A 115,343-nucleotide genomic window follows, 5' to 3' on the forward strand; every position below is an offset into this window, starting at 1 on the left:
GGCAGCGCCGAGACAATGTCCGGTCATTGATTTTGTAGCACTGATATTTAAATCATAAGCATGTTGGCCAAATACATTTACAATGGCTTTTACTTCGGCAATATCACCTAAAGGTGTAGAAGTACCATGGGTGTTGATGTAATCAATATCTTCCGGTTGCATGCCTGCATCTTCTAAAGCCACACGCATTACATTTTGTGCACCCAGTCCATCCGGATGTGGGGCTGTAATATGATAAGCATCGGCAGTAGCGCCACCACCGGCAATTTCGCAGTATATTTTTGCTCCGCGGGCCAGTGCATGTTCCAATGTTTCTAAAATTACCACACCTGAGGCTTCACCCATTACAAAACCATCACGGTATTTATCATATGGTCGGCTTGCGGTAGTGGGATCATCGTTTCTTTCGCTCATGGCCTTCATGGCATTAAATCCGCCAACACCGGCTTCGCTGATAACAGCTTCACTTCCTCCACTAACGATGATATCTGCTTTTCCTAAACGGAGTAAATTATAAGCTTCTATCATAGCATTGGTACTACTGGCACAAGCGCTAACCACAGCGAAATTGGGGCCACGCAAATTATGGCGCATAGATATTTGCCCAGCGGCAATATCTAAAATCATTTTCGGGATGAAAAAGGGATTGAAGCGAGGCGTACCATCGCCTTTGGCAAATTCCATTACTTCCTGTTGAAAAGTGATTAAACCGCCAATACCACTGGCAAATACCACACCAACCCTATCGGGATTAATATTTTCTTTATTTAAACCGGCATCGGCCATTGCCTGATCGCTGGCAACGAGTGCAAATTGTGTAAAACGGTCAATTTTCCGGGCCTCTTTTCTATCCATAAACTGAACGGGATCAAAACCTTTTACCTCGCAGGCAAATTGCGTTCTGAACTTAGAGGCATCAAACTGGGTAATAGGAGCAGCCCCGGAAACACCTTTTACAAGATTTTCCCAATAATCAGCTACAGTATTACCTAAGGGCGTAATAGCGCCCAATCCGGTTACAACAACGCGTTTTAATTGCATAGTTAAAGGACCTGTGTTTAAGTGATAATCCGCCTATCCGTGGCTAGAAGCCTAAGAAAGGCGGATTCATTATTCCATCAATGGAGTAAAAGCTTATTTGGCATGTTCTTCCAGATAAGTAATTGCCTGGCCAACGGTGGTAATGGTTTCAGCCTGCTCATCAGGAATAGAAATGTTGAATTCTTTTTCAAATTCCATGATTAATTCAACGGTATCCAAAGAATCGGCACCGAGATCGTTAGTAAATGAAGCCTCATTGGTTACTTCTGCTTCATCAACACCTAACTTGTCGACAATGATTTTCTTTACTCTTGTTGCGATGTCTGACATTGTAATAAGTTTTGTTACAGGCGCAAAAATATACTTTTTGACAAAACTCCAATGTTTTCTGTCAATTTTGTTTTAACAAGTTTTTTAAACAGTTTAATAACATTATTTTGTTTGGCACTTTTTTCGGGTATTTTAAAAATGATTTTTACCTTGTAAAAAATTATACAGAATGGCAATTAGGATAATAGATTACGGCACTGACGATTACCAGAAAATGGTAGATTTGCGTTACCAGATTTTACGCAAACCACTTGGGCTTCAATTTAACCAGGTAGAGCTGGAAGAAGAAAAAAATGATATTTTAATTGGCTGTTTTGATGAGGATAAATTAGAAGGATGTTGTATATTAACTCCTTTAGATAATAAAAAGGTTCGTTTACGCCAAATGGCCGTCATTGATGGGTTACAGGGCAAAGGTATTGGCCGTTCTTTAATGAATTATGCAGAAAATATAGCCAGAGATATGGGCTATGATGTGTTGTGCATGCATGCCCGTAAAACGGCTGTTGGGTTTTATGAAAAATTAGGCTATCAAATTGCTTCCCCTGAATTTAACGAAGTAAATATTCCGCATTATATGATGAAAAAAAATTTGAGATAAAGAAATTTGCTTTTTTTAGGAAGGAATATGTAATTTAAACAGTTCCCTTATTTGTTTTTTATTTTCATCTTCCATGCCTTCTTTGGGAATTAAAAAAAATGATTTTGCATTAAAATAAAGATGAAAAAAATGGGGACTTTCCATGTATTTTGCAAAATCAGCCCATTTCCAATGGGCTTCTCCCCATTCATTTTCTAAAAAAATCTTATCATCGGTAAACCGGATGATGAATTGATCAGTAAACGTTTTTATACTTCTTTTATAAATGGAATAGGGCAAAATATACCAAACGGCTATCAACATTAATAACCAGATCAATGAGCCTAAAACAAAAGGTTCAGGCCGTATTTTTTTAAAAAAGAAAAGAATGGCGGCTAAAATTGCATACAAATTTACCAGAATAATCATGAATTTAATTTCCTGGCGGGCAAAAAAGTGGTAGCGTAGTGCCTGAATTACTTTTTTCTTATTATAGGAAAAGCTGTATTGCATCATAAGTTAAAATGTAAAAGTATAAAAGTAAAAGTTTAATTGCAGCGATGCATGAACGCATAAAAAAACAACCTGTACTTTTAGGTAACAGGTTGTAATTGTAAAAAAAAGTATAATAACTGTTTTCAGATTTAACTGCACCCCATGCTGTTTCCGCAATTTAAACATTTATAGCATGTGCCGCTGCGTACAGTAATATGTCCACAGGTATTGCAGGCTGGTGCATCACTTTGCATATTTTTGGCTGCGGCATTCACCATGTCCAATCCACTGTTTACTTTTGCAGACGAACCGGCGCTTTTTTGTGTAGTGGTATGGCTTCCGGATCCTGCAGTTACTCTTATATTGCTTAATTCAGGCTTTCCCAAATAAGATAACTCAGTTTCCTGTACACCTGTATTTTCAACTTCAGGTTTATTTAAAACATGTACCAGATCAGTTCTTCCCAAATAGTCAAAAGCCAATGCACGAAATACAAAATCAACTAAAGAGGTGGTGGTTTTAATGTTGGGATGGTCTACCATTCCGGAAGGTTCAAACTTGGTAAATACAAATTTTTCTACAAACTCTTCTAATGGAACCCCGTATTGCAAGCCAACTGAAACGGCAATAGCAAAGCAGTTCATTAAACTTCTTAAAGTAGAGCCTTCTTTGGCCAAATCAATAAATATTTCGCCAAGGGTGCCATCAGTATATTCTCCGGTTCGCAAAAAGATAACCTGGCCGCCAACTTTTGCTTTTTGGGTATATCCACGCCTTTTTGCAGGCAATGATTTGCGCTCTACAATTCTTGATAAAGCTCTCTTTAATTGAGTGTCGGTAGATGCATTCATTCTTCTGGTTACTTCCTCTAACAACTCATCAACCGTTAATTGACTTAAATCGACAATAGAAGCATCAACAGGTATTTTTACTGATTCAGTAACCGCCGCTTTAGTTTGTGTTTGGCCAGCTTCGTCGGTTGTTTTTTTCTTCTTGTCTGATTTGTTGCTTAACGGTTGAGAGAGTTTAGAGCCATCCCTATATAAAGCACACGCTTTTAAACCTAATTTCCAGCTTAAATAATAAGCTTCTTCAATCTCTTCCACTTTTGCCTCATGTGGCAGATTAATGGTTTTTGAAATGGCACCACTTAAAAAGGGCTGACAAGCTGCCATCATTTTAATATGGCCATGTGCATGGATATAACGTTCCCCTTTCTTTCCGCATTTATTGGCACAATCAAATACCGGCAAATGTTCCGGCTTTAAGTGTGGTGCACCTTCAACAGTCATGGTTCCACATACATAATCGTTGGCTGCTTCAATTTCATCATCTGTAAAGCCCAATGCTTCCAGCATATTAAAATCCCAGCTACTGTATTCTTCTTCTTTAAAACCTAACCGTTGCATACAGGCATCGCCTAATGCAAAGCGATTGAAAAGAAATCCAATTTCAAAAGCTGATTTTGCAGCCTGATTAATTTTGGCAATTTCTTCTTGTATAAACCCTTTGGCAGCCAGTGTAGTATTATTAATAAAGGGTGCTCCTTCAAAACTGGCGGTTCCTACTGCATAATTTTCAATATCTTTTATTTGAGCGTCAGTATATCCTAAATTTTTCAGTGCATTGGGAACTGCCTGGTTAATAATTTTGAAATAACCCCCGCCACTTAACTTTTTAAATTTTACCAATGCAAAATCGGGTTCTACGCCGGTTGTATCACAATCCATAATTAAGCCAATGGTGCCGGTAGGGGCAATTACGGTAGTTTGAGCATTCCGGTACCCATATTTTTCGCCAAGTTGTACTGCATCATCCCAGGCTTTGGTTGCTGCTTTCAGCAAATAATCCGGGCAATATTTGGCTTTTATTCCTACCGGTTTAATTTGCAAACCGATATAAGCCTCTTCGGCATCATAAGCCGCTGCACGGTGGTTGCGCATTACCCGAAGCATATCAGCTTTATTCTCTTCAAATTTTCTGAAAGGGCCTAAAAAGGCAGCCATTTCTCCAGAGGTTTTATAGGCAGTACCTGTCATGATGGCTGTAACTGCACCGGCAATACCACGGGCATCTTCACTATCATAAGGAATGCCGCTTAACATTAATATGGTTCCTAAATTGGCAAAACCCAAACCCAGTGTTCTGTAATCGTATGATAATTGTGCCACCTCCTTGGATGGAAATTGAGCCATTAACACAGAAATTTCCAAAACAGCAGTCCATAAACGACTAATATATTCTATGCCTTCTACATCAATCGTATTATTTGCTTCATTAAAAAATTTGCGGAGATTAATGGAAGCCAGATTACAGGCAGTATTATCTAAAAACATGTATTCACTACATGGATTAGAGGCATTTATGCGCCCACCCTGTGGACAAGTATGCCACTCATTAATGGTAGTATCAAACTGGGTACCGGGATCGGCACAACGCCAGGCAGCATAAGCAATATTGTTCCAAACTTCTCTTGCCGGAATGGTTTTCATTACCCGGCCATCGGTACGGGCTTTCAGTTCCCAGTTTTCATTTTTTTCTAGTTTTTCAAAAAAGCTGTTGGGTATACGTACTGAATTATTAGAATTTTGACCTGAAACGGTTAAATAGGCTTCTCCTTCATAATTGGAATCATAACCTGCTGCTATGAGTGCCGCCACTTTATTTTCTTCTTCCACCTTCCAGTTAATAAATTTCATGATTTCCGGATGGTCTAAATCAAGACACACCATTTTTGCAGCCCTGCGGGTAGTACCGCCTGATTTAATGGCACCTGCAGCCCGATCGCCAATTTTCAAAAAACTCATCAACCCACTTGAAGTTCCTCCGCCGCTTAATTTTTCACCTTCACCACGTATTTGTGAAAAATTGGTACCTACACCGCTGCCATATTTAAAAATACGTGCTTCACGTACCCATAAATCCATAATTCCACCCTCATTCACTAAGTCATCTTTAACAGATAAAATGAAACAGGCATGAGGCTGTGGCCTTTCATATGCATTTTGCGATTTTTTTAAAGTTCCGTCTTTGGGATCAACATAATAGTGCCCTTGCGGTTTACCGGTAATACCATAACTTTCAAACAAACCGGTATTAAACCATTGTGGCGAATTGGGTACACATGACTGATTTAGGATACTGAATACTAGCTCATCATAAAACACCTGTGCATCCTGTTCAGAAACAAAATAATTGTAGCGTTGGCCCCATACTTTCCAGCAATTGGCCATACGATGCGCCACCTGCTTAACAGAAGTTTCACGACCGGTGGTTCCATCGGGTTGGGGTACGCCTGCTTTTCTAAAATATTTTTGTGCTAAAATATCGGTTGCAATTTGGCTCCATTGCTTTGGCACTTCTACATTGTTCATTTCAAAAACCACTTCGCCATTAGGATTTTTAATGATGCTGGTTCTGTAATCGTATTCAAACAAATCAAATGGACTGATACCTTCTTTGGTATAGCGGCGTTTAAATTGTAAGCCTTTGTTTTTAGATGCGGGTGCCATGAGCCTTTAGTTTAGTAATGCAGTGAATGATGTTTTTTACAGGATATCCTGTTACGGATAGCGGTTAACGAAAATATCTTTTCATAATTAAAAAACCTTATTGTAAATATTAACAGATTGTGGAAAAACCTTGTTAAAAAGTTGCAGATTCAAGGCCTGTTTGCATTTCAAAAAATATTAACACATGTAGATAATATTTTGAAAATAAATGCTTGCCGTTTCAAACAAAATTCCTATTATTAATGTGTATAAAATGATACTATTGTTTCATATGTGCGCATCCATGCAAAACATTCACACGTATATTTCACGTATATTTAAAGTGCTTACAAACATTTTCACACAATATGTCCAATTAAACAACCATTATTTATGATTGAAAAATTACATCAAAAGCAGCTAAATTCGGATTTAAACCATCTAAATAATTGCTAATTATTTTATTGTTGTAGTTCAAAAAAAGGTAGAGAAAAGGAGCAACATAAACAATTTGCAGATTTTTTTTATCCATAAAAAACCATTATTTCATGGTTTTACACCAGATACTTATTAATTTAAGCGAATAAAACAAAAAGTTTTTGCATTTTTGCAATAAGTCAGTCACTTACAATTTTTTGCATGAAGCAAACCTTGTATCATCAGATTACGGAAAAAAAGCAGACAGGTAAAAAATCTTTTGCTGTATTAATTGATCCTGATAAGGTAAATCATTCCTCTATCGAGCAATTGGTGCAGCTATCAGTGAATGCCCATGTTGATTATTTTTTGGTGGGTGGAAGTTTGGTCATTTCAAACCATTTAGATGAATGTATTCGGCAAATTAAAGCCGCTTGTACTATTCCTGTTTTATTATTTCCGGGTTCACCTTCACAGGTTAGTAAATATGCCGATGCACTGTTGTATCTGTCGTTAATTTCGGGAAGAAATCCTGAATTATTGATTGGGCAGCATGTAGTAAGCGCTCCATTTGTGAAGAAAAGCGGATTAGAAATTATACCTACCGGTTATATGGTGATTGATGGTGGCGCACCCACTACCGTATCGTATATTTCGAATGCCACCCCCATCCCATCCGACAAAAATGATATTGCCATGTGTACGGCTATGGCCGGAGAGATGCTGGGCATGAAACTCATTTACATGGATGCCGGAAGTGGTGCCAAACGCCCAATAACCGAAACCATGATTGCATTGGTAGCACAACATATAGAAGTGCCTTTAATTATTGGAGGTGGCATTACAGATGCTGAAAAGGCCTATTTAAACTGTAAAGCCGGAGCTGACATAATTGTTGTAGGTAATGCTATTGAAAAAGATGCATCGCTTATTAAAGAATTAAGCGATGCTATTCATTCTGTTCCTATTAAAATTTAGCGCAACTGTGTTGTATCTACCCTGGTTGGGGTATCTTTTCCATTTACAATAGATTGTGCACTGAGTGCAATGGCTCTGATAATAGCCGTCATATTATTTAAGTTAAGCGTTTGCACCTCATCGCTGGGTTTATGGTAGTTGGGCTCATTATCCATTTTTGAAGTAGATATAGTGTGCGCAGGTACTCCTTTTTTAGCCAAAGTGGCATTATCGGAGCGATAAAATAAATTTTGTTCGGTATATGGGTCCGGATAAAATGTAAACGGTGTTCCTCTTAAATTGCGTTGCATGATTTGCCCCATATCGGTTTTATCATATCCGGTAATATAAGCACTATTGGTACCCCATTTACTTTCGGTTCCAATCATTTCAATATTAAACATGGCTTTCACCGCATCGGGATTGAATTGCTCTGAAAAATAAGCTGAACCATATTCACCAATTTCTTCTGCAGTAAAAGCTGCAAAAACCAAGGTTCTTGCATTATTATTTAAATGTGCATAATATTTGGCCAACATAATTACGGCTGTTGTTCCAGCAGCATCATCATTGGCACCGTTATACAACGAATCGCCATTTACAGGTTTACCAATACCTAAATGGTCGTAATGGCCCGAGAAAATAACATATTCATTCGGCAATTTTTTTCCGGGTATTATACCTACAATATTGCCTAAAGGCATTTCTGTAAAAGTTTGCTGTGCCTTTAATTGGAAATGTTCCGGATGGGTTTGTGCTGTTAAAACAAAAATGGCAGAAGTTGCATTTTGTAGAAACTGACGCGAAAAATAAGATAACCTTGGAAAATATTTTGTAAATGCCGTATCAATAAAAATGATTTGATTGTGATTGGATTGTAGCAATTCTAATAAATGCGTGAAGAAATCACTACCGGCAGGTATAGTAACTTGGGTATAGCCGGAATTTTCATTGATGTCAAGGTTTTTTTCCTGAGAACGAATGATAAATTGATTGGCAGGAATTCCCTTCCCATCTATCTGCAAACTGGCAGTACTGTGTTCAGGTTTTAGCATCATAAAATTTTGACGATAGGTACCACCCGCTATTAGTGGTTGCAAACCCGCTTTCTTAAATTCATCTATTATAAAACCGGCAGCTTTTTCAATACCAGGTGTAAACACCCTTCGGCCCTGCATATCATCGGCAGCCAGTATATTTTCAATACGTGTTACTTCTTTTTCGGTAATTATTTTTTCAAGAGCAGTTTGTGCGTGAACAACCAGTATTCCTGCAGTTAAAACCAACAATAAAATTGTTTTGAGAAAGCGCATATTTGTATTTGTTATGATGTTTGTATTGAAATAAGCAACTGCATAAAACAGGTTATTGGGTAATAAGCTTGTTTTGTACAAAAAATGGATGGTTGAAGTAATTCCACAAATAAATTTACAGGCTCATCATTTCCTTGAACTTAACGGTTTGCCGCCTGCTCACTTCTACTTTTTCACCTCCTTTTAAATCAATTAGCAAGCCTCCGTTAAAGTAAGGTTCAATTTTTTCAATCCAGCGTAAATTAATAATGTGTTTACGATTGGCACGAAAAAACATTTTGTCATCTAACCTGTCTTCTAATGCATTGAGCGATTTTAAAATAAGTGGTTTATTGCTGCCAAAATACACTTTGGCATAGTTACCCACACTTTCAAACAAACGAATTTCGCCTAGTTTTACAAACCAGCACCGTTCCCCATCTTTTACAAAAACCTGATCATTTTCAGTGAGTGGGCCACGGTTTACCTGACCATTTAAGCCTAATTTTTCTTTAAACAATTCATCCTGCAGTTTTGCAAGGGCATCGCTAAGCCGTTTGGGTTCAATGGGTTTTAAAAGATAATCTAATGCATTTACTTCAAAAGCTTTAATGGCATATTCATCATAAGCTGTGGTAAAAATTACTTTGGGTGCTTTTTCAACCTGTTCTAATAAATCAAAACCCGTTTTTCCGGGCATTTGAATATCCAGAAAAATTAATTCCGGATTGTACAATTCAATTTTTTCAATTCCTTCATCCACGTTTGCGGCCTCTTCAATTACTTCAATATCGCTGTGGTTTTGCAATAATTTTTTTAGCTCGTTACGGGCTAATCGTTCATCATCAATAATAATTGCTTTAATGGGCATATTGTATTCTATTTAAAAATATTTTTATTTAACCTGAACCGGCAAAATTACCTTTGCCTCTACCATTTCATCAAAAATGGTATTTAACTCAAACTTGGCCTCTTTCCCATATAACAAATTTAGCCGTGTTAGTGTGCTGGTAATGCCAAAACCTTCGGTATTGTTTTCCGAATTTAAAGTTCCGGAATTTTGTACTATTAATTCATGGTGATTTTCTTTGAAATTAGAGATAATTTTTATGGTGCCACCATCTCGCTGCTGGCTGATGCCGTGTTTAATGGCATTTTCTACCAATGTTTGCAGCATCATAGGCGGAATGGGCTGATCTAAAGTATCTTCATCAATATCATATTCAACTTGCAGACGTTCTTCAAAACGGATATGTTCTAAAGCCAGATAATCTTTCACAATATTCAATTCCCGCTCAAAAGGAGCCAGTTCTAATTTTTCTGACTGCATGCTGCTTCTTAAAATATTACTCAACTCGGTAATGGCCGTTCTGGCCCGTTGTGGGTTTTCATCTACCAATGCCCTGATACTATTCAAAGCATTGAAAATAAAATGCGGATTGATATGCGATTTGATGGTTTTCAATTCCAGCTCTTTCACCAAACTTTGCAGTCGTATTTTATCTAATTCATCGCGCCTGCTTTTTTGAATATAGTGATAGGTGAAATAAATAAAATTCCAGATTAAATAAAACAAAAAAGTGGTTAATAATGCCCTTGCCACCCTGTTTCCAAAACTGTATTGTTTTAATTGAGGGAGCTCCCAGTTAAATAAACCGATGAGTGAAACAAAAACCAATGAATCCAATAAAGCAAATACCAATGCTGTAATGAGTAGCAAAAAAATTTGTTTCTGCAAATCGAACCGAATGAAATCAAATCCTTTAATCACCATGCGCATCAGGTGGGTAATCACCAATCCTAAAAACGCATCGGTAAATAAACTTTGAAAAAAGAAGGGTTGCGGTTTTGAACGGATGGCAAAGTAAAAGAAGGTCCAAACAAGTGTATAGGCACTCCAACCCAAAATCTGGCACCACCAATATGTTGATATTTTGTTTCTCATGCAGTATGAAAGTAGTCTTAAAATAAAAACCGAATATAGCGAATTTGATTAAAGGCAAAATATCGGTGCTGTTTGGTTGAACACATGATTAAAAAAACTGAACCAAAGCAATTTTATACTGTTGTATACATTTAGCTTATAAATTGCTATTTTTACTTTTAAATTTTTTTGAATGGACATAAAGCCCGGCGTTTTATTGGGAAAAATTAATTTTCCTGACGATTTAAAAAAATTAGATCGTACACAATTGCACCAGGTATGTGATGAGTTACGGCAATACATCATTGATGTGGTGAGCGTGTATGGCGGGCATTTTGCTGCCAGTTTGGGCGTTGTTGAATTATCAGTTGCCTTACATTATGTGTACAATACCCCCTACGATCAATTGGTTTGGGATGTAGGCCACCAGGCTTATGGCCATAAAATTTTAACCGGCCGTAGAGATAATTTTATTACCAACAGAAAATACAAAGGATTAAGCGGATTCCCCAAACGGTCTGAAAGCGAATACGATACATTTGGCGTAGGGCATTCCTCTACTTCTATTTCTGCCGCATTGGGTATGGCTATGGCGGCTAAATACAAAGGTGAAAACAGAAAAAATATTGCAGTAATTGGCGATGGCAGTATGACTGCGGGCATGGCTTTTGAAGCCATGAACCATGCCGGTGTTGCCGATAGTGATGTGCTCATTATTTTAAATGATAATTGCATGAGCATTGACCCCAATGTAGGTGCATTGAAAGAATATTTAACTGATATTACTACCTCGCATACTTATAACAAAATGCGGGATGAAATATGGAATATTTTGGGCAAACTACCGGCCGGTAAAAACTTTAGCCGGGATATTGCCAGTAAAATGGAAGCCGGATTGAAAGGTATGGTGAGCAAAAGCAGTAACCTGTTTGAATCGCTTAAAATACGCTATTTCGGACCCATTGACGGGCACAATATCACCAAATTGGTAGATACCCTCAAAGATATGCGTGATATACCGGGCCCCAAATTACTGCATATCATTACCGTTAAAGGCAAAGGCTATGCATTGGCTGAAAAAGACCAAACCAAATGGCACGCACCCGGTTTATTTGATAAGGTAACCGGCGAAATTTATAAAAAACACTCAGACATACCCCAACCTCCAAAATATCAGGATGTATTTGGACATACCATTATTGAATTGGCGGAACAGAATGCCAGCATAATGGGTGTTACCCCTGCTATGCCCAGTGGCTCATCCTTAAAATTCATGATGGAAAAAATGCCCGACCGCGCATTTGATGTAGGCATTTGTGAACAACATGCTGCTACACTCAGTGCAGGACTTGCAACACAAGGTATGCGGGTGTATTGCAATATTTATTCATCATTCATGCAAAGGGCATACGATCAGGTGGTGCATGATATTGCCATTCAAAAACTACCGGTTGTGCTGTGTTTAGACAGAGCCGGATTAGTAGGTGAAGATGGACCAACACACCATGGGTGTTATGATATTCCCTACTTCCGTTGTATTCCCAACATGATTATCAGTGCCCCTATGAATGAACAGGAACTGCGCAACCTAATGTACACAGCCCAATTACCATCTACCCAAATGCCATTTGTAATACGATACCCCAGAGGTGAGGGTGTAATGCCTAACTGGAAAACACCGTTTGAGGCAATTACCATTGGTAAAGGACGAAAATTAAAAGATGGAAAAACTTTGGCTATACTTTCTATTGGTCATCCGGGTAATTTTGTTCAGGCCGCTATTCGACAATTGAGAACTGAAGGCATTGATCCTGCACATTACGATTTACGTTTTGTAAAACCTATTGATGCAGATTTACTTCATGAAGTTTTTCAACGTTACCAAAAAATAGTTACAGTAGAAGATGGTGCTATAACCGGTGGCTTTGGAAGTGCTGTGTTGGAATTTATGGCCGACAATCATTACAATGCAACCGTTGTTCGCTTGGGAATACCCGACAGATTAGTTGAACATGGAACTTTAAAAGAGTTGCACAAAGAGTGTGGTTACGATGCAGAAGGTATAGCCATTGCTGCAAGAAATTTGTTGCATGAAAAAGTGTCTGTACGTGTAATGCAATAATTGCAAACCGGAATGTGCAGCATCATGCCTTTGCCTGCAATTTCGCTATTAATCGCCAAAATATTCTACATATATTCTGGCGGTTTCATACAATTTAATGCAATGCAATTGTACGGTATCCGGTAAATAAGGAGCCAATTGCTGCCAAATGGCAACAGCCAGATTTTCGGTGCTGCACATTTTTCCCTGCATAAAATCTACATCCAAATTCAAATTCTTATGATCTAATTTATCAATCACCCTAGTTTTAATTAATTGGCTTAGCTTTTTAACATCATACAAAAAACCGGTATCGGGGTCGGGCATGCCTTTAATGGTTACATATAAATCGTAGTTATGCCCATGCCAGTTTTCATTGGCACAAAGGCCAAATACTTGTTCATTCTTTTCTCTGCTCCAGTTGGGATTGTAGAGTTTATGTGCTGCATTAAAATGCTCCTGACGAGTTAAATATACCATTCTACACCATTATTTACCGGCAAAGGTAATATTTGCAAGTTTATATTTCAACCGGGTGGCGCCAACAGACTTTATTCTGTATGCTTAGTTGATTGCGGTAAATAGCAGGTATTTACCGTATTGTGTATCCCTTCAATTACTACCTTATAAAAATTGCCGTGGAGCTGTTGCAGTGCAATAGAAAAAACCTGTTGCTTATTTGGAACGTTACCTGCTAAATGATAGGTATCTACATTACCGGATTTAAAACAGTTGGTAGTTGTCCAATAAATTTTAACCGGTTCATTGGCAGAAAATGATTGCCAATGTACTACCAATGAATCATTTTGCAGCATTACAGAGGGGTGCGCAACCGAAATCGGACCCAGCATTGGCACACCATCCAATTCATATTGCATGGCAATGGGAACAGGCACCTCCATAAAACGAGCAATGGTTGGAAAAATATCTACCACAGCAGGTTCATCTTTTTTGGCATATTCATTCAATTGCTTCGTATTCATTACCATCCAGGTCGTTCTTTCTCTTTCTGACTGCCCACCATGGTTTCGTCCGGTTTGTGCATCACGGCCATGATCGGTCGTTAAAATCAGCAACCATTTTTCATTAAAATGTTTTTCCCGATATTGAATAGCCTGCCAAATTTTACCCATTTGGATATCTAAATATGATACGGCCTGTTTAAATATATCGCCGGTGCCATGCATATGCCCCATATCATCTGTATATTCCAGATATACCCATGAAGCATCCGGACCTGAGCTACGTACAACACTGTCTGCTTTCGCTACCACAGCTTCATCAATCAAATGCATATAATGATGGGCAGCATCATGCGGAAACTGCATTGTATCTAATTCATATCCATCAAAATGTATATCTGGTTTAAAATTGCCTGCCGCAGGCAATCCATCACCCAACAACTTTGTTCTGTTATCTAACCAACTGGAAAATATTGCTACTTTTTTTTCGGGATTGCTCTCTTTAATTAACCGCAAAATATTGAGATAATGATAATTAGGATTTTTAACGCCATTCGTAAACACATTGTGTTTGTATGCCCAGGTGCCCGTTAATAAATTATTGTAACCGGGTGCTGAAATAGTAGGCATTTGAGAATAGCTGTTTGGTATGCCGCCTGTAAACGATCTTCTATAAGTACCCACCTGAATAACTGAATTGATAGCAGGTTTAGGAACTGATTCTATCACATCGGCCGGAATACCATCCGCAATTACAAACAGTACTTTATGTTGTTGATGCTGTGCAAAAAGCACTGAATGAACTGAGCAAACAACCAACAACAAGCAACTGATTTTACATAACTTCATATAAAATATTAATGGCTAAATTTCCAGATTTAAATGGAAATTGTTTTGTTATTTAATTGTAAACAAACCTATTATACCAGATTTACAAACTTTAATTTTACATTCAATTCGATGCTTCCTTGCACGAAACAACAACAGGGAAGCGAAATTGAAGTATAAAAATCGAAAATTTTTTGCATGAAAATTTGGGTAACTGCCGCAACAGCTTTTGAAATACAAATTGCAAAGGAAACTTTACAAAAAAACAAACACCATAAAAATATTACTGCATTGCATTTTGCAACCACCGGTGTAGGCATGCTTTTATCTGCTGTACAATTAACAAAACTGGTTTTAACAGAGCATCCGGATTGCATCATCCAGGCAGGTATTGCCGGTACATTTCATCAACACTTAAAACCTGCCTCAGTAGTAGCAGTAAAAAAAGAGATGTTAGGCGATACAGGTGTAATGGAACAGCAAAATTGGAAAGATATTTTTGATTTGGGATTACAATCAAAAAACACAAAACCTTTTGAAAACGGGAGCATCACCAATCACTATTTAGAACAATGGAATATTACCGCATTGCCGGAAGTTAGTGGTATTTCTGTGAATGAAATTTCAACCAATCCGCAACGCATTGTACAACTGAACAGCAAATATGCACCCGATATAGAAACGATGGAGGGGGTTGCTTTGCATTTTGTTGCCGGTATTTTTAATATTCCTTATATACAAGTAAGAGCTATTTCGAATGTGGTAGGTGAGCGAGATAAGCAAAAATGGGCGATGGAGAAAGCATTGCAAGCTTTGAACAAAGCAATCATTCAATATGTTGAAATTTTTAATGAAATAAATTTTGAAAGTAAGAACTAAATAAAAGCGCATTACATATCATGAAATACACATTAGGATTTTCACCCTGCCCCAACGATACTTTTATTTTTGATGCATTGGTGAATCATAAAATTGATACAAAGGGAATTGAATTTGATGTAATATTAGAAGATGTAGAAACATTGAATAGATGGGCTATTGAAAAAAAATTAGACTTTTCGAAAATTAGTTATGGTGTGCTACCCGCGGTTTCGCCTTACTACTGGTTGCTGCAAAGCGGTGGTGCATTGGGAAAGGGAGTAGGACCATTGTTAATTAGTTTACCCGGTAATAATGCCATCCAAATGTATCCAGAAACAGCCACAGTAGCTATTCCCGGCGAAAACACCACTGCACATCTTTTGTTTTCATTAGCTTACCCTACTATTAGCAATAAAAAAATGATGGTTTTTCATGAAATAGAAACAGCAGTATTAACCGGCAAAGTAGATGCAGGTGTTATTATTCATGAAAACAGATTTACTTATCAGAAAAAAGGTTTAATAAAGCTAAAAGATCTGGGCGAATATTGGGAAAGCGCAACTGGAGCTCCCATCCCTTTAGGAGGTATTATTGCCAAAAGAACTTTGCCAACAGCATTGCTATTGCAGATAGATGCATTGATACAGGAAAGTGTGGCATATGCCTATCAAAAGCACCATCAAACACTGGCTGATTTTGTACAACAACATGCGCAGGAAATGCAACCAACCATTATGCGTCAGCATATTGATTTGTATGTGAACGATTACTCGTTTACATTGGGCGAAAACGGTAAAAAAGCTGTAGCAACTTTATTAAAAATATATGCAGATATGCACCATAACGCTATGCCATTGCTGCAGGATGTATGCATTACATAATTTCATACAATTAGCTACTCCTTTTTATTTTTTAGTACCGCACCATAAACTTGCAATGCCCGTTTACGGGCCATTTCGTGCTGCACAATTGGATCCGGATATTCAAAACTATTCAGCTCCGGTATCCACTTATTGATGTACGCTAAATTTTTATCGAACTTCTCAGTTTGCAATGCAGGATTAAATATTCTGAAATAAGGCGCTGCATCGCAACCACTGCCTGCCGCCCACTGCCATCCGCCGTTATTAGCAGCAAAATCATAATCCAATAACTTTTCTGCAAAATAAGCTTCACCCCAGCGCCAGTCAATCAGCAAATGCTTGGTTAAAAAAGAAGCTACAATCATTCTAACCCGGTTGTGCATATAACCGGTGGCATTTAGTTCACGCATACCCGCATCTACAATAGGATAACCGGTTTTACCGGCACACCATTTTTCAAATGCTGCTTCATTATTGCTCCATTCAATTTGATCATAAATGGGCTTAAAAGCCTTTCCTCCCCTAACATGCGGAAAATGGTATAAAATGGAATGATAAAAATCGCGCCATATCAATTCATTTAAAAAAACTTCGTTCAGTTGCTGTGCTTTTGCAGCCAACATACGAATACTGATGGTGCCAAAGCGCAAATGAATGCCCAGCCTGGAAGTGCCATTTACAGCCGGAAAATTACGTTGCTGATTATATTTTGCTATCAGGCCCTCATTGAGTTGTTGCGATGGGATGGGTATATCTGCTGCATGGAAACCCATTTCTGCTAAAGTTGGAATGGTATGTTCGGCCGACTGAAAAAAATATCTAATATCCCGGCCCGATGGGTAAGATTTTAAATGAAAAGGTTGCAATAATGCTTTCCATTTTCGGCTGTATGGAGTAAAAACAGTATAAGGCTTTCCATTTTCTTTCACCACTTCACTCCCATCAAAAATTACCTGATCTTTAAAAGAATAGAATGCAGCACCTTGCCGGAGCAGAAAATCGGCAATACCGGCATCTCTGACAATGGCATATTGTTCGTAATCTGTATTGGTATACACCGATTGTATGCTAAAATTTTCAGACAACTGTTGAAACACCTGTAACGGTGAGCCGTAGTACACCCACATGCCGCTCCCATTGCGCATCAACTGCCGGTGCATGTTTGTGATTACCGAATGTATAAACTGCACTCTTGCATCATTTCTGTTGGTAAGTTTATCTAAAATATGGGTATCAAATATAAACAGAGGTATAACGGGATGGGGCTGACGAAACGCATGATATAAGGCTGCATTATCTTCAAAACGCAAATCCCTTCTAAACCACATAATAGCTACTTCCTGTTTCATAATAACAATATTGAACGATTTAACAAGCAGCCATTCAAATTGTTTAAACAGCCCATAGCGGTGCTATAAATTTTTCATACAGTAATGGAGTCGTTTGTGTTTTATAGTGCATATTATTCACCTCTTTTACCCACTTTATGCCATAAATGGTATTGGTAAAAAATACTTCGGTTGCTTTTAGCACATCTTCCGGCGAAATGGTAGTTTCTTCCACAGGAATATTTTCAGCACGCAGGCATTTCAATAAATATTTTCGCATAATACCACCTACACAGCCCTCAGTAATTGCAGGTGTTTTAATAATGCCATCCTGAATAATAAATACATTGGCAATGGTTGCATCTGCAACATTGCCTTGCGCATTCAATACCAATGCATCGTTCATTTTTTTTTCCTTAGCCCAATAAGCTGCCATGGCATAGCACAGGTAATTATTACTTTTTATATGTGAGTAGGCATCATTAATTTTTCTTGCATCGGTATAAATGCCGGTAACAAGTCCATTTTCATTCAGTTGATTATTGGCGCTGTTCAAATCCCAGGACTGTATCACATAGTTAGGAAAATCATTTTCAGGATCATATAAACCACCCTCACCACGGGCAATGGTAATACGAATACGTGCGGCTTTTTTATGATGATTTTTTTTAACTAATTCTATAATCTGTTCATGAAAAGCATCGGTTATAAAGTAGTTGGGGCGATTAAAATGCAATTGCTGCAGCGATACAAATAATCTTTCTAAATGCATAGCCTGCAGGCATATTTTGCCATTCAGCATTTTTAGTGTTTCAAAGCAGCCATCGCCATATCTAAAAGACCGATTGCTTACAGAAATTACCGCTTTCTCGTTTTTATACAATTTTCCATTGTAATTAAAGTAGCCGTCCGGTTGCATATCCTAAATTTAGTTTAGTTTTATTTTTCCGCTTAATTAATACTTTTTTTTATGAAAATAGGAGAAATTACACAAACGTTAGAAGATTTTGCAGCACCGGCTTATCAGGAATCTTACGACAATGCCCGATTATTGGTTGGAAATTCTGCAAAGAAGTGCACCGGTGTACTTTGCACGTTAGATGTAACCGAAGCAGTAATTCAGGAAGCACATGACCGGAAATGCAACTTAGTGGTAGCCCATCATCCCATTATTTTTAAGGGTTTACAAAAAATTACCGGCTCTAATTATGTAGAGCGAACCATTATAAAAGCCATTCAGCAAAATATTGCCATTTATGCCATACACACCAATTTAGACAATGTAATTAACGGTGTAAATGGTATACTGGCCACCAAATTGGGTTTAACAAATACTCAAATTTTATTACCCAAACCCAATACATTGAACAAATTGTACACTTTTGTACCCAAAGCCTATACTGAAAAAATAAAAAACGCCCTATTTGAAGCCGGAGCCGGCAATATTGGTGCATACAGCGAATGCAGTTTTAGTACCGGGGGAACGGGAACTTTTAAAGCAGGCACAGGAACCACTCCATTTGTAGGCAATATTGGTGAAAGGCACTTAGAACCGGAAGAAAAAATTGAAGTAATTTTTCCGGCTGTACTACAATCCGCTATTATTGAAGCATTATGGAAAGCGCATCCTTATGAAGAAGTAGCTTATGATGTGGTTCCTTTGCTCAATCATTTTAATCAGGTAGGCAGTGGCATTATAGGCAGTTTACCTCATCCGGTTGAAGAAACTGCATTTTTAGAAAAAATAAAGCATTTATTGAAGGTGCCTGTAATAAAACATACCCGATTATTGGGGAAACCCATTCAAAAAGTGGCTATTTGTGGTGGAGCAGGCAGCTTTTTAACCCAACGGGCAATTGCCGCTGGTGCCGATATATTTATTACTGCCGATGTAAAATACCACGATTTTTTTGAAGCCAACAACACTATTATTATAGCCGATGTGGGCCATTGGGAAAGTGAGCAATTTACAATTGATTTATTAGAGGCGGTTTTACAAACCAAATTCCCTACCTTTGCCGTCCTTAAAAGTAAGGTAAGTACCAATCCCATACAATATTTTTTATAAAACGCATCGCTGCCAAGCCAACCGAACGATGAACGGAATGCGACGCAACGAAAGCAATATGGGGGTTGATACAGCCGGTACCATAAAACTATTAAACACAAAAAACACAATACAAAATATGGCAACAGCTAAAGAATTTTCTGTAGAAGAAAAACTGGTAGGCCTTATTAAGCTGCAAAAAATTGACAGCAAATTAGATGAATTTGAAATTTTGAAAGGCGAATTACCCATTGAAGTGAGTGATTTGGAAGATGAAATTGCCGGCATTTTAAGCAGAAAAAACAGGATTGAAGAAGAAATTAATGGCATTTCTGAATTTATTGAACAAAAGAAACTGGCTATCACCGAAAGTGAGGCCATGATTAAAAAGTACGAGAAACAAAGCGATAATGTAAAAAACAGTCGCGAGTTTGAGGCCATCTCTAAAGAAATTGAAATGCAACAGCTTGAAATTAAGCTGTGCGAAAAAAATATTCGGGATGCCAATGAAGAGTTGGCCAATAAAGTAAAAGCTTTGGATGCTGCAAAAAAACAAATTGCTACCAAAGAAGGTATTTTAACCCACAAAAAAGGCGAACTGGAAAAAATTATTGTGGAAACAGAAAAAGAAGAAAAACATTTTAAAAAGCTGAGCGAAGAAGCCCGTAAAGAAATTGATGAACGCTTGTTATACAGCTATGATCGTATTCGCAAAAACTACCGTAATGGACTTGCTGTAGTTCCGGTTGAAAGAGATGCCTGTGGTGGTTGTTACAATGCCATACCCCCGCAACGCCAAAGCGAAATACGCATGCACAAAAAAGTAATTGTATGCGAAAACTGCGGCAGAATTTTAGTAGATGCCGACTTGAACGATTCGGTTGTAGCAAAATAAAATATCTTAACTTTTTTATATCACAAACCAGGGGCTTTACTAAAGCTCCTGTTTTATTTTGCACCATATTGGTATTTTGAATACATTGTTTTAAAAGCATTTATCACCAATGAAATTAGCAACCGCCATCCTTTTATTGTTGTTTTTCTTCAACACAAATGCACAAAAGGTATTTGATTTTTCAAGCTCCTGCCAGCAGGCATATACCGAAGTAATGCAATTGCAAATAGGAAAAGGCTTTCGCTATATTGAAGAAAGCAAACAAGCCAATCCGCAGAATTTAATTCCCGTTTATATTGAAAGTTACATCGATTTTTTTACCCTTTTTTTAAATGAAGATCCACAGGAATATGCCCAAAAAAAGGAACTATTCGATGAAAGAATTGGCCTAATGCAAACAGGCAATAAAAACTCGCCCTGGTTTTTATATACACAAAGTGTAATTTATTTACAAAAAGCAGCTGTTGCCATAAAATTTGGAGAAATCTGGACCGCAGGCTGGGCATTTAGAAAATCGTTCCTGCTTATTAAAGAAAACAAGAAAAAATTTCCCAATTTTTTACCCAATCAACTTATTTACGGGGCATTAGAAGCCGCAGTAGGTACCATTCCCAAAAACTATAAATGGCTGGCTTCGCTGTTAGGCTTGCGCGGCTCAGTAAAAGATGGAATGTTACAGGTAAAAACTTTTGCTTTCAGCAACAATGCCTGGGCACAACTGATGCGAACGGAAGGCGCATTTATTTATGGATATTTAAATTTTTATTTAGAAAATCAAAAATCAGAAACCGTTCAATTCTTAAGATCGGGACGTTTTGATTTGGTGAACAATCATTTATTGGCCTATATGGCAGCTAATTTGGGTAAAAATGATAAACAGACAGAATTTGCCAAAAGCATTATTTTAAACCGCAGCAAAGCATCGGGCTATTTAGAAACACCGGTTTGGCATTTGGAGTTGGGATACGATTTATTGAATCACTTACAATTAAATGATGCAGTAAGGGAATTTAATTTATTCCTGCAACAGTTTAAAGGAAAATTTTATGTAAAAGATACCTACCGCCGCTTAAGCTGGTGTTATTTTTTAATGGGGAATATGCCTGCGGCAGAAAATGCCCGAAAACAAATTATGAGCAAAGGCAGCACCATGGCCGATGCAGATAAGGAAGCACAAAAAGAAGCACAAACCAAAAAATGGCCCAATGCATTGTTACTGGAAGCAAGACTATTGGATGACGGCGGCTACAGAACAGAAGCATTACAACTGTTAAGGAATACCCATGTTAATAATTATACAGACATAACCGATCAGTTAGAATTTACCTATAGAATGGGTAGAATTTACGATGGATTGGATGACAATGCCAAAGCCATTGAATTTTACCGGAAAGCCTATCAGTTGGGCAAAGACAGAACAGAATATTATGCTGCAAGGGCTGCATTACAGGCAGGGATGATTTATGAAAGAACCGGAAATAAAAATGAAGCAGTTGCTTATTACAATCTTTGCCTGAATTTAGGAGAGCATGATTATAAAAGTTCATTGGACCAGCGTGCTAAAAGCGGCATTGCACGTTGTACCGGACAGTAAGCATGTTTTTACTCATTTTATTCTTTTAATTTGCATTCAATCGCTTTGTTATTATTTTTATTGCCAGTACCATGTTACAAAAACTATACATACAGAATTATGTAATTATTGATGAGGTATCCATTCAGTTTAGCCATAAACTCAACATTATTACCGGCGAAACAGGAGCCGGTAAAAGTATACTGATGGGTGCTTTAAACCTTATTTTGGGCGAGAGAGCCGATACAGCCGTACTGATTAACCCTGAAAAAAAATGTATTATTGAAGGTGTATTTTTAACCGAAAACAGAAAAGCAGTTACTCAATTTTTAAAAGAAAATGAACTGGATTTAGAATCATCGCTGCTCATTAGGAGAGAAATTGCGCCCAACGGAAAATCAAGAGCTTTTATTAATGATACGCCTGTTAGTTTACAGCAACTGAAAACACTGGGTAATTTGCTGGTTGATTTACATCAGCAATTTGATACATTGGATTTGGCCAAAGCCGATTTCCAACGGCAGGTAATTGACGCATTGGCACAACAAAGTGAACCATTAAAAAAATATCAGTTCATTTACAAACAATGGAAAGATACCCTGCAGGAATTAGCATCACTTCAATCCCAAAAAACAACTTTTGAAAAAGAGGCAGATTATAACCGATTTTTATTAGATGAATTAACTACCCTGCAACTGGCCCCCAATGAGCTGGAAAATTTAGATCAGGAATTGAAATTACTCAGCAATAGCGAAGGTATTAAGGCTACTTTAACCGGCATTGTATATCCACTAATAGAAAGTGAACAACCCATTGTGCAGCAATTGAAACAAATAATACAGCAGTTGCAAGGATACCATGCCATGCATCCTGATATACCCGCTTTGATTGAACGCCTGAATGCTGCACATATTGAGCTGAAAGATATTGCAACTGAAATAGATCATATTAATCAGCATATTTTATTTGATGCAGAACGTATTGCAGAAATTGAAGAGCGGCTGGCAGCCGGATATAAGTTGTTGAAAAAACACAATGTACAAAATACCGAAGCATTACTTTCCATTCAACAACAATTAAGCGAACAGTTACAACAGGTTTTATTAATTGATGATACCATTGAACAACTGGTAAAAAAAGCTGCAGCACTGCAGCAGCATGCTACTGAACTGGCAACAGCCATTTCAGGGGAAAGACACAAGCAAATTCAACCCTTTGAGCAAAAAGTAAATCGTTTATTGCTTCAGGTTGGTATGCCCAATGCACGAATAAAGGTAAATATACAAGCCACTACTTTGTGGGAATATGGCTTGGATAATATTGAGTTTTTGTTTGATGCCAACCATACCAACCGCTTTGAACCAGTAAAGAAAGTGGCCAGCGGGGGCGAGTTAAGCAGGCTGATGCTTTGCATAAAATCACTGATAGCACAATACATCGATTTACCAACGCTAATTTTTGATGAAATAGATACCGGCATTAGCGGCGAGGCAGCCAAACAAGTAGGCTTGATTATGAAAAATTTATCGGAAAACAGGCAAATTATTTGTATTACACATCAGCCACAAATGGCTGGCAAGGCCGATGCACATTTTTTTGTATATAAAGAAAACATCAATAACGCAACTCAAACAAATATACGTTTGCTGAATCAGGAAGAAAGAATTATAGCCATTGCACAAATGCTGGGCGGAGAAAAACCCGGTGCAGCCGCATTGGAAACAGCAAAAGAAATGATGCAACCTTAAAAAATTTGTCTAATTGTAAACAAACAGCAGCAGTTGCATCCATTTCTTGCATTAAATCTTTATGTTTGAGGTTTCATAAACAATTTTTTTACAGTTGAAAAAATAAATGTATGGCATACAACTTATTAAAAGGCAAAAGAGGTATTATTTCCGGAGCATTAGATGAAAATTCAATTGCCTGGAAAGTAGCGGAAAAAGCGCATGAAGAAGGTGCAACATTTGTATTAACGAATGCCCCCATTGCCATGCGTATGGGGCAAATTAATGCGCTGGCAGAAAAAACCGGCTCTCTCATTATTCCTGCAGATGCCACGAATGTTGAAGAGTTAACCCATTTATTTACGCATGGTCAGGAAGTTTTGGGCGGTAAAATAGATTTTGTTTTACATTCCATTGGTATGAGCGTGAATATCAGAAAAAATATTCCCTACACAGAATTGAATTATGATTACTTTTTAAAAGGTATAGATGTTTCTGCATTATCATTACACAAAATGCTGGCCGTTGCTAAAAAATTAGATGCCATTAACGAATGGGGAAGTGTGGTGGCTTTAACTTATGCAGCAGCACAACGCACTTATCCTTTTTATACAGATATGGCAGATATTAAAGCTATGTTAGAATCTATTGCAAGAAGTTTTGGCTACCATTATGGCGTAACAAAAAAAGTACGCATCAATACCGTTTCTCAATCTCCAACTAAAACAACTGCTGGTACCGGAATTAAAGGCTTTGGCGACTTTTTTGATTATGCCAATGCCATTGCCCCATTAGGCAATGCTACTGCCGAAGATTGTGCCAATTATTGCATTACGTTGTTTTCAGATTTAACCCGTATGGTTACCATGCAAAATCTTTTTCATGATGGCGGCTACTCCTCTACCGGTGTTAGCAATACCATTATGGAAAAAATGGGATTGGAATAAAAGTCACTTCAAAATATTGCAATTAAAAGCCGGATTTTCACCGGTTTTTTTATTGTACAGGCACAAAAAAACCACCCATAAATGGTGGCTAATATAATGGAAGGTGGTTTCGTTAATACTCATCCTCATTAAACATAAAATCCTCCTGACTTGGGTAATCGGGCCAAATATCTTCAATACTTTCATAAACCTCCCCCTCGTCATCTAATTCCTGCAAATTTTCAACCACCTCAATGGGTGCACCACTACGGATAGAGTAATCTATTAACTCATCTTTAGTAGCGGGCCAGGGTGCTTCTTCCAGATAACTTGCCAGTTCTAATGTCCAGAACATATTTAAAAATTTTGTGCAAAAGTAACCGTATCTGCGAAACTACCAAAAATGGCTTTACAGGTATTTGTAAATTATTTTGAAAAAATAGGTAAAAAGCAGGAATCTATTGTAAGTTTACGGCCTAATACCTTTGTAAAATTTATGTTAAGTGCCCGCAATATTGTAAAAAAATACAATCGTTTAGAAGTTTTAAAAGGCGTAAATGTGCAAATTGAACAGGGCGAAATTGTATCAATTGTAGGTTCTTCCGGAGCCGGCAAAAGTACCTTACTGCATATTTTAGGTACTTTAGATGAGGCAGACGGCGGCGAAATTATGCTGAACAACCAACCCATTCATCAGTTAAAAGGTAAAAAATTAGCAGATTTTAGAAACAATCATATTGGGTTTGTATTTCAGTTTCACCATTTATTACCTGAATTTACAGCATTGGAAAATGTATGCGTACCGGGTTGGATTGCCCAAAGAGGGAAAAAAGAATTACAATTGCACGCCACTGAGCTGCTCACCCTACTGGGATTGGCCGATAGAATACATAATAAACCTCAGGAATTAAGCGGCGGAGAACAACAAAGGGTTGCAGTGGCAAGGGCGCTCATTAACCGGCCCGATATTATTTTTGCCGACGAACCCACTGGCAATTTGGATAGTGCCAATGCCAAAGATTTACACGATTTATTTTTAAGATTGCAGCAGGAATTAGGTCACACTTTTTTAATTGTTACCCATAATGAGGAACTTGCTGCATTAAGCAACCGGGTTTTACACATGAAAGACGGGCTAATTGTTTCCTGAAACAACTACTGAAATTACTACTGAATACGGGGCTTCCAGGCAATTTCTGCTATTTGCAGTTTGTGTCCAATGCAACGGGCTATAACAAATAAATAATCACTCAACCGGTTTAAATATTGAATTACCAAAGGATCTACAAACAAATTGTTGGCTTGCATAGCCACACACAAACGTTCGGCTCTGCGGCAAACACAACGGGTAATATGCGCGGTTGAAATGGCAGTATGCCCACCCGGTAAAATGAAATGCTTCATCACAGGTAAATCGGCCTGCATGGCATCAATATGATGTTCTAACCACTCTATGTCGGCTTTATTTAAATCAGGAATTTTCATTAAAGGTGCTTTTTCAGGATCGCAGGCTAAAGAAGATCCAATGGTAAATAACCTGTCCTGAATTTCTTTTAAATCAGCACATAATGGCTGTAAAACAGGAAATAGAGCAATTGAGTCGCTTAGCAATCCAATAAATGAATTCAATTCATCTACCGTACCATAACTTTCAATACGAATATGATTTTTTGCAACTTTTGTTCCACCAATTAAGCTGGTGTTGCCGGCATCTCCGGTTTTTGTATAAATTTTTAGGGTCATATTGTACAATATCAATCAAAAGATGTTACAAAGTTACCCGTAAAAAGGTTTATGCTATACAGTAAATAAATAAAGCAGGTTTTCTTCTATACCTCATTATTGATAAACGGTGTGCGTAGTAAAATCTTTGATATTATCACTTTCAATTACCCCATCGCGCAACCGAATAATGCGTTTGGCATAACGTGCAATATCTTCTTCGTGGGTTACCAGTACCACTGTATTGCCTGCTTCCTGAATTTTGCCAAAAATTTCCATTACTTCAACTGAAGTTTTAGAATCTAAATTTCCTGTTGGCTCATCTGCCAATAAAATGGATGGATTATTGACCAATGCTCTTGCAATAGCAACTCTTTGAATTTGGCCACCACTTAATTCATTCGATTTATGATGACTACGATCACCCAATCCAACTTTTTGCAAAGCCTCAATGGCTCTTTCCAGCCGCTCTTTTTTAGCAACACCTGCATAAATGAGGGGAAGTGCTACATTTTCTGCAGCTGTTAAACGGGGTAGTAAATTAAATTGTTGAAAAACAAAACCAATTTCTTTATTACGTACTTCAGCCAAATCATCATCGGGCATTTTACTAACATCTTTACCATTTAAAATATAACGACCACCCGTTGGCGAATCAAGGCAACCCAAAATATTCATGAGGGTGCTTTTTCCACTTCCGGAAGGTCCCATTAAGGCTACATACTCATTCCGTAATATAGAAAGACTGATCCCCTTTAATACTTTGATTACCTGGTTTCCTATAAAATAATCTTTCTCTATATGATTGAGTTCAATAAGAGTATCCATACGGTTGATAATTAAACTTTATTTTTTTATAACAGTAGGTACCTGAAAAAAATCACCATTGTGCAGCGGTGCATTCTTCAATGCTTCAGCCTGCGTAATTTGGTTATCAACTTCATCTTCCCTAAAAACATTCATGGGCTGGCCCACGTACATTAATGGTGCAACATTGGTAGTATCAACCGCCTGCAGTTCCTGTACAAAGGCTATCATATTTTCCAAATCGCTAATTAATTGGGGCATATCGGCTTCATCAACATTCAAACGGGATAAATGCGCCAATTTTTCAACCAAAGCTTTATCAACCTGCATATTTAAAATTTTGTTTTAATATTCTAAAAAACAATACCGTTACTAACGAGTATGGTTATTCTTTCAAAAATAACTGAAATGTTCTAATTCATCACAGCCTTTGTATTAACGGCAAATTCGGCTGATTAATTGAAGCAGATGGATGACCATCTGCAAAACATGGTTATTTTTGGGAATTGAGCTTATCCAGCGCAGCTTGTGCAAACTTTAAAATATCTTTTGTACCCATATAACCCAATGCATACATCACCGGTTTACCTGCTGCATCTGTAAATACCAATGTAGGATAAGCATTTACGCCAAAATAACGGGATACCTGCGGGCCAATGCCTTTTTCAGCATCAATAGAAATATTAATAAAATTATTATTAAAGAAATCGCCTACTTTTTTATTTTGAAAGGTTTTGGTTTTCAATAGCATACAAGGCGGGCACCAGGTTGCATATACATCAACAAATATTAATTTGTTTTCTTGTTTAGCCATTTGCTTCGCTAAATTCCAATCCTGTTCTATAAACCGAATGGCATGTGTTACAACATTCGGTTGTTGCATCATATACTGCTTTTCGCCGGCACGATTGGTTGAAGGAATCAACCAAATAAAGAATGTAATGAACAATGTTTTCAACAGCATGCTTCCAATTGAAAGGTAAAATTCTGATTTTCAAATGAGAAAATCTGTTAAATCTAATGATTGTAAATAATCTTAAGGCAATATGTAGCAATAATACTACAATAAATACAATAAATTATACGTTATATGCTTCAGCTTATATAACTTTAATATGGAGATTTGAATAACCCAACTCTTAAATAAACCTATAACCTGAGAAAGAATCTTGTCGCACTTACAATTTGATGTATTGGCGACACCCAAATACTATATCAGTCTATATAAATATTATAATAGATTATGAAAGTTTTAGTAGTAGAAAGCAATCCTATTCTGTTGAAAATATTGACCATAAGATTAAGTGAGGCCAAATATACCGTATACAGCAGTTTAGAAGGAGAACATGTGCATGAATTAATAGTGCACATTAAACCTGATATACTGATTACTAAATTAAAACTGAAGTATGCATCAGGATTTGAGTTAATTAAATTAGCCAAATCAAAGTTTCCAAATATTTTTATAGTAGTAATAACCAAACTTACACAGGAAGAAATCATCAATGATTTAAAAAAATCAGGTGTAAATAAATACATCAAGAGACCATTTAATATTGAACAAATATTAACTGCAATTTCTGAATTCAAATCGAAACAGATTGCACAACCTGCTTTATTAAATTTACCTGAAAGCATACCATTGTATAAATACCCTGTTCAATTATATAAAGATGGAACCAATGAATTATAATATTACGAAGCAAACGCTTATATTTTACTATATACACCTCGAAACACTTCGAACAGTTGCGTTGATATTCTTTATTCTGTCTGTTACTCTGGTGATTGTAATTTATGCCAATATCTACATTGAAAAAAGGTATTTTCTCCTCAAAATTATTATTCAAAAAAGAATGAGCAACTGGCTGGCTGAACAAATTGCTGCAACAAATGAACCATCAAGTGAGTTACCCGACAGAATAAAAAATATTTTAAAATCAAACTATGCTAAAAAAATAATCACGAATGAATTAATAGCATTAAAAAATAATATTCAGGGAAAAGAAGCAGAGAATATTAACCGATTGTATGAAATTTTACAACTAAAAGACAGTTCAATTAAAAAACTGTACAGTAAAAAATGGTATGTAAAAGCAAAGGGTATCCACGAATTATATACCATGGACCAACGAGATTTATTAAAGGTAATTTATAAAAATGCAAATAGTACAAACGAATTGGTACGCACAGAAGCACAAACAGGCATTGTAAATATGTACGGATTTGATGGACTTCGGTTTTTAAGTGTCATATCAAATCCAATCACAGAATGGCAACAAATTAAGCTATTAGCACAATTACAAAACCAACAGCCAAGTAATGTTTTTTTAATAAAATTAAACAAATGGCTTCAATCAAAAAACGATACTGTAATAATATTTTGCTTAAAAATAACAGCCATTTATAAAATTGAGGAAGCATTACCCATAATTCACCAAACTTGTTTAAAGCATAATAATGCCATTGTAAGAAAAACAGCTATTGAAACCTTGGTTTCATTTCTCAAACAAACAGAAACATCAGCACTAAAAGCACTTTATAAATTAGAAACAAAACAAAATAAAATTGCCATACTAACTGTACTACGAAAAATCGGGAACAGAAACGATATTCAATTTTTAAAAGAAATAGTTCTATCTGAAGATATTGATTTAGCTAAAGAAGCAATGATTACACTATTAAAAATAGCACCGGATATGATAACGTGGAAGGAACAATTATTTGTACAAAAAAACAAAGTAACAAAATTCACTTTGCATGCACTAGATGAACTAGCTTATCAATAAATTTTGATGATACTGTTTCAACACAAAAGCTCGTGCAACTGAAATGATTTTTTTAGCCACACATCATATACTATTTGAAATTGCCTCCATCATTTGCAACATAAACATTATTTGGGGGAATGGTATGTTGTGGCTCCTGAATGCACATCAACTGACTGAAGCAATATATCATATTATTTCAGAAATAATATTCATTTACTCGGTTGCACTCATTACCACATACTTATTTATAGGATTATATTCAATTGGAGAAACAAAAAAATACCTACATAAGAACACATATACAGATTATGATTTACTTTTTACCAATAATTATGCTCCAGGCATTAGTGTACTGGCTCCTGCTTATAATGAAGCAAAAACTATTGTGGAAAATGTACATTCACTCTTATCGATTGATTATATAAATGTTGAAATTATTGTAATCAATGATGGCAGTAAAGATGATAGTTTAACCCAATTAATTACTGCATTTGAATTAGAGCAGGTAAACTTTTATACAGAAGAGAAAATTAAAACAAAACCTATAAATGGTGTTTATAGAAGTAGAAATCCACTTTACAAAAAATTATCTATTGTAGATAAAGAAAATGGAGGAAAAGCAGATGCGCTTAATGTGGGTATCAATATTGCATCAAAAGATTATATTGTTTGTATAGATGTTGACTGCATTTTGGAACCAGATGCATTATTAAAAGTAATGAAACCATTTTTAGAAGAGTCGGATAAAAAAGTAATTGCTACCGGTGGTGTTGTTAGAATTGCCAATTCGTGTGAAGTGGTGCGTGGGAAACTTGTAAAAGTACATTTACCTGAAAAGTATTTGCCACGCATGCAAACACTGGAGTACATCAGAGCTTTTATTTTAGGCAGAATGGCATGGAGTCGTTTAAACGGATTAATGCTAATATCCGGAGCATTTGGTGCATTTGATAAAGAAATTGTGATACAGGCTGGTGGTTATAACCACAAAACTGTAGGAGAAGATATGGAACTGGTGGTAAGAATGCGCAGGTATATGGAAGAAAGAAAACTACCATATGTAGTGAAATACATTCCCGATCCTCTGTGCTGGACAGAGGCGCCAGATAATTTTAAAATTTTAGGCCGCCAGCGTAATCGATGGCTCCGGGGAACTTATGAAACATTGTGGCTGCATAAAAAAATGTTTTTTAATCCCAAATACGGTATACTTGGCCTATTAAGTTATCCTTATTGGTTTTTCTTTGAACTATGTTCACCCATCATAGAATTTATAGGTTTTATCAGTTTTTTAATTTTTGCTTTAGCAGGAATATTGGATTGGAGTTATTTTATTTTATATTTAATCGTTATAATATTTTTCGGATATACTTATTCCATTTTTGCCATTTTAATGGAAGTACTTACATATCATCAATATAAGCGGAGAATAGATATTACTCATTTAATATTTAGCACTTTTACAGAACCTTTCTACTTTCACCCATTTGTAGTTTGGAGTGCAATGAAAGGATTTATTGATAAAATCAATAAAAAATCAAATTGGGGTGAAATGGTTCGAATAGGATTCAATAAAAAAAATATTGTTACGGAAAACAATACAACAATTGTACAGCACAAAGAGGAACATCTAAAACAAAAAAAGGATCGTAAAACATTAGAAGCATTTGGAAATTATTTTTTGAAGTTGGTTTATTTCTCAAAACTGTATGCAAAATATATCATAGTATTTGTGAGCACTATTATAACCATCAGTACACTTGAATTATTAGCTGAAATCTATAAAAATGGTGCTCCTGATCAATTACCAAAAATTTTGCAAAGCTCTATCTTTCATGATATACGATTTTTATTTTTAGTTGTCATTAGCTTGTATTTCCCATTGTATCTTGCATATTTAATTAGCCGAAAACTTTCGAAACTCCTTATTCAATCAGTTTTTTTTAGTGTATGCATTATTCAATTAATGTTATCAGCATATTTTTACTTTACTCAGGTGCCTTTAGGAGCGGATATATTTGGTTATAGTTGGAGTGATATTGTAACAACCATTACTGCATCAAATATTTCAGTTTATGTAATCATAGCTTTTTGTGGAATTGTATTCATTATTTTTTACCTGCAAATATTTCTACCCAAAAAATTGAACCCTGGTAATATTAGCATTAGTATCTTTAGTGGTATACTGCTAATACTTTCTTTTACAGGATTTTCTTCTTTTATGAAAATTAGAGAATACAACAATTATTACTACAACAACTTATCACAAAACAAAACTGCATATTTTCTAAGCGCATCGTACCAATACCTCTTTCCAAAACACATTGAAAATATAGCACAATTAGAGCAAGAAAAATTTGTTAGAAAAAATTTTAAATATATAGATGAAAAAAAGTATCCTTTTCTGCATATAGCAGATAGCTCTGCCGAAACCCTTTCACAGTATTTTAAAACTGACAGTACCATACCCAATATTGTCATTATCATTATAGAAGGTTTAGGAAGTGCATTTAGTAATGATGAAGCTTATCTGGGAAGTTTTACACCTTTCTTAGATTCATTGTCAAAGCATGCATTGTATTGGAGTAATTTTTTAAGTGAGGGTGGCAGAACTTTTGCTGCACTACCTTCTATTACAGGATCACTCCCATTTGCACAAAGTGGCTTTGCAGAACTTGGCAATAAAATGCCGTCGGCATTTACGCTCATGAACTTATTAAAGAAACATGGCTATCATTCTGCGTTCCTGTACGGTGGAGATGCATCATTTGATAATATGAACCTGTTTATGAAAAAAAATGGAACAGACAGAATATTTGATATGCATGATTTCAATGCCACAAAATATCAAAAAATAAATTTAGTAAATAATTTTTCATGGGGTTATGAAGATAAATCGCTGTATCAGTTTTATTTTGATCATCTCAACAATACAACACCCTACCTGAATGTTTTATTAACTTTATCTACTCACGAGCCTTTCTCACTCAATCAGGCAGCTTTATACTATAATAAATTTGATAAACATTTAAGCCGACTTGCATTAAGAGAATCAGATAAAGAAAAAGTTGCACATTACAAACAAGAGCTAAGTACAGTTTTATATGCCGATGAAAGTATAAAATATTTTTTTAATATTTATAAACAAAGAACAGATTTTACACATACTATTTTTATCATTACCGGTGATCACAGAATGCCTGAAATTCCTATAGAAGATAAATTAGACCGATATCATGTACCCTTGATTATCTATTCGCCATTATTGAAAAAAAGTGAAGTGTTCAGGAGTATATCTACACATTTTGATATAACGCCAACACTTATTAAGTTATTACAAAAGCAATACAGGCTTGATTTGCCGGATACTGTTGCATGGATGGGATTAGGTTTAGATACCGCAATAACGTTCAGAAATATACATCATTATCCATTGAAGCAAACAAAAACCGATTTAGTAGATTTTATCAGTAATGAGTACTTAGAAAATCAGGAAAGCCTGTTTAGAATTTATCCAAACTTATCGATTGAAGCAACAACAAAAGACTCTGTATTGGCAGAAATCAATAATAGATTTAATCAATTCAAAATAAAAAACAATCAATTCGCAAAAGATTTAAAACTATTACCCGATAGCTTGTTTAAAAAATATACAGAATAATTAAATCCCACAAGCCACAGTATGTTAGTGTATCTAAAACCTAAACATCCAGGCTACTCCTACCTGATATTGATTACCTTTGATTTTGGGTAAATATTCCTGATTTACCCAATTAGCATCAATCGACAATACATTCATTTTCCCAATAGTTTTCCGGTATAACAAGCCCGCTTTATAAGCAACCAGATTAGCCCTATTATCTAATAAAACTGCATTATACCTGTCATCTGGCGAAATACCATAACCGGCAGAAATGCCAATAAAGTCATAAGCTCCGCCAAAATAGTAACGCGCCATTGCGCTATAAGAAACACCGGCTTTGGAAGTATAATTAGACGGAATAATATAAGCTCTTGCCCCAAAAAGCCAGTTTTTATAATACTTGCCGGCATAGGCAGTATATAACCAAGTTGGACTATTACCAAACTGTAAATAGCGTAGCCCCATTTCTGCTTCATAACTTTTTGGCAAATTAGCATATAATGAAAATGCACCACGCCATTGAGGAAATACCCCGTTATTATTTCCCGTATAACCAGCATTGATATAGCTGTAAAATATTTTTGAAATATGCGGATAAGATTCTACTTCAAATTGCAAGGCATTTTCGTTGAACCTATTGGCATAATTTACTCTTCCGGTGATTAATCCCAACGAGGTTGTCCTTCCATAATCAACACTAGCCAAATGCCAGGGGTTGTTAAATTGTTGATCAAAATATACAAAATCATAACTCAGATCTATCTGATTTTTTGAGAGTAATGATTTAATAGATGCGGCCAACGCCCTTGCAGCAGCCATTTCATTTCTAAAATGAATCAGTTTTTGAATAGTGAAATAAGCACTATCATAGTTTTGTTGCGCTACAAAAATCCTTGATTTTAACAACAGCAAGGATGCTGATTCCGGATGAAATTGCAAACCAGTGTTACATATAGCCAATGCTTTTGGATAAGCATTATTCCAAAATAACATTGTAGCATATCCTAATGAAGCATCTTCATAGCCAGGATTTTTCTGCAAGGCATTTTCAAAAAAATAAGCCGCACTGTCATAATTTTTTTCCCAACTGTTTATTCTGCCCATAAATACCCATAAATCAGTATAACCCGGGCTTTGCTGAATACCCTGCTGCAAGTATTGTTTTGCCAATGCATAATTATGCTGCCGGAAAGCAGCATTACGAGCTAAAATAAGTAAACTATCACTTGACAAATTTGCTTGAGAGTAGATAGTAGTAGTAAAAAATAGCAGAGATATTAGCCATAAATACTTATTACACTGCATGGGGTAGGTGTTAAAATACCTGTAAAGGTAGTATCAGCAGTGCATTTTAAGCACTGAAATGCAATTTTTTTTGTAAAACGGGATAAGCTGTTAACTTTAAAAAAGATTATTATTAATTAGCCGTTTGATTGATTATTTTTGCAGTTGAACGTTAAACAGTTTGTATGAAGCTTTTTATTGGGGGATTACCCGGCGATATTGATGAAACCGATTTAAAGGAGATGTTTGAATTATATGGCGATGTGCGCTCAGCCATTGTTATCAAAGATAAACAAACCGGAAAAAGCAAAGGGTTTGGTTTTGTTGAAATGCCCAATGATGCAGAAGCCAAAGAAACCATTGAGCTGCTGAACGGCGTAAAAATGCTGGGCAAAAAAATTGCTGTTACTCAAGCGGAAGATAATGGCCGAAGCAACAATAATAGCGGTGGTGGCAGACCTTTTAATAACAGACCTCCGGGAAGAAGATACTAAAAAATTAATTTTTGAATAGATGTCGGTCATATTGTCGGCATCTATTTTTTTAGAGCTCAGTTTGTTTTACACATAGGTGTATTTATAATAACCCATTTTTTGTTAGCAATATTTCAAAGAATGATTTTTGATGCAGTTTGGTTTGATAATCTTTTTTGTGGTTTCATTGCCGGGATGTTTTTCATCCCGGTTTATCTTTTTATGCCCTTTTTTTTAGGGGATAGGTACAGCTATCCCATCAACTTCTTAGTTCTACTTTCAGTTGAACCAGCCTGAACAGGTTGTAGGTCTGGTTCATTAACCCGATGGCCGCCTGGTTTCTTATAAAGTTCCTGTACCGTAAATACATTTCATTCATACTATTGGTCATAAAACCAAAAATGTGTTCTATCCTGGCTCTGATGGCTGATTTCTTTTTATTACGTTGCTGTTGCCGCTTTGTCAGCGGCTTGCCCCGGTAACCTCTTTCATGGATGCAACTTTCTATATTTTTCCGGTGGCATATCTGTTCTATGGCTTTATTGCGGTAAGCACTGTCGGCATAAAGGGGTTGACCGCCATCTTCTTTCTTATTTAATAATTCATCCATCTGTTCACTATCCTGTATATTGGCGGTAGTAACTTTGTAGCCGGTAATGAGTTTGGTTGTGCTATCGGCATTAACATGGTTCTTATAACTAAAATAGTTTTTGCTATTATGCGTTAGTGATGAATCGATATTATTTACTCATGAATTCTTTTATAACCACAGCCTGGTTGTGTAAAACATCTTTTGCACCAAAAACAAGTGTAATATTTTGTTTTGACAGTAATTTTCTTAACTCTTCTACAGCCGGTTTATTATGTAACAATTCAGTAGTGTATTTTTCATGAAATACTTTCCACTTTGCAACATCATGTGCAAACCATTTGCGCAATTCGGTACTTGGTGCAATGTCTTTCAACCATACATCAATCTTTGCTTTTTCTTTCGTTAACCCTCTAGGCCAAACCCGATCTACCAGAACACGCAATCCATCTGAGTCTTCAGGTGGATCGTATACTCTTTTTAGGGATAAATTTTTTTTCATGAATTCATGTTTATGAAAAAAACTATATTATTACTTCATCCAATGATCAAATAAACTATTGTATTGTTTATAACTTTAATCCAAATTTATACATACCCATCAACATTTGAATTGTTGAAACGAAAAAAGGTAACTACACTAAATAGAAGATCAATTATTGTTTCAAAAACTGCCTTAAAACATATTGAAGAATACCTCCATGCCTGTAATATTCAACTTCAATTTCAGAATCTAATCTGGCCAGTACATTAAATTGAGTAGCAGTACCATCTTCTTTGATTGCCGAAACGGTTAATTGTTTTAGTGGAGTTAAAGATTGATCAATACCCATAATATTAAAAGTTTCTTTCCCAGTTAATCCAATACTTTCGGCGGTGGCTCCATCCAGATATTGTAAAGGCAAAACGCCCATTCCAACTAAATTGCTTCGATGAATGCGTTCATAACTTTCTGCCAGCACTGCTCTAATACCCAATAAAAAAGTACCCTTTGCAGCCCAGTCTCTTGATGAGCCACTACCATATTCCTTTCCTGCCAAAACCAACAAAGGCGTTTGTTGTTCCTTATATTTCATCGCAACATCATATACCAACATTTCTTCTCTTGTGGGCAAATAAACGGAATAGCCACCCTCTCTGTTGGCAATTTTATTTTTTATTCGAACATTGGCAAAAGTTCCACGAACCATTACTTCATCATTTCCTCTGCGTGAACCGTATGAATTAAAATCGGATTTTTGTACTCCTTTGCTTAATAAATACTTTCCTGCAGCAGAAGATTCTGAGAATGATCCCGCAGGTGAAATATGGTCGGTAGTAATACTATCGCCCAACATTAATAATACACGAGCATGTTCAATATTTTGAAATGGTGCAGGCTCATTGGGAAGATCCTTAAAAAAAGGGGCTTCTTTAATATATGTGGAGTCGGTACTCCATTCATATAATTTTTCTTTTGCTACTGGTAGATTTTGCCAAATACTATTTCCCTCAAAAATAGTTTGATAATTTTTTTCAAAATCATTGGGTGATAATACCTGACGCATCACTGTTTGAATTTCTTCATTTGTTGGCCAAATATCTTTTAAATAAACGGGTTCCAGATTTCTGTCGAAACTAATTGGTTCGTTCAGTAAATCAACATCCACTCTGCCGGCCAATGCATATACCACTACCAACATAGGCGACATGAGAAAATTCATTTTTATTTGTGGATGTATTCGCGCTTCAAAATTTCGGTTACCAGATAAAACAGATGCTACCACCAAATCGTTTTGTTCAACTGCTTTTGCAATATGAAAAGGTAACGGTCCTGAGTTGCCGATGCAAGAAGTGCAACCATATCCTACTACATGAAATTGCAAAGCTTCCAAATCGCCCAGCAAATCAGCCTTTTTCAAATAATCTGTTACTACTTTTGAACCCGGTGCCAATGAAGTTTTTACCCAGGGTTTCACATCAATACCCAGGGCTCTTGCTTTACGTGCTACCAAGCCGGCACCAATCATCACATAAGGATTAGAGGTATTGGTACAGGAAGTGATGGCAGCTATTACTACTGCACCATCATTCAGCATAAACTTTTCTTCTCCCAAACTAACCCATACTTTTTTCATACCATTTTCAACCAACACTTCAACTACATTTGTTTCGGCAGATTTTGGTTCATGCATCAGCTGGCTACCACCTTCTGCCTTCCATTTATCAATGAATTGTTCATTGGCTGTGATGTAGGCTCGTCCATAATTCGCTTTTAAAAGTTGAACAAATGTTTTTTTAAAATCTTTTAAAAGTATTTTATCCTGCGGTCGTTTGGGGCCGGATACAGTAGGCTCAACGGTAGACAGATCGAGTGTAATTACATCGGTATATTCTATATGCTCATTGCCTGTTCTCCATAATAAATTGGCCTTACAATAATTTTCTACCAAGGCCAATTGTTCAGGAGAACGATTGCTTTCGCGCATGTATTCAATAGTTTTTGCATCTATTGGAAAGAAAGTTATTGTGCAACCAAACTCAGGAGACATATTTCCAATTGTAGCACGATCGGGCACAGTTAAATGATCCAGCCCATCGCCAAACACTTCAACAAATTTTCCAACAACGCCATATTTTCTTAATAATGCAGCAATGGTTAATACCATATCTGTTGCTGTTGTACCCACGGGAAGCTTTCCGGTTAATTGCAATCCAATTACTTCCGGCATAATAAAATAAACTGGTTGCCCCAATAAAGCAGCTTCCGCTTCAATGCCACCAACACCCCAGGCTAACACTCCAATTCCATTTACCATAGGTGTATGACTATCAGTACCTACTAATGTATCGGGAAAGATTACTCCATCGCGTTCTATTATACCTTTGGATAAATATTCCAAATTCACCTGGTGGCAAATACCCATTCCGGGAGGTACTACACTAAAGTTATTAAATGCATGTTGCGCCCATTTTAAGAAGCGATAGCGTTCTTCATTTCTAACATATTCTTCCTGCATATTTTTATCGTATGCATAAGCAGTTCCAAAATAATCAACCTGTACTGAATGATCTATCACCAAATCAACAGGTATTAAAGGATTTATGATATCGGGATTTTTACCTTTTTCAGCAACGGCTGTCCGTAATGATGCAATATCAACAACGGCAGGAACACCTGTAAAATCCTGCATCAATACTCTTGCCGGTTTAAATGGAATATCTTTATCTGATGCTTGAGGTTTCCAATTTAATATGGTTTCTACATTTTCTTTGGTAACAGCAAAATCGTCAAAATTTCGAAGTGCATTTTCTAATAATATTCTAATTGAGAAAGGCATTTTACTTACAGCATATCCTTTACGTTCTAATTCAGGAAGGCTATAGTATGCAAAACTACCTTTAGCTGTTTGAAGTGTTTTTGTGATGCTTAAAAAATCGTTCTTCATACGGAAAATTTTATGGTGAAGAAATAAAGTATGCAAGCATAATAAGCAAGAACAAATAAAAACTGTGTGAATTTGTACAGCTATGCCACTCAAATGTTATTGCAGTAAAATGGCATATAAATTTACTTCATTTTAATGGAAGGAAGGAAACAATTTATTTTAAAGGGAAGATAAAAATTACCTGAAATACTTAAAATAATAATGTTTCATAGAAAGTTTGTACATACTTTTCAACATACAGTTGTTTTTGTTTTTGCCTGTACTGCATAATAAATCGGGGATGCTCTAACGGTATAATTTTTTGAAAGAAATTGAACTCCTTGTTTAATTGTTGAATGTACTTATAATTTTTACCGCTTCCCAAACAAAAAGCAGTATGGGTATAAATGCCAAAATGAATTTGTTGCTGCAATGATTGAAGTATAAATGGGTTTAATGCTGTTTGCAAATCTTTGTCATCATAATAATTGAAATTCACGAATTTATTTGCACTTGTTTGTTTTGAAAAACCCAGCGGAACAATGGAATTGATATAAAAGTGTTGATAAAATACCTGTGTACCTCCAAAAGCCTGAATCATATCATAAATAAAAACAGAAGAAGGTTCATGTGTTTCTTTACCTTTACAAGGTATACCACATGCAATAGTTAACCGTTTGGTATCAGTAAAAGGAACACCGGTAACTGCAGCACCAAAACGGCCCGGGTTAATACCGATGATAAAAAAACGTTTCTTTCGATCATCGTAAAACTTCTTGTAAAAACTTTTCATTAACTGAATAGCACCCCCATTATTTTGAAAGGGGTTCATTGCAACAATGGTTTTAGGCAAAGGAATATTTAATGATAGTTCTTTGTTAAAACGAATAACGCTATCTGCAAAAGTTTTTTTCATTACCATATTAGCTTCACAGCATTCAAACCAAACAATAAAGTTATTGTTTGAACCCATAGCGAAACCTTAAAATAATGAAAGGAATGAAATTTTATACTTATTCCGGCTCCTGCGCATCAGTAACTTTAGGTGCATACCATTTATCGCGTATCCAGAATGCAACATTTACCAATGTAATTAAAGCTGGCACTTCAACCAGCGGGCCAATTACGCCGGCAAATGCTTCCCCACTATTGATGCCAAATACACCAATTGCTACAGCAATGGCTAATTCAAAATTGTTACCGGCAGCAGTAAAAGCAATAGATGCATTCACCGAATAATCTGCACCCATCTTTTTCCCGATAAAGAAACTCACCAAAAACATAATGGCAAAATAAATAACCAGAGGTAATGCTATACGCAGCACATCATAAGGAATCTGAACAATCAATTCACCCTTTAAACCAAACATCACCACAATGGTAAATAAAAGTGCAATTAAGGTAATAGGTGAAACAAAAGGTATAAACTTATTTTTATACCACTCTTCGCCTTTAGCTTTCAATAAAAAATAGCGGGTTAAAAACCCGGCAACAAAAGGAATTCCTAAATAGATGGCAACACTTTCTGCAATATGTTTAATGGTAATATTGACTGTATTGCCTGAAAATCCAAAAAGAGGTGGTAAAATAGTAATAAAAAAGTAAGCATATACACTATACAACAATACCTGAAAAATACTGTTCAGTGCTACCAATCCAGCTGCATATTCCCTGTTGCCTTCTGCTAATTCATTCCATACTATCACCATCGCAATACAACGAGCCAATCCAATTAAAATGAGCCCTGTCATGTAAGCAGGATAATTGTGCAAAAAAATAATGGCAAGAAAAAACATCAAAAAAGGCCCAATAATCCAATTCAAAAAAAGTGACACACTTAATACCCTTGTATTTTTAAATACCTCTTTTAACTTGTCGTATTTTACTTTGGTAAATGGCGGGTACATCATTAATATTAAACCGATAGCCAACGGAATATTGGTGGTACCTGATGAAAATGAATTTATAAAATTAGCGGATGAAGGAAAAAAATAGCCAATAGATACACCGACTGCCATCGCCAGAAATATCCACAATGTTAAGTATCTGTCTAAAAAACTCAAATGTTTTCTTTCTTGTGCAGGAGCGCAATTATTTGCTGCCATAACTAAACTTTCTTGATTGGAATAAATTTTAGTAATTCAATCGCAATATTACGATATTTTTATGATTTTGCAATTGTTGAAATAAATTATGGAGGTTTACTAAATGAGGGTAAATAATATTATTCGCAAAAAGTAATATATGAATGATAAAATTTTTAAATATGAAATTCAAAATCTGCTAAAATCACATTTACTTTATCACCATTTAAATAAAATAAATTCTACATTGTATTAGCGGGGCATTTCCATTAATCCATTTTATTCCGCTTCCTGGATAATTTGGAGCTTCTCTGTTTCGCTCCATTTTCTGTGTTGTCTGTGCTTATCATACCTTAAATTTAAGGTGCTCTGCTATTAAAAATCCTTATTAGTTTGAAACTTATTTAATAGTACAACACGTTATTCTTTAAATTTTTTAGCAAGCAACAATACCAAACTCATTTATTCGTAGAAAAGGTAGGGATATAAAGCCAGGTTACTGTTTACTCTACAGGGCAATCCAATCTTGTTTTTATTTTTTTAGGAGCCGGTGTAAAATGCAGGGCAATATATCCCCCACCATTTAATTGCTGCATTTTTCCAAATAACCAACCTACATTATGAATACCTATTAGCAATGGCCCTGCTTTTAAAGCAGCGCCTGCCCATAGCTGGCCCTGTGCATTATATTGAACAGGTAAATAAACGCCCCATGTTCTCGTTTCCCACCGGGGTGTTATGGTTACTAAGTTTAATTCCCTTGTTTTAATTTTATTATAGGGTTCTGCAGAATAAAAATTTACATTCAGTTGCCCGTTGATGTAAAAATTATTGTTTAGGTTTTTATCAACCGATATCAATAAGCGGGTAGGTATTGTAATGCTGAACTCAGATGAAAGAGTATCAACCAGGTTCATTGTTTGTAACAAAGAGTCCCTTAATTTTTTTAATGAAGTTGCGTTAAGGAACTGTTGCCGTAAGCGGTCTGCCGTAATATTTGTTTTCGGGATACCTGCATAAAATGAACCGCCGGCTGGATCAAATGTGTTAGCGCCAATATCCATGATGCTTACGCCAATCTTCCAGTTATAATCAGTTTCATACCCTGGTTTTGTTTCGTCAATTTCATCTTTTTTAATTAAATATTCCATGCCTAAACTTAAGCTGAATGCTGTTCGGGTATTTTTTAAAAAAGATTTAATAGCTGCTGCTGTAATAGTATTGGTATCTGCAAGGTCATAATTTTTTGAATATTCGGCTGTGGCAGTTCCCCCGGTTATAATTTGGTAATAATTATTTTGTGCATCAGGATATTCCCGATAGGTTAGTTTATTTAGCTGGCTGAAGGCGCCCGATAAACCCCTCATAATTCCTAATGTAATGCCGCCGGATACCCGGTGCCGGGCATCATCAATCCATACCTGCGAATAATTGATATCGCCTTCTATCCATCCCGCATGTGTTGCAAAGCCACTCAGGTAATCAGTATTGGTATTGGCATGTAAAAAACCGCTAAAAGAGGTAATGCTGTCGTATGTGGTAAATGTACTGGTTTTTACATGGTTGTAGGTTCTGCCCCTTAAACCAAAAGCAATGGCCTTATTCCTGCCAATGGCAAAACGCAGGTTCAGGATATTCATATCAATCGCTGCATTAAAAAAACGGCTTCTTTTTCCTTCAGTTATATTAACGGTTGTGCTATCAAAATTGGATAACGAAAAATGATTGAATGCAATCAATGAATTGGTGGTTGTTCCCTGTAACGAAAATACATTCAGGTCCCATTTCATTGGCGCATTAACTGTACTTGCAGGATTATTATACATACCAAAAACGCCTGCATATTTTGAACCGTTGAGCGCATGGTAATTCTGCGATTGAACAGATTGATGCAATATCAATCCTAAAAAAAGTAATAGTATTTTATACCGTGGGCAATTCATATTGGATGGGTGGCTAAAATAAGTTAAAAACGAATGCCTGCATTTCTTTACCGGATAAGATATGCAGGCATTTATAACACTGGTTATCTCATGGAATAAAACGCTATCTCCTTCCGGGATATTGTTGCAGCGCCACTTCTTCTTGAAATTACTGCAGAACTGTAAAGGGTTATTAAAGAAAACAATGTTACAAGAGTATTTGCCAGGGATGATAAAGGAGGTTTTCACTTTCAGCCCATTTCATTAACTCTGGAGAAAAGTTGGTCTTTTTCGAATGGATTTATTTCTATAAGTGACTATGGAGAGGAGATTCTAAAAATTTGTTGTTGTTAGATAATTATGAAATTGGCAATGTGAATGTAATAGATGGTAGTTTTCATATTACATTAATTTTACATTTTTATTAATTAAAAAAATTCTTATGTTTAAATTGATTTTAAATCATTATTGTCCGACAAAACTTAACTTAAAAGCCGCTGTAATTCTTTGCTTCAAAGGATTACAGGCTAAAAAATGATTGTTTCAAAATTTGGGGTAGTACCCCATTGTTTTATGGAGAAAATGCAAAGGATGCGTTGTACGTTTTTCTCCAGGCTTTATAGGTGTCTTTTATAAATTCCAATAAACCTGCATAGCTCATCAGGTGTAGCCTTATTACTATAATCATATGATAGGACAAGATAATTCCCCTTAAATCGTATTTCTCTTTTACTAATCGCTGTAATCAATTCCGTATTGTTCAGCATACTTTAAAGCATGGTTTTTTATAAGTTGTGAAACCTGGACATTAAGCCCGTAACTTCTTAATATTTCGGCTTTACGCTCCCAGTCGTCATGGGCATCAATATCTGAATAAAGTATTACTGTACGCCCTTGTATACGCTGCATTTATCTTTATCCGTCCATTTACAACCATAGTTTCCGCCTGTGGCAATACATACACTATCGGGGAAATACGGAGCTGTATAAATGAAAGGTTATATTTCTTTTTTATCTCCGTGGCTTGAATCCATTGGTAAAGGAGCTTATTTTGTACAGTTACTTTCCGATACAGAAAGTAACTAACTGGCTGAAACATTTTATTTACAAGGCTTTATGAAAATACAATACTTTCAAGGTACAAATAAGGTACAAAACTTTCAGGAAACTCACTTTTGAGGGGTTAAAGCCTTTTACTTCCGAGTTTGGAAAATTGTAAACTTTCCATCCTTTTATTGTTTATGTTTTCTTGTAGACTTGTTTTAGAAATCTATTTTGTCAGGTTTATCCTGACTGCTTCACAAGACACTATAAACAATAATTTTTTTGACAAATTGAAACAATTAACTCAATTATCTTTCGTATCATTGCAGTCAGGTTTATCCTGACATTGTTACTATGAAGAATAAATACATTTCAACGCAATCCAACGAACTTCTATTCTATTTCAACGGACAGAACAGGAATTGCTTTGACTATTCTTTGGCATACAAAGCCTTGCCCGACTCTAAAGCAAGTGCCGTGAGGGAGTTACTCAGCGACATGACAAAGAGAGGATTATTGATGCGATTGAAAGAAGGCGTTTATTACATCATCCCTTATGAGCAAAATGCAGAAACTTTTATGCCTGACTGGCATTTGATAGCAGAGCATTTAGTGAATGATGCCAAACATTACATTGGCTATTATTCCGCTTTGCAAATACATAACCTCATTACACAGCCGTCATTAAAAGAACAAATCGTTGTATCAAAACAAATACGACCATCGGAAATAAAAATCAAAGAAGTCCCTTTTCAATTTATCTATCACAACGAGAAACATTTTTTTGGTGCAAAAAAAATCTGGGTTGACAGTTTCAATAAGGTGCTTTGTTCTGACTTAGAGAAAACTTTTATTGACTGTTTGTTTAAACCCGATTATGCAGGTGGAATTGTTGAAGTATCAAGGGCAATCTACACTTCAAAAGACAAAATAAAATACGATACACTTCTTGAATACGCCAAGAAATTTGATTCCCAAGCGGTGATAAAACGATTGGGCTTTCTTTTAGAAACATTAGACATAGACACCCATATTATTCAGGAATTACAACAAATGAAAACCGCTTCGTATGTGGTGCTTGATACCGAATTGCCCAAAACAGGAAAGCGAATAAGCCGTTGGAGTATTCAACAAAATTTAGAAACGGAAACTATTAAATCTGCCATTTACACATGATTAAACCCGGAGAAATACAGCAAAAGGCAAATGCGGTTGGTGTGCGTGACCAGCAGATTGAAAAGGATTACATTCTTTCATGGATTCTGTTTGGTATTGCTAAACATGATCAACTATCGAAGGCAATCATTTTCAAAGGAGGTACCGTTTTAAAGAAAGTATATTTTGAAGAGTATCGTTTTTCAGAAGATTTGGATTTTACCCTGTTGAATAACGAAATAAGCAATGATCAGGTTTTCTCCTGGTTTGAGGAAGTATTTGAATTCATAAAAGAGGAAGCAAATATTCCCCTCGAAATCATTGACAATAATGAACACGTAGATGGAGGCATCAACTTTTACATCAGCTACATAGGTCCACTTGGTGGCCAAGGCCAAAACAAAAAAGTCAAAGTAGATATTTCTCGCAGTGAGCAATTGGTGTTTGAACCTGTAATACAGAATGTTATAATTAGCTATTCCGACATGGAAGAACACAAACTTTTATGTTATAGTTTGGAAGAAGTGTTAGTTGAAAAAATGCGATCGGTAATGCAGCGAATGCAAGCGAGAGATTTTTACGACATCTGGTATCTCTTGGAAAAACATGAAATGGATGCAGATTTTTGTGTAAGTGAATTTGAAGCCAAATGCAAAAGCAAGGATTTACAGCACACAGATTTTCCGAAAAAATTGGAAGAAAGATTACCTCAATATAAAGGCAGGTGGAAAAGCTCCATGAGCGAACAAATAAAAGACCTGCCCGACTTTGACCAAGTGGAAAGAGAAGTGCAACGACACCTTAAAAAATTGAAATTTTAGTAATGAACAGTCACGAAATAGAACAGAATAAGTAGCAACTCCAATTGGTTATTTTTTAGTTGATTTTGCAATTCAGTCAAAGCAAAACCGACATCATAATGAATAAGTGAAAGAATTTTTGAATTTGCCATTTGTCTTTTATTCTTTAAGTTTTATTATTTTTTAAAGCCTATCCTTTCCCTATCCTCCCACTTTCTTTGTGCTGCTTTATCATCTAACAGGTTTTCTATGCTGTCATAAATTTGGCTTAGTTGTACATCGTGTTCGGCAATTTGTTCCTTTATCAAACGCAACTGCTCTTTTATATCTGTTTGCTGTAATAGCACCCTTCGCACTTCTACAAAAGCCCGCATAATGGCAATATTCATGTTTATTGCCCGGTCGCTGTTTAATACACCGCTTAACATAGCAACTCCCTGTTCGGTAAAGGCATAGGGTAAATACCTTGTACCGCCCCTGCCTTTTGAGGTTTCATTTTGCAACCTCAAAGGGTGCTGTTGTTTCTCTAAGGTTTCAATTTGAAACCTCAAACTTTCCCATTCCTGTTGGGTAAGCTGAAACATAAAATCTTGTGGAAAACGCTTAATATTACGCTTTACAGCAAGGTTTAAGGCTTTAGTTTCGGTTTCATAAAGGGCTGCTAAATCCCTGTCTAACATTACCCTTTCGCCTCGTATTTCGTAAATCCTGTTTTGTATGGTTTGTATTATTTGCATATTGTAAGTTTTTAGAAGTCCAATTTTATTTTGTCGGCTGCTTCACGTTTTGTTTGGTCTATAATCTTTGCGTAAATCTGTGTAGTTTTCAGTTCACGGTGTCCCAGCATTTTTGAAACGGTGTAAATATCTGTTCCCTTTGATAGTTGCAAGGTGGCAAACGTATGCCTGAAACAATGAAAGGTTATATCCTTTGTTATTCCTGCTGCTCCAATCCATTGGTACAGGTGTTTGTTTTCGTATGCTGAATAGGTAAGCCCTTCAAATACTTTGCGGGTGGGTTCTTTGGGTTCACCCAGTAAGCTGTAAGCTTGTTTTGAAATAGGTAATACCTCAACCCCTTTTGTTTTTTGTTGGGTGAACTGAATTGAATAACCATTTTCTACGCTGTGGTATATTTCGCCCCAAACCAGCTTTTGAATATCCGAAAACCTCAACCCGGTAAGGGCTGAAAACAGGGCTGCACATTTCAATAAAGGGTTATTACATTCCGTTTTTACAAGACTGTTCAGTTCCTCAATGGTCAAAAAATTCCTTCGGGTTTCTGCTTGTTTTATGGGTTCAATTTTTGCGTTCAGGTCGGTGGTTAAATACCCGTCTTTATAAGCTTGTTTCAGGGTTGCTTTTAGTTTATTGAAATAGGAAACGGCTGAATTTTGGGCAAGGGTTGTTTTGCTGCTCTTATTGCTTTTGGTAGTGAGTAAATACTCTTTGAACTCATTGCAAAACTTTTCGTTGAGGTCGACAAACTTCAAATTTCCCTTTGTGAATGTTTCAAGGTAACTATATGCTGAAACCCAGTTATCGTGGTTACTGGCTTTGCGTTTGTCGGCAAGGCTTTTAAAATAGGCAACAAAGTTCTGTTCGCCCCGTTCCTTAATTCTTTTCTGTTCCAGTTCGTACCCCGTGTAAATTTCGGGTTTGTTCAAATGGTTTTCCCGTTTCTGCCTTATCTGTTCAGCAAGCTGTAAGGTTTCTTTATTGCCTTGCTTATCAATAGGATTCTTTGCCTTGTCAAAAAGGTACAGCCCTAAAAATTCCCTTCGGGTTGGTTCACCTGTTTCGGGGTGTGGTATGGCTGGGTAAAAATCTAAATACAGGCTTTGCCTGTTCCCTGAAATTTTCTTTTCTCTTAACTTAACTTTTATTGCCATTGTCTTTTATATTAATCAAACAGTTTATCAATAGTAGAACGCTTAAACATTGTTTTCTTTTTATGCAGATTGAATGTTTTAACCTTGCCGCTTTTTATTAATGAATAAATTGTTGGTCTACTGCAACCAAACAAAAAAGCAACTTCCCTAACACTTAAAAACTCCTTATCTTTTACCGCTGCTACTTTTAAAGCCGGAATAATCGGTTTAAAATTTTTGGTATGTATGATTTCACTTTCAGCCTTCCCTTTTATTTCCTGCCGTTTCTTTAATTTATAATGTGCAGCATTACATTTCATAGAACAGTATTTTGTTGTAATTCGCTGTGCTTCAAACATATTTCCGCAATTGGTACACTGCTTTAAAATTTTGAAATTGCTACTACTCATTTTACCTGCTTTTTAATTAATAGTGTATTGTTTTATAAAAAAGTGTATAAAAGTGTAAAGTTATTTTACCTTTTGAGGTACAAAAAAAGCCGAAAAATCGGTTTTTGTACATCAAGGTACAACTAAGGTACAAATATTTGATAAATAAACAAATAACAAAGAAAAAAAACGTATATTAATAAACATTAAAAAAGCCCTTATTTACAGGGATTTATGTTGATTTTTATAGGTTTTGTGTTTGGTTGTTTTGTGTGGGTTACTTTCCGATACAGAATTTTCCAAAAATAGTTCTAAGAATATCTCTATCGGTTTCAATTTTACCGGTAATCACTCCAAGAAAGTGCAAACAACGCCGTATATCCAATGCCAATAAATCGCCGGGAATATTTTGTTCTAATCCCTGTTTTACTTCGTGTAACGCGTTGGCCAATTCCTGTAAAGCTGCGAAATGACGGGCATTGGTAACAATGGTGTGCTCAAAATCTAATGAACCACCCGTTGCCATATTAAAAAGTAATGTTTTTAAATTTTCTATTCCGTTTTGTTGCAGTGCAGAAATATAGTGTATGTTTTGAATTGGAATATTTGAAAATTTTTGCTGTAATAATTGAACATTGGTAGTTGATACATCGCACTTATTACCAACGGCAATGCATTGATGTTTTAAAAGATTCCATTGGTCTATTTGAATCAGGACTTCATTAACGGGATCATTCACGTCAAAAATAAATAAAACAATATCGGCCTGTTCTATAGCCTTTCTGCTACGTGCTATACCGATGGCTTCAATTTCATCGGTAGTATGCTGGCGTATACCGGCCGTATCAATTAATTTAAACAAAACACCCTGAATATTTAAAGTTTCCTCTACCGTATCACGGGTTGTGCCAGCAATGGCGCTTACAATAGCTCGCTCTTCATTTAAAAGCACATTTAACAATGTACTTTTGCCGGCATTGGGCTTACCCACAATGGCAACTTTTACACCATTTTTAATCACATTTCCAAGGGTAAATGAACGCAATAACTGTTGGGTTTTTGTACTAAGTTGATTCAGCAAATCAATTAATGCACTTCTATCGGCAAAAGCTACATCTTCCTGACTAAAATCTAACTCCAATTCAATTAATGCGCTGAAATGAATGAGTTGCTGCCGCATATCATCTAATACATGCCTGAAGCCTCCTTTTAAGTTATGCAATGCTGCTTTGTGCGCCGCCGCCGCATTACTGGCAATCAAATCAGCTACGGCTTCTGCCTGCGTTAGGTCCATTTTCCCATTTAAGAAGGCACGTTGTGTGAACTCCCCCGGCATGGCAGGAGTAGCACCATTTTTTACACACAATTGTATAACAGACTCTAAAATAAAAGAAGAACCATGGCAACTAATTTCAACAATATCTTCTCCTGTATAACTTTTAGGCCCTTTAAAAAGGGTGATTAATACCTTATCAATAGTATTGACTCCATCTGTAATTTCTCCAAAATGAGCGGTATACCCTTGTTGTAGTGATAAATCTTTGCCGTTAAAAATTTTATTCGCTATAGCAATTGCATTCGTTCCACTTAATCGGATAATGCCAATTGCACCAGACCCTGGCGGTGTAGCCAAAGCTACAATGGTAGTATTATAATTCAACTGATGTTGCATACAATGTTAATGAAGATGGGATACAAATTAAATCATTATAAAATTATCAGTGCCGGAGAATAAAAAAACCTGCAAATTTTCATCTGCAGGTTTTTTAAAAAATTAAATTGAGGTATATTTATTTATTCATCTGCCACTACAAAAGTGATACTTTGACGTTGGCGATAAATTACATTTCTACCATTTTGAACAGCAGGTTTCCAGTTAGGGCTTTTTTTCAATACACGAATGGCTTCTTCTTTTGTACCATAACCGGGATCGTTTTCAGCTTTAATATCGCTTAATGCGCCGGTTTTATCTACAATAAAACTTACAACAACAGTGTATTTACCGGGAGGCGCCCCATTATCAACAGGTACACTACTGTTTAAATTACGTTCCAGATATTTTTGCCATGCAGCCAATCCACCGGGAAATTCGGCCTGAATTTGTACTACGGTAAAAATTTTGTCGTAATCTTCCTGTTGTTTGGGTGCTTCCACCACACCGGTACCTTTGTTTTCAACAACAGGGGCTACAATTCCCATATCTTTTGCACCTTCCTGATTAATGGTTCCAATTTTAGTGTCTTCTAATTTTGCAACTTCCGGAGGTGGTTCTTTCACCTGCTCATCTTTTACAATTTTAGGAGGGGTAAATTTGGTAATTTCCACTTTGGGTGGTTCCACTTTGGGTGGTGGTGGTGGTGGAGGTGGAGGTGGTTCCTTGGGTTTGTCGGTAACATTTGCCAGGGAAACATCCTGCACCAGTATTTGTGTTTTAGCCTTTTTGGTTGAATTTCCTAACACCGTAAGCAGTAAGAACAGCGCAGTAAAAGCAAGCATAAAAATTACACCGGTAATGATTCGCTTGTTATAGGTTTTGCGCAATTCGTATGCCCCATATTCTTTGTTTCTACCATCGAATATGATGTCGAGGAAATCGGCATTCATTACTTGTTTTGCGTCCATGATAATAAACTTTAAAATGAGATGCGGTTTCTAATTATTTTCACACCTTGTCTGAATTAATTTCCGGTTGCGGCAGCAGTCTGCGATTTTTGAACCAACTGCTCTTCTACCGGTGATATATCCACCAACGCATACCTTTTAATGACATTAATAGACATTTCATCCAATGCATCTACAACGTTTTTATAAGTACACTGTGGTGATGGTTTAATCACGACCATTAAATCTTTTTCAGGTGTGCTTGCTTTTTTTCTTAAAATTTCTGCTCTAATACCCTCATCACCATTACTATAGTTAGCCGATTTAAAATTAGTTCCATTGGGGGCCAATTCACCTTCATAATAAAAAACGGTATTATCGCCGCCTAATAAAATGGTGAGCGCACCTGACTCTTTAATTTTATTTTGCTCATCGGGCTTATCTGCATCTTTTGGTAAAAAGAGCTTCATGGCCGTTGGCTGGCTCATGGTAGTGGTAAAGATGAAGAAGGTAATTAATAGAAACCCTAAGTCAACCATTGGCGTTAAGTCTACACGAGTAGACATTTTTTTACCTTTCTTGACGCCCGGGCCTTTCTTATGCCCCCCGCCCGAGGAGGTATCCATTTCTGCCATAACAGGATAATTTTAGAGTGAACAAAATTGGGTTAAACTATATAGGTTTTATTCTTCGGTTCTTTGTCCTTTCTGTGCCAATTTCCATAATTCACTTCCGGTTGGAACTGCTTCGGGATTGGTTACCATTTCAAATTTTAACTGATCTGTTTTTTTAAAGGCATTAATCACACCCTCTATTGAAGGATATTTCGATTTATTATCGCCTTTCAACAACAGGTTCATTTTTTTACCCTGGTAAGCATCTACTGCATAACGCATCCAATCTATCATTTCATTGGCCCCTTTTGTAGTATCCACCGGAATACCGGGAAGTGCATTGGCTTTGCGATCTGCTTCAGGCAAAGCTAAAAATGCTTTTAACTGACTGAAAGGAACACCGATGAACTGTGCATTTACAAAAGCATTTACATCAATTCCCAAATTCTTGGTATTGTTGATGGCATTGGCAATGTATTTTTTGGCATCCGGATCTTCTACTGAAAAAAATACTTTACCGTCTCTGTCTACACTTACCAATACAACATCTTTGGATGGTGCAACTTTAGAAGCAACCGACTTAGGTGTTACAATTTCAATAGCTTCAGGTGGTTTAAATTTTGTTGCCAATATGAAGAAAGTCAGCAACAAAAATGCCACATCGCACATAGCAGTCATGTCTACATTCGTGCTTTTTCGTGGTAACTTTGGTCTTGCCATTTTACTGATTTTACATTAATTCACTAATGAGATTCCGATTTCCAATTTTTCCACAAACTTATTATTTATAGTTTGCAGCAAAACTTTGTGTTAATGTAAAGCCAGACTCGTCAATACCATAAGTAATACCATCAATTTTAGTGGTGAAGATATTGTAGAAAATGATGGCAATGGCTGAAGTACCGATACCCAAAGCGGTATTGAACAAGGCTTCAGAAATACCCACAGATAATTCACGGGCAGCATCACCACCGGCACCTTCTTCACCAAGAGAAGAGAACGCTTTAATCATACCTAATACCGTACCTAACAGACCTAACAAAGTTGCTACAGAAGCAATGGTTGATAGGAATACTAAGTTTTTTTCCAACATAGGTAATTCCAAAGCAGTTGCTTCTTCAATTTCCTTTTGAATATTCAGAATTTTTTGTTCAGTATCCAATTCTGTATTGGTAATCATTTCTTTGTACCTGCGTAAGCCGGCTTTCATAACATTACCAACAGAACCTTGTTGTTTATCGCATTCTGCTAGTGCTTTATCAACATCTTTATTGGCTAAGTGAAATTGTACTTTACGAATAAATTCCTGAATGCTGCCTTTTCCGGTTGATTTGGTAACAGTTAAAAATCTTTCAACCACAAAAGTTAATACAGTTAAAAAAGTTCCGATTAATAAAGGCACGATAATACCGCCTTCATACATTTTTGCAATAGGAACGGTTGATTTTGGTCCTTTATGACCAGGCCAAAACCAATGGCTTGGATCAGTATCAGGAAGAGAAAAATGATCTGGTGCGCCCAGATAAAAACGCCAAAAAGAATATCCTACAATAACACAAATTACAGGCGCAATCCATGAAATAGAATTACCTTTTCTTTTAGGGTGTTGTGCTGTTGCCGGTTTAGCAGCAGAAGCTGAAGCTGTGGGTTTAATGTCCGCCATGGTTCAATTGTTTTTTGGTTTTTAAATTACAGTGTTAAAAAGATTTTACAATTCTACTGAAAATTATTTTGAAAAAACAAAACAATGTTTCAAATTTTTTTAGAGGCCTGTAAAATAGTTATTTTCATTAATGCTGCAAATTAGTTTTTCAATAAGTGCCATTATTTTTTTTAAAGAATTAACCAAAATCTGCTTCAATGGGTTTGTTTTATAAAATTAAACCTGAAAAAGCCGTTTTTAAACCACTCATCAAAAATTATAAAAAACACCTTTTTTTTCAAGCCCTCTTGTTATCTTCATTCATTAAAATTTTAAATAACACTATATGAAGAAAACGTTATCTTTTACCTTGCTTATTTTAACCGGAACCTGGCTATGTGCGCAGCAAAGGCCTGATACATCACGATTTCCAATACTGAATGGGCGAACAGCCGGAGCAGCTGCCGCAGCAAAACCAGCTACTGGTCCAAAGCCTTATAAAGAAGTAATTACCAACAAGGCCGTAACACAAAAAGGTTTATTTACGGTTCATAAAGTTGAGGATAAATATTATTTCGAAATTCCGGATTCAATTTTAGGACATGAAATTTTAGCTGTAACCCGTTACAGCAAAACACCCGGTGGCGGCAGAAATTATGGCGGTGAATTGGTGAACCAACAAACCATTGAATTTGCAAAAGGCCCTGAAAACAAAGTATTTCTAAAAGTCATTACCTTAATTAATTATGCAGATTCCACCAATGAAATTTCAAAAGCAGTAGCCAATTCTAACTTAAACCCCATTGCAGCTGCATTTCCTATTGCTGCTTATGGCAAAGATTCTGCCTCGTCTGTAATTGATGTAACTGATTTCTTTAAAGGAGATAACCAAGCAGTAAACCTTACTCCTGCTATTAAACGCAGACTTAGCCTGTCTATGCTGGCATCTGACCGTTCCTATATTGAAAGTATACACACTTACCCCATCAATATAGAAATCAGAACAGTAAAAACATACAATTCTACACCCAGCCCTGCCGGTGGATTTGGCGCCCCATCCCCATCACCCATACCACAAAGTGAACCACTACCTGCTGCCATGGATGCGGGTGCCGTTACACTTGAATTAAACACTTCAATGCTGTTATTACCCAAAACACCTATGCATAAAAGGCTGTTTGACCCCAGAGTAGGCTTTTTTGCAGATGATTACACCATTTACAGTGATAACCAACAAAAAGTAGATAATCAGGTTTTTGCAGTACGTTGGAGACTGGAACCCAAATCTGAGGACATAGATAAATACAAACGTGGTGAACTGGTAGAACCTGCCAAACAAATTGTATACTATATTGATCCTGCTACACCTAAACAATGGCGTCCTTATTTAATTGCAGGCGTAAACGACTGGCAAAAAGCTTTTGAAAAAGCCGGTTTTAAAAATGCCATCGTAGCAAAGGAATGGCCTGAAAACGACAGTACCATGAGTTTAGAAGATGCCCGTTATTCTGTTATACGGTATTTTGCTTCTGATATTGAAAACGCATACGGCCCCAATGTACACGACCCTCGCAGCGGTGAGATTTTGGAAAGCCATATTGGATGGTATCATAATGTTATGAAATTAGTGCACGATTGGTACATGATTCAAACAGCTGCCGTTGATCCGAAAGCCAGAAAAATGAAATTTGATGATTCGTTGATGGGCCAGTTAATTCGCTTCGTTTCTTCACACGAAGTGGGCCACACCCTTGGCTTGCGCCACAACATGGGCAGCAGCAGCAAAACACCGGTTGAATTACTGCGTAACAAAGCCTGGATAGAAGCCAACGGACATACTGCCTCTATTATGGATTATGCTCGTTTTAACTATGTTGCACAACCGGAAGATAATATCAGCGAAGCCGGACTATTCCCAAGAATTGGGGATTACGATAAATGGGCCATTCAATGGGGTTATACCTACACTGGTATTAACGATCCCAAAAAAGATGAATTGGTTACCAACCAATGGGCAATCGACAGTCTTAAAAACCCCAGATTATGGTTTGGCGGCGAAGGAAGAAATGTTGACCCCAGAGCACAAACTGAAGACTTGGGCGACGATGCAGTTAAAGCCAGCAGTTACGGTATTATGAACCTGAAAAGAATTATTGTACAATTGCCGGTTTGGACCAAAGAAGAAGCCGATAAATACCAGAATTTAAGCGATATATACCAACAATTAGTGGGTCAGTTTGCCCGATATATGGGCCATGTAACCAAAAATGTGGGTGGCATAGAAGAAACCTTTAAAAGTGTAGAACAAAAAGGCGATGTGTATACTCCCACATCAAAAGAAAAACAAAAAGCAGCAGTTGCCTTTTTAAATACACAACTCTTCCAAACGCCTAACTGGTTGTTAGATAAGGATATTTTAAATAAGATAGCTTACCCAACCGCTAATGAAGCCATTCAAAACCTGCAAATCAGTATATTGAACAGTTTATTAGATGCCGCACGCTTGTATCGTTTAGAAACCAGCAGGAACCGATTTGGCACCAGCACTTATGGTTTGGATGAAATGATGGATGATGTTCAAAAAGGTATTTGGAGTGAATTAAGCACCCAAAAACCAATTGATGCCTATCGCAGAAATTTGCAAAAAGCCTATGTAAGTAAACTGATTGATTTAATAGACCCTGCTAAATCAAATTCTGCCAGCTTAACAGCAACAGCCAGAGGCTTCAATCTTTCTATTATTAATACCGCTAATACAGATGTACCTTCTGTAGCAAGAGGCGAATTGAAAAGTTTATTAGCAGCCATCAATGCAGCAATTCCTGCCACAAGAGATAAAATGAGTAAATATCATTTACAGGATGTTGCAGAAAGAATCAAAAAAGCGTTAGAGCCTAAGGCTTAAACATAGCGCTTTAAAACAATAAAAAGAGCTGCCATTTAACCGGTAGCTCTTTTTATTTTCAACCAATTCATATAAATGCAACCAACTGCAATAACTTTGTGTAGCTACAAATAAACAATATGAAAAAATTTGGATTGTGTTTTAAGATTTTTTGTTTAATAACCCACTTTGCCACAGCGCAAAATTTTTCAGCAGTTATTAAAGACAGTATGACCAAAGAGCCGGTTTATTTTGCCAGTATTACCAATTTAAATAATAAAAAAACAGTTATCTCTAACGAGAAAGGATTGTTTTCAATTGCCGCAAAACCTGGCGATATTATATCCATTGCTTCTATCAGCTATACATTTGATACGCTTCAAATCAATATAAAATTATTACAGCAAGCCGGATACGTTATTTACCTGCATCCTCTTTCTAAAATGTTAGATGAAGTAACTGTCAGATCGCATAAAAGCTACTCTGCATATCAATTAGACAGTTTGCACAGAAGAAGAGATTTTTTTGCTACTACCAACGATTATACTTTACCAACAGTATCTAACGGCAATTCGGGTGTTGGTATGGGTATTAATATTGACCATTTTTTTGGGCCGGATAAACGAAAACGTGAAACCATTCAACTCTTTAACCAAATGGAGCAGGAACATTATATTAATTACCGATTTAATCCAACTTTCTTAAAACAATATGTAACACTACCAACAGACTCGCTGCTGTTGTTTATGGAAACATACAGGCCAACTTATAAATGGCTCAGGCAGCACCCGCACCGGGAAGATTTAATTTATTATATTAATGATAAATTAAAATTATTTCTAAAAAAGTAACGCAAAAGCTTGAGCGTTACTCATATCGTAAAGCAACAATTGGATTTAATTTAGCAGCTTTTATTGCCGGGTACAATCCTGCTGCAAACCCAACCAGAGAGCAGATTACAATACCAATACTTACCCATAACCAGGGCACAACAAAACCGGTTTTCAATACCATTGAAAAAATATTACCAACCAAAACACCCAAAATAATTCCAAATATTGCACCAAGTAAACTAATAATCATACTTTCAAATAAAAACTGCTGCCTTACATTTTTGCTTTTTCCACCAATTGCCTTAATAAGACCTACTTCACGGGTACGTTCATTTACCGAAACCAGCATAATATTCATTAAACCAATGGCAGCACCAATTAAAGTAATAATACCAATAGCCGCAGCCGCACCTGTAATACTACTTAAAAAAGTAATAAACAGTTCTGCAAACTTATCACTCTTTTCAATGGTAAAATTATCCGCATCTGTTGGCAGCAATTTTCTGATACCTCTGAAATGCGCTGTAGCTACACCTATTGCAGGATCTAACATCGCTACATTTTCAACCATTACGCCAATAAAATACGACGGTGAGGCATTGGCTAAACGACGAGCACTGTTGTAAGAAGTTACCACTATATCATCCTGCCGCAATAAACCACTCGATCCTTTGCTTTTTAGCACACCAATTATGCGGTAAGGTATTCCACCAACTTTTATAATATGATCAACAGCTGTTTCAGGATGATCTCCAAACAATTTTGTAGCAACATTGCTACCCAACAAACATACATTACGACCACTTTCCACATCCAAACTATTCAAATTTCTGCCAACTGCTACCGTAAAACCATTTACCGTTAAATAATTTTCATCACCACCCCAAACAGTTACAACGGGATTGGTTTTTTTATCGCCATAATAACACTCTACATTACCGGGCCCGCGCATATACACACTTACAATAGATGGGTATTGATAGGTTTGTTTAAAATAAACCGCATCTTCCCGCCGTATGGTTTTATCGAGGTTCGAAACTTTATCCTTCACTCCTCTTGCCGTTTTCTTTACACTTTGGTCTCTTCCAAAACGGATACGCGATTCTTTGTATTTTATTACAAAAGCATTGGCCCCCATCGATGAAAAACTTTCCCGCAAGCTTTGATTCATAGCCTGAATAGCGGTAATAATTCCAATCAACGCCATAATGCCAAATGCAATAATAGCAACGGTTATACCGGTTCTCAGCTTATTTCCTTTTACCGTTTTAAATGCCAAATTAAATGAATCGGTTAACGTCATTAATAAGTTTTTGTATTAAAATCATTCTAAAGATAAGGCGCAATCAGATAGTTTAAAACCAAAAAGGATAAACGTAGCAAAAAATAAACAGACGGTAATGGCGGCTATTTAACCCTATGAGTAATTTCCTGACTTGTCCGATTTAGTGCGGTCTAAGAATTTTTGTGATAATTTCTTGTAGATGATTCGGCACATGAGCTCTCATTCTTATTTCTTTTTTGGTTATTTTATTTATTAATCGGGCATCTGTGATCTTTTTACAATGGGTTAAAAATGCTCTTATGGACAATGTTGCTGTTATTTCAATATGTTTTGATATAGCTAATGCCATAAAGCAAATAAGTATATGTAATTGTATGGGCTCTTCTTTAAAATGGAAAATTGGGCGAGTTTGTAAATCGTTTTTTGAGACCCTAAATGCTTGTTCTACTTTATATAAATCATGATAGCGACTTATTATGGTTGCATTATCGGCAACAGCTTCTTTAATGTCTGTATAATATCCTTTAATCCCCAGTAGCTTTGTGGTTTTTTCAATAAGCTTTTCGTTCAGCATCATATTACTATCGCCTGATTTGAGGTATTTTACCCTCTTCATTTTTGAGGGTTGAGTCAGCATCAATTTTGCTCTCTCTATTTGCCTGTTCATCTCAAATTTATCTTTATTATAGCGCTTTTTAGAGAAGCTACAAATTAGATAGCCATTTTCTGTTTTAAGCCGAATCACGCTCCCATCTATTTTTGGAAGTTTCGCATCTATTGTTTCCAACAAGTGGGCCGACACATTACCTAGCCTTGCACCTACTATATAGTTGATTTTTTCTACTCTCAATGCCTCCACATTTTCGGTACTTATCATGGCTGCATCAGCAACGACCGTAAAGTTTTCTACTTTATGTTTTTTGATAAAAGATTTAATGACAGGAATCAACGTATGACCCTCAAATGTATTACCTGAAAACACCTCATAACTTACAGGAAAGCCTTCGGGTGTAACCATGAGTGCCACCACAATTTGTGGTTGTTGCGACTTGTTGTCTTTAGAAAATCCATTCTTGCGAAGTTCGTCCTCCGTAAATGTTTCGAAATACAGGGTCGTAACATCATAGAACAATAAAGAAAAATCAAATCCATATTGTTTTCTGGCAAAATCAAGCGTTTTTTTCTCTATTCTTTCCTTTAAAACAAGCCATTTATGTGCTGATTCATAAAACTGTTGCCTGCGGTGTTTAATGCCAAAATAAGATTCTATTAACTCAATAGAACGAAGTTTGGAACCAGGCTCAACGATTCGAATCACTACAAAATCATTCAACAAAGCATCCGCTTCTAAAGTATAACCAATTTGGTGCTGCACGGCTCTCAATACATCGTACAAATAAGTAAGGTAAATCCCTATGAATTCACATTGACTAACCAATACTGCCTCCTCGCCAGGTTTGGAATCTTCAAATAGATATAATTGTTTGGTATAATCAGCAATAAATAGCCTGGCCATTTCTTCCAGGGCAAATATTTCTTCGTTAGTAGTTCCTGAACCAATATGTTTGATGATAACCCGTTTACTGTTTTGATAATGATAAACTTGTACAGAACGAGAATTTCCCTTTGTTTTTACAATTCTAATGTGTAGCATTTGACCTGGTTAGTGCGGTCAAAATAGATAAAAAGTATCATAAGTAGTTGATTATCAGAAACTATTTGTTTGGATTATGGAAAGGCGGACAAGTCAGGAGGTTTGTTTAAAATAAACCGCATCTTCCCGCCGTATGGTTTTATCGAGGTTCGAAACTTTATCCTTCACTCCTCTTGCCGTTTTCTTTACACTTTGGTCTCTTCCAAAACGGATACGCGATTCTTTGTATTTTATTACAAAAGCATTGGCCCCCATCGATGAAAAACTTTCCCGCAAGCTTTGATTCATAGCCTGAATAGCGGTAATAATTCCAATCAACGCCATAATGCCAAATGCAATAATAGCAACGGTTATACCGGTTCTCAGCTTATTTCCTTTTACCGTTTTAAATGCCAAATTAAATGAATCGGTTAACGTCATTAATAAGTTTTTGTATTAAAATCATTCTAAAGATAAGGCGCAATCAGATAGTTTAAAACCAAAAAGGATAAACGTAGCAAAAAATAAACAGACGGTAATGGCGGCTATTTAACCCTATGAGTAATTTGAATCAATTTTAGGTAACCCGGCTTCTGCTATTTTGGGCATCGCCTGTTGTGTCACTCACTCTTGTAGGTTCAGTTATTATGGCAGCATGTTGCGTTGCTGTAGCAGTTACTACTGATTAGATAAACATTGTGAAGAGAATTGATTAAAAACTAAAAGTAAAACCAGTTTAGAATAATAGTTGGGAATATGCCAATTAAAATAGTAACTACAGCAAGCAAAATCAGCATAATGCAAAACCCTTTACTGAATAAATGCAATTCCGGATTGCCCTTTTTAAAATACATGGCCTGTATTACTCTGAAATAGTAAAAAGCACTGATGGCAGCAAAAATTACCGCAACAATTACCAACCAGGTTACTGAGCTGCCGCCGTATTTAATGGCAGATAACAACATATAATACTTTGCAAAGAACCCTGCCGTAAGCGGAATGCCTGTTAAGGATAAAAGAAATACGGTGGTGGTTCCGGCCAGTAACGAACTTTTTTGTGCAAGGCCATTGAATCCTTCCAGCGATATATCTTTCACTTTTTCCAACACGGCGAAAATGCCAATAGTAGCCACAGAGTAGGCCACAGTATAAATTAAAATACCTTCTTTAGCTACATCATTTTCGGCAAAAACCGCAAATAGCATAAATCCGGCCTGGGCAATACTGGAATAAGCCATCATCCGTTTTACGCTTTGTTGGAATACCGCGGTAATATTTCCAACCAACAAAGTGGCAATAATTACAACCGGTAAAATAATTTTCCACGACAAACCCATTTCAACTGCCTTATTATCAAATAATCGTATAAATGTAATAAAACCGGCTGCTTTAATAATCGTTGCCATATATGAAGTAAAAACACCGGGTGCACCATCGTATACATCGGGCGTCCAGAAATGAAAAGGAGCAGCAGAAACTTTAAAAGCAATGGCAATAAATACCAGCACCAAACCCAATGGGTCTAATATGCCATACTCATTTGATACTGCAGAGGGTTTAAGGGCGTCTATTTCAAATCCGCCACGGGCACCATACATTAAAGCAATACCCATTAATAAAATACCGGTAGAAAATGAACCCATCAGGAAATATTTCAACGAGGCTTCATTACTTTTTAAATTCCGCTTATCAGCACCGGTTAGAATATATAATGGAATGGACATAATCTCAATGCCCAAAAACAGCATTAAAAGCGAGTTGTAAGAGGTTAAAATAGCTATACCGGCTAATGAAAAGAAAATTAATGCAAAGAATTCTGCAGCATGCCGGCCATTGCCGATCAATGTAACATCTGAACCACTGATTAAAGTAAACAAAAATGTAGCAGCAAAAGCAAGTGTATTAAAATACAAGCCAAATTTTTGAAAATTCAGCAAACCATGCGTAGGAATATAAATACTAAAAATACCATAAGTATCAAAAATGTTGGCCAGTAAAACCACCAATAAAGCTACCAGTGCCACATTTCTGATGGTTGATTTTTGTTGTGTGATAATGCCTGTAAACATCATTACAACACCCGCTACTGCCGAAAATATAATTGCGTTCATATATTAAAATATAGTTATTCGCCCTGTTGAATTGTTCTAAAATGTATCAACTTTATTCGTAATAAAAACTTTTTTGTTTATACACTGCAACATCATTCTACTCAGAGTATGTTTTTCACTTACAGCTATTTTATTGCACCAATAATTCTTTCACTGTTTCATGGGTTAAGTGTATCATTGGCTCGGGATATATACCAAAAAAGAAAATTACAACCACCAGTATCCATAAAATAAACCGCACATGTAGCCCTGCATCTACAGCATGGGTTATTTGAATGGCCAAATCACCATAAAAAATTTTTTGTACGGTATTTAATGTATATACCGCAGTTAATATAATGGTAATCAGTGCAAAAATGGCTATTACCATATTGTATTGAAACAGACCATTAAACATTAAAAACTCGCCAATAAAACTATTGGTTAGCGGCAATGCAATATTTGCAAGTGCCATAATAACAAAAAGTATAGCTAATTCCGGAGCTTTTTGTGCAAGACCGCCTAATTCGCTCAATTTGCGGGTACCCAATTGCTGTTCAATTGCATCTGCCACAATCCACAATCCCAATACTACTATACCATGGTTAAACATTTGTACCATTACCCCATTCCATCCCACCTCTTTCTGTGCAAAAATGGCAGCACACATTAAACCAATATGTGCAATGGAAGAATAAGCTATCACTCGTTTAAAATCATCCTGCCGGATAGCGATGAGTGATGCATACAACATTCCGATCACTGCAAGAATGATAATGAAATTTGCAAAATGAGTGGTAGCCTCAGGAAAAACAGGCACTAACCAACGAATGGTGGCATATAAACCCATTTTTACCATAATGGCACTTAGCACCATGGTTACACCGGTTGTAGCCTGTTCATAAGCATCGGGTTGCCAGGTATGTAGCGGAAATAAAGGCATTTTGATAGCAAAAGCAATAAAAAATAACCAAAAGAATACATATTGCTGGTGGGTGCTTAAATGCAAATGGTAAAACGATTCAATAGCAAAGGAGTGATTACCGGGGGTTTGAAAATATAAATAAAAAATTCCGATTAGCATTAGCAACGAGCCCACAAATGTGTACACGAAAAATTTGAATGTTGCAGCAATTCTTTTTTCTCCACCCCAGTTAGAAGCAAGAAAATAAACCGGAATTAAAGCAAGCTCCCAAAAAAAGTAAAATACCAGCGCATCGGCTGCAACAAAAACACCCATTAACCCTGCCTGAGTTAATAACATACCGGCAAAAAAATTGCCCGGCTTCGTATAACTATTTTTATAAATGGCAACAAAAATAATAGGAAAGCCGATTGCAGTTAATAAGGTAAGCATGCTGCTCATCCCGTCCATGTGTAAATCAAAACCACTGCCTAATGCCGGCAACCAGGGTAAATGAATAGATAAAGCATCAGCATTGTTAAAAAAGTAAATACCACTTAATGCAATGGCCAAAGTAACAAGCGCAATCAGTAATGACCAGCTTTTGGCTGCTTTATCTTCTTTCAACAAAAAAGAAATAAGGCCACCAATCAGAGGAACGATTATTAATAAAAGAGGAATCATAGCTATTATTTGCCTGGGGCTTTTAAAATATTTTACTTAAATAGGTATAAATATAACCGTCGTTTATCCAAATTAAAACCAATACAATCATGGCCAGTACCATAAAGAGTATGTATCCGCCTACCTGTCCGCTCTGAATTAATCTTACCTGCCGCGACGCATACAAAACAAATCTTCCTACCCCATTTACTACACCATCAAGACCACTTTTTTCAACAATATTTTTTAAAACTCCTGCAAATCTGTTCAGTGGTTTTACAACAATTCCATCATATAATTCATCGATGTACCATTTATTAGCCAGAAATTTTCCAACGCCTGTAGGCTCTTCTAATTCAGGATGTTTGGTAAACCTGCCCAATGCAAATAAAATGGCGATGGTTGCTATGGCTACAGAAACACCCATTAATAACCATTCTGTTGCATGTGGCATTTCGGTTGATGTTTCAGTAGTTAAAACAGGTTGTAACAAATGATGAAATAAATTGGCACCCGGAGCCATTACGGTAGGTATACCCACCCATCCGCCAATCACACTTAAAATAGCCAGTAAAATTAAAGGGAAGGTCATAGCAGCAGGGCTTTCATGTAAATGATGTTCCTGATCATGTGTGCCTCTGAAGTTGCCCAAAAAAGTAGTGGCATATAAACGGAATATATAAAATGCGGTTAATGCTGCACCTGCTACTCCTAATACCCAGTAAACAGGGTTTTTTGCATACGCCGCAGCCAGAATTTCATCTTTAGAGAAGAAACCGCTAAATGGAGGAATACCTGAAATGGCTAAACATGCCAACAGGAAAGTAATATGGGTAACGGGCATGTATTTACGTAATCCACCCATTTTTCGGATATCCTGTTCATTGCCCATAGCATGTATTACAGAACCGGCTCCCAGGAATAACAATGCTTTAAAAAATGCATGTGTCATTACATGAAAAACCGCACCTGAGTATGCACCTACTCCTAATCCTAAAAACATATAACCCAACTGGCTCACTGTGGAATAGGCCAATACTTTTTTAATATCATTTTGTTTGATGGCAATTGTAGCCGCCAGTAAAGCAGTAGCCACACCAATGATAGCAATAATGTTTTCAGTTACCGCACTCATACTATATAATACATTGCTACGTGCAATCATGTATACCCCGGCAGTTACCATGGTAGCTGCATGTATTAAAGCTGAAACCGGAGTTGGACCGGCCATTGCATCGGGCAGCCATGTATACAAAGGTATTTGTGCGCTTTTACCGGTAGCTCCAATAAAAAATAACAGGGTAATTCCGGTAACATCAACAGCACTTAAGCTTCCGGTTCCGGCAAAAACTTCACCATAAGTTAATGTGCCTAATTTAGCAATCAACCAAAAAATTCCCAGCAAAAAACCGACATCACCAATACGGTTCATGATAAAAGCTTTTTTCGCAGCATAGTTATAATCATTGTTTTTAAACCAGTAACCAATTAACAAATAAGAACATAAGCCTACACCTTCCCATCCCAAAAACAGAATAAGGTAATTACCGCCCATTACCAAGAGCAGCATGGAAAACACAAACAGATTCAGATAAGAAAAATAACGTGCAAAATGTGGCTCAGCTTCTTCATGCATGTATGAGGTTGAATATACATGAATTAGAAAACCTACACCGGTAATAATTAACATAAATAAGGCAGAAAGTGCATCAACCTGAAAAGAAAATGGAATGATTAGTCCCTTAATATCAATAAAATTGAAATAAGTTTGAATAATAGGGCCATTAGATTTTACCTGCCAGAATAAACTCAGGCTGACTAAAAAAGCCACTAAAATTACGCCACAGCCTATTAAACTAACTGCCCGTTTAGAAAGTGATTTTCTAAGCAATCCGTTGATCAGAAATCCTGCAAGCGGCAGTAATGGTACTAAGTAAACTAATTGATTCATATTATTCGTTTAAAGTAAGGCTTACCACAACAGTATAAGCTTCCCTTTTATCATTTAATTCTTTAACCGGTTTAAAAAATTTACATCTACAGAATGTGCATTTCTGTACATCATTACAATAATGGCCAATCCAACACTTACTTCAGCAGCTGCTACCACCATTACAAAAAACACAAAAATTTGTCCATCCGTTCCGGCATTGTTTACTTTCTCAACCGCACTTGCTACTGCATGATGCATTTTTGAAAAAGCAACGAGTAGTAAATTTACTGCATTGAGCATCAGTTCTATACTCATAAAAATAATGATGGCATTTCTGCGTGTTAGTACACCTGCAATACCAATACAGAACAGTGCTAAACTTAAAAAAATATAATATTGTATGGGCATAATCTGTTGGTTGTTTAAAAAACTTATAAAGAATGCTGACTAATCTTTTTTCCCAATCACCACTGCTCCCACCATCGCACTTAAAAATAAAATACTGCTTATTTCAAAGGGCACCACATACGTACTGAATAATGCTTTTCCCAAATTTGAAATCAACCCGATACTTCCTTCTTTCATCATGGCTGTTTTGGCTTGCAACTCGGGCGCCTGTCTGATTAATGATACCAATATCATTAAAAAACAACCGGCTGAAATGGCACCGGCTAATTTCATCCAAATATTTTTCTGAGGTTCTGTATCCTTATTCAAATTCATTAACATGATTACGAAAAGAAACAACACCATAATAGCACCAGCATATACAATTAAATTTACGATTGCAATGAATTGTGCATTCAGTAAAATATAATGCCCTGAAATGGCAAAAAATACACCTACCAGCCATAACACACTGTGTACCGGATTTTTACTGAGTAAAACCATTAATGCACTTACCAACGCCAGGGCACTTAAAAACCAGAATAAGATTTGTATGGCATTCATTTGATACTATTATTTTTATTTCTGTAACAGACTCACTAAACGAATTAATAAAGATGGTTGATGGAAAATAACCTTGCCATTATTTTACAATGAAAATAATTACAGGGTTTAATTCAATCCTTTTGCTTTTGTATACGCTTCTGGCTCTGTTACAGGGTTGGGTATTAATAAATCTTTTTTACCATATATAAAAGTGGTACGATTAAAATTTGCCGGTGCAAAGGTTTCGCTTAAATAAATAGCATCTTTCGGACAAGCTTCTTCACACAATCCACAAAAAATACAACGCAGCATATTAATTTCGTAGCGGGCTGCATATTTTTCTTCACGATATAAATTTTCTTCACCGGGTAAACGTTCAGCAGCCTCCATGGTAATGGCCTCCGCCGGGCAGGCTACGGCACATAATCCGCAGGCGGTGCATCTTTCCCGGCCTTCTTCATCTCTGTTCAATACATGCAATCCTCTAAACACCGGGCTAAATGGCCTTTTTTGTTCCGGATATTGAATGGTTGGTTGTTTTTTAAATATGTGGCTAAACGTGATTAACATTCCCTTGAAAATATTGATCAGATATAATCTTTCCCAGAATGTCATCGGCTTTCTGTTAACCGGCTGTGCTCTGTTGGTTAGTGCTTGCATGATTGAACCGATGGTTTTAAAAGTTTTGCAAAAATATTTTTATTGTAACTAGTATCCAAGTTTATATTGTTTTATTCCTTGTAACCTGGCATCCCTTTGCTGTGCAATGAAATTTATTTTCCCATCCATAGAATGAGTGCACCTGTAATCAGCATATTTGCCAAAGCCAATGGCACCAGCGATTTCCAGCCCAGGTTCATTAACTGGTCATATCTGAACCTCGGAATTGTCCATCGTACCCACATAAATAAGAAAATGAATATCACCACTTTTATCAGTAAAGCTGCCACGCCTATGATGGCTGCAACATTTGGCGACAATAGGCTTTCATTTAAAAAAGGTACATCATAACCGCCAAAGTAAAGCGTTGCCATTACCACACTGCTGATAAACATATTTACATATTCTGAGAACAGGTAAAAGCCTAATTTCATAGAAGAATACTCCTGATGGTAACCAAAGTTTAATTCATTTTCTGCTTCCGGTAAATCGAAGGGTGTTCTGTTACATTCTGCAAATGCACAGATGATGAATATTAAAAAACCGAGTGGCTGATATACAATATTCCACCAATGACCTGGTTGCATTTGTTGCTTTACAATTTCGCCTAACTGCAAAGTGCCTGTTGTCATTAATAAAGCAATTAAACTTAAGCCCATGGCTAATTCATAACTAATTGCCTGCGATGCACCTCTTAGTGCGGCCATTAAAGAAAATTTGTTGTTAGATGCCCATCCGCCAATCATAATGCCATAAACACCCAAACTTACTACAGCAAATATGTATAAAATACCAATATTTACATCGGCAATTTGCAAGGGAATAACTCTGCCAAATAAATGCACATCACTGCTCCAGGGTATTACGGCACTGGTCATCAAAGCGGCTGTCATGGCCAAAAAAGGCCCTAAAACAAATAATACTTTATTGGAAGTGTTGGGAATAATTTCTTCTTTCATGATGAGCTTTAACCCATCGGCAAATGGCTGAAACAAGCCAAACGGACCAGCACGATTGGGGCCCGGCCTGTCTTGCAAAACCGCCGCCACTTTACGTTCTGCAAATGTGGTATAGAGTGCTATACCCAGACTTGCAAAAATAACAATGGCAATCAGAATTAATTTTTCCAGAAACAATATCCAGTCTATACTTAGTAACATGGCAAATATTGATTGAGTGTTATTGGTTAAAATCGGTTGAATGTGCCGGGCGTTCTAATTCGCTTAAATGTATGTTTGGTTTATTTACTTCACTTACACTATGAATATCCATGAGTAATTTTGGATTCCTGCCTTTCATAATGTTAGGAAAGGTTTCAGTAGGTTTTACCAATCCTACATATTTGTTTTGTGCAATCACTGAATGCCGGTTAACATTAGTGGGGCCTTCTATTACCCAATCGGCCAGATTTTTCTTTTCAAAGCGGCATTCATTGCAAATCCATCCTGTTTTGCCGTTTGAGGCTTCTTTCACTTCACCCCATTCATCTTTTCTGGCAGTTACTCTAAACACCTCATCACCTCTTAACCATAGCTCTGCTTCACCACAACATTTATCGCAATGCCTGTGTGCATTCACAGGTTTGGTAAACCATACCCTGTTTTTAAAACGGAAAGTTTTATCGGTTAAAGCACCCACCGGGCAAACATCTATAACATTACCGATAAATTCGTTATGCAAATTTTTTTGAATGAAAGTGGCAATTTGAGCATGATCACCCCGATCTAATACACCGTGTTCTCTTTTGGAAGAAAGCTGGTCGGCTACAAACACACAACGATAGCAAAGTATGCAGCGGGTCATATGTAATTGAATATATGCTCCTAAATCTACTTTTTTAAAGGTGCGTTTTTGAAATTCGTAACGGCTGCCTTCTTTACCGTGTTCATAACTTAAATCCTGCAAATGACATTCGCCGGCCTGATCGCAGATGGGGCAATCTAATGGGTGATTAATTAATAAAAATTCAACCACACCGGCCCTTGCTTCCTGTACACGTGGCGATGTTACATTTTTTACTTCCATACCATCCATTACAGTTGTGCGGCAAGAAGCAACTAATTTGGGCATTGGGCGCGGATCTTTTTCAGAACCTTTGCTCACCTCTACCAAACAGGTACGGCATTTACCACCACTGCCTTGTAATTTGCTGTAATAGCACATGGCAGGAGGGGTTACCTCTCCGCCAATTTTACGGGCAGCCTGCAAAATGGTGGTACCTGCAGGTACTTCAACCGTAATATTATCAATGGTGACTTTGAATAATGTTTCGTCTGACATATTGTAAAATTCTAAAATTCAAAATTAGCCTTTCAATAAGGCTGGATTAAGCACCTACAGGCACCTGAATAGGGTTGGCATAATGTGCCAAACCAAAATTTCTTACCTGCGCTTCCTGCGGATGTAATACATGCCACTCAAACTCATCCCGGAAATGACGGATAGCAGCCGCTACAGGCCAAGCAGCCGCATCGCCTAAGGGGCAAATAGTGTTTCCTTCAATTTTTCCCTGTATATCCCACAACAAATCTATATCACTAATTTTGCCTTCTCCTTTTTCCAAACGCAATAATATTTTCTCCATCCAACCGGTACCTTCTCTACAGGGTGAACACTGTCCGCAACTTTCATGACGGTAAAACCGGGCCAAAGTATAAGTATGGCGCACTATACACTGGTCTTCATCAAACACAATAAAACCACCACTGCCCATCATGCTTCCGGTAGCAAAACCTCCATCGCTTAAACTTTCATAATTCATGTAACGGGTTTCTCCTTTTGCTGTTTTCAACAACAAATTTGCCGGCAAAATTGGAACAGAAGAACCGCCAGGTATGCAGGCTTTTAAGTGCTTCCCGTTTTTAATGCCACCACAATATTCTTCGCTGTAAATAAATTCTTCTACACTAATGGTCATATCAATTTCGTACACGCCCGGTTTATTGATATTACCGCAGGCTGAAATTAATTTGGTTCCGGTTGAACGGCCTACACCAATTTTGGCATATTCTTCGCCACCCATATTAATAATAGGTACTACTGCCGCCAATGTTTCTACATTATTTACAACAGTTGGTCGTTCCCAAACTCCTTTGATGGCCGGGAAAGGAGGTTTAATTCTGGGATTACCTCTTTTTCCTTCCAATGATTCTAACAATGCGGTTTCTTCTCCACAAATGTAAGCGCCTGCCCCGCGTTGAACATAAATATTACAATTAAAGCCTGTGCCCAAAATATTGTTACCCAGCCAACCGTTTTGTTTGGCTTCTTCAATAGCATTTTCCAAAATACCTACTATCCAAGCATATTCACCACGGATATAAATATAGGTATCATTTGACCCCAAAGCAAAAGATGAGATGATTAAGCCTTCAATTAATAAATGGGGTAAAAACTCCATCAGGTACCTGTCTTTAAAAGTACCCGGTTCACTTTCATCAGCATTGCACACCAAATGGCGGGGTACGCCCTCGGGCTTAGCAATAAAACTCCATTTCATGCCCGTAGGAAAACCGGCTCCGCCACGACCCCGCAAGCCACTTTTCTTCACTTCTTCCACAATGGCTTCCGGAGTCATGGTTTTCAGCGCTTTTTCAACTGCCTGATAACCGCCTTCTCTTCTGTAAACATCATACTGTCTGATGCCTTCTACATGCGCTTTTGATAATAATAATTTTACACCCATTTGTAATTACAATAAAAGTGAATAAATGATGCTTTTAATTGTTGCGTGCAGCATTGCTTCTGCATTCTTCAATAATTGCATCGACTTTTTCTTTCGTTAAATGTTCCCGATATTGTTTTCCCAACTGCATCATGGGTGCATACCCACAAGCCCCCAGGCACTCTACTGTTTTTAGCGTAAACATACCATCGGGCGTAGTTTCGCCGGCACTAATGCCTAATTTTTCTTTGATGTAGCTAATAATTTCATCGCTGCCATTTAGCATACAGGGACCGGTTTGGCATACCTCAAACATGTACTTCCCAACGGGTTGGGTATTAAACATGCTGTAAAAGGTGGCTACTTCATATACTTCAATGGGTTCTAATTGCAATAAATTGGCAACATAATCCATTGTTTCAGCGCTTAACCAACCGCCAAAGCTTTCTTGTGCCAAATGCAATACCGGCAATAGCGCACTTTTTTGTTTGCCTTCCGGGTAACGTTTTACTAAACGATTAAATTCCTGCATTTGCTGTTCTGAAAATTGTACCACAACGCTATATTTTAGTTTGTTATGTGTTTATGCATCTAACTCACCTGCAATGAGGTTTAAACTACTCATGGTAATAATGGCATCGCTCAACATACCTCCTTTTGTTAATTCACTGTATGCCTGATAGTAAATAAAACTGGGCCTGCGAAAATGCAAGCGATAAGGTGTTCTTCCACCATCGCTAATTAAATAAAAACCCAATTCGCCATTAGCACCTTCTACACTATGGTAAACTTCACCTTTGGGTATGGCAGTTTCACCCATGATGATTTTAAAGTGCCAGATTAATGCCTCCATTTTTGTGTATACCTCTTTCTTTTCGGGAAGATAATACTCAGGCACATCGGCATGAAATACTTCGGCTTCGGCTCCTTTAAATTTCTGTACTTTTTGGTAGGCCTGTTCTATAATATGCAAGCTTTGCCACATTTCTACATTGCGCACTAAAAACCGGTCATAGTTATCGCCGGTACTGCCCACCGGAACAATAAAATCAAAATCTTCGTAACTGCAGTATGGGCTATGTACCCGCACATCGTAATCAACCCCTGCTGCACGTAAATTAGGTCCCGTAAAGCCATAGTTTAAAGCACGCTCGGCACTAATAGCACCAGTATTTTGGAGGCGATCCATGAAAATACGATTACGGGTAAAGAGGTTTTCAAACTCTTTTAGCACTTTAGGATATTCCTGAAGAAATTTTTCTAACTTTTGGAAAGCTGTATCTGTAAAGTTGCGTTCAAACCCACCTATTCTGCCAATATTGGTGGTTAAACGAGAGCCGCATACTTCTTCATAAATTTCATAAATCAATTCGCGGTATTGCATCACATATAAAAAACCGGTATAGGCACCACTGTCTACACCCACAATTGAATTACAAATAAGGTGATCGGAAATACGGGCCAGTTCCATGATAATAATCCGCAAATAATCTACCCGCTTGGGTGTTTTTACACCCAGTAATTTTTCGCAGGTCATGTGCCAACCCATGTTATTAATAGGGCTGCTGCAATAATTTAATCGATCGGTAATGGGTGTTACCTGATAAAGCGGCCTGCGTTCGGCTAATTTTTCAAATGCCCGGTGAATGTAACCTACGGTTTGCTCGGCCGATACAATACGTTCACCATCTAATTCAACAATATTTTGAAACACACCGTGGGTAGCGGGGTGTGTAGGACCCAGATTGAGGGTGGTGGTTAATTTTTCAATGGAACCATCCGGAAGTTTTATATGGTGTGGTTGCACCTCTTTTGTTTCCAACATAATATTTCAATTAAATTACCGACAGTTGTTTTGAACTGCCTTTACAATTGGATTTAATAAATTGAACCGCCTCTGCCAAACATGGCATCATCTTTATCTATTCTGGTTTGATCTTCCAATGGATATTCTTTCCTTAATGGGAAATAATCCATTTCATCTACATTTAAAATTCTTTTTAAATTGGGATGCCCGATAAAGTTTACGCCAAAAAAATCGTAGGTTTCTCTTTCCATCCAGTTGGCTGCTTCAAATAATTTGGTTGCCGTAAACACATCGGGTTGCTGTATACCGGTAAATACTTTATAACGGATGCGTATATTCTCTTTTAAATTATGTAAATGATATACTACAGCCAGTTCTTTTCCGGTATTAACCGGATAATGAACAGCACACAAATCAGTTAAGAAAGTAAATTGAAGTGTTGCATCTTCATACAAAAACTGCAATATCTTTAAATTCATTTCTTTTGGTGATTGAAAACTGAGCAAACCAAATGGTGTTTCAAAATTAGACACCTGATCGCCAAATTTTTCCTGGAGTTTTTGTTGTATGATTTCGTTGGTTAGTGCCATGACTGTTATAAGCGTTTACAGATTTTTTTAAAGCCTGATGAATAAGCCAATAAATGGCGTTTATTGAATGCCATAACTTTCTAAAAGTGCCGTGTATTGCGGGCTGTTTCTGCGGCGAATACTTTCTTTACCTACCAATTCCTGAATTTTCATAAACCCATCTAAAATAGCTTCTGGCCTGGGCGGGCAACCTGGCACATATACATCAACCGGTATAATCTGATCAATACCCTGTAACACACTGTAAGTATCAAAAATACCACCACTGCTGGCACAGGCACCTACACTCAATACCCAACGGGGTTCAGCCATTTGCAAATATACCTGCCTTAAAACAGGCGCCATTTTTTTGGCAATGGTACCCATTACCATTAGTAAGTCGCACTGACGGGGAGAAAAACCAACTCTTTCTGCACCAAAACGAGCTAAATCGTAGTGCGCACCCATTGTAGCCATAAACTCAATACCACAACAAGAAGTGGCAAATGGCAATGGCCACAAAGAGTTTTTTCGTGCTAACCCCACTACTTCACTTAATTTGGTGGTGAAAAAGCCTTCTCCATTATATCCCTGCGGAGCCTCGCCCATAATAATAGATTTGGCAGGTTCTGCTGGTTTGGGATGAATATTAAAACGTACTGGACGCATAGAATAACATTTAATTTGCTTGATAAAATAAGGTTTTCAGGATTGTAAAACATCACTTACCACATCCTGCTAATTTGTTATACCCCTGCCATTTTTCAAAGAAAGTAAGCACAAATTGCACCATATATAACATTTCAACTTCTTTTAAGTTGAAGATTCCTTCCCATTAATCTTCCCAATTCAATGCTCCCTTTTTAATGATATATACAAAACCAATGAGGAATAAAGCCACAAACAACACAATTTCCCAAAAGCCGGCCCATCCCAGAAATTTAAAGTTTACTGCATAGGGATAAAAGAAAATTACTTCTACATCAAACAATACAAACAAAATAGCCACTAAAAAATACTTTACTGCCATGGGTTGGCGGGCATTGCCATGGCTGGCTATACCACTGGAGAAATTTTCCAGTTTATCACTCGTTTTTCTTTTTGGACCTACCCAGGCAGACAATCCAATCATGGTAGCCACAAAACCTATGGCGAAAATGAGTTGAATGCCTATCGGGAAATAATTTTCAGCAGTATTGTTAAGCTGATTTAGTTGAAGAAGTGTACTAAAACCTATCATAACATTCTTGAATGAGATGCAAAAATAAGGCAGTCTGTTTATAAACCCTTACTATTCTTTTGTTGTTTTTGATGAATTCAGCAATTTATAATGCCACAAGTATTTTCAATATTGTTTTAATATTACCCGCTCTCAAAAAAATTAAAGTCAATAGCGTAATAATCTACTAAATTATGAAATTGGAGTTTCCAGGCTTGCTTCAATAAAAAAGTTGCCACTTTTTACAGCGGCAACTTTTTTATTATATTTAAAAATGTATTTCCTGACGAATTAATTCTTCGTTGCACCCTTTGTACCGGTGCTGTCAGTCTGTGGTTGTTTTCCTTCCATCAGCTTTTGCTTTTTAATGTTGCCTTCAATTGCGCCTTTAATTTTTAACATATCCGGATCATTAGGAATTAATTCCAAAATTTTATTACAGATATCGAGGGCTTTTTCATAATCTTTTGCCCTGTCATTATAGTAACCCATCATATAATAATAGTCGATGATGATGAAGCGTTGATTTTTTACACTGTCTTTCATCAAATAATCAATTTGCTGTTGCAAGGCGGGAATAGCAATGCCGGGATTAGAAGTGGTATCTAATGCTTTGGCTGCCATTACATTAAAATAATAACCTTGTGGCTTATCGGGAAATGCTTTGATATAATTAGCCGCCACATCCATTACTTTGGGATAATCGGCTGCCTGATATGCCACATTTGAGATATTGTAATAATCGTACTCGCTCCAAGTGCCTTTCAGGGCTTGCGCTTGCAATAACCAATCTAACTGCGCTTTGTAATTTTTAGCTTTTGCCATTAAATCTGCAGCCTGCGTCATGTAGTTAATTTTATTCACTTTAGAAGTATCTGACTGAATGGCTGATTGGATGTACTTAACAGCAACGTCGGCATTTTCAGGAAATTTAGAGAAAATTTTTACTGCCAGTTCATAATCTGCCGGTTTCACTTTATCTGTAGGTTCTAATTTAAAATACTTTTCAATATTTTGTTTAGCCTGTAATGAATCACCTAATTTCAAATAGTTGTAGGCATACAATAAACTCAATCCGGGTAATTTGTCTGTACCACCTAAAGAGGTTTCTATTTCTTTTTCTTTAGCCAATGATTCCTGGTATTTACCTGCCTGATACAGGTAATCTGCCAGATAGAAATCGTTTTGCGGATCTTTATCTGCATATTTTATGAATTTGTCCAGATTGGCTTTGGCCATATCTACATTTCTGTTCTTATAATATTCAAACAACGCCAGATAAGTATCGGGGAAAGAAGGATCTGCTTCCATTGCTTTTCCAAAAGCCGGCATGAAAGAGTCTTCATTATTCTGGCTCAGGTATACCATTCCAATTCTGTAATAAGCCAACACATTTTTTGGATCAATGGTGGTAGCCTGCTCAAATGCTTTTACGGCTTCACCTCCATTTTCGCCACCTAATTTCAGATAGCAGATACCCATGTACACATACACCATAGAATTTTTAGGATCTAATGCAGCGGCTTGTTTTAATTTTTCAATACCATAGTTAGGATCACCAATTTTGCTGCCTCCATCGGCATTGGCACGGCCTATGGCTTCTAAAATTTCAACACTGGGCTCGCCTTTATGTCGGCCTTTGGTGGGTGTTGTAGCTGTAATGGCCTGTTCAAACTTTTGTTTGGCAGCATTGATATCGCCACCTTCCAGCATGTCTATATGGCCTATGCCTACCCATATTAATGGCTCATTTACACCATCGGTTAAGGCTTTCTGATACACAGCCTTCGCCGCATCCATTTGGGCTTTGGTTACTTCATTGCCGCCAATTAAAGCCTGACCGTACCAATAAATGGCTTGTACATCTTTGGGCTTATCGTCGTAATTTTTCTTCAAAATATTAATGGCAGATTGAACTTTGAATGACGAGTTTAAGTCGTTAATCCCATCAGCAATCGACTGGGCCATCAATCCATTTACAGCCAGAAAGGCTGCCACTAGCAAAGTAATTGTTTTCTTCATCATGCTTTAAGTTTATAGTGGTTTGTTTACTCCTCAATTTGACTTTTTCGATTCACCAAATCCATTTTAGCAGGTGCTAAACCACCGCTTCTGAATATGAGTTGACCGCGTTCCAAAGTCATAAAATTTTTAAATCCGGTACCCAATGCTACTGCATTTTCTTTTAAAATATAATAAATGGGCCGGGTAAGCGGGTACTGTCCGTATGTAATGCTGGCCTGCGAAGGTTTCACAAAAACATCTTTTTCACCGCAGGCGGTGCATTCAATTAATCCCAGCCTTATTTTTTTAAGATTGGCTACCTGCTTGGGTTCATTGGGATTGCCCACCCAACTAATTCCTACAAAACCAACGGCATTGTTCATTTGCTTAATAACCGACACTACCGAATCGCTGCCGCCGGTTGCCATTACATTTTTACCAAATGGTGCTCCGTGCAATAATGTATCCTGCAAATACCGAACGGTACTGGTTGCATTGGTACCATCCATAACAACCGGAATATTTTTTTTGCCGGATAAAATATCTTTTAAATCGTTAAGGGTAAAAACACTATCGGGATTGTTTTGGTTTACAATTACGGCAACACCATCAAATGCCATTACACCAAATAAAGGTTTAAAACCTAATTTATTTAAATAAAATGAATCTTCCCGCTTATTCAATCCTCTTGCCACAATAATCATTCTGGTACTATCTTTCATCAAATCTTTAAAGCAATCTACTTCCGGTTCATATTTGGCAAGAATATGCGCATCAGGATAAGATGACTCATATACTTTAATTTGTTGCGCAATAACGGGCTGAAAACTTTCATCCACACTAATGTGAATGGTACCTTTTGATGGGGTATCGGTAATGACATATTTATTTTGCTGCTGTTGACACGCAACCAGCAAAACAACTAAAAAAGAGATAAAAACCACATGCCTGCTCATTATCATGTTAATACATTTTCTTAATGCCCCTGTACATTCTAAAGCCACCATACAACAAACAAACAGATCCTAAAAAATAACAAAACGCATCACCTAAAGCCATAATTTGAGGTATTTGCCAGTATTTGCCTCCAAAAAGCAGTACAGACATACCCAAATACAGTAATGCCATAAAAATATCTCTCACAGAACTTAGAAAAATAAAGTTTTTTCTATGCTTTTCTCTAATTGGTTGCTCCATTTCATTACAATTAATACTGTATGGGATGGGCAATTTATAGAATAATTCCTTTGCGATGCATTAAAAACCTCTAAGAATTTTCTAAGAATTTTTTAATGTGCAAAAATATTACCATAAAAAACCCGGTTTCTTTTGCTGTAAGAAGCATAAAAGCTGACATTCCACAAAACATATTTTGTTAAAAAAATGTATTCTTTTTTTCGCTGCCATCATAAATGCCCGGGTAAAACAGTGCTATTTACCGGCTTTTTGAATGGTACAACATGCCATCCAATTGTAAATACCATAGTGCCCCACACCATGCAAAGCAATGTGAAAAGCTGCCGGCAATGTATATTTGCAAGCATGAAAGTATTGATGGTTTGTTTAGGAAATATTTGCAGAAGCCCTTTGGCAGAAGGAATTTTACAACATAAAGTACAATTAGCCGGCTTACATTGGGAAGTAAACAGTGCAGGAACCGGTAATTACCATATTGGCGAACCACCGCATCTGCTTTCGCAAAAAGTAGCAATGGCACACGGCATTGACATCAGCAACCACAGAGCCAGGCAATTTACCGCCAATGACATGATGGCTTATGACAAAATTTATGTAATGGACCTGGATAACTATAAAGCCGTTGAACAAATCAGCAAAAAACATTTTGATGCTGCAAAAACTGCATTTATTATGAACGAATTGTTTCCTGGTTCCAATACCGAAGTACCCGACCCCTGGTTTGGTACCGAAAATGATTTTATAACTGTTTACCAAATGTTAGATGCTGCTACTGATAGTATACTTCAGAAATACAGTTCTTAAAAAAATGATATAAAAACATCGCATGAATAAACCTACTTTGCCCCAGGGCACCCGTGATTTTAATGCCACTACCATTTACAAGCGCAACTATATCTTCAACACCATACACCAAGCTTTTCAGTTATATGGGTTTGAACCCATAGAAACGCCGGCAATGGAAAACTTAAGTACTTTAATGGGGAAGTACGGAGAAGAGGGTGATAAACTAATTTTTAGGATTTTAAGTAATGGTGATTTTAGCAAAGAAACCAGATTACGTGCTTTAAAAATGATTGACATTCTATTCTTAATAAAAAAGGAAAATAATGACACTTATACTAAATCTGCTTATGATCTTCTAATCAACACCTCAAATATTGATGAAATTAGAGCGGAATTAGATCATCTTTTACAACCAAATGAATTATCAAAACATATTACAGAAAGGGCACTCCGTTACGATCTTACCATACCTTTTGCACGTTATGTTGCCATGAATTATGGGCAACTCACTTTCCCTTTTAAACGCTACCAGATACAACCCGTATGGCGTGCCGACCGGCCGCAAAAAGGCCGTTACCGCGAATTTTATCAGTGCGATGCCGATATTGTTGGCAGCAACTCACTCATGAATGAAGTGGAATTGGCACATTTATATGCTCATGTGTTTAAAATGCTGAACCTACCCATTGTTATTAAAATCAATCACAGAAAAATATTGGCAGCTTTGGCAGATATATGTGGCGGAGCAGATAAATTAACCGACATAACCGTTGCTATCGACAAATTAGATAAAATAGGAATAGATAAAGTAAAAGAAGAATTACAGCAACGCAACCTGTCGGCAGCACAAATTGAAACCATTGCACATTTTCTGGAAATAAAAGGCAGTAATGAAGAAAAAATTGCAACACTTACCAACAGCATTGGCAAGCACCCGCTGGGTAAAGAAGGTATTGAAGCCCTGCAATTTATTTTAAACCGACAAATGCCCGACAATCCGTTACCGTTAGAAATTGATGTTACCTTAGCCCGAGGCTTAAACTATTATACCGGAGCAATTTTTGAAGTGAAGGCCATTGGCTTTAGCATAGGCAGTATTGGCGGCGGCGGCCGTTACGATAACTTAACCGAATTATTTGGTGTACCCAATGTACCCGGCGTGGGCATTTCATTTGGGGTAGACAGAATTTATGATGTAATGGAGGGGCTTGCATTATTTCCCAAACAATTAATGAAGGGTAGTAAAGTGTTGTTTTTTAATTTGGGAATAGAAGAAAGCGGCCGTGCCTTTGCTTTGTTACAAAGTTTACGGGCACAAAACATCAGTGGCGAATTATATCATGAGCCTGCTAAATTTGATAAGCAATTTAAATATGCTGAAAAGAAAGGCATACCAGTTGTAATTATGCTGGGCAGTAAGGAACTGGAAGAAAATACCTGCACTGTAAAACAATTGGCTACCGGCACTCAGGAAACCATTGTGCAGGCTGATTTAATCAACTATATTGCTACAATAGAATCGGGCTTGTAAGCGTATTAGCATAAACAATACTCAAAAAGGCGATGAATGTGATACCTATACCTGTCGCCTTTTTTATTCATGTTTTTATTTGCGCTATCGTGTAAGTGGTGCCAATGCATATTGTTTGTGCATGTCAGGTAGCAGGGCAACGGGGCGTGTAGCAGCAGCGGTATCTTCTTTCTTGCCTTCTAAATGATAGCCCACAGCATCAATAATGACTGTTTTAACTTTTTTATTTTCATCTCTTTTAAATACGGCAGTGCCCTGAAACGAAACCAATGCAAATGAATCTACGCCTAATTTCTGCAATACCGAGGTACCTGCATCAGATACCATATTTAGTCCGGTACTATCAAACGTTACTTCCACTTGCTCTACTACACTTCCATCCGGAAAAGTGTATCTTCCTATCAGTTCAGTTACGGTAGTGTCTTTTTTTGCCTGTGTGGTTTGTTGTGCCTGTGCTATTATTACAGCGCCTGTTAACATAACCAACATGAATAAAAATGTTTTCATTTTTTTTGACGTTAAGATACGGCAATATCAACTACATTTCAACCTTCATAAAAAAATAATATCAGCAGGCCGTACAAATTTGTTCAGACACAATTTTTAATCATGGCATGGTTTTTACATTTTTGAACCCAACAAACAATTCCTGCCATGAAGCCAATCATTGCCCTCGTTTTAGTGATGTTGTCATTTCAAGCCTGCACCTATAAAACAAATCCGGTTAAAACCCCACCACGCCCTGCTGCACCATCTGCACCTGCTGCATTTATTGTGGTGGATGGCATGGGCAATATTCTTACCCCAAAAGACAGATTTCCCCTCGCTATTGGCCAACAGGTAAATTATACCCAAATTACCCGTGCATTTACGCCCAATCAACGCAAAAATCTCCTTTATCGTTTTAACAGCATCCCGCCAAAAATTATTTATGTAGCTCCAGCCTATACCCTACATTCCCTAAAAGGTACTTATTGCATTTACAAAAAAAAGTTTTGGTACTGGCAACACAGCAATGGACTATTTTATTTAGACGAAACCTATTACCGATAATATGCATTGTTGCAATGAATAGCCATTTGCAACAATCAGGAAAAAATTTAACAGCCCTTATGATGCTTAAAATAAATAATTGTTTAATTTTAAAATCGTTGTGAACATCGTTTAAAAGCAGTAATTTTAAGAACAACTATCTCACTTACCAAAACAACAAAAGTATGAGAGGCGTAAACAGAGTAATGCTTATCGGCAATTTGGGAAAAGACCCGGATTTACAGGTATTAGACGGGAATATTGGAGTAGCAAAATTTCCTTTGGCCACTACCGAAACCTATAAAGACCGCAGTGGCAAACTCGTTTCACAAACAGAATGGCATACCGTAGTTTTATGGCGTGGGTTAGCCGATTTGGCGCAAAAATACCTGCACAAAGGCAGTTTAATTTATGTAGAGGGCAGATTGCGTACTCGCAGTTGGGAAGATAAAGAAGGCAATAAAAAGTTTGCAACTGAAGTGGTGGGCGACAATCTGATTATGTTAGATAAACGTGCCGATGGGCATTCCGGCAATCATCCCGACAATCCTGAAGGCTATGGTGGCGAAGATGTTCCGCCCATGATAGATCCGGGAGAAAATATGCCTTATTGATTTTTCATGCTTAAAAATGATATTTTTGTAAGTCAGGTGCTTTTTTGTAAAGACTGCTTGTTATTATTCATTAAAATAAAATATTTTGGATCATCACCCGGCATTTTATCCGTTTACCATACTAAATGCAGCCATTCCGCAGGGCAGTATAGCATTAATTATTTTGCTTTTTATTTTATTGGTCATTTCATTTTTTGTAAGTGGGGCAGAGGCGGCTTTTTTTTCGCTGAAGCAAAAAGACATCAATTTGCTCAAAACCAAACAAAATCCTTCCTACAAAAAAATTATTCATCTGCTAACTGAGCCTAAAAAACTATTAGCCTCCTTACTCATTGCCAACAGCTTTATTGATATAGCCATTATTATCATTTTCAATATTAGTATTGATGAATGGTTGCTGAATTACCACCCTGCATTTTTGGTTACCAATATCTGGATAGAATTTTTAATCAAAGTAGTAATTGTAACCGCCGTGTTATTATTGTTTGGTGAAGTAATGCCTAAAATTTTGGCCACGCAAAACAATATTCGCTTTGCCAAAGAAGTAGCACCACTCATTGAATTCATTCATTACATCTGCAAACGCTTAAGCAATGTGCTGGTAAAATATTCAGATATTATTGAAAGAAGATTAGCCCAAAAAACAGGCAGCATTACCAGCGATGAATTGTACCATGCCATTGAAATTACCAAATCGGGCACCAATGAAAATGAAAAAAACATTTTAAAAGGAATTATAAAATTTGGCAATATTACCGTAAAGCAAATCATGAAAGCCCGTTTAGAAGTACATGGTGTAGAATACAATACCAGCTTTCATGCATTGCTGCAATCGGTTGCCGATATGAGTTACAGCCGGGTGCCCGTATACAAAGAAGATTTGGATGAAGTAGTAGGCATATTGCGCACCAAAGATTTGTTGCCATTTTTAAATGAACCCGATACATTCGAGTGGCATAACCTCATCTCTCCTCCCTATTTTGTGCATGAGCATAAAATGATTGAAGATTTATTACGCGAATTTCAAAGCAGGCGTATACATTTTGCTATTGTGGTAGATGAATTTGGTGGCACCAGTGGCATTGTTACTTTAGAAGATATTCTGGAAGAAATTATTGGAGATATTAAAGATGAATTTGATGAAGAAGAATATGGCTACCGAAAATTAGATGATTACAACTACATATTTGAAGGTAAAATCATGATTAATGATGTATGCAAAATTATGCAACTGCCGGTTGATACATTTGATGCATTAAAAGGAGAAAGTGATTCATTAGCCGGATTAATATTGGAAATTGCAGGTGAAATTCCCAGAAAAGGCCAGGTGGTTTCCATTCCCGGATTTGATTTTATGATGCTGGAAGTAGAGAAAACAAGAATCAACAAAATTAAAGTAACCATCAGTAAAGTATCTGATGATGACCAACTGTAGTTTTACCATTTTTATACCCAAATAACATGCCGTTTTTCCAACAACACAAAGCCATTATCGCTATTTGTTTTGCTTTTGTCGCTTTTGCCTGCAATAGTCCCTTTGTACCCAAACCAAGAAGTTATTATAAAATCAATTTTCCCCAACACCAATACCAAACTTTTAATCAGCCCGGTTACCCGTATACCTTTGAATATCCGGTATATGCACGGGTGGTAAAAGACTCTACTTTTTTGGGCGGAAAAACGGAAAATCCCTGGTGGATTAATATTGACTTTCCGCAATTTAACGGACGCATTTATATAAGCTACAAAGCCATTGGCCCCAACAGTTTTCAGAAATTGGTGAATGATGCTTTTACCCTTACCAACAAACACAGCGAAAAAGCCTATTCTATTGATGATTCGCTCATGGTAACCCCCAATGGCGTACATGGCATGTTTTTTAAAGTAGGCGGCAATGTAGCCACCGCCAACCAGTTTTTTTTAACCGACTCTACCCATCATTTTTTAAGAGGTGCCCTTTACTTTGATGCCACACCCAACCAGGACTCATTAGCCCCCGTTAACCGCTTTTTGGTAGAAGATATGAAACACCTGATTAATAGTTTTAGGTGGAAGTGAGAAGATGATGATTGGCGTATAACGCTATTAGGGTTGCCGAAGATGGCGATTTTCACTACAAATGTTGATACAAAGCACTGAACCGCCAATTTTGCTAAACCGCTATAGGCTGGCGTTCGTGTACACCGTTTTTGTAAACTATTTATCAGCATTGAGTTTGTTCGTCAAACAAAAGCTGTAAAGCCAGTGTGTTCCATTACAATAATAAGTTATGTTGTGTCTATTTTGAGTTTACCAAACCATTGCATCATTTGCAATAAAGCATGCCTGAATCAATAACAAATAGATGATTTACAATGTAATCCACCAAAGACTAAAGACCAACACCCAACCCCCATTCACTACACTTCATTCCTCAATACCTCTAACGGAGAACGTTTTACAATACCACGGCTATTGATTAAACCAATGCCTACCGTTAGTAAACAAACCATCAATACCAATATGATAATGGGTAACAGTTGCAGATGAAAAGCAGTTTCAAAAGTATATTTTGCCAATACCCAACCGGCAGCCAATCCTAACAATATACCGGTAATGGCAGCCAGTATACCGAGGAAAAAATATTCCAATGCGGTAATAGCAAATATTTGTTTGCGGCTGGCACCCAGTGTACGCAACAATACAGTTTCGCGTATGCGCTGGTATTTACTCATGAATACAGATGCAATGAATACCACAATACCGGTGCTGATACTTAAGCCTGCCATAAAGCGAACAACAAAACCAATTTTACTGATAAGGTCGTTGAGTATTTGTAATACTAAGGCCAAATCAATGATAGATACATTGGGGAATTGCTGCACAATAGCCTGTTGGAACTGCGCAGATACCTGTTGGGTGGGCACTTTGGTGAGCAATACCCAAAATTGCGGAGCAGATTCTAACACGCCTTTGGGAAACAGCACTAAAAAATTGGTTTGCATACCCCCCCAATTTACCTGTCGTAGGCTGCCTACAATGGTTGGTATGGGTACCCCCTGCACATTAAATGTAAGGGTATCGCCCAAATGCACTTTATTTCTTTTGGCAAAATTTTCTTCCATTGAAATATACGGCAGGCCGTTACCGTTGGCAACGCCCACCCATTTGCCCGCTACTATTTTTTCAGAAGCTGTTAATGAATCGCGGTAAGTAACGCGGTATTCTCTTCTGAATAAACCACGGGGCAGTTTACCGCTGGTATCAGTTAAAGCCTGAGCAGCCTTGATAACATTCAATGCTGCCACACGCATGTTTACAACAGGCACAAACGCATTTACATGCAAATGGTAAGTGGCTGCAACATTGCCTACGCCTTGTTTTTGGCTGCTTTGTATATCAAACAAAACAATATTGGGTTGGTTGGTACCGGATGATAGATTGAGCCGGTTCATTAAGATAGACTGCACAAAAAACAAGATACTGATGAAGGCCGTACCCAGCCCAATGGCTACCATTAATAATGTAGTTTGGTTATTGGGCCGGTATAAATTTGCCAACGCTTGTCGCACAACATAATTCCACGAGGAAGGAAAAAAACACCGTACCATCCACATCAGTAATCGGGCAATGGAAGTTAATACCAGCAATGCCATACCGATACCGATTGTAAATTGAAGTGCCTGTTTCCATTCCTGTATTTGTACATACGTAAAACCATACACAAATAATACAATCAATACATATACCCACCATCCGGAAAAATCATTTTTACGTTGTGTGGGTTCATAAGCAACTCGAATTGCATTGAGTGGTGATATGTTGCGGATAGACAACAAAGGCAAGAGTGCAAATAAAACAGATATCAGTACTCCCAGCAACATGCCCTGCCCTACTGCCGTCCAGGAGATGGCAGTACTGATGTGTACCGGCAAAAAATCGCTTAGAACAAAGGGTAAAAACTGTTGTAAAACAATGCCCAATGCCGCACCAATGGCAGAACCCAGCAATCCAATACCAGTAATCTGAATCAAAAATATGGTAAAAGCCTGCGATGCTTTTACACCCAGACAACGCAATACAGCAATGGTATTTATTTTTTCTTTTACATACACATGCACGGCACTGGCCACACCCGTGCAACCCAATAACAAAGCAATAAAACCCACTAAGGATAGGAAGCGCGTAAGATCAGTAAACGTTCGTCCGGTATTTTCTTTTTGCGTTTCAACGGTTTCAATAGCACAATCGTTGGCTTCCAATCGGGGGCGCACTGCTTCAGCCCATTTTTCAATATTTGCTGTTTGTTTAAAATGAAAATAATACTGATAACTAACGCGACTGCCTTTTTGCAGCAGGCCGGTTTGCTGTATATATTGCAAGGGTAAGTATACAATGGGGGCAATTGCAGCAGAAAAACCTGTTTGTCCGGGGGCATTCAATAATTTTCCTGCAATAGCAAAAGTGACTGTACCCACCTGAATAGAGTCACCAATGTTTGCTCCATATTGTAGCATTAAAGTGGCGTCTACCAATGCCCGTTGCTGAGTACGGAAAGCAATGCCCGCATTGGCAGGATCAGTTTCTAAAGCACCATAATAAGGAAAGCTGCCTTGTAATGCCCTTACCTGCACCAAACGGATACCGTTATTTTTTTTAAACAACACCATCGATGCAAAATTTCTTTCTTCCGAATAATTGCTGCTATGGCGTAAAGAATCTACCAACTGCTGTATAGCGGGGGTGAGTGGCTGATTAGAAGTTATTTTAACATCGGCGCCCAACAAAGCCGCAGCCTGGTTGTTTACTTCATCATTCAAATTATTACCCAATGAATAAATGGCTACCAGGGAAGCTATGCCAACAATTACAGAAGATACAAAGAGCAGCAACCGGGAGCGGCTGCGCCGGCTATCCCGCCAGGCCATGCACAACAACCAGCCCGGCCGGAAACTGTTTTTGTTTGGGTGATGTGTTACTATTTGTGAAGTATTTTGGTTCATGATTGCAGATTAAGATGCATCTTTCAATATTTAAGCTGGTAAATCAACGTTTAGCCATTGCCGTAACTATATCTGATTCAATTTTTCCGCCTTTCAGGCGAATAATACGTTGCGTTTTTGATGCCAGTTCAATATCATGCGTTACCAATACCAATGTAGTACCGGATTCTTTATTCAAATTGAAAAGAAGGTTCACAATCATTTCGCTGGTTTCTGCATCCAGATTACCGGTAGGTTCATCGGCAAATAAAATGGCTGGCTGGTTAGCAAAGGCACGGGCAATAGCAATGCGCTGTTGCTCGCCCCCACTCAGTTGTGCTGGGTAATGATGGGGCCTGTCCGCCAGCCCAACTTTATATAATAGTTCTAATGAACGCTTTTTTACCTGCTTTTCGCCCCTTAATTCCAATGGCACCATTATATTTTCCAATGCGGTTAATGTAGGCATTAACTGAAAGTTTTGAAAAATAAAACCCACATATTGATTTCTGATGGCAGCCAATTGATCTTCATCTAAACTTTCGAGACGTTGCTGGTGCAGTACAATGCTGCCGGAAGAAGGGTGATCGAGTCCGGCACACAAGCCCAGCAGCGTTGTTTTACCACTGCCGGAGGGACCAACAATTGATAAAGTAGTGCCGGCTTCTGCAGAAAAACTGATATGCTCTAACACTGCTAATGTTTGATTGCCACTTTTATATGTTTTACCTACTTGTTGCAACTGAAGAATGGTTTCCATGTATTTTGATTTAACTTGCTCAAACAATTCAATAAAGGAACAGTGCCCGGTTAGTGAGATGCACTGTACATTCAAAAGATTTTTTATAAAATTACCGACAATCTAAATTTAAATTCGTACAACTATATACTACAGCTACAACTTTATGAAAAAGATATTGTTTTACATTCAGCTATTTTTAATTGTTTGGGTGGCAGCTTGTAACCAAAACAAAACCGGGAACAAACAGCAGCAAAAAGATACCCTAAATAAACCAGCACCAATACCCACCACGGTAAAACAAAAAATCATTGTATTTTTTGGCAACAGCCTTACAGCCGGATATGGATTAGATCCTTCGCAAGCATTTCCTGCATTAATACAACAAAAAATAGACGCTTTACATTTGCCCTATCAGGTAGTAAATGCCGGTGTAAGTGGCGAAACTACAGCAGGTGGCTTAAGCCGCATTGATTGGATTTTACGGCAGCCGATGGATGTTTTTGTATTGGAACTGGGCGGCAATGACGGATTGCGGGGTATTCCATTAACTGCTACTGAAAAAAATTTGCAGGATATTATTGATCGGGTAAAAGAAAAATATCCATCAGCCGCTATTGTGCTGGCAGGCATGCAGCTACCGCCCAATCTGGGGCAAACCTATACCCATACTTTTGAAGCCATTTATCCGAAACTGGCGGCTAAAAATCATATTGCACTCATCCCATTTCTGTTAGAAGGGGTTGGTGGCAACCCTGCACTGAACCAGAATGATGGCATTCACCCCAATGCAGCAGGCGCTATGGTAGTAGCAGCAAACGTATGGAAGGTGCTGAAAGATATATGCAAATAAAATGAATGATGCGGCTGTATGAAAAAAATATTACAAATTCCACCAGTAATTAAATTTTAAAGCCAGCTCTCTGTTTTTTACCATAAACGGGGCCGGATAATAATTATCGGTATATACCAGAAATAAGTCGGATGCCGGTTTATAGCGCCACTGCAATCGGCTGTTAATGTTCAGGTTATTCAACTGATTGTTGTATTGAATATAGGTAGTGAAATATAAGTTATTGGTGAAAGTTACGTCAATACGCGGCCCCACTAAATAAAACGGCGTATTACCCCATGGAGCAGGCAATTGCAGGTAATTATAACTAAAGTTCATATTCATATTAACATAAGGCTGAAAGCGATAGCCAATGGTTGAATTAATGGCCAAATGTGTTCCGGAAGTATAATACCCGCCATAACGTACCGAGAATGCATAAGTAAATAATTTTTGTGGTTGCGAATTTATATCAAAGCCAACCGTATTCCATTTGTGTATGGTTCCAATAGCCAATGAATCTTTACCGGTATTGGTTGGATCGAAGGGTTGCAATAGTTGCACATAATCTTGCGCTGCATAAGCATCTATACTCAACCGGTTACGAAATGTAATCAGGTATAAAAAACTGTTTTCATAATCGGTTCGGTGCATTTTTTCATCAAAATAGTACGACAGGTTGAATTGAGGGCCATGACTTAAAATGCTGCCACCCTTTGGAAAAAAATATCGAATTATTTGAGGGTTGAACCGAACATAACCGGTGCGGGGAACATAGCCTGTTTCTGCCGTATAATTTTTGCCTACATATTCATATTCCCCAATAACACTCCACTTACGGCTATTATAGGCCAGATTAGCTGCATGGGAAATAGCATCGCCCGATTTGCCCGGACTAAGTGATTTGAGCACAAAAGCCTTACCCGTCCATACATTATTGGGTGATGCGAGGTTGTATTGCAATCCAAAATTGCGGTTATATAACGAGTAAATGGGTTTTGTGGTATCATTGCCGGGATGGTAGCCAATAGAAGTTTTATCAACATAAATTACGCCAATGCTCGACCGTTGGAAAACACGCCGCTGCAAAGAAACAACCGAAAAATTTTGATTGGGAAGATATACCCCGGGTAATTGCTGTGTTTCCATATCCATGGCACCAACACGCCAGTCTTTATTGAGTTTACCACTTAAGCGGGCACCTGCATTAATAGGCGCATCCAAACCAACCCTTCTTGAAAAGAAAGGCTGTATGCCGCTGAAACCAAAATCACCAAAAAGGTCGCTGTTTTCTAAAAAAAATTGCCGTTTCTCCGGAAAAAACAATTCAAACCTGCTTAAATTGGTTACTTGTTGATCAACTTCCACCTGCGAAAAATCGGGATGTATGGTAAGGTCAAGGTTCAATGCAGGGGTTACAGATATTTTGGCATCTAAACCAAAACGCTGGCTCAATACGCCACTGGTATTGTTGGTATAATCCTTCTGCCAGTTGGTTAATGTATAAGGAATAACAGATATGTTTTTTTTATACAAGGGTGCAGCTGAGTCTAATTCAAGAATACCGGTATAGGCGAGCGAGGCTGTAGGGAACTGACGTGGAATAGGCGTCCAACTCGATTTTTCTGCTGCCTTTAAATCGTTCCTACTGAAGTTAATACCCCATTCTTTAATGCCGTTTTTATAACGAATACTTTTAAAAGGAATGGCTGCTTCAAAAACCCAACGGTTTTTATAATTCTTTACAACAGACACCCATTTGTTATCCCAATTCAAATCCACTTTTCCGCCTTCATACATGGCACCATCCCATTGGGCACCATCGGCATTGGCACCAAAAGTAAATCCGTTGGTTTGGTCATCGAAAGGATCTAAAAAGAAAATGAAATTATCATTTTTCTGAAAGTTAAAATCGCGGTGCAACGATTCTACCATATTGGGGCCTTTCCTTGTATTGTAACAAATAGCAAGAATATAAATATTATGATCATCATACACCATCCGCACTTCGGTGGGAACATTGGCTAAGCTGGTATCCATGGGTAACACCATAAAAAAGTTTTTAGCTACTTGTGCCTGTTGCCAGGCCGGTTCATTCATTACACCGTCAATTTGTATGGGTGTGTGAATTTTATGCATCGTGTAACGATAAGCGGCATTCTTTTTTTGTGCCACCAACCTATTAATGCATAGCAAGGCTAATAAAAGTATAAGGCAATATTTCAACATGGCAGTTGCAATGGTTACCAACCGAAGTTATGCGGTAAAGCGAAAAATGAATACGATTTTAATGTAGCTGCCGGTTTATTTGATATCCATCAATTTTGTTTGCATATAATATGGCCTACCATGTATATTGGTATGCATACGGATAAATAAAATACATTTCAATTGCCTATACAGATTAAACGTTTTCATTACATTACAGTCAAACCCAACCATAGCTTAAGTATATGAAAATAAATTTTCAATTCGTAACAGTAATGCTGTGCCTGTTCATTGCAACGGGATGCCATAAAAAAAATGTCCCCCCCTGCTACAGGTTCGCATTCAGACAGTTTATACTTTCCGCCGGTGAATAGCAGCACATGGGAAACCATTGCGCCGGCTACATTAGGTTGGGATAATACAGCACTGAATAATTTGTATCCTTACTTGCAAAGTAAAAATACCAAAGCCTTTATTATTTTAAAAAACGGCAAAATCGTTACAGAACAATATTTTGGAAGTTTTACGGCAGACAGCTTATGGTATTGGGCATCGGCAGGTAAAACCATGACAGGCTTATTGGTGGGAATTGCACAAAGAGAAGGGCTATTAAATATCAATGACATTTCATCAAAATATTTAGGCACGGGATGGACAAGAGCCCCTATTGACAAAGAAAACAAAATTACCATTCGCCATCAGTTAACCATGACCACCGGTTTAGATGATGATGTACCCGATAATTACTGCACCTTGCCATCCTGCCTAATTTATAAAGCCGATGCAGGAACGAGATGGGCTTATCATACCGGCGCATACACTTTGTTAGATCAGGTAATTGCCAATGTATCGGGTATGCCATTCAACAGTTACTTTCAACAAAAAATAAGCGGTAAAATTGGAATGAATGGCACATGGATAAAAATACCCAATTCAAATAACGTATATTATAGCAATGCCAGAAGCATGGCTAAATTTGGGTTATTGCTATTGAATAAAGGCAACTGGGGTAATATACCTGTATTAGGTGATAGCGTTTATTTTCATCAACAAATCAATACTTCGCAAAATTTAAATCTGAGCTACGGGTATTTAACATGGCTAAATGGAAAAAGGAGTTGCATGTTGCCATCCCTGCAAACTGTATTTCCTACTGCAATCATTCCCAATGCCCCTACAGATATGTATGCAGCATTGGGTAAAAACGATCAGAAAATTTATGTAGTACCCTCACAGCAATTAGTTATTATAAGAATGGGCAATGCCGCTGATAGCAGCCAGTTTTCCGTTTCCGGTTTTGACAATGAATTGTGGGGAAAATTGAAATTGTTGATGCATTTGTAAGCATTCTTCCAGCTGATTGAATCGATGGCCCTACACAAATACACAATTATTTCAATGCCCAAAAATAGCAATATATTTTTTCGCCTAACCCGAAGCATATATTAGCATTTTAAAGTGTATTTCGGCTATCCCCCAACATCAAATGTAACCATGATTATTTTTTTATCAAAATACATTTATTCGGGTATCATTTCATTCCAAATATTATCAGCATTTTATTGTAACATAAGTTTTGCAATTTTAAAGAAGCTACATTTCTGCAAATGAACAGCTCAACTGTTCAAAGGTGTTCATGAAATTTTAATAAAGAAATTTATTGTTGTCCGACTAAAATTGTAAAATAATGGTTCAAACCCTTTGCAGAACTATATTTCAGCCGCTTTCAAAAGATGGGGTACTCCCTCCAATTTTGAAACAATCATTTTTTAGCCTGTAATCCTATACAGCAAGGGATTACAGCAATTTTTAAGCTAAGTTTTGCCGCACAATAATGAAAGAAATTATAAAAAAAACTTTGCTTTATTTCATTTGAATGTACCTTTCCAAAACAATTCTTTTAAAAATTTTCTTGTTTTAAAAAATACGCATCAAAAATAGTCGTTTTGAATCTGTTATTCTTCGTGTACTATCACAACAAACACGGATAGCAAAACATTAAGTAGGAACAAAAAAATGTAACACCATATGAAAGTATTGATTACATGCATATTTGCTGCAATAGCAGGTATTGGTTTTATCAAGATTCCTGCTACGCAACCTGCGCCAAAAGCACATTCATACAACGCGAAGAAAGTGATTGTATACACCACTGCAGAAGGCACCCGTTACAGAATATCGGCAACCGATACCTTAACATTTTCACCAATGGATCAGCCGGTTGAAACACAGGTATGTGTTTTTGTAGACCCCGGGAAACAGTTTCAAAAAGTAATTGGATTTGGAGGTGCTATTACCGATGCTGCTGCAGAAACATTTTATAAACTGCCTGAAGCTACCAGACAAGAATTGCTCGATGCCTACTACAATCCAACAAAAGGCATTGGTTATACTATGGGACGCACCAATATTAACAGTTGCGATTTTAGCAGTGACAGTTATACCTATGTTGCTAATAATGATAGCAGTTTATCTACCTTTTCAATTGCACATGATAAAACTTATAAAATGCCGTTGATTAAAGCTGCAGCAAAAGCAACCGGCAACAAATTGCATTTATTTGTTTCGCCATGGTCGCCACCAGCCTGGATGAAAGATAATAACAGCATGGTGGAAGGCGGCCACCTGAAAAATAATTTCAGGAAAGCCTGGGCACAGTATTATGTAAAATTTATAAAAGCTTATGAAGCGGATGGTATTCCTGTTTGGGGTCTTACAGTGCAAAATGAGCCCATGGCCAGGCAAACCTGGGAATCCTGTATTTACAGTGCTGAAGCAGAAAGAGATTTTGTGAAAGGTTATTTAGGACCCGCATTACAGCGGAGTGGCCTTGGCGATAAAAAGCTGATTATATGGGATCACAATCGTGATTTATTGTACCAACGTGCCAGCACAGTATTGGATGACCCGGAAGCAGCCAAATATGTTTGGGGTATTGGGTATCACTGGTACGAAACATGGACAGGCAGTGGTATGGAATTTTTAAATGAACAAAGGGTACACGAAGCCTACCCAAATAAATATTTAATGTTTACAGAAGGTTGCATTGAAAAATTTAGTTATGACAGAATCAATGACTGGAGCCTGGGTGAACGTTATGGACACTCACTCATCAATGATTTTAATAATGGAACAGTAGCCTGGACCGACTGGAATATTTTATTAGATGAAAAAGGAGGCCCTAACCATGTTGGTAATTTTTGTTTTGCGCCCATACATGCCGATACCCGAACCGGAAAACTGCTATACACCAACAGCTATTATTATTTGGGGCAGTTTTCAAAATTTGTGCATCCGGGTGCCAGGAGAATTATCAGTTCATCGAACAGAGACCAGTTAGAAACTACTGCATTTGAAAATCAGGATGGCAGCTTGGCTGTTATTGTGATGAACCCAACCAATAAGGCCATACAATACCATTTATGGATTCATGGTGCTGCCACACAATTAGTTAGCCTACCCCATTCTATTGCAACAATGGTAATAGACAAATAGCTTTTAAATAAAAAATAAACAACATGAATTCTGTTATTCAAAACATAGTAAATATCAGAAAATACTTAATTGAAATGTGTGAGCCTTTATCGGTTGTACAACTCAATACAATACCCAATGGGTTTAACAATAATATTATTTGGAATTTTGGCCACTTAATTGCGGCACAGCAAGGGCTTTGTTATATACGTTCCGGACTTAAACCGGTGGTAGATGAATCTATTATATTACAATTTAAGGGAGGTAGCAAACCAGAAAAGCAATGGGATGAACAAGAAATTGTACGCATAAAACAAACAATGATCGATTCATTACATCAACTGAATGCGGATTTAGCGGAGCATCTGTTTTCTCAATACGAAACATTCCAAACCCGCTATGGCGTTACCTTAAGCAGCATTTCAGATGCCATACAATTTCTTCCTTTTCATGAAGGATTGCATACCGGCACCATTATGGCCATTAAAAAATTAGTAATGATGCACTAAATATACCTACACCACCACATTAATCATTTTACCTTTTACAAAAATGAATTTTTTAATGGGCTTATCTTCTGTCCATTTTTTTACTACTTCATTTTGCAAGGTAACCTGCTCTACTTCATCCTGTGTAGCAGTAAGCGAAAAAGAAATGGTGGTTCTTAATTTACCATTGATGCTTACCGGATATTCTTTTACAGATTCTGTTAAATAGCTGGCATTCCATGCCGGGAAAGGCGCATTTACAACCGATCCCTCATTACCTAACACATGCCATAATTCTTCTGCTACATGCGGTGCATAGGGTGCCAGCAAAACAACCAATGGTTCCAGAATGGCTTTATTATGTGTATGTAAGTCGCTCAATTCATTTACGCAAACCATAAATGCCGCAACGGCGGTATTGAATGAAAATCGTTCAGTATCTTCTTCAATTTTTTTAATGGTTTTGTGCAATACTTTTAATTGCTGTGGAGTAGCCGGCTCCTGATTCAGAATAACTGTCCCCTTCACTTCATCAAAAAACAAGCGCCATAGTTTTTTCAAAAAACGGTGTACCCCTTCAATTCCCTTGGTATCCCAGGGTTTACTTTGCTCCACCGGGCCTAAAAACATTTCGTACATGCGGAAAGTGTCTGCCCCGTATTTCGCCACCAAATCATCCGGATTCACGGTATTGAATTTAGATTTCGACATTTTTTCTACTTCAACACCACAAATGTATTTGCCCTCTTCTAAAATAAATTCAGCATTAGCATATTCTCCATTCCGCCATTGTTTAAAAGCCGTTATATCTAATACCACACCATCTACCATATATACATCCACATGCAAAGCATTTACTTCGTATTGATTCTTCAATCCGGCAGAAACAAAAGTATGTGTGCCCTGAATTCGATATACAAAGCGGCTACTGCCTTGTATCATACCCTGATTCACTAATTTTTTAAAAGGTTCATCAAAGCCAATATAACCTAAATCAAATAAGGCTTTGGTCCACATTCGGCTATACAGCAAATGCCCTACCGCATGTTCGGTTCCGCCTACATATACATCTACCTGCCCCCAGTAATCGCTTATCTTTCTATCACAAAAAGCAGTAGTGTTATGCGGATCCATGTATCGCAAAAAATACCAGCTACTTCCGGCATAACCGGGCATGGTATTGGTTTCTAAATTGCGTTGTACCCATTCAGGAATATTGGCTAATGGTCCCTCTCCTTCCGGACCCGGAGAATAAGTTTCTACTTCAGGCAATAATAAAGGCAGTTCATTTTCTGGCAACGGTATAGCATTGTCGTCCATCCATTGTATGGGGAAAGGCTCGCCCCAATAGCGCTGGCGGCTAAAAGCGGCATCACGCATTTTATAATTCACTTTTCTTTTGCCAATACCTCTTGTTTCTAATTCAACAATCATCACTTCAATGGCTTTACGCATAGGCATACCCGTAAGGAAACCGCTATTGGTTAATATGGCATCTTTGGTAGGGTTTGCATCTGTTCCGGTAAAAGCATTCCCAATAATATTGGTAATAGGAATATTGAAATGTTGGGCAAATTTAAAATCGCGTTCATCGCCGCATGGCACAGCCATAATAGCACCGGTTCCATAACCCGCCAGTACATATTCTGCTACCCAAATTGGTATCCGTTGTTGGTTAAATGGGTTAATAGCATAAGCACCGGTAAAACAACCTGATATCTTTTTTTCGGCTTGCCGCTCCCGATCACTTCGGCTTTTTACGTATGCCAGATAATCGTCAATGGCCTGTTTTTGTACGGGTGTAGTAATGGAATTTACCAACGGCAATTCAGGAGCAATGACCATAAAATCAACACCAAAAATGGTATCGGGTCGGGTGGTATACACCCTAAGTATTTCAGATTGCCCTTCTATTTCAAAATCAATTTCGGCACCACTGCTTTTGCCGATCCAGTTGGTTTGCATTTCTTTCATGGCTTCACTAAAATCAACAGTAGTCAGACCTTGTAATAAACGATCGGCATATTCTGTAATGCGTAAATACCACTGGCGTAATTTCTTTTTTTCAACCGGATGTCCGCCCCTTTCACTTACCCCATTCACCACTTCATCGTTTGCCAATACTGTACCCAGAGCAGGACACCAGTTTACCTCGCCATAACCACAATAAGCCAGGCGATAATGCATTAAAATTTGCTGCTGTTCCGCAAAAGAAAAACGCTTCCATTCGGCAGCGGTAAAATGCAAGGCAGCATCACCGGGACATTCGTGTTGTGTATTGCCTTCTTTTTCAAAAACTTCAATTAAAGTGGCAATAGGCGCCGCTTTTTGCAACCGACGGTTAAAAAAGCTGTTAAATAGTTGCAAAAAAATCCATTGCGTCCATTTATAATAACTGGGGTCACAGGTTTTTACTTCTCTGTCCCAATCGAAACAAAAGCCAATTTTATCTAACTGATTCCTGAAATTTTGAATATTATTTTCAGTTGAAATGGCCGGATGGATACCATGTTCAATAGCATATTGTTCTGCAGGAAGCCCAAACGCATCATATCCCATGGGATGCAATACATTAAAACCCTTCAACCTTTTGTAACGTGCAAAAATATCGCTGGCAATATAACCCAAAGGATGGCCTACATGCAAACCGGCACCGCTGGGATATGGGAACATATCCAATACATAAAATTTAGGCTTATCTGACTGATTGGGAACTGCATATACCCTTTCACTGTTCCAGTATTGTTGCCACTTTTGCTCTATTTCCTTAAAATTATATTCCATCATACTAACTTGTAATAAAAAACGTTATCATTACACTGAATGGTATTATGAACTGTAGCTTACCGCAGAGTTTTACACAAAAAAAATAACCATAAAAAAATATCTTGCACTACTTTGCAGCTATCACAGTGAACTGACTGGCTGCAAATGTAAGTGATTAGGCTACATTTGTACCGACAGAAGTTTTAAAAAAATTGTATGGAGCATCAAAAAAAATCATCTTTAAAAAGAAGTAAACCCAACTATGTAAACAGCATTGTAGGTGTTGCATTGGTATTATTGTTAATGGGTATTATGGGTTGGGTATTTCTGAATTTTGAAAGGGCAAGTAACGCTTTAAAAGAAGACATTAAAGTGCAGGTTTTTTTACGCACGGCGAATAAAGACTCCATTAGCCAAATGCAGCAATATATATCCACACAACCTTTTGCAAAAAATGTGGATTATATAGATAAGGAAAAGGCCAAACAAATTTGGAATAAAGACAATAATGAAAACTGGGCAAAGATTTTAGATGCCAATCCATTACCCGAAAGTATTGACTTTTATGCCCGGGCTGCTTATGTGAATAAAGACAGCCTCGACGCTATTTCAACCCATATTATTTCCTTATTTGGCAATCAAATAACAGAAATAAAATATCCAAAAGATTTGGTGAACAACATTAACGAAAAAGCCACCCGTTTTGGACTTGCTTTTTTAGTCATTTCAAGTATTTTGTGCCTCATTGTAATATTTAGTATTGACAATACCATTAAGCTGGCTATGTTCAGTAATCGTTTCCTGATTAAAACCATGCAAATGGTGGGTGCAACACGCAGTTTTATAGCCCGGCCAATGGATATTAAAGCCATTGTAAACGGATTAATCAGTTCCGGAATTGCCATTATATTATTGTTTATTATCATTAGCTGGATAGAAAACCAGGTACCACAGTTAAAAGTAATTCATGATACGAAACTAAATTTTATTTTATTCGGGGGAATGATTTTGGTAGGCGTAGGCATTTCTTTATTTAGCACCCACAGAAGTGTGATTAAATACCTGAAAATGAAGTTAGATGACCTGTACTAACCTAAAACCGGTTTTCTGTAAAAAAATATTCATTTAACACAGATAAATGAATGGGTTTGCTATATTGCAACTTTAAATTAATGCATACAACATCATGACAGATAAAAAAACAGCTATTACGAAGCAAATGCCTCCCCTATTTGGCAAAGAAAATTACAAGTGGATGATTATTGGTGGCGTTGTTATTGCGCTGGGCATGTTTTTAATGAGCGGTGGTAAGAATGAAAACCCCAACCAGTTTAATTACAACTTAGTGTATAGTACAACACGGGTAACCATTGCACCCATTACCATTATTGCAGGTTTAATTATAGAAATTTTTGCCATTCTGAAAAAACCTAACGTAAAAGCTTAATCAAAAAAAACTTTTAAAAAAGCGATGTATGAACATCGCTTTTTTAAAATCTGAATATTACTTTCTGCTACTTTGTAGCCAATAAAACCTTACTAAACCAAACAACAAAAACCTGTCCATGAATTTAGTTCAAGTCATTATTGAGGGTATTATAGAAGGCATCACTGAATTTTTACCGGTTTCTTCTACCGGCCATATGATTATTGCCAGTTCTGTGATGCACATTGAAAAAGATGCATTTACAAAAATGTTCGAAATTGCCATACAATTAGGAGCAATATTATCAGTAGTAGTATTGTATTGGAGAAAATTTTTTGATTTCAGCCGCTGGCAATTTTATGTAAAACTAATTGTAGCTGTAATACCTGCATTGGTATTAGGAAAATTGTTTGCCGATAAAATAGATCTGTTATTAGAAAGCCCCACTACTGTTGCAGTAAGCCTTTTAGCAGGCGGTATTGTGTTGTTGTTTATTGACCGGTTTTTTAGAAAAGAAACCATTACCACCGAAACTGAAATAAGTTATAAAAAAGGATTCATTATTGGTATCTGGCAATGCCTGGCGATGATACCCGGCGTAAGCAGAAGTGCAGCCAGCATTATTGGCGGCATGCAGCAAAACCTAACCCGCAAATTGGCAGCTGAATTTTCATTTTATCTGGCAGTACCCACCATGGCTGCCGCTACCGGCTATAAAATGCTTAAAACCTGGCAAGAAAATCCGGAAGTAGTTACCAATACCCATAATATGCAATTATTGGCCATTGGTAACATTATAGCTTTTATTGTGGCTATGCTGGCCATTAAATTTTTCATCAGTTATTTACAAAAACATGGGTTTAAACTTTTTGGCTGGTACCGTATTGTTGTAGGTATTGTTGTGTTGGTATTAATTTATACCGGTAACCTGTAATGAAACTCTGCTCAATTTTCTGGGTTTAGCGAATTACCAACCTCTTGTACCTTTAAAGTAAAAACATGACATGCAAACGGCTTCCAAAAAAGTAATTAATGGTTGGGCCATGTACGATTGGGCAAATAGTGCCTACAATTTAGTAATTACTTCTACCATTTTTCCTGCATATTATGACGCCATTACCACCCTCACAAATAAAGCAGGTAATATCCTCAGCCACAAAATTCAGTTTGCAGGGTTTAGCATAGAAAGTGCCTCGTTGTACAATTATGCTTTGGCATTGGCTTATTTTGTCATCGCACTCATCTCTCCTATTTTATCTTCCATTGCAGATTATAAAGGAAACAAAAAAGCTTTTATGCAATTCTTTTGCTATCTCGGCGCATTGGCTTGCTGTACTTTATTTTGGTTTACCAAAAACACATTATCGTTAGGAATTATTTGTTGTATTTTAGCAGCCATAGGCTATTGTGGCAGCCTTGTTTTTTACAATGCCTATTTACCTGAAATTGCAGCAGAAGAAGATCAGGATGATGTAAGCGCAAAAGGTTTTGCATATGGCTATATTGGAAGTGTTTTATTGCAAATTGTATGCTTTGTTTTTGTGTTAAAACCCGAATGGTTTGGAATAAAAGATGCGGGCTTTGCACCACGTTTATCTTTCTTATTAGTAGGACTGTGGTGGATGGGTTTTGCACAAATTACTTTTAGCTGGCTACCCAAAAGCAAAGTCAGCAAAACTGCAACCCAACACAACCTTTTGTACTACGGCTTTCGCGAATTAAAAAAGGTATGGGATCAGGCCAGGCATCTGCCTATTTTAAAAAAGTTCCTGTTGGCATTTTTCTTTTACAGTATGGGGGTTCAAACCGTAATGTTAGCTGCAACATTATTTGGCAGTCAGGTTTTACAAATGGCTACCAGCAAATTAATATTGTGTATATTGCTAATTCAAATTGTAGCCATTGCAGGGGCTTATCTCATGGCAAAGCTTTCAGATAAATTCGGTAATTTTAAAGTACTGCTATTTGTTATAGTAATTTGGATTGGCGTTTGTGCAGCTGCTTATTTCATAACTACTGAAATACAGTTTTATATGATTGCCGGTATAGTTGGGCTGGTAATGGGGGGCATACAATCGTTAAGCCGTTCCACTTATTCTAAAATAATGCCTGAAACAAAAGATACTGCCTCATTTTTCAGCTTTTATGATGTAACTGAAAAAATTGCCATTGTAATTGGTATGTTTAGCTTTGGCTTTATACAACAAATTACCGGCAATATGCGTAATTCGGTCATAGCATTAATGGTGTTTTTTATTATTGGAATGCTGTTTCTGTTACTGATTATTACCGGAAAACCTTATAGAAATAAACCTGATTATGTAATTGCTGCTGCATAAACAATTACAGGGCAGCGCATATTTGAAGATGAAATAAACATTTTATTTTATGAAATTACATACCATTGATACCGGCAATTTTAAATTAGATGGCGGTGCTATGTTTGGGGTAGTTCCAAAAACCATTTGGCAAAAACTAAACCCAGCTGATGAAAACAATCTTTGCAACTGGTCGATGCGCTGTTTACTGATTGAAGATGGCAACCAACTCATATTAATTGACAATGGTATTGGCAATAAACAGGATGCAAAATTTTTTTCGCACTATTATTTAAATGGCGATGCTACTTTAGAAAAATCGTTGGCCAAAGCCGGTTTTCATAAAGATGATATTACTGATGTTTTTTTAACGCACCTGCATTTTGATCATTGTGGAGGAAGCATTGAAATAATAAACAACAAATTAGTACCTGCCTTTAAAAATGCAACCTATTGGAGCAATGCAACACACTGGCAATGGGCCACACAGCCCAATGCCCGGGAAAAAGCTTCTTTTTTAAAAGAAAATATTTTACCCATTCAGGAAAGTGGACAGTTAAAATTTATTGAAACCGGCAAAATTGACAGCCCTGTTCCTGCACCCTTTCATACAGACATCCAAATTATTTTTGCCGATGGACATACCGATAAAATGATGTTGCCTCAAATTAAATACAAAGGGCATACCGTTGTTTTCATGGCCGATTTGCTACCATCAATAGCACATATACCATTACCCTATGTAATGGCTTATGATATGTTTCCATTAACCACACTCAACGAAAAAAAATATTTCTTAGAAAAAGCTACGCTTGAAAACTATATCCTGTTTTTTGAACACGATATTCAGAACGAATGTTGCACGCTTTCACAAACAGAAAAGGGAATTCGGCAAAAAGAAATATTTCGATTGCAGGAATTGGGATAAATAACATTAATGGAAAGACAGCATGGATGTTAATGGGTACCGTAAATTACGGTATTGCATCATATCTACCTTCACACTACCCACTACAATGGGGCTTTCAATGCGCAAAGGAATATGATTGGGATCGTCTGAAACCCACACATTCATTTTTTCACCACCGGTAAAAATGGTTCCTTTTACCAATAATGGCCTGAATTTAATGGCTCTGAATTTTCCATATTTGGTTTTAATTACTTCTTTACCTAAATACCTGATATATAATGGATAAACCTGATTGTCTAAAAACATATCAAAAGGAATTTTATCATCTACTTTATACCCGCTGAAATCAATATTACGGGCATAGTAAATTGAACTTAACACATCCTGAATACAGGATGGTACTTTATAAACACCCTTGGTTGTAATGGCAATATTGGTTTGCTGGTTAAATGTTACGCTTTCATAAGTTTTATATCCACCCTCATCCACATTTCTGATAAATTTATACGGCTGTAGCGTTGCTGTGTCAAAATAAGTTTCGTAGCGGTCGCGCACCTTAAAAATCCAGTCGTAACTAGGGTTTGAACTACCGGTACCCACTACATGGTACACATCTTTATTATTTAACTTCTCTAATGCAGTAGTAAAGTTGGCAGTACCTGCATTTACATATACCCCAATTACAGAATAAAAAATGGTATAAGAAATACTTTCACCATTTTCAAAAGCATAATTACGTACACCGCAGGATTCTTCCCCTGCCCATAATGGGAAAGAGGTAGCCAACGTAAACAATAAAATAACTATTTTTTTCATGCGATTATCTTCAGCTAAATATAAAATCAATGATTCGTGTTCTTTACAATTACAGCCATTTGAATGAAAGGTTGCAATTTTTTTGACACATTTTCTTCAATGTACATTTATTTTTTAAATAATTTAATACGCAGTACCAACATACTGCCTGCCGAAGCCGGAATAATTCGATTAATCAACCAAATACCGGTAGCCGCAAACAATATACCTAGCATATTGCTGCTAACCAAACCAAATAATTGTAAACTCAATGCGCCACGAATGCCTACCTCGGCCAAAGCAATGGTAGGCACAATAGCCAATGCCAAAAAAAACACTGCCGTAATACATACCAATACCAGCACATTTTCATGAACGCCACAAACCTGTAACATCAGCACATATTGCAAAAGGAAAATTACAAAACGAAGAGCGGAAAAAATTAAAACTGTTGTTAATTCCTTCCAATTTAAAGTGGCAATATTTGTAAAAAAATAACTGTATTTTTTTACAAGAGACAATTTTTCTATCAACTTTGTTATGCCGGATAAGTTATAATAAACAAATACCAGTACTACTGTAAACAGTACGATTACCCATAACATATTCTGTAACCAATACTGCACAGCATCAGAAAGTTTGCTCAGTGCTTCTATTCCAATATGCTTTAAATACAGCCAAGCTGCAATGCCGGCTATAAAGGTGATGACTAACTGACTTATACTGGCTACCATGTTTAAAGCAACTGACCGCAACCTGTTTCCTTCATCTAAATACATCATTCTACCTACATATTCACCCACATTATTGGGCGAATTGATGGCAAATGCCTGCCCTGTTAAAACCGCTTTAAATGCTTTTGTATAACCAATTACCTGAATGGTTTGTAATAGAAACTGCCATTTTTTAGCTTCAATACCCCAATTTACCAGCATCAACAACAAAACAGCCACCAACTTCCACCATTCTGTTCCGGTTAAAGAAATCCATAATACCTGCAATGCCCCCTCTATATTTTTTTGATGCTGAATTTGATGATAAATAGAAAAAACTAACCAGATAAATAATACCGGCCCCAGAAAATAATTGATAAATATTTTAAACCGCTTGTTCAGAACGAATAATTTAGCAGCAAAGTAATAGGGAATAAACCATATTTAGAAACCCATGGGTTGAATTACATACATTCACCTAACATTTTAATTCATTCATAGGGATAAAGACAGGAAGATTGTAACACCAACACCAATTACATGCATAAAAAAAATATAATTTTAGGAATAGACCCGGGCTCGCAGTTAATGGGGTATGCCTTACTGGCTGTACAAAATAACCAGCTGGTATTAATCACGATGGATGTACTTAGTTTAACAAAGTATGATGACATTTATGAAAGATTAGAAAAAATTCATACAAAAATTTGCAGCTTAATCAGCACGTACAAACCCCATTCCTTTGCCATTGAGGCGCCTTTCTTTGGCAAAAATATACAAAGCATGCTAAAATTGGGCAGGGCCCAGGGTGTGGCTATTGCAGCTGCCATGCAGTATAAAATACCTGTAACAGAATATTCTCCCAAAAAAGTAAAACAATCTATTACAGGAAACGGTAATGCCGATAAGGAGCAGGTATGGAAAATGCTGCAGCAGATTTTGCACATTGAAACAAAACCAAAATATTTTGATGCCTCCGATGCTTTAAGTGTGGCATTGTGCCACTATTACCAAACCAATAGTATATTGGGGCAGACACAAAAAGGATTTAAAAATTGGGCTGATTACATTCAACAGCAGGAGAAGAAAAAGAAAACCCAATAGCACTTCATTCAGCCCGTTCCTATAAATATTGTAATATATTTTGTTGCACTTCTGCCAATTCCTCTTGTGTTAATCGCAATTTTTTGTTGAGCAAATGTACATCCTGCATGCCATCCATCGGTATTAAATGAAGATGTGCATGGGGTACTTCAAAACCCAATGTAAGTATGTTTACACGGTTACATGGATAGGCTTTTTGAATGGCCTGTGCAATAGGCTGTGCAAAAGGTAAAATGCCCGCTAAATACTGAGATGGCAATTCAAAAAGCTTATCAGTTTCTATTTTTGGAATTACCAGCGTATGGCCTTTTGTGAAAGGGAAAATATCTAAAAAGGCATAGAATTGATCGTTCTCTGCAATGCGGTAGGAAGGAATATTGCCACGGATAATTTTTGAAAATATCGTCATAAAATTAAATTAAGGGTTGAATAAAAACACACGTTACAAAGCTAAAAAGCCTCATTCACAAAAAATGCAAATGAGGCTTTTATTTGAATCGGAAAAATTAAATCGTAATATTTTCAACCTTAAATTTAATCATGCCGGCAGGCGCCTGTATTTCAGCAACTTCACCAACTGCTTTGCCCAATAAGCCCTTCCCAATTGGGGAACTGGCCGAAATTTTACCCTCTTTTAAATTAGCTTCCTTTTCACCAACAATTTGATAAGTAAATGTTTTTTTAGTGGCCATATTTACAACGGTAACTTTGGTTAAAACGGCTACCCTGCTGGTATCAATGGTTTCGGGATCTACTATTTTTGAGTTCGCAATAATCCCCTCTAATTGTTTAATTCTGGCTTCCAGCATTCCTTGTGCTTCTTTTGCAGAATCATATTCTGCGTTTTCTTTTAAATCACCCTTTTCACGAGCTTCAGCAATTGCCCTGGCTGCAGCCGGACGATCAACGGTTTTCATGCGTTGCAATTCTTCCCGCATTTTTTCAAAAGTCTCTTTAGTTACATATTCACTCATAGCCAACGTTTTTAGCAGACATAAAAAAATACAACGCCACATATTCCTGTAGCGTTGCAGTAATCACAAAATTAAGCATTCTAATTTAAAAAAGTAAGCTAATTATAAAATTTACAGCTTTATACCCTATTGCATATTTTACTGAAGGGGCCTTTATTATTTAGCTCTGTTAAAAAATCAGCAAGTTATCTTACGTATTAACAACCATCTGCTACATTTGTTGTTATTGAACCACATGGAACCCATTATTCAGGTACAAAACCTATCCAAACAATTTGGAGATATTGTAGCAGTCAATGACCTTTCTTTTACCGTACCCGCCGGTTCGGTTTACGGATTTTTAGGCCAAAATGGAGCCGGGAAAAGCACTACTATCCGCATGCTGCTATCGCTCATTACACCTACCGAAGGTAATATCCGTTTTTTTGGTCTTCCATTGCAACAACACCGCAAGAAAATTTTCAAAAATATTGGCGCCATTATTGAAAGACCCGATTTATATGGTTATTTATCGGCCTATGATAACTTAAAAATGTTTGCCTGTTTAAATGGCATGCATCCTACCCATTTGCAGTTAATGAACCAATTGGAACAGGTTGGTTTGGCAGACAGAGCAAAAAATAAAGTAAAGACTTTTTCGCAGGGAATGAAACAAAGGCTGGGAATTGGCATTGCTTTAATTCACAATCCTTCACTCATTATTCTGGATGAACCTACCAACGGATTAGACCCACAGGGTATTGCAGACATCAGGCGCTTAATTGTGCAACTCAGCAAAGAACAACAAAAAACCATATTGCTTTCATCACATTTATTGAGCGAGATTGAGCAGATGGCCACACATATTCTGATTATTGATAAAGGCAAAAAAATTATTGCCGACAGTGCCGCAGCTTTATTTAATCCTGCTGAAACCATTGTAGAAATAGAAACCACCAACAATATTGCTTCTTTAGCAATTTTAAAAGCTTCAAAATGGCAACCCCATCTTCAATTGAACAGAGGGCCCAATATATTTTTAAAAATGCATCATGACCAAATTCCCGATTTTAACAGAGCATTATTCAATCTGAATATTCAACTTTTAATGTTACAACCCAGACATAGTTTAGAAGATTATTTTTTACAGGTTACCGCCAATAGCAATACAGATACACTTATTTTAAACCATTAATATTTTGTTGAATGTTTACACTACTACAGGTAGAACTTTATAAAATTTTTAAACGCCCCAGAACCTATATTGCTTTTATAGCCATTGCAGGATTAATTGGCATTATACAACTGGGTTTAAAATTAGATGGCGATGCTTATGTTAATTTTGTAATGAGCAATGTAGAACAGTCATTTACTTTTGATGGTAAACTACTCAATGGTTATTTGGTATGTTATATTATTCTGCAATTGTTATTGGTACACGTGCCCCTTTTAATTGCCTTGGTTGCTGCAGATATGGTTAGTGGCGAAGCCAATATTGGTACTTTACGGCTCATGCTTACCCAACCTGTAAGCAGATACGAAATAATGATGGCAAAATTTATTGCAGCAGCTATTTACACATTTTTATTATTGGTTTGGATGGCTGTTTTAGCACTTTTTGTTAGTATATGGCTGTTTGGCACCGATGATTTAATTATACAAAAAACCCGTTACTTAGTGCAAATGAGTAAAGATGATGTTTTTTGGCGCTATGTTGGTGCATTTGGATTTGCTTTATTGGCTATGCTAACGGTGGCGGCTTTAAGTTTTTTATTATCGGTATTTGCAGAAAACTCAATTGGGCCTATTGTAGCTACCATCAGCATTATTATATTCTTTACTATTTTAAGCACCATGAGTATTCCTATTTTTCAAAAAATTCAACCTTATTTATTTACAACCCACATGGTTGCCTGGAAGGAGTATTTTGATTTAAAAGTAAATACCGATAATACCGCATTAAAAGGTACGCTGCAAAACAAAAAGCAAATTATTCAATCGGCATGGATATTGGCAGCGCATATTGTGCTGTTTGTAGGTGTGGCTATATTTGTTTTTAAAAGGAAGGATATATTAACCTAACCAAACAGTACAAATCGTTTTTTTTGAACATCGAAAATAAATTGGAATGAAGGGAATAAAAATTCTATGTGCATTGTTACTTGCATTGATGCATGTACAGTATAGTGCCGCACAAGATGAAACAGCATTAATTGAAAAAGTAAAACAAAAGTTAGACCAGGTGCATGATTATGTTGCTACCGGCCGAATGAAGACAGATGTAGCTTTTATTAAAGCACCGGTGGGCACCGTAAAAATTTATTACAAACAGCCCGATTATTTTCGATTGATTCGTGAAGGCGGTATTTCAATTTTACCCAAGGGTGGCGTTACTGTAAACATGAATGCAATTATGGCTACTAAAAGTTATGTGGCACTATTTGCCGGTAATACCGTAACAGATGGCTTTCCAACGAGAATAGTAAAGCTGTTACCTATGAATGAAAATAATGATATTGTTTTAACCACTTTATACATAGATGAAAAAAACCTGCTGATTAGAAAAGCTATTACCACAACTAAAGAAAATGGTACTTACCAAATTAATATGCAATATGGCCGATACAGTAATTTGGGCTTACCGGCTAAAGTGATTTTTACTTTCAACACTCAAAATTATAAAATACCCAAGGGTGTTACTTTAGAAATGGATGAACCACTTACTGATACAGACAGGAAAAAAATGCAACAAAAAAATGGAAAGGTTGAAATTGATTATGCTTCATACACCATTAATAAAGGCTTACCGCAAGGTATATTCAATAATTAATATATTTTTAACGACCAGGTACGATTAAATTTTGAATGTGGCGCTAATACATATATCCCTTCTTTTTGAATCAGTTGCTGATGGGTATTTTCACTGTCGGCAACCCCGCACCATGGTTCTATACAAACAAAATCAGCATCTTTGGCAGCCCAAATTCCTAAGTATGGAAAATCAGGAAATTGTAAGGTAATACCATGTTTGTTTTTTGTGTTGCATAATTGAACGCTGTTAGAAACCAGGTGTTTAAATACCAATGCATCTTTATAGAACAACGATTTGTGTAATGCAATAGTATTACTATTCTTTAAAAAAGGCACCGGATCTTCGTGCAACAAGCCATCATCCGTTAACGGCCAAATACCCATATTTTCAACTTGATTAAATTGTAAAAAATAATCTTCATAAACTGTATCGGTAGTAAGGGGTACTGCAAATGCCGGATGTGCACCTAAAGAGAAACACATATCATATGAATCTGTATTCTCAACGATATACTCAACGGTAAGTATATTGTTACTGATGGTATAAGTAATGGAGAAATGAAACCGAAATGGATAAACCTGTAAAGTTTCAATAGAATTGGTTAATATGAACTGAATCGAATTGTCAGTATGTTTTTGCACCGTAAAAACCATATCTCTTGCAAAACCATGCCTGCTTAAATGATAGGCTTTGTTATTAAAATAATAAGTATTTTGTTTTAAACCGCCTACAATGGGAAATAATACGGGACTTTTTTTAGCCCAGTATGTTGGATTGCCATTCCATAAATATTCTAATCCTGTTGTTGTATGGAAGATGCGCTGTAACTCAGCACCTTTGTCGGCAATTTGCACCAGCATGGTTGAACTGGCAATGGTATAAACAGCCATATCAGTTGGTTAAAATTATTCTTCTACTTTTTCATCTACCGCATTGGCTAAAATTCGTGCGCTCATTTTTTTCATAGGATTAGCACGGGCATCTTTATAACCCTGTCTGGTTCTAATAATATCTATGGCTTCAAAAATGGCAGCAATAAATGAAGTATGGTCTGCTTTTCCTTTTCCTGCAATGTCAAATGCCGTACCGTGGTCGGGGCTTGTTCTTACAGCAGGCAATCCTGCTGTATAATTGATGCCTTCACCTAAGGCCAATGATTTAAAAGGGATTAGACCCTGATCGTGATACATGGCCAATACAGCATCAAACTGATTGTATTGCGCTCTTGCAAAAAATGCATCAGCACTATAAGGCCCAAAAACCAACATATTGTGTTTGGCATCTTTAATGGCAGGTTTTATAATGGTTTCCTCTTCTGTTCCTATTAAGCCTTCATCGCCTGCATGTGGATTTAAACCTAAAACAGCAATACGTGGCTTTTCTATTCCAAAATCAGTTTGCAGGCTTTGGTGCATAATTTTTATTTTTCTTAAAATATTTTCCCTGGTAATCAGTCCTGCAATTTCTTTTACGGGAATATGTTCTGTAACAACTGCCACACGCATATTTTCGGCAACCATCATCATTACTACATCATCTGCCTGAAACTGAGCTTTCAAATAAGGTGTATGCCCGGTATACTGAAAAGTTTCAGATTGTATATTTTGTTTATGAATGGGTGCAGTAACCAAGCCATGAATATTCCCCTCCTTCAATGCTTTAACCGCCACTTCAAGCGAACGTAAAGCATACTCGCCACCTGTGGCATTTAACACACCGGGCTGAATTGCTACTTCTTCTTCCCAACAACTGAATAAATTAACCTGCTTATGGCTTAATTTAGAAAAATCTTTGGTGCTATTGTAAGTAAAATTATAGTCTGGTAAACTTTTTCTGTAAAAATTAATACTCTTGTTGCCCGAAAAAACCACCGGAATACAGATATCAAGTATACGATGGTCAGATAGCGATTTAATAATTAATTCAATACCAATACCATTTAAATCGCCGGAAGTAATGCCTATAACAGGTTTTAGCAGTTCATTGCTCATAATAAAACATTAAAAGGTAAAGTTAAGGAGAATAGTGTGTGAAAGTACCATACAAATACTTAACTGAAACAGAATATCAGCCTCTACAAATGGTTATTTTTGCAGCAATGGAATACCAATTAAAAAAATCGTTAGGTCAACATTTTTTAATCAATGAATCTATTTGTAAAAAAATAGCAGCGGCATTGCAGGAACTTCCGCTCAGCCATTTACTAGAAGTAGGCCCGGGTGGTGGTGCCTTAACCAAATATTTATTACAAATTCCCAATATTGATTTGAAGGCCGTTGAAATAGATACGGAAAAAGTTACCTATCTGAAAAAAACATATCCAAATTTAAAAAATAATATTATCCATACCGATATGCTGGAAATGGATGCCCCTTTTACCACCCATTTTACCGTAATTGGCAATTTTCCTTACAACATTTCTTCGCAAATTCTGTTTAAAATTTTAGAATGGAAAACACAGGTTCCATTCGTAATTGGCATGTTTCAAAAAGAAGTAGCACAGCGCATAGCTGCCAAACCCAATAGTAAAGCCTATGGTATTTTAAGTGTATTAATACAGGCATTTTACAAAGTAGAATATTTGTTTGATGTAGAGCCAACTGCTTTTAAACCACCACCAAAAGTAATGAGCGGGGTTATCCGGCTAACAAAAAATGAGCATGTAGTACCCATGCATAGCGAGAAATACTTTTTTTTATTGGTGAAAACTGCATTTAACCAACGCAGAAAAATGTTACGCAATGCCGTAAAAAATTTATTTGAAACAACAGTATTGCAAGATGAAATATTTAGTAAAAGGGCAGAACAATTAGGTGCAGATGATTTTGCAATGCTGACTTTTAAAATGAAATTAAATTAATAAAAAATAGTAGATGCCATTGCGTCAATGTTTTGGACATGAAACAACAAGTTATTATTACCGCTAAATGCCACCCTGTTTTAATGGAAACATTTGAAAAAAAGGGCTTTGAAGTACTATACCAACCGGGTATACAATACAACGAATTGTTTGCAATTATTGAAAATGCAACAGGATTGATTGTAACCACCAAGTTATTGATTGATAAAGCGATGCTGGATAAAGCCCGTAATTTAAAATGGATTGGCCGCTTAGGCAGTGGTATGGAAATGATAGATGTGGCTTATGCAGAAAGCAAAAACATTGCATGTGTAAGCAGTCCCGAAGGCAACAGAAATGCTGTGGCAGAACATGGTCTGGGTATGTTGCTGAACTTAATGAACCACATTACCAAAAGCTATTTGGAAGTAAAGGAAGGCAAATGGCTAAGAGATGCGAACCGTGGTGAAGAACTTTTTGGCAAAACAATCGGTATTATCGGGTTTGGAAATAACGGTAGTGCCTTTGCGAAAATTTTAGCATCATTTAATGTTACCGTTTTGGCTTATGACAAATACAAATCTGATTTTGCAAAAGGATACATACATGAAGCAAACATTGAACAAATTCAACGCTATGCCGATGTAATCAGCCTGCATGTGCCACTTACATCAGAAACACGTCATTTGGCCAATACATCATTTTTCAATGCCTTGGAAAGAACACCTTATTTTCTGAACCTTTGCAGAGGAAAAGTAACTGATACCAATGCTTTAATCCATGCATTGAGCAATAAAAGAATTAAAGCTGCCGGTTTAGATGTATTAGAGAATGAACAGTTAGACCAATACACAACTACTGAAAAAGAACAGTTAAACTGGTTAATGCAGCAACCGAATGTACTCATTACGCCGCATATTGCGGGCTACAGCCATGAAGCATTGTACAAAATGGCAAAAGTAGTATTAGAAAAATTAGGCTTTGCCTCGCAAAAATGATGGATTACTTTTTTCCGGCATTTAAATATTCCTGCAACACTTTTACATAGGCTTCAAAGGCTTCAATACCTTTGGGAGTTATTTTACAAATGGTTAAAGGATAATTATTACTGAATTTTTTTCTACTTCTACATAGCCGGCTTCTTTTAATTTTTAAATTTATACCGACAAGTTATCCGCAGTTGCATTTGTTTTTTCTTTAATAAAATAAAAATCAGCTTCCTGCACAGTAATTAACAAACTCATCACCGCAAGTCTTAATTGAGAATACAATATTGGATCCAACTCTTTAAACATGAATGGCCGGCTGCTTTAAATATCATTACGCAATAATATTCCAGGAATTAACCAACTAAAAACAACTGCAATGGTTTGTAATAAAAAATCGAAAGTCGTATTAAAAAAACAGGAGGCGACAAAACAAATTATACAAAGCAAACCACCCAAGAACATGGGCTTAAATTTTCTGATAAATCTTTCTTGGATTGGCTGCAAATGATTGCCATATTAATTACGCACAAATGCACCTCATTAAAAAACAGATGCTTCAAAAACAATACTATTAAACACAACAATTGGCGCAAAAGCCTCATTATGGAAAAAATTAGAATGGGTTTTGATTACTTTATTAGTCAGTTCTGCTACAGAAATAACAGTTATTTTAACTTCAATTTCTGTTTATCCTTATTATTGATAAACACATCACCATTCTTTATATCATCTGCCAGTTGCTGAATAGTTTTAGTTTCAAATAATGCTATCAACTGTTCTTTTATTATTTTATATTTCGAATGCATAGGGCAAGGTTGTGTCTCAGAACATTTATCCAAACCTAACACACATTTATCCAGCACTTCATCTTCTCCCATTGCCTTAAGGATGGTGCGAACCGGCAATTTTTTCGCTTTTTCAGTCATAAAAAATCCGCCGTTAGGTCCACTGACAGATCGGATGATTTTATTGTCCTTTCTAAGTGCCTGTAATATTTTAGCGGTAAATGATTGAGGCGCATCAATGGCCTTAGAAATTTCTCCAATTACGATTTTGTTTTCCACTGTGCCTTTTTGTGCAATGTATATCGTTGCTCTTAATGCATATTCTGTTGCTTTTGAAAACATGAAATTGATTTTAAAAAGAAAATTACATTTTATTTTAGTAACTGCGTAAAGTTGTGGTATCAATCCATCTTATCTTGCAACTTGCAAATGAATCTTTTGTTTCTACTAATTTTAGTTCAATCACTATAGTAATAGATGGAAATATTCAAAATAAAATTTTTTTGTAAATACATGTATTTTTTACAATGTATTAAATTTTCGGTATAATCAAATTTTTCTGAGAATGAATAGGAAGGTGCCTTGCTATGTAATTTTTTAGATAACCCAAGTTATGGTCAATCATCCTGAGAATGGATTCAGTTATCAATTGTTTTAGTTCCTTAAAATCAAAAACAAAGCCCGGTATCGGAATATACTCATCTTTGGGTGAATTCCCTGAAACAGTAACCTATAATTTGTAAGAAAGGCAGTGCATATTTTTACAGACACCTGTATAACCCATCAATATCAATGGCATGTGCCAGTTCGAAATAAAATATTAATAATTTTTATTATTTGTAACATAATATATACCTGCCTGAGATACCAGTCCTCAAACACCGGATAGTTTTTAGTCGGCACTTTTGAAAATAATAAATTCAAATAATTAAGGACAAATTAATCCTTAATTACTATATTTGTCGATAAATATTTATTTATGGCAAAAAATAATTTCATCAGATACCTGCTTAATCCCAAAAACTGGTGGCTGCCATTACTAGTAATTTTTGTAATTAGTATAGCAGGCGTAACCATGATTGGGCTACATACTTACACAGAAGCACCCCCTATTCCAAACTATGTTTCAGCCAAGAATGAAACTGTTTTTTCAAAGGAGGAGGTGTTAAAAGGTCAGGCATTATTTCAAAAATATGCACTGATGGAATATGGCAGTATGTTTGGTGATGGTGCCAACCGTGGCCCAGACTATACAGCAGAAGCCTTACATTATGTTTCTCAATACATGAATGACTATTATCTATCCCGGTTGAAAGCCGGAGCAAATAGCAATTTGCTTAAAAAGGGGGTGGCAGAACAGGTAAAAGCAGAAATTAAAAGCAATCATTATAGTAAAGACAACAACAGTGTAACACTTTCCGATGCACAAGTTTTTGCAATCAGAGAATTAATAAAATATTATCACCAAAAATTCACAAATCCCTCTTCCTCCGGAGCATTTAAACCAGATGGTTACATTTCGGATGAAAATGAAATAAGGTCGTTAACAGCCTTTTTCTTTTGGGGTTCATGGGTTTGTGGCGTAGAAAGGCCGGGAGAACATTACAGCTATACACATAACTGGCCTTACGATCCTACAGCAGGAAATACACCGAGTGCTACGATTATTTTATGGAGTATTATCGGTTCATTGGGGTTGATATTTGGGTTGGGTATCGTATTGTTTTATCATGGCAAGCTGGATAAGCTGGGTGATGATGTTTATACAAAAAAGGCAGAGCCTTTTATGACAAAAGGTGATATACAAAAGTTTCAACCGGATGCCATTCAAAAAAATACCTACAAATTTTTTTATGTTGCCACAATACTTTTTGCTGTGCAGGTTTTGGCAGGTATTTTAACCGTACATTATTTTTTAGGTTTTATAAATTTTTTCGGATTCAATATTTCCGAAGCATTGCCAATTACTGTAACAAGAAGTTGGCATGTACAATTATCCATTCTATGGATATCAATCTGCTGGATTGGCGCGTCATTTTTTATGATGTCATTTGTATCACCCAATCAATCAAAAAAACAGGTTACACTTATTAATACTATTTTCTGGCTTACGGTATTGCTGGTGGGAGGTTCCTTTGTCGGTATGTTGCTTGGGCCGAAAGGTCTTGCCGGGAAAAACTGGTATTTGCTGGGAAACCAGGGATGGGAGTATGTTGAACTTGGAAAATTATGGCAGATTATACTGGGTGTAGTATTCATTATCTGGGCAGTAACCATTTACAGAGGAATTAAACCCACTATGAAATTAAAGCAGCCATGGGCTTTACCTAACTGGTTAGTATATGCCACATTCAGTATAATTTTATTATTGATCTCCGGCTTTATTGCAACACCCAAAACCAATTTTGTGATTGCTGATTTCTGGAGATGGATGGTAGTGCACATGTGGGCCGAAGCTTTTTTTGAAGTGTTCACCACAGTGCTGATTGGGTACTTTATGGTATTGATGGGATTGGTAAGCAGGCAGGCTGTGAT

General features: G+C 37.0%; 106 protein-coding genes (2 of these 106 running past the window's edge). 41 read left to right on the forward strand and 65 right to left on the reverse strand.

Annotated features, from left to right (window positions below):
• Together fabF and AC3QLY_RS00760 are read right to left on the reverse strand one after the other, a co-directional pair.
• On the reverse strand, positions 1 to 1,041 hold the 5' portion of the coding sequence (gene fabF, locus AC3QLY_RS00755) for a beta-ketoacyl-ACP synthase II (RefSeq protein ID WP_074418182.1). Its footprint begins 213 nt before the window's first position; 1,041 of the gene's 1,254 nt are visible here — the first part of the coding sequence; its start codon is at positions 1,039 to 1,041; its stop codon lies off the left edge, out of view.
• A 93-nt stretch (positions 1,042 to 1,134) separates the two neighbouring features.
• Positions 1,135 to 1,371 (reverse strand): acyl carrier protein, encoded by a 237-nt coding sequence (locus AC3QLY_RS00760; protein WP_068244159.1) that lies wholly within the window; start codon positions 1,369 to 1,371, stop codon positions 1,135 to 1,137.
• Between the two features lie 169 nt (positions 1,372 to 1,540).
• On the opposite strand from AC3QLY_RS00760, the gene AC3QLY_RS00765 reads away from it, so the two are divergent.
• Positions 1,541 to 1,972 carry a GNAT family N-acetyltransferase gene (locus tag AC3QLY_RS00765; protein WP_074418183.1) on the forward strand — a complete coding sequence of 144 codons (432 nt, stop codon included), beginning with the start codon at positions 1,541 to 1,543 and terminating at the stop codon, positions 1,970 to 1,972.
• A gap of 15 nt (positions 1,973 to 1,987) precedes the next feature.
• On the opposite strand, the gene AC3QLY_RS00770 is transcribed toward AC3QLY_RS00765, so the two are convergent.
• A complete protein-coding gene (locus AC3QLY_RS00770) occupies positions 1,988 to 2,467 on the reverse strand; it encodes a YcxB family protein (RefSeq protein ID WP_228733086.1) in 480 nt (159 codons plus the stop codon).
• A gap of 128 nt (positions 2,468 to 2,595) precedes the next feature.
• The gene (locus AC3QLY_RS00775) at positions 2,596 to 5,958 is read right to left on the reverse strand and encodes a vitamin B12-dependent ribonucleotide reductase (protein WP_074418184.1); all 3,363 of its coding nucleotides are present in this window, start codon (positions 5,956 to 5,958) and stop codon (positions 2,596 to 2,598) included.
• A 618-nt stretch (positions 5,959 to 6,576) separates the two neighbouring features.
• Here AC3QLY_RS00775 and AC3QLY_RS00780 point away from each other — a divergent pair.
• On the forward strand, positions 6,577 to 7,332 hold the full coding sequence (locus AC3QLY_RS00780; RefSeq protein ID WP_074418609.1) for a phosphoglycerol geranylgeranyltransferase: 756 nt from the start codon (positions 6,577 to 6,579) through the stop codon (positions 7,330 to 7,332).
• Here the strand turns inward: AC3QLY_RS00780 and AC3QLY_RS00785 are convergent.
• Genes AC3QLY_RS00785 through AC3QLY_RS00795 form a run of 3 tightly spaced genes read right to left on the reverse strand, consistent with a single transcriptional unit; the run spans position 7,329 to position 10,548 of the window.
• Entirely contained in the window at positions 7,329 to 8,705 is a 1,377-nt protein-coding gene (locus tag AC3QLY_RS00785; protein WP_492990278.1) for a M28 family peptidase, read from the reverse strand. The genes AC3QLY_RS00780 and AC3QLY_RS00785 overlap by 4 nt on opposite strands.
• A 34-nt stretch (positions 8,706 to 8,739) precedes the next feature.
• Positions 8,740 to 9,474: a LytR/AlgR family response regulator transcription factor gene (locus AC3QLY_RS00790; RefSeq protein WP_074418610.1), complete on the reverse strand. Its 735-nt coding sequence runs from the start codon at positions 9,472 to 9,474 to the stop codon at positions 8,740 to 8,742.
• Between the two features lie 24 nt (positions 9,475 to 9,498).
• Positions 9,499 to 10,548, reverse strand: a complete 1,050-nt coding sequence (locus AC3QLY_RS00795; protein WP_075051454.1) for a sensor histidine kinase — start codon at positions 10,546 to 10,548, stop codon at positions 9,499 to 9,501.
• 172 nt (positions 10,549 to 10,720) lie between these two features.
• On the opposite strand from AC3QLY_RS00795, the gene dxs reads away from it, so the two are divergent.
• Complete coding sequence (gene dxs / locus AC3QLY_RS00800; protein WP_287100791.1) at positions 10,721 to 12,649, forward strand: 1-deoxy-D-xylulose-5-phosphate synthase; 1,929 nt, start codon at positions 10,721 to 10,723, stop codon at positions 12,647 to 12,649.
• A gap of 48 nt (positions 12,650 to 12,697) precedes the next feature.
• Here the strand turns inward: dxs and AC3QLY_RS00805 are convergent, their stop codons facing one another.
• Together AC3QLY_RS00805 and AC3QLY_RS00810 are read right to left on the reverse strand one after the other, a co-directional pair.
• Complete coding sequence (locus tag AC3QLY_RS00805) at positions 12,698 to 13,108, reverse strand: 6-pyruvoyl trahydropterin synthase family protein (RefSeq protein ID WP_074420416.1); 411 nt, start codon at positions 13,106 to 13,108, stop codon at positions 12,698 to 12,700.
• 71 nt (positions 13,109 to 13,179) lie between these two features.
• The gene (locus AC3QLY_RS00810) at positions 13,180 to 14,439 is read right to left on the reverse strand and encodes an alkaline phosphatase family protein (RefSeq protein ID WP_074420415.1); all 1,260 of its coding nucleotides are present in this window, start codon (positions 14,437 to 14,439) and stop codon (positions 13,180 to 13,182) included.
• Between the two features lie 177 nt (positions 14,440 to 14,616).
• Between AC3QLY_RS00810 and mqnB the strand changes: the two genes are divergently transcribed.
• Together mqnB and AC3QLY_RS00820 are read left to right on the forward strand one after the other, a co-directional pair.
• The gene (mqnB, locus tag AC3QLY_RS00815; protein ID WP_074420414.1) at positions 14,617 to 15,297 is read left to right on the forward strand and encodes a futalosine hydrolase; all 681 of its coding nucleotides are present in this window, start codon (positions 14,617 to 14,619) and stop codon (positions 15,295 to 15,297) included.
• Positions 15,298 to 15,317: 20 nt separating this feature from the next.
• A complete protein-coding gene (locus AC3QLY_RS00820; protein ID WP_074420413.1) occupies positions 15,318 to 16,160 on the forward strand; it encodes a 1,4-dihydroxy-6-naphtoate synthase in 843 nt (280 codons plus the stop codon).
• Between the two features lie 14 nt (positions 16,161 to 16,174).
• On the opposite strand, the gene AC3QLY_RS00825 is transcribed toward AC3QLY_RS00820, so the two are convergent.
• On the reverse strand, positions 16,175 to 17,491 hold the full coding sequence (locus tag AC3QLY_RS00825) for a cryptochrome/photolyase family protein (RefSeq protein ID WP_074420412.1): 1,317 nt from the start codon (positions 17,489 to 17,491) through the stop codon (positions 16,175 to 16,177).
• Between the two features lie 43 nt (positions 17,492 to 17,534).
• Positions 17,535 to 18,389: an aminotransferase class IV gene (locus tag AC3QLY_RS00830; protein ID WP_074420411.1), complete on the reverse strand. Its 855-nt coding sequence runs from the start codon at positions 18,387 to 18,389 to the stop codon at positions 17,535 to 17,537.
• Positions 18,390 to 18,440: 51 nt separating this feature from the next.
• Between AC3QLY_RS00830 and AC3QLY_RS00835 the strand changes: the two genes are divergently transcribed.
• The 5 genes from AC3QLY_RS00835 (at position 18,441) to AC3QLY_RS00855 (ending at position 24,659) form a co-directional block, all read left to right on the forward strand.
• Positions 18,441 to 19,538, forward strand: a complete 1,098-nt coding sequence (locus AC3QLY_RS00835; RefSeq protein WP_074420410.1) for a Nif3-like dinuclear metal center hexameric protein — start codon at positions 18,441 to 18,443, stop codon at positions 19,536 to 19,538.
• Between the two features lie 118 nt (positions 19,539 to 19,656).
• Positions 19,657 to 20,412: a zinc ribbon domain-containing protein gene (locus tag AC3QLY_RS00840; protein ID WP_074420417.1), complete on the forward strand. Its 756-nt coding sequence runs from the start codon at positions 19,657 to 19,659 to the stop codon at positions 20,410 to 20,412.
• A gap of 109 nt (positions 20,413 to 20,521) precedes the next feature.
• Entirely contained in the window at positions 20,522 to 22,006 is a 1,485-nt protein-coding gene (locus AC3QLY_RS00845) for a tetratricopeptide repeat protein (protein WP_492990284.1), read from the forward strand.
• 71 nt (positions 22,007 to 22,077) lie between these two features.
• Positions 22,078 to 23,733, forward strand: coding sequence for a DNA repair protein RecN (gene recN, locus AC3QLY_RS00850; protein WP_074418323.1), 1,656 nt, complete (start codon positions 22,078 to 22,080; stop codon positions 23,731 to 23,733).
• 110 nt (positions 23,734 to 23,843) lie between these two features.
• On the forward strand, positions 23,844 to 24,659 hold the full coding sequence (locus tag AC3QLY_RS00855) for an enoyl-ACP reductase FabI (protein ID WP_074418324.1): 816 nt from the start codon (positions 23,844 to 23,846) through the stop codon (positions 24,657 to 24,659).
• A 112-nt stretch (positions 24,660 to 24,771) separates the two neighbouring features.
• On the opposite strand, the gene AC3QLY_RS00860 is transcribed toward AC3QLY_RS00855, so the two are convergent.
• Positions 24,772 to 24,993 (reverse strand): DUF2795 domain-containing protein, encoded by a 222-nt coding sequence (locus AC3QLY_RS00860; RefSeq protein ID WP_068244984.1) that lies wholly within the window; start codon positions 24,991 to 24,993, stop codon positions 24,772 to 24,774.
• 48 nt (positions 24,994 to 25,041) lie between these two features.
• On the opposite strand from AC3QLY_RS00860, the gene AC3QLY_RS00865 reads away from it, so the two are divergent.
• The gene (locus tag AC3QLY_RS00865) at positions 25,042 to 25,788 is read left to right on the forward strand and encodes an ABC transporter ATP-binding protein (protein ID WP_492990287.1); all 747 of its coding nucleotides are present in this window, start codon (positions 25,042 to 25,044) and stop codon (positions 25,786 to 25,788) included.
• A 17-nt stretch (positions 25,789 to 25,805) separates the two neighbouring features.
• Here the strand turns inward: AC3QLY_RS00865 and AC3QLY_RS00870 are convergent, their stop codons facing one another.
• The 4 genes from AC3QLY_RS00870 to AC3QLY_RS00885 form a co-directional block, all read right to left on the reverse strand.
• Entirely contained in the window at positions 25,806 to 26,381 is a 576-nt protein-coding gene (locus AC3QLY_RS00870) for a cob(I)yrinic acid a,c-diamide adenosyltransferase (RefSeq protein WP_074418325.1), read from the reverse strand.
• Between the two features lie 96 nt (positions 26,382 to 26,477).
• Positions 26,478 to 27,188: an ABC transporter ATP-binding protein gene (locus tag AC3QLY_RS00875; protein ID WP_074419579.1), complete on the reverse strand. Its 711-nt coding sequence runs from the start codon at positions 27,186 to 27,188 to the stop codon at positions 26,478 to 26,480.
• An 18-nt stretch (positions 27,189 to 27,206) separates the two neighbouring features.
• Positions 27,207 to 27,497, reverse strand: a complete 291-nt coding sequence (gatC, locus tag AC3QLY_RS00880) for an Asp-tRNA(Asn)/Glu-tRNA(Gln) amidotransferase subunit GatC (RefSeq protein WP_074420265.1) — start codon at positions 27,495 to 27,497, stop codon at positions 27,207 to 27,209.
• A gap of 163 nt (positions 27,498 to 27,660) precedes the next feature.
• Positions 27,661 to 28,131 carry a thioredoxin family protein gene (locus AC3QLY_RS00885; RefSeq protein WP_081298681.1) on the reverse strand — a complete coding sequence of 157 codons (471 nt, stop codon included), beginning with the start codon at positions 28,129 to 28,131 and terminating at the stop codon, positions 27,661 to 27,663.
• Between the two features lie 279 nt (positions 28,132 to 28,410).
• Between AC3QLY_RS00885 and AC3QLY_RS00890 the strand changes: the two genes are divergently transcribed.
• The 3 genes from AC3QLY_RS00890 to AC3QLY_RS00900 all read left to right on the forward strand — a co-directional run bounded on the left by AC3QLY_RS00890 (position 28,411) and on the right by AC3QLY_RS00900 (position 33,599).
• Positions 28,411 to 28,860, forward strand: coding sequence for a response regulator (locus AC3QLY_RS00890; RefSeq protein WP_492990290.1), 450 nt, complete (start codon positions 28,411 to 28,413; stop codon positions 28,858 to 28,860).
• A 334-nt stretch (positions 28,861 to 29,194) separates the two neighbouring features.
• A complete protein-coding gene (locus AC3QLY_RS00895; RefSeq protein ID WP_492990292.1) occupies positions 29,195 to 29,956 on the forward strand; it encodes a HEAT repeat domain-containing protein in 762 nt (253 codons plus the stop codon).
• A gap of 43 nt (positions 29,957 to 29,999) precedes the next feature.
• Complete coding sequence (locus tag AC3QLY_RS00900) at positions 30,000 to 33,599, forward strand: sulfatase-like hydrolase/transferase (protein WP_492990294.1); 3,600 nt, start codon at positions 30,000 to 30,002, stop codon at positions 33,597 to 33,599.
• A gap of 33 nt (positions 33,600 to 33,632) precedes the next feature.
• Here the strand turns inward: AC3QLY_RS00900 and AC3QLY_RS00905 are convergent, their stop codons facing one another.
• Positions 33,633 to 34,886 (reverse strand): YaiO family outer membrane beta-barrel protein, encoded by a 1,254-nt coding sequence (locus AC3QLY_RS00905; RefSeq protein ID WP_492990296.1) that lies wholly within the window; start codon positions 34,884 to 34,886, stop codon positions 33,633 to 33,635.
• 164 nt (positions 34,887 to 35,050) lie between these two features.
• On the opposite strand from AC3QLY_RS00905, the gene AC3QLY_RS00910 reads away from it, so the two are divergent.
• Entirely contained in the window at positions 35,051 to 35,359 is a 309-nt protein-coding gene (locus tag AC3QLY_RS00910) for an RNA recognition motif domain-containing protein (protein ID WP_288073094.1), read from the forward strand.
• 238 nt (positions 35,360 to 35,597) lie between these two features.
• Here AC3QLY_RS00910 and AC3QLY_RS00915 read toward each other — a convergent pair whose 3' ends face one another.
• From AC3QLY_RS00915 to AC3QLY_RS00940, 6 genes are all read right to left on the reverse strand, one after another.
• Positions 35,598 to 36,077: a transposase gene (locus AC3QLY_RS00915; RefSeq protein ID WP_081298683.1), complete on the reverse strand. Its 480-nt coding sequence runs from the start codon at positions 36,075 to 36,077 to the stop codon at positions 35,598 to 35,600.
• A 1-nt stretch (position 36,078) separates the two neighbouring features.
• A complete protein-coding gene (locus AC3QLY_RS00920; protein ID WP_074419489.1) occupies positions 36,079 to 36,429 on the reverse strand; it encodes a DUF488 domain-containing protein in 351 nt (116 codons plus the stop codon).
• A gap of 154 nt (positions 36,430 to 36,583) precedes the next feature.
• Positions 36,584 to 39,355 (reverse strand): aconitate hydratase AcnA, encoded by a 2,772-nt coding sequence (acnA, locus tag AC3QLY_RS00925; protein ID WP_074419490.1) that lies wholly within the window; start codon positions 39,353 to 39,355, stop codon positions 36,584 to 36,586.
• Between the two features lie 190 nt (positions 39,356 to 39,545).
• Entirely contained in the window at positions 39,546 to 40,250 is a 705-nt protein-coding gene (locus tag AC3QLY_RS00930; RefSeq protein WP_074418464.1) for a uracil-DNA glycosylase family protein, read from the reverse strand.
• Between the two features lie 97 nt (positions 40,251 to 40,347).
• Positions 40,348 to 41,439: an ACR3 family arsenite efflux transporter gene (gene arsB, locus AC3QLY_RS00935; protein WP_074418463.1), complete on the reverse strand. Its 1,092-nt coding sequence runs from the start codon at positions 41,437 to 41,439 to the stop codon at positions 40,348 to 40,350.
• A 482-nt stretch (positions 41,440 to 41,921) separates the two neighbouring features.
• Positions 41,922 to 43,361 carry a hypothetical protein gene (locus tag AC3QLY_RS00940; protein ID WP_074420264.1) on the reverse strand — a complete coding sequence of 480 codons (1,440 nt, stop codon included), beginning with the start codon at positions 43,359 to 43,361 and terminating at the stop codon, positions 41,922 to 41,924.
• 1,377 nt (positions 43,362 to 44,738) lie between these two features.
• Here AC3QLY_RS00940 and AC3QLY_RS00945 point away from each other — a divergent pair.
• Together AC3QLY_RS00945 and AC3QLY_RS00950 are read left to right on the forward strand one after the other, a co-directional pair.
• Positions 44,739 to 45,560: a type IV toxin-antitoxin system AbiEi family antitoxin domain-containing protein gene (locus tag AC3QLY_RS00945; RefSeq protein ID WP_074420586.1), complete on the forward strand. Its 822-nt coding sequence runs from the start codon at positions 44,739 to 44,741 to the stop codon at positions 45,558 to 45,560.
• Positions 45,557 to 46,360: a nucleotidyl transferase AbiEii/AbiGii toxin family protein gene (locus AC3QLY_RS00950; protein ID WP_074421077.1), complete on the forward strand. Its 804-nt coding sequence runs from the start codon at positions 45,557 to 45,559 to the stop codon at positions 46,358 to 46,360. The genes AC3QLY_RS00945 and AC3QLY_RS00950 overlap by 4 nt, the downstream gene beginning before the upstream one ends.
• A 155-nt stretch (positions 46,361 to 46,515) precedes the next feature.
• Here the strand turns inward: AC3QLY_RS00950 and AC3QLY_RS00955 are convergent, their stop codons facing one another.
• The 8 genes from AC3QLY_RS00955 to AC3QLY_RS00990 form a co-directional block, all read right to left on the reverse strand.
• Positions 46,516 to 47,076, reverse strand: coding sequence for an ORF6N domain-containing protein (locus tag AC3QLY_RS00955; RefSeq protein WP_074421076.1), 561 nt, complete (start codon positions 47,074 to 47,076; stop codon positions 46,516 to 46,518).
• 11 nt (positions 47,077 to 47,087) lie between these two features.
• Positions 47,088 to 48,230 carry a site-specific integrase gene (locus AC3QLY_RS00960; RefSeq protein WP_074421075.1) on the reverse strand — a complete coding sequence of 381 codons (1,143 nt, stop codon included), beginning with the start codon at positions 48,228 to 48,230 and terminating at the stop codon, positions 47,088 to 47,090.
• 11 nt (positions 48,231 to 48,241) lie between these two features.
• Positions 48,242 to 48,529 carry a helix-turn-helix transcriptional regulator gene (locus tag AC3QLY_RS00965; protein ID WP_179855940.1) on the reverse strand — a complete coding sequence of 96 codons (288 nt, stop codon included), beginning with the start codon at positions 48,527 to 48,529 and terminating at the stop codon, positions 48,242 to 48,244.
• A 346-nt stretch (positions 48,530 to 48,875) separates the two neighbouring features.
• Positions 48,876 to 50,270, reverse strand: a complete 1,395-nt coding sequence (mnmE, locus tag AC3QLY_RS00970; protein WP_074421073.1) for a tRNA uridine-5-carboxymethylaminomethyl(34) synthesis GTPase MnmE — start codon at positions 50,268 to 50,270, stop codon at positions 48,876 to 48,878.
• Positions 50,271 to 50,392: 122 nt separating this feature from the next.
• Positions 50,393 to 51,220, reverse strand: coding sequence for an energy transducer TonB (locus AC3QLY_RS00975; RefSeq protein WP_068243076.1), 828 nt, complete (start codon positions 51,218 to 51,220; stop codon positions 50,393 to 50,395).
• Positions 51,221 to 51,276: 56 nt separating this feature from the next.
• The gene (locus tag AC3QLY_RS00980; protein ID WP_074421072.1) at positions 51,277 to 51,834 is read right to left on the reverse strand and encodes an ExbD/TolR family protein; all 558 of its coding nucleotides are present in this window, start codon (positions 51,832 to 51,834) and stop codon (positions 51,277 to 51,279) included.
• A 48-nt stretch (positions 51,835 to 51,882) separates the two neighbouring features.
• Positions 51,883 to 52,533, reverse strand: coding sequence for a biopolymer transporter ExbD (locus tag AC3QLY_RS00985; protein ID WP_074421071.1), 651 nt, complete (start codon positions 52,531 to 52,533; stop codon positions 51,883 to 51,885).
• A gap of 61 nt (positions 52,534 to 52,594) precedes the next feature.
• Positions 52,595 to 53,476: a MotA/TolQ/ExbB proton channel family protein gene (locus tag AC3QLY_RS00990; protein ID WP_068243068.1), complete on the reverse strand. Its 882-nt coding sequence runs from the start codon at positions 53,474 to 53,476 to the stop codon at positions 52,595 to 52,597.
• A gap of 325 nt (positions 53,477 to 53,801) precedes the next feature.
• On the opposite strand from AC3QLY_RS00990, the gene AC3QLY_RS00995 reads away from it, so the two are divergent.
• Together AC3QLY_RS00995 and AC3QLY_RS01000 are read left to right on the forward strand one after the other, a co-directional pair.
• On the forward strand, positions 53,802 to 56,360 hold the full coding sequence (locus tag AC3QLY_RS00995) for a zinc-dependent metalloprotease (protein ID WP_074421070.1): 2,559 nt from the start codon (positions 53,802 to 53,804) through the stop codon (positions 56,358 to 56,360).
• A 119-nt stretch (positions 56,361 to 56,479) separates the two neighbouring features.
• Entirely contained in the window at positions 56,480 to 57,190 is a 711-nt protein-coding gene (locus AC3QLY_RS01000; protein ID WP_074421069.1) for a peptidase associated/transthyretin-like domain-containing protein, read from the forward strand.
• Positions 57,191 to 57,206: 16 nt separating this feature from the next.
• Here AC3QLY_RS01000 and AC3QLY_RS01005 read toward each other — a convergent pair whose 3' ends face one another.
• From AC3QLY_RS01005 to AC3QLY_RS01100, 20 genes are all read right to left on the reverse strand, one after another.
• On the reverse strand, positions 57,207 to 58,475 hold the full coding sequence (locus tag AC3QLY_RS01005) for an ABC transporter permease (protein ID WP_218330518.1): 1,269 nt from the start codon (positions 58,473 to 58,475) through the stop codon (positions 57,207 to 57,209).
• Positions 58,476 to 58,617: 142 nt separating this feature from the next.
• Entirely contained in the window at positions 58,618 to 60,111 is a 1,494-nt protein-coding gene (locus tag AC3QLY_RS01010) for an IS1634 family transposase (protein ID WP_074419367.1), read from the reverse strand.
• 93 nt (positions 60,112 to 60,204) lie between these two features.
• Positions 60,205 to 60,531: an ABC transporter permease gene (locus AC3QLY_RS01015; RefSeq protein ID WP_492990305.1), complete on the reverse strand. Its 327-nt coding sequence runs from the start codon at positions 60,529 to 60,531 to the stop codon at positions 60,205 to 60,207.
• A gap of 278 nt (positions 60,532 to 60,809) precedes the next feature.
• On the reverse strand, positions 60,810 to 62,201 hold the full coding sequence (locus AC3QLY_RS01020; RefSeq protein WP_492990307.1) for an NADH-quinone oxidoreductase subunit N: 1,392 nt from the start codon (positions 62,199 to 62,201) through the stop codon (positions 60,810 to 60,812).
• A 130-nt stretch (positions 62,202 to 62,331) separates the two neighbouring features.
• A complete protein-coding gene (locus AC3QLY_RS01025; RefSeq protein ID WP_218330520.1) occupies positions 62,332 to 63,768 on the reverse strand; it encodes a complex I subunit 4 family protein in 1,437 nt (478 codons plus the stop codon).
• A gap of 22 nt (positions 63,769 to 63,790) precedes the next feature.
• Positions 63,791 to 65,698 (reverse strand): NADH-quinone oxidoreductase subunit L, encoded by a 1,908-nt coding sequence (gene nuoL, locus AC3QLY_RS01030; protein ID WP_074418235.1) that lies wholly within the window; start codon positions 65,696 to 65,698, stop codon positions 63,791 to 63,793.
• A 54-nt stretch (positions 65,699 to 65,752) separates the two neighbouring features.
• On the reverse strand, positions 65,753 to 66,088 hold the full coding sequence (nuoK, locus tag AC3QLY_RS01035) for an NADH-quinone oxidoreductase subunit NuoK (RefSeq protein WP_074418234.1): 336 nt from the start codon (positions 66,086 to 66,088) through the stop codon (positions 65,753 to 65,755).
• Positions 66,089 to 66,127: 39 nt separating this feature from the next.
• Positions 66,128 to 66,631: an NADH-quinone oxidoreductase subunit J family protein gene (locus tag AC3QLY_RS01040; RefSeq protein WP_068243041.1), complete on the reverse strand. Its 504-nt coding sequence runs from the start codon at positions 66,629 to 66,631 to the stop codon at positions 66,128 to 66,130.
• Between the two features lie 108 nt (positions 66,632 to 66,739).
• Positions 66,740 to 67,273 carry an NADH-quinone oxidoreductase subunit NuoI gene (gene nuoI / locus AC3QLY_RS01045; RefSeq protein ID WP_074418233.1) on the reverse strand — a complete coding sequence of 178 codons (534 nt, stop codon included), beginning with the start codon at positions 67,271 to 67,273 and terminating at the stop codon, positions 66,740 to 66,742.
• A 113-nt stretch (positions 67,274 to 67,386) separates the two neighbouring features.
• On the reverse strand, positions 67,387 to 68,433 hold the full coding sequence (gene nuoH, locus AC3QLY_RS01050; protein WP_075051844.1) for an NADH-quinone oxidoreductase subunit NuoH: 1,047 nt from the start codon (positions 68,431 to 68,433) through the stop codon (positions 67,387 to 67,389).
• Between the two features lie 19 nt (positions 68,434 to 68,452).
• The gene (locus tag AC3QLY_RS01055; protein ID WP_075051845.1) at positions 68,453 to 69,553 is read right to left on the reverse strand and encodes an NADH-quinone oxidoreductase subunit G; all 1,101 of its coding nucleotides are present in this window, start codon (positions 69,551 to 69,553) and stop codon (positions 68,453 to 68,455) included.
• A gap of 46 nt (positions 69,554 to 69,599) precedes the next feature.
• Complete coding sequence (gene nuoF, locus AC3QLY_RS01060) at positions 69,600 to 70,958, reverse strand: NADH-quinone oxidoreductase subunit NuoF (RefSeq protein ID WP_218330521.1); 1,359 nt, start codon at positions 70,956 to 70,958, stop codon at positions 69,600 to 69,602.
• Positions 70,959 to 70,992: 34 nt separating this feature from the next.
• Entirely contained in the window at positions 70,993 to 71,493 is a 501-nt protein-coding gene (locus AC3QLY_RS01065) for an NADH-quinone oxidoreductase subunit NuoE family protein (protein WP_218330522.1), read from the reverse strand.
• A gap of 27 nt (positions 71,494 to 71,520) precedes the next feature.
• Positions 71,521 to 72,762 (reverse strand): NADH-quinone oxidoreductase subunit D, encoded by a 1,242-nt coding sequence (locus tag AC3QLY_RS01070; RefSeq protein ID WP_218330523.1) that lies wholly within the window; start codon positions 72,760 to 72,762, stop codon positions 71,521 to 71,523.
• 53 nt (positions 72,763 to 72,815) lie between these two features.
• A complete protein-coding gene (locus tag AC3QLY_RS01075) occupies positions 72,816 to 73,334 on the reverse strand; it encodes an NADH-quinone oxidoreductase subunit C (protein WP_218330524.1) in 519 nt (172 codons plus the stop codon).
• Positions 73,335 to 73,394: 60 nt separating this feature from the next.
• Positions 73,395 to 73,982, reverse strand: coding sequence for an NADH-quinone oxidoreductase subunit B (locus AC3QLY_RS01080; protein ID WP_068247400.1), 588 nt, complete (start codon positions 73,980 to 73,982; stop codon positions 73,395 to 73,397).
• 166 nt (positions 73,983 to 74,148) lie between these two features.
• Positions 74,149 to 74,553, reverse strand: coding sequence for an NADH-quinone oxidoreductase subunit A (locus AC3QLY_RS01085; protein ID WP_068247403.1), 405 nt, complete (start codon positions 74,551 to 74,553; stop codon positions 74,149 to 74,151).
• 270 nt (positions 74,554 to 74,823) lie between these two features.
• Positions 74,824 to 76,557 (reverse strand): tetratricopeptide repeat protein, encoded by a 1,734-nt coding sequence (locus tag AC3QLY_RS01090; protein ID WP_218330525.1) that lies wholly within the window; start codon positions 76,555 to 76,557, stop codon positions 74,824 to 74,826.
• Positions 76,558 to 76,580: 23 nt separating this feature from the next.
• Positions 76,581 to 77,498 carry a PstS family phosphate ABC transporter substrate-binding protein gene (locus tag AC3QLY_RS01095; RefSeq protein WP_218330526.1) on the reverse strand — a complete coding sequence of 306 codons (918 nt, stop codon included), beginning with the start codon at positions 77,496 to 77,498 and terminating at the stop codon, positions 76,581 to 76,583.
• A gap of 1 nt (position 77,499) precedes the next feature.
• Positions 77,500 to 77,733: a hypothetical protein gene (locus tag AC3QLY_RS01100; RefSeq protein ID WP_218330527.1), complete on the reverse strand. Its 234-nt coding sequence runs from the start codon at positions 77,731 to 77,733 to the stop codon at positions 77,500 to 77,502.
• A 345-nt stretch (positions 77,734 to 78,078) separates the two neighbouring features.
• Between AC3QLY_RS01100 and AC3QLY_RS01105 the strand changes: the two genes are divergently transcribed.
• Both AC3QLY_RS01105 and hisS read left to right on the forward strand, forming a co-directional pair.
• Positions 78,079 to 78,537, forward strand: coding sequence for a low molecular weight protein-tyrosine-phosphatase (locus tag AC3QLY_RS01105; protein WP_228733089.1), 459 nt, complete (start codon positions 78,079 to 78,081; stop codon positions 78,535 to 78,537).
• Between the two features lie 22 nt (positions 78,538 to 78,559).
• A complete protein-coding gene (hisS, locus tag AC3QLY_RS01110) occupies positions 78,560 to 80,050 on the forward strand; it encodes a histidine--tRNA ligase (RefSeq protein WP_287100793.1) in 1,491 nt (496 codons plus the stop codon).
• A gap of 84 nt (positions 80,051 to 80,134) precedes the next feature.
• Here hisS and AC3QLY_RS01115 read toward each other — a convergent pair whose 3' ends face one another.
• Positions 80,135 to 80,557, reverse strand: a complete 423-nt coding sequence (locus AC3QLY_RS01115) for a hypothetical protein (protein WP_218330529.1) — start codon at positions 80,555 to 80,557, stop codon at positions 80,135 to 80,137.
• Between the two features lie 147 nt (positions 80,558 to 80,704).
• On the opposite strand from AC3QLY_RS01115, the gene AC3QLY_RS01120 reads away from it, so the two are divergent.
• From AC3QLY_RS01120 to gldD, 4 genes are all read left to right on the forward strand, one after another.
• Positions 80,705 to 81,103 (forward strand): hypothetical protein, encoded by a 399-nt coding sequence (locus AC3QLY_RS01120; protein ID WP_288072054.1) that lies wholly within the window; start codon positions 80,705 to 80,707, stop codon positions 81,101 to 81,103.
• 164 nt (positions 81,104 to 81,267) lie between these two features.
• A complete protein-coding gene (locus AC3QLY_RS01125) occupies positions 81,268 to 81,696 on the forward strand; it encodes a single-stranded DNA-binding protein (RefSeq protein WP_218330531.1) in 429 nt (142 codons plus the stop codon).
• Positions 81,697 to 81,781: 85 nt separating this feature from the next.
• Complete coding sequence (gene gldE / locus AC3QLY_RS01130; RefSeq protein ID WP_287100796.1) at positions 81,782 to 83,131, forward strand: gliding motility-associated protein GldE; 1,350 nt, start codon at positions 81,782 to 81,784, stop codon at positions 83,129 to 83,131.
• A 26-nt stretch (positions 83,132 to 83,157) separates the two neighbouring features.
• On the forward strand, positions 83,158 to 83,754 hold the full coding sequence (gene gldD / locus AC3QLY_RS01135; RefSeq protein ID WP_074419704.1) for a gliding motility lipoprotein GldD: 597 nt from the start codon (positions 83,158 to 83,160) through the stop codon (positions 83,752 to 83,754).
• Between the two features lie 341 nt (positions 83,755 to 84,095).
• On the opposite strand, the gene AC3QLY_RS01140 is transcribed toward gldD, so the two are convergent.
• Positions 84,096 to 86,678 carry an ABC transporter permease gene (locus tag AC3QLY_RS01140; protein ID WP_218330533.1) on the reverse strand — a complete coding sequence of 861 codons (2,583 nt, stop codon included), beginning with the start codon at positions 86,676 to 86,678 and terminating at the stop codon, positions 84,096 to 84,098.
• A gap of 43 nt (positions 86,679 to 86,721) precedes the next feature.
• A complete protein-coding gene (locus AC3QLY_RS01145) occupies positions 86,722 to 87,417 on the reverse strand; it encodes an ABC transporter ATP-binding protein (RefSeq protein WP_492990318.1) in 696 nt (231 codons plus the stop codon).
• A gap of 145 nt (positions 87,418 to 87,562) precedes the next feature.
• On the opposite strand from AC3QLY_RS01145, the gene AC3QLY_RS01150 reads away from it, so the two are divergent.
• Positions 87,563 to 88,249: an arylesterase gene (locus AC3QLY_RS01150; protein WP_287100798.1), complete on the forward strand. Its 687-nt coding sequence runs from the start codon at positions 87,563 to 87,565 to the stop codon at positions 88,247 to 88,249.
• A gap of 30 nt (positions 88,250 to 88,279) precedes the next feature.
• Here AC3QLY_RS01150 and AC3QLY_RS01155 read toward each other — a convergent pair whose 3' ends face one another.
• Positions 88,280 to 90,367, reverse strand: coding sequence for a carbohydrate binding family 9 domain-containing protein (locus AC3QLY_RS01155; protein WP_228733090.1), 2,088 nt, complete (start codon positions 90,365 to 90,367; stop codon positions 88,280 to 88,282).
• A gap of 384 nt (positions 90,368 to 90,751) precedes the next feature.
• Between AC3QLY_RS01155 and AC3QLY_RS01160 the strand changes: the two genes are divergently transcribed.
• From AC3QLY_RS01160 to AC3QLY_RS01170, 3 genes are all read left to right on the forward strand, one after another.
• Entirely contained in the window at positions 90,752 to 91,780 is a 1,029-nt protein-coding gene (locus AC3QLY_RS01160) for a serine hydrolase domain-containing protein (protein WP_492990321.1), read from the forward strand.
• A 684-nt stretch (positions 91,781 to 92,464) separates the two neighbouring features.
• Positions 92,465 to 93,931: a glycoside hydrolase family 30 protein gene (locus tag AC3QLY_RS01165; protein ID WP_218330536.1), complete on the forward strand. Its 1,467-nt coding sequence runs from the start codon at positions 92,465 to 92,467 to the stop codon at positions 93,929 to 93,931.
• 23 nt (positions 93,932 to 93,954) lie between these two features.
• Positions 93,955 to 94,419, forward strand: a complete 465-nt coding sequence (locus tag AC3QLY_RS01170; RefSeq protein WP_074419609.1) for a DinB family protein — start codon at positions 93,955 to 93,957, stop codon at positions 94,417 to 94,419.
• Positions 94,420 to 94,425: 6 nt separating this feature from the next.
• Here the strand turns inward: AC3QLY_RS01170 and leuS are convergent, their stop codons facing one another.
• The gene (leuS, locus tag AC3QLY_RS01175) at positions 94,426 to 97,185 is read right to left on the reverse strand and encodes a leucine--tRNA ligase (RefSeq protein WP_449555709.1); all 2,760 of its coding nucleotides are present in this window, start codon (positions 97,183 to 97,185) and stop codon (positions 94,426 to 94,428) included.
• Positions 97,186 to 97,380: 195 nt separating this feature from the next.
• On the opposite strand from leuS, the gene AC3QLY_RS01180 reads away from it, so the two are divergent.
• The 5 genes from AC3QLY_RS01180 to AC3QLY_RS01200 all read left to right on the forward strand — a co-directional run bounded on the left by AC3QLY_RS01180 (position 97,381) and on the right by AC3QLY_RS01200 (position 101,836).
• Positions 97,381 to 98,256 carry a cell division protein FtsX gene (locus tag AC3QLY_RS01180; RefSeq protein WP_218330537.1) on the forward strand — a complete coding sequence of 292 codons (876 nt, stop codon included), beginning with the start codon at positions 97,381 to 97,383 and terminating at the stop codon, positions 98,254 to 98,256.
• A 94-nt stretch (positions 98,257 to 98,350) separates the two neighbouring features.
• The gene (locus AC3QLY_RS01185) at positions 98,351 to 98,611 is read left to right on the forward strand and encodes a DUF3098 domain-containing protein (protein ID WP_074421004.1); all 261 of its coding nucleotides are present in this window, start codon (positions 98,351 to 98,353) and stop codon (positions 98,609 to 98,611) included.
• Positions 98,612 to 98,729: 118 nt separating this feature from the next.
• On the forward strand, positions 98,730 to 99,524 hold the full coding sequence (locus tag AC3QLY_RS01190; RefSeq protein ID WP_218330538.1) for an undecaprenyl-diphosphate phosphatase: 795 nt from the start codon (positions 98,730 to 98,732) through the stop codon (positions 99,522 to 99,524).
• A 70-nt stretch (positions 99,525 to 99,594) separates the two neighbouring features.
• The gene (locus AC3QLY_RS01195) at positions 99,595 to 100,929 is read left to right on the forward strand and encodes an MFS transporter (protein ID WP_074421006.1); all 1,335 of its coding nucleotides are present in this window, start codon (positions 99,595 to 99,597) and stop codon (positions 100,927 to 100,929) included.
• Positions 100,930 to 100,978: 49 nt separating this feature from the next.
• Complete coding sequence (locus AC3QLY_RS01200; protein WP_074421007.1) at positions 100,979 to 101,836, forward strand: MBL fold metallo-hydrolase; 858 nt, start codon at positions 100,979 to 100,981, stop codon at positions 101,834 to 101,836.
• A 6-nt stretch (positions 101,837 to 101,842) separates the two neighbouring features.
• Here the strand turns inward: AC3QLY_RS01200 and AC3QLY_RS01205 are convergent, their stop codons facing one another.
• Both AC3QLY_RS01205 and AC3QLY_RS01210 read right to left on the reverse strand, forming a co-directional pair.
• The gene (locus AC3QLY_RS01205) at positions 101,843 to 102,634 is read right to left on the reverse strand and encodes a DUF3108 domain-containing protein (protein ID WP_218330539.1); all 792 of its coding nucleotides are present in this window, start codon (positions 102,632 to 102,634) and stop codon (positions 101,843 to 101,845) included.
• Between the two features lie 107 nt (positions 102,635 to 102,741).
• Positions 102,742 to 103,614 (reverse strand): lysylphosphatidylglycerol synthase domain-containing protein, encoded by an 873-nt coding sequence (locus tag AC3QLY_RS01210; RefSeq protein WP_074421008.1) that lies wholly within the window; start codon positions 103,612 to 103,614, stop codon positions 102,742 to 102,744.
• Positions 103,615 to 103,866: 252 nt separating this feature from the next.
• Here AC3QLY_RS01210 and ruvC point away from each other — a divergent pair, with 252 nt between their 5' ends.
• Positions 103,867 to 104,430 (forward strand): crossover junction endodeoxyribonuclease RuvC, encoded by a 564-nt coding sequence (ruvC, locus tag AC3QLY_RS01215; protein ID WP_074421009.1) that lies wholly within the window; start codon positions 103,867 to 103,869, stop codon positions 104,428 to 104,430.
• 19 nt (positions 104,431 to 104,449) lie between these two features.
• On the opposite strand, the gene AC3QLY_RS01220 is transcribed toward ruvC, so the two are convergent.
• Together AC3QLY_RS01220 and greA are read right to left on the reverse strand one after the other, a co-directional pair.
• Entirely contained in the window at positions 104,450 to 104,839 is a 390-nt protein-coding gene (locus AC3QLY_RS01220) for an HIT family protein (RefSeq protein WP_218330540.1), read from the reverse strand.
• A 97-nt stretch (positions 104,840 to 104,936) separates the two neighbouring features.
• The gene (greA, locus tag AC3QLY_RS01225) at positions 104,937 to 105,404 is read right to left on the reverse strand and encodes a transcription elongation factor GreA (protein WP_074421011.1); all 468 of its coding nucleotides are present in this window, start codon (positions 105,402 to 105,404) and stop codon (positions 104,937 to 104,939) included.
• 235 nt (positions 105,405 to 105,639) lie between these two features.
• Here greA and AC3QLY_RS01230 point away from each other — a divergent pair, with 235 nt between their 5' ends.
• Genes AC3QLY_RS01230 through AC3QLY_RS01240 form a run of 3 tightly spaced genes read left to right on the forward strand, consistent with a single transcriptional unit; the run spans position 105,640 to position 108,213 of the window.
• Positions 105,640 to 106,578 (forward strand): ABC transporter ATP-binding protein, encoded by a 939-nt coding sequence (locus AC3QLY_RS01230; RefSeq protein ID WP_074421012.1) that lies wholly within the window; start codon positions 105,640 to 105,642, stop codon positions 106,576 to 106,578.
• An 11-nt stretch (positions 106,579 to 106,589) separates the two neighbouring features.
• Entirely contained in the window at positions 106,590 to 107,465 is an 876-nt protein-coding gene (locus tag AC3QLY_RS01235; RefSeq protein ID WP_074421013.1) for an ABC transporter permease, read from the forward strand.
• A 46-nt stretch (positions 107,466 to 107,511) separates the two neighbouring features.
• Positions 107,512 to 108,213: a LolA family protein gene (locus AC3QLY_RS01240; RefSeq protein WP_492990328.1), complete on the forward strand. Its 702-nt coding sequence runs from the start codon at positions 107,512 to 107,514 to the stop codon at positions 108,211 to 108,213.
• Here AC3QLY_RS01240 and AC3QLY_RS01245 read toward each other — a convergent pair.
• Together AC3QLY_RS01245 and pdxA are read right to left on the reverse strand one after the other, a co-directional pair.
• Positions 108,210 to 109,085, reverse strand: coding sequence for an aldose 1-epimerase family protein (locus AC3QLY_RS01245; protein ID WP_075051866.1), 876 nt, complete (start codon positions 109,083 to 109,085; stop codon positions 108,210 to 108,212). The two genes, AC3QLY_RS01240 and AC3QLY_RS01245, sit on opposite strands and share 4 nt — an antisense overlap.
• A gap of 15 nt (positions 109,086 to 109,100) precedes the next feature.
• Entirely contained in the window at positions 109,101 to 110,186 is a 1,086-nt protein-coding gene (pdxA, locus tag AC3QLY_RS01250; RefSeq protein ID WP_074420366.1) for a 4-hydroxythreonine-4-phosphate dehydrogenase PdxA, read from the reverse strand.
• Between the two features lie 38 nt (positions 110,187 to 110,224).
• Here pdxA and rsmA point away from each other — a divergent pair, with 38 nt between their 5' ends.
• Positions 110,225 to 111,055: a 16S rRNA (adenine(1518)-N(6)/adenine(1519)-N(6))-dimethyltransferase RsmA gene (rsmA, locus tag AC3QLY_RS01255; RefSeq protein WP_288072612.1), complete on the forward strand. Its 831-nt coding sequence runs from the start codon at positions 110,225 to 110,227 to the stop codon at positions 111,053 to 111,055.
• A gap of 38 nt (positions 111,056 to 111,093) precedes the next feature.
• On the forward strand, positions 111,094 to 112,032 hold the full coding sequence (locus AC3QLY_RS01260) for an NAD(P)-dependent oxidoreductase (protein WP_218330543.1): 939 nt from the start codon (positions 111,094 to 111,096) through the stop codon (positions 112,030 to 112,032).
• A gap of 4 nt (positions 112,033 to 112,036) precedes the next feature.
• Here the strand turns inward: AC3QLY_RS01260 and AC3QLY_RS01265 are convergent, their stop codons facing one another.
• The 3 genes from AC3QLY_RS01265 to AC3QLY_RS01275 all read right to left on the reverse strand — a co-directional run bounded on the left by AC3QLY_RS01265 (position 112,037) and on the right by AC3QLY_RS01275 (position 113,150).
• Positions 112,037 to 112,195: a transcriptional regulator gene (locus AC3QLY_RS01265; protein WP_353744827.1), complete on the reverse strand. Its 159-nt coding sequence runs from the start codon at positions 112,193 to 112,195 to the stop codon at positions 112,037 to 112,039.
• The gene (locus AC3QLY_RS01270; protein ID WP_353744826.1) at positions 112,192 to 112,329 is read right to left on the reverse strand and encodes a transcriptional regulator; all 138 of its coding nucleotides are present in this window, start codon (positions 112,327 to 112,329) and stop codon (positions 112,192 to 112,194) included. Before AC3QLY_RS01270 ends, AC3QLY_RS01265 begins: the two co-directional genes overlap by 4 nt.
• 359 nt (positions 112,330 to 112,688) lie before the next feature.
• Positions 112,689 to 113,150: an RrF2 family transcriptional regulator gene (locus AC3QLY_RS01275; protein ID WP_074420369.1), complete on the reverse strand. Its 462-nt coding sequence runs from the start codon at positions 113,148 to 113,150 to the stop codon at positions 112,689 to 112,691.
• A 637-nt stretch (positions 113,151 to 113,787) separates the two neighbouring features.
• On the opposite strand from AC3QLY_RS01275, the gene AC3QLY_RS01280 reads away from it, so the two are divergent.
• Positions 113,788 to 115,343 carry the 5' portion of a nitric-oxide reductase large subunit gene (locus AC3QLY_RS01280; RefSeq protein ID WP_492990332.1) on the forward strand. It continues 787 nt past the right edge of the window, so only the first 1,556 of its 2,343 coding nucleotides appear in the window; its start codon is at positions 113,788 to 113,790; its stop codon lies beyond the right edge, outside the window.

It is taken from the genome of Hydrotalea sp. GW822-HT8A01 (assembly GCF_058798575.1).

Bases quoted from the DNA above. Each gene is read 5' to 3' on its own strand.
- AC3QLY_RS01205 (WP_218330539.1), bottom strand. From the start codon at position 102,634: ATGAAAAAAATAGTTATTTTATTGTTTACGTTGGCTACCTCTTTCCCA.
- AC3QLY_RS00795 (WP_075051454.1), bottom strand. From the start codon at position 10,548: ATGAGAAACAAAATATCAACATATTGGTGGTGCCAGATTTTGGGTTGG.
- AC3QLY_RS01000 (WP_074421069.1), top strand. From the start codon at position 56,480: ATGAAAAAATTTGGATTGTGTTTTAAGATTTTTTGTTTAATAACCCAC.
- AC3QLY_RS01275 (WP_074420369.1), bottom strand. From the start codon at position 113,150: ATGTTTTCAAAAGCAACAGAATATGCATTAAGAGCAACGATATACATT.
- AC3QLY_RS01120 (WP_288072054.1), top strand. From the start codon at position 80,705: ATGAAGCCAATCATTGCCCTCGTTTTAGTGATGTTGTCATTTCAAGCC.
- greA (WP_074421011.1), bottom strand. From the start codon at position 105,404: ATGAGTGAATATGTAACTAAAGAGACTTTTGAAAAAATGCGGGAAGAA.
- hisS (WP_287100793.1), top strand. From the start codon at position 78,560: ATGAATAAACCTACTTTGCCCCAGGGCACCCGTGATTTTAATGCCACT.
- AC3QLY_RS01245 (WP_075051866.1), bottom strand. From the start codon at position 109,085: ATGGCTGTTTATACCATTGCCAGTTCAACCATGCTGGTGCAAATTGCC.
- nuoI (WP_074418233.1), bottom strand. From the start codon at position 67,273: ATGCAAGCACTAACCAACAGAGCACAGCCGGTTAACAGAAAGCCGATG.
- AC3QLY_RS01090 (WP_218330525.1), bottom strand. From the start codon at position 76,557: ATGATGAAGAAAACAATTACTTTGCTAGTGGCAGCCTTTCTGGCTGTA.
- AC3QLY_RS00770 (WP_228733086.1), bottom strand. From the start codon at position 2,467: ATGATGCAATACAGCTTTTCCTATAATAAGAAAAAAGTAATTCAGGCA.
- mqnB (WP_074420414.1), top strand. From the start codon at position 14,617: ATGAAAATTTGGGTAACTGCCGCAACAGCTTTTGAAATACAAATTGCA.
- gldD (WP_074419704.1), top strand. From the start codon at position 83,158: ATGCCGTTTTTCCAACAACACAAAGCCATTATCGCTATTTGTTTTGCT.
- AC3QLY_RS01160 (WP_492990321.1), top strand. From the start codon at position 90,752: ATGTCCCCCCCTGCTACAGGTTCGCATTCAGACAGTTTATACTTTCCG.
- AC3QLY_RS00905 (WP_492990296.1), bottom strand. From the start codon at position 34,886: ATGCAGTGTAATAAGTATTTATGGCTAATATCTCTGCTATTTTTTACT.
- acnA (WP_074419490.1), bottom strand. From the start codon at position 39,355: ATGAAGAACGATTTTTTAAGCATCACAAAAACACTTCAAACAGCTAAA.
- AC3QLY_RS01235 (WP_074421013.1), top strand. From the start codon at position 106,590: ATGTTTACACTACTACAGGTAGAACTTTATAAAATTTTTAAACGCCCC.
- ruvC (WP_074421009.1), top strand. From the start codon at position 103,867: ATGCATAAAAAAAATATAATTTTAGGAATAGACCCGGGCTCGCAGTTA.
- AC3QLY_RS00835 (WP_074420410.1), top strand. From the start codon at position 18,441: ATGAAAATAGGAGAAATTACACAAACGTTAGAAGATTTTGCAGCACCG.
- AC3QLY_RS01140 (WP_218330533.1), bottom strand. From the start codon at position 86,678: ATGAACCAAAATACTTCACAAATAGTAACACATCACCCAAACAAAAAC.
- AC3QLY_RS00945 (WP_074420586.1), top strand. From the start codon at position 44,739: ATGAAGAATAAATACATTTCAACGCAATCCAACGAACTTCTATTCTAT.
- AC3QLY_RS00775 (WP_074418184.1), bottom strand. From the start codon at position 5,958: ATGGCACCCGCATCTAAAAACAAAGGCTTACAATTTAAACGCCGCTAT.
- AC3QLY_RS01180 (WP_218330537.1), top strand. From the start codon at position 97,381: ATGGAGCATCAAAAAAAATCATCTTTAAAAAGAAGTAAACCCAACTAT.
- AC3QLY_RS01150 (WP_287100798.1), top strand. From the start codon at position 87,563: ATGAAAAAGATATTGTTTTACATTCAGCTATTTTTAATTGTTTGGGTG.
- AC3QLY_RS00810 (WP_074420415.1), bottom strand. From the start codon at position 14,439: ATGAAGTTATGTAAAATCAGTTGCTTGTTGTTGGTTGTTTGCTCAGTT.
- AC3QLY_RS00960 (WP_074421075.1), bottom strand. From the start codon at position 48,230: ATGGCAATAAAAGTTAAGTTAAGAGAAAAGAAAATTTCAGGGAACAGG.
- leuS (WP_449555709.1), bottom strand. From the start codon at position 97,185: ATGATGGAATATAATTTTAAGGAAATAGAGCAAAAGTGGCAACAATAC.
- AC3QLY_RS00940 (WP_074420264.1), bottom strand. From the start codon at position 43,361: ATGAATTGCCCACGGTATAAAATACTATTACTTTTTTTAGGATTGATA.
- arsB (WP_074418463.1), bottom strand. From the start codon at position 41,439: ATGGCAGCAAATAATTGCGCTCCTGCACAAGAAAGAAAACATTTGAGT.
- AC3QLY_RS00995 (WP_074421070.1), top strand. From the start codon at position 53,802: ATGAAGAAAACGTTATCTTTTACCTTGCTTATTTTAACCGGAACCTGG.
- AC3QLY_RS01095 (WP_218330526.1), bottom strand. From the start codon at position 77,498: ATGATAATGAGCAGGCATGTGGTTTTTATCTCTTTTTTAGTTGTTTTG.
- recN (WP_074418323.1), top strand. From the start codon at position 22,078: ATGTTACAAAAACTATACATACAGAATTATGTAATTATTGATGAGGTA.
- AC3QLY_RS01100 (WP_218330527.1), bottom strand. From the start codon at position 77,733: ATGGAGCAACCAATTAGAGAAAAGCATAGAAAAAACTTTATTTTTCTA.
- gatC (WP_074420265.1), bottom strand. From the start codon at position 27,497: ATGCAGGTTGATAAAGCTTTGGTTGAAAAATTGGCGCATTTATCCCGT.
- AC3QLY_RS00840 (WP_074420417.1), top strand. From the start codon at position 19,657: ATGGCAACAGCTAAAGAATTTTCTGTAGAAGAAAAACTGGTAGGCCTT.
- nuoL (WP_074418235.1), bottom strand. From the start codon at position 65,698: ATGAATCAATTAGTTTACTTAGTACCATTACTGCCGCTTGCAGGATTT.
- AC3QLY_RS00980 (WP_074421072.1), bottom strand. From the start codon at position 51,834: ATGGCAGAAATGGATACCTCCTCGGGCGGGGGGCATAAGAAAGGCCCG.
- nuoF (WP_218330521.1), bottom strand. From the start codon at position 70,958: ATGGGTGTAAAATTATTATTATCAAAAGCGCATGTAGAAGGCATCAGA.
- AC3QLY_RS00875 (WP_074419579.1), bottom strand. From the start codon at position 27,188: ATGGATACTCTTATTGAACTCAATCATATAGAGAAAGATTATTTTATA.
- AC3QLY_RS00990 (WP_068243068.1), bottom strand. From the start codon at position 53,476: ATGGCGGACATTAAACCCACAGCTTCAGCTTCTGCTGCTAAACCGGCA.
- AC3QLY_RS00805 (WP_074420416.1), bottom strand. From the start codon at position 13,108: ATGGTATATTTAACTCGTCAGGAGCATTTTAATGCAGCACATAAACTC.
- AC3QLY_RS01010 (WP_074419367.1), bottom strand. From the start codon at position 60,111: ATGCTACACATTAGAATTGTAAAAACAAAGGGAAATTCTCGTTCTGTA.
- nuoK (WP_074418234.1), bottom strand. From the start codon at position 66,088: ATGCCCATACAATATTATATTTTTTTAAGTTTAGCACTGTTCTGTATT.
- AC3QLY_RS01070 (WP_218330523.1), bottom strand. From the start codon at position 72,762: ATGTTGGAAACAAAAGAGGTGCAACCACACCATATAAAACTTCCGGAT.
- AC3QLY_RS00820 (WP_074420413.1), top strand. From the start codon at position 15,318: ATGAAATACACATTAGGATTTTCACCCTGCCCCAACGATACTTTTATT.
- AC3QLY_RS01200 (WP_074421007.1), top strand. From the start codon at position 100,979: ATGAAATTACATACCATTGATACCGGCAATTTTAAATTAGATGGCGGT.
- AC3QLY_RS00910 (WP_288073094.1), top strand. From the start codon at position 35,051: ATGAAGCTTTTTATTGGGGGATTACCCGGCGATATTGATGAAACCGAT.
- AC3QLY_RS00955 (WP_074421076.1), bottom strand. From the start codon at position 47,076: ATGCAAATAATACAAACCATACAAAACAGGATTTACGAAATACGAGGC.
- AC3QLY_RS00855 (WP_074418324.1), top strand. From the start codon at position 23,844: ATGGCATACAACTTATTAAAAGGCAAAAGAGGTATTATTTCCGGAGCA.
- AC3QLY_RS01115 (WP_218330529.1), bottom strand. From the start codon at position 80,557: ATGAAAACATTTTTATTCATGTTGGTTATGTTAACAGGCGCTGTAATA.
- AC3QLY_RS01185 (WP_074421004.1), top strand. From the start codon at position 98,351: ATGACAGATAAAAAAACAGCTATTACGAAGCAAATGCCTCCCCTATTT.
- AC3QLY_RS00890 (WP_492990290.1), top strand. From the start codon at position 28,411: ATGAAAGTTTTAGTAGTAGAAAGCAATCCTATTCTGTTGAAAATATTG.
- AC3QLY_RS00920 (WP_074419489.1), bottom strand. From the start codon at position 36,429: ATGAAAAAAAATTTATCCCTAAAAAGAGTATACGATCCACCTGAAGAC.
- dxs (WP_287100791.1), top strand. From the start codon at position 10,721: ATGGACATAAAGCCCGGCGTTTTATTGGGAAAAATTAATTTTCCTGAC.
- AC3QLY_RS00965 (WP_179855940.1), bottom strand. From the start codon at position 48,529: ATGAAATGTAATGCTGCACATTATAAATTAAAGAAACGGCAGGAAATA.
- AC3QLY_RS01270 (WP_353744826.1), bottom strand. From the start codon at position 112,329: ATGTTTAAAGAGTTGGATCCAATATTGTATTCTCAATTAAGACTTGCG.
- pdxA (WP_074420366.1), bottom strand. From the start codon at position 110,186: ATGAGCAATGAACTGCTAAAACCTGTTATAGGCATTACTTCCGGCGAT.
- AC3QLY_RS01005 (WP_218330518.1), bottom strand. From the start codon at position 58,475: ATGACGTTAACCGATTCATTTAATTTGGCATTTAAAACGGTAAAAGGA.
- AC3QLY_RS00975 (WP_068243076.1), bottom strand. From the start codon at position 51,220: ATGGACGCAAAACAAGTAATGAATGCCGATTTCCTCGACATCATATTC.
- AC3QLY_RS00830 (WP_074420411.1), bottom strand. From the start codon at position 18,389: ATGCAACCGGACGGCTACTTTAATTACAATGGAAAATTGTATAAAAAC.
- AC3QLY_RS01240 (WP_492990328.1), top strand. From the start codon at position 107,512: ATGAAGGGAATAAAAATTCTATGTGCATTGTTACTTGCATTGATGCAT.
- AC3QLY_RS01015 (WP_492990305.1), bottom strand. From the start codon at position 60,531: ATGACGTTAACCGATTCATTTAATTTGGCATTTAAAACGGTAAAAGGA.
- AC3QLY_RS00900 (WP_492990294.1), top strand. From the start codon at position 30,000: ATGATTTTTTTAGCCACACATCATATACTATTTGAAATTGCCTCCATC.
- AC3QLY_RS00985 (WP_074421071.1), bottom strand. From the start codon at position 52,533: ATGGCAAGACCAAAGTTACCACGAAAAAGCACGAATGTAGACATGACT.
- AC3QLY_RS01075 (WP_218330524.1), bottom strand. From the start codon at position 73,334: ATGGCACTAACCAACGAAATCATACAACAAAAACTCCAGGAAAAATTT.
- AC3QLY_RS00860 (WP_068244984.1), bottom strand. From the start codon at position 24,993: ATGTTCTGGACATTAGAACTGGCAAGTTATCTGGAAGAAGCACCCTGG.
- AC3QLY_RS01230 (WP_074421012.1), top strand. From the start codon at position 105,640: ATGGAACCCATTATTCAGGTACAAAACCTATCCAAACAATTTGGAGAT.
- AC3QLY_RS00780 (WP_074418609.1), top strand. From the start codon at position 6,577: ATGAAGCAAACCTTGTATCATCAGATTACGGAAAAAAAGCAGACAGGT.
- AC3QLY_RS00765 (WP_074418183.1), top strand. From the start codon at position 1,541: ATGGCAATTAGGATAATAGATTACGGCACTGACGATTACCAGAAAATG.
- AC3QLY_RS01040 (WP_068243041.1), bottom strand. From the start codon at position 66,631: ATGAATGCCATACAAATCTTATTCTGGTTTTTAAGTGCCCTGGCGTTG.
- AC3QLY_RS01195 (WP_074421006.1), top strand. From the start codon at position 99,595: ATGCAAACGGCTTCCAAAAAAGTAATTAATGGTTGGGCCATGTACGAT.
- AC3QLY_RS01125 (WP_218330531.1), top strand. From the start codon at position 81,268: ATGAGAGGCGTAAACAGAGTAATGCTTATCGGCAATTTGGGAAAAGAC.
- mnmE (WP_074421073.1), bottom strand. From the start codon at position 50,270: ATGCAACATCAGTTGAATTATAATACTACCATTGTAGCTTTGGCTACA.
- AC3QLY_RS01105 (WP_228733089.1), top strand. From the start codon at position 78,079: ATGAAAGTATTGATGGTTTGTTTAGGAAATATTTGCAGAAGCCCTTTG.
- AC3QLY_RS01145 (WP_492990318.1), bottom strand. From the start codon at position 87,417: ATGGAAACCATTCTTCAGTTGCAACAAGTAGGTAAAACATATAAAAGT.
- AC3QLY_RS00930 (WP_074418464.1), bottom strand. From the start codon at position 40,250: ATGAAAAAAACTTTTGCAGATAGCGTTATTCGTTTTAACAAAGAACTA.
- AC3QLY_RS00825 (WP_074420412.1), bottom strand. From the start codon at position 17,491: ATGAAACAGGAAGTAGCTATTATGTGGTTTAGAAGGGATTTGCGTTTT.
- AC3QLY_RS01080 (WP_068247400.1), bottom strand. From the start codon at position 73,982: ATGCGTCCAGTACGTTTTAATATTCATCCCAAACCAGCAGAACCTGCC.
- AC3QLY_RS00760 (WP_068244159.1), bottom strand. From the start codon at position 1,371: ATGTCAGACATCGCAACAAGAGTAAAGAAAATCATTGTCGACAAGTTA.
- AC3QLY_RS00865 (WP_492990287.1), top strand. From the start codon at position 25,042: ATGGCTTTACAGGTATTTGTAAATTATTTTGAAAAAATAGGTAAAAAG.
- AC3QLY_RS01085 (WP_068247403.1), bottom strand. From the start codon at position 74,553: ATGATAGGTTTTAGTACACTTCTTCAACTAAATCAGCTTAACAATACT.
- AC3QLY_RS01165 (WP_218330536.1), top strand. From the start codon at position 92,465: ATGAAAGTATTGATTACATGCATATTTGCTGCAATAGCAGGTATTGGT.
- AC3QLY_RS01190 (WP_218330538.1), top strand. From the start codon at position 98,730: ATGAATTTAGTTCAAGTCATTATTGAGGGTATTATAGAAGGCATCACT.
- AC3QLY_RS00870 (WP_074418325.1), bottom strand. From the start codon at position 26,381: ATGACCCTAAAAATTTATACAAAAACCGGAGATGCCGGCAACACCAGC.
- AC3QLY_RS00885 (WP_081298681.1), bottom strand. From the start codon at position 28,131: ATGCTGTTGAAAACATTGTTCATTACATTCTTTATTTGGTTGATTCCT.
- AC3QLY_RS00790 (WP_074418610.1), bottom strand. From the start codon at position 9,474: ATGCCCATTAAAGCAATTATTATTGATGATGAACGATTAGCCCGTAAC.
- AC3QLY_RS00950 (WP_074421077.1), top strand. From the start codon at position 45,557: ATGATTAAACCCGGAGAAATACAGCAAAAGGCAAATGCGGTTGGTGTG.
- AC3QLY_RS01155 (WP_228733090.1), bottom strand. From the start codon at position 90,367: ATGCATAAAATTCACACACCCATACAAATTGACGGTGTAATGAATGAA.
- AC3QLY_RS00845 (WP_492990284.1), top strand. From the start codon at position 20,522: ATGAAATTAGCAACCGCCATCCTTTTATTGTTGTTTTTCTTCAACACA.
- nuoH (WP_075051844.1), bottom strand. From the start codon at position 68,433: ATGTTACTAAGTATAGACTGGATATTGTTTCTGGAAAAATTAATTCTG.
- AC3QLY_RS01025 (WP_218330520.1), bottom strand. From the start codon at position 63,768: ATGATTCCTCTTTTATTAATAATCGTTCCTCTGATTGGTGGCCTTATT.
- AC3QLY_RS01020 (WP_492990307.1), bottom strand. From the start codon at position 62,201: ATGAACGCAATTATATTTTCGGCAGTAGCGGGTGTTGTAATGATGTTT.
- AC3QLY_RS01220 (WP_218330540.1), bottom strand. From the start codon at position 104,839: ATGACGATATTTTCAAAAATTATCCGTGGCAATATTCCTTCCTACCGC.
- AC3QLY_RS01260 (WP_218330543.1), top strand. From the start codon at position 111,094: ATGAAACAACAAGTTATTATTACCGCTAAATGCCACCCTGTTTTAATG.
- AC3QLY_RS01055 (WP_075051845.1), bottom strand. From the start codon at position 69,553: ATGTCAGACGAAACATTATTCAAAGTCACCATTGATAATATTACGGTT.
- AC3QLY_RS01170 (WP_074419609.1), top strand. From the start codon at position 93,955: ATGAATTCTGTTATTCAAAACATAGTAAATATCAGAAAATACTTAATT.